Origin of the sequence: Sinomonas atrocyanea (assembly GCF_001577305.1) — a bacterium.
Lineage (GTDB): Bacteria > Actinomycetota > Actinomycetes > Actinomycetales > Micrococcaceae > Sinomonas > Sinomonas atrocyanea.
In genome coordinates, this window is record NZ_CP014518.1 from 1 (window position 1) to 111587 (window position 111587).

The window sequence follows — 111587 nt, forward strand, 5'->3', positions numbered from 1 at the left end:
GGGGCGGCGTCAATTCGCCGTGCGGGTCCCTGGCCGCGCCCGTGCGGCCAAGACCCCCCGTGATGAGGTTGTCCCCAGCTGTGGCCAACTCCACTCACAGGCCTGTGGACAGCGCCCCTGCGCGGCCCCCGCCGAGAACTTCACCAGTGTAATTCCTCGGGCCTCCGATGCCAGCTATCTTCTGGGTTGTCCCATCATCTAGGCTGTCCCAGTGCCCTCCTCCACGTCTGTGGGTATCCCTGTGGATGAAACAAGCGGTTCAGAGGATGCGGGCGCACTGACGGGGGGATGAAACGCCTCCCTGCCCGCGTCCGGTTCGCCCCCGGTCATCGTCGCGTCACGAACGCGAGGGCAGCGAGGGCGTGAGAAGCGAAGCAGGCAGGTAGAGGAGCACATGGGACCAGAGGAAGCCAACGAAGCCAACACCCTTGGCAGTTCGTGGCGCCGCGTGGTGCGCCTCCTCGAGGAGGACGACCGGGTCTCGCCGCGCCAGCGCGGATTCGTCTCGCTGGCCCAGGCCCAGGGGCTCATCGGCTCGACCCTCCTCGTCGCCGTCCCCAATGAGCTCACCCGCGAGGTCCTGCAGGGGCAGGTCAAGTCCGCCCTCGACGACGCGCTCCGTTCGGTCTTCTCTGAGGACATCCGGTGCGCAATCGACGTCGACACCGACCTCGTGCCCGTGCGGGCCGAGACGTTCGAGCCGGTCAAGCGCCCCGAGATCCGCGAAAGCATCCGGGAGGAGCTGCGCCCCGCGCCGACGCCGCCGAGCACGTCGCAGGAGGTCAGCCGCCTCAACCCCAAGTACGTGTTCGACACCTTCGTGATCGGCGCCTCGAACCGCTTCGCGCATGCGGCGGCCGTCGCGGTCGCCGAGGCTCCGGCCAAGGCCTACAACCCGCTGTTCATCTACGGCGACTCGGGCCTCGGCAAGACGCACCTCCTGCACGCGATCGGCCACTACGCACGCCGCCTCTACAACGGCATCCGCGTGCGGTACGTGAACTCGGAGGAGTTCACCAACGACTTCATCAACTCCATCCGCGACGACGAGGGCACGAGCTTCAAGACCACGTACCGGAACGTGGACCTGCTCCTGATCGACGACATCCAGTTCCTCGCCGGCCGCACGGGAACCATGGAGGAGTTCTTCCACACGTTCAACGCCCTGCACAACAGCAACAAGCAGGTCGTCATCACCTCGGACCAGCCACCCAAGGCCCTGCACGGCTTCGAGGACCGGATGAAGTCCCGCTTCGAGTGGGGCCTCCTGACGGACATCCAGCCGCCGGACCTCGAGACGCGTATTGCGATCCTCCGCAAGAAGGCCAACAGCGAGGGCCTCTCCGCGCCGGATGACGCGCTCGAGTACATCGCGTCCCGCATCTCGGCGAACATCCGCGAGCTCGAGGGTGCCCTGATCCGCGTGACGGCGTTCGCGAGCCTCAACAAGCAGCCCGTCGACGTGGCCTTGGCCGAGATGGTGCTCAAGGACCTCATCACCGACGAGTCCGCACTGGAGATCACGTCGGAGCAGATCCTCACGGAGACCGCGGCGTACTTCAAGCTCACCGTCGAGGAGCTCAACAGCAAGTCCCGCACGCGCACGCTCGTGACGGCCCGCCAGATCGCCATGTACCTGTGCCGCGAGCTCACGGACATGTCTCTGCCGAAGATCGGGCAGGTGCTCGGCGGCCGCGACCACACCACGGTCATCCACGCCGACCGCAAGATCCGCGAGCTGATGGCGGAGCGCCGCGCGATCTACAACCAGGTGACGGAGCTGACGAACAAGATCAAGCAGGCCCAGCGGGGACTCTAGCCCGCAGGGGCCTCGCGCCCGCGCGTGCCTTATTAACAGGCGGCTGTGGACAACCCTGTGGATGCTTAAGTGCACATCCCGGCCTCATGGGCTTAAAACCCCCAGGACCGCTGTGGAGAGCCCGAATGACACGAATCCGGGGATCCACAGTCCGCCCTCAGGCTCTCCCTGGCGGATCAACACCGGATGAACAGCCCAGTTCCGCGGCGGGCCGCGGCCACAGGCGGTTATCCACAGTTTCCACAGCACTTATTAACACCACCAATTACAAGAATCTTCAGACTCGTTAGCCAACAGTTGCCCTTCCCCGCCCGGACGGCACCCGACCCGACCCGGACCGGAAGCCCGGCAGCACCGACGCCGCTGGCTTGAACCCGTCGGCGCCCATGGGGCTAAGCTGTGCTCAACGCTTGCTGTGGGTCCGCCGCCTCGAACCGAGGCCCTGGCCGGATCCGGCCGGCACCCCTGAACGTGTGCCCCCGCGGCCAATGAGACAGCGATGAAAGGCGGAACGCGTCCGTGAAGTTCCGAGTCGAACGGGATGTCCTCACCGAGGCCGTGAGCTGGGCGGCCCGCTCGCTCTCTCCGCGTCCCCCTGTGCCCGTCCTGGCCGGTCTTCTGCTCAAGGCGCATGACGGCGTCGTGAGCCTGAGCAGCTTCGACTACGAGACGTCGGCACGCCTCGAGATCCCCGCCGAGATCCGCGAAGAGGGCACCATCCTGGTCTCCGGACGACTCCTCGCGGACATCTGCCGCAGCCTCCCGGCCGCTCCCGTGGACGTGGAGACGGACGGCACCAAGGTCACCCTCACGTGCCGCCGCAGCTCCTTCCACCTCGCCACGATGCCCGAGGCCGAGTACCCGCCCCTTCCCGGGCTCCCGGCCATCCTCGGCTCCGTCTCCGGCGACACGTTCGCCAAGGGCGTCGCCCAGGTGACGATCGCCGCGAGCAAGGACGACACCCTGCCCATCCTCACCGGCGTGCGGATGGAGATCGAGAACGAGCTCATCACCCTGCTCGCCACCGACCGCTACCGCCTTGCGATGCGCGAGATCCCCTGGAATCCCGCGAGCCCCGGCACCTCCACCGCCGCCCTGGTGAAGGCGAAGACCCTCAGCGAGGTCGCCAAGACCTTGGGCGGCTCCGGCGAGCTGAGCCTTGCCCTGGCAGACGACGACTCGCGGCTGATCGGCTTCGAGAGCGGCGGCCGCACCACGACCTCGCTCCTGGTCGACGGCGACTATCCCAAGATCCGGTCCCTCTTCCCCGAGTCGACCCCGATCCACGCCGTGGTCGCCACCCAGGAACTGGTGGAGGCCGTGCGCCGTGTCTCGCTCGTCGCCGAGCGCAACACCCCGGTCCGCCTCGCGTTCACCGACGGCCTCGTGACCCTCGACGCGGGCACAGGCGAGGACGCCCAGGCCTCCGAGGAGCTCGAGGCGAAGCTCGACGGCGAGGCGATCACCGTGGCGTTCAACCCGCACTACCTCATCGAGGGCCTTGCCGTGATCGAGACGCCGTTTGTGCGGTTCTCGTTCACGAGTGCCCCGAAGCCGGCCATGATCACCGCCCAGCGGGAGCTCGACGGCGAGGACGAGGTCGACTACCGCTACCTCGTCATGCCGGTGCGCCTGCCGAACTGACCCGGGTCCGGCATCCCGCCGCTCCACACGACCACAGCCCCACGAAGGGAGACCCGGCTATGCACATCGGACTCATCGGCCTCGGCAAGATGGGCTTCAACATGCGTGAGCGGCTGCGCCGCGCAGGCATCGAGGTCACCGGGTACGACCGCAATCCGGAGGTCTCGGACGCAGCCTCCGTGGACGAGCTGGTTGCCGCGCTGCCGGCCCCGCGCATCGTGTGGGTCATGGTGCCCTCCGGCGCTGTCACCGATGCGGTCGTCGCAGACCTCGCGGAGAAGCTCGACGAGGGCGACCTCGTGATCGACGGCGGGAACTCGCGCTTCACCGAGGACCAGCGCCACGCCGAGCAGCTCGCGCAGAAGGGGATCCGCTTCGTCGACTGCGGGGTCTCCGGCGGGGTGTGGGGACTCGAGAACGGCTACGGCCTCATGGCCGGCGGGGACGCAGCAGACGTGGAGCGGGCGCTGCCCGTCTTCGACGCGCTCCGTCCGGAGGGCGAGCGGGCCGACAGCTTCGTCCACGTGGGCGGCACGGGCGCGGGACACTACGCCAAGATGGTCCACAACGGCATCGAGTACGGACTCATGCAGTCCTACGCCGAGGGCTACCAGCTGCTGGCCGCGAAGGACATCATCACCGACCTCCCCGGGACGTTCCGCGCGTGGCAGAAGGGCACGGTGGTGCGCTCGTGGCTGCTCGACCTCCTGGTCAAGGCGCTCGAGGAGGATCCCGGCCTGGACAACATCGACGACTACGTCGAGGACTCGGGCGAAGGCCGCTGGACGGTCGAGGAGGCGATCGCCAACGCGGTGCCGGCCCCCGCGATCACCGCGGCGCTGTTCGCGCGCTTCGAGTCGCGCGAGGATTCCTCCCCCGCGATGAAGATGGTCTCTGCCCTCCGCCACCAGTTCGGCGGGCACGCGACGCGCCCGGCGAAGTAGAGCGGAGCTCCGCCGACCGGTGTACGTCGAACGCCTCTCCCTGACCGACTTCCGCTCCTACGCCCAGCTCGACCTCGAGCTGGGCCCGGGTGCGACGGTCCTCGTGGGCCAGAACGGGGTCGGCAAGACCAACCTCGTGGAGGCGCTCGGGATGCTCTCGACGCTCAGCTCCCACCGCGTCAGCTCCGATGCCCCGCTGGTGCGGTTCGGCGCGGAGCGCGCCCTTGTCCGGGCCGCGTTCGTGCGCGGCACGCAGCGCTCGGCGCTCGAGCTGGAGATCAACCCCGGGCGTGCGAACCGCGGCCGGATCAACCGCGGGGCCACCATCCGCGCCCGGGACCTGCTCGGGATTGCCCGCACGGTCCTGTTCGCCCCAGAGGACCTCGCGCTCGTCAAGGGCGACCCCTCGGCCCGGCGCAGGTTCCTCGACGAGCTCCTGACCGTGCTCCTGCCCCACCTGGCGGGGACCCGCGCGGACTACGACCGCGTGCTCAAGCAGCGCAACGCGCTCCTGAAGAGCGCCCGGTCCGCGCGGTTCTCGCGCCGCGGAGGCGGCACGGACGCCCGTGACGCCTCGGGCGGGGCCAGCGTCGAGTCGACGCTCGACGTGTGGGACACCCACCTCGCCCAGGCCGGGGCGCGCCTGCTGGCCGCGCGGGCCGCCCTCGTCGCGCGCCTCGCCCCGCATCTCGACGCCGCCTATGCCCAGCTCACGGACGGATCGAAGGTCGCCCGCGCCGTCTACCGCTCGAGCGTCGAGGGAGGCGTCCCCGACGCGGAAGAGGATGCGGACGACGCCGGCCCCCCGCCGTCGTCCGTCGGGGAACCCGCGGCGGCGGCCGGCTCCCCCGGCCTCGCGGGCCTCGGGGCCGACGAGATTGCCGAGCGCTTCCTCGCCGCCCTCGCGGCGGCGCGCCCGCGGGAGCTCGAGCGGGGCCTGACGCTCGTGGGACCGCACCGCGACGACCTCGAGCTGTTCCTCGGCGAGGCCCCGGCGAAGGGGTTCGCCTCGCACGGCGAGACCTGGTCGTTCGCGCTCGCGCTCCGGCTCGCCTCCTACTACGTGATGCTCGACGACTCGGCGGTGCCCGGCGACGAGCCCATCCTCATCCTCGACGACGTGTTCGCCGAGCTCGACGCCACGCGGCGCGCCCGGCTCGCCGCGATCGTGGCCAAGGCGGAGCAGGTCCTCGTCACGGCCGCGGTCGACGCCGACATCCCGCCCGAGCTGGGCGGCCGGCGGATCCGCGTGTCTCCCGGCGCCGTCGAGGACGGGGACGCCGCACTCCCGGAGCACGAGGATGGCTGAGGACAAGGACGCCGGGGTCCCCGACGCGGTCCCCGACGGCATCGACGCCGCGCGCGCGGCCCTCAACCGGGTGCGCCGGGCCGCCGAGGCGCGCGGCGAGGTCCGCGTCCGCGCCACCGGTCCGCTCGTGGCCGATCCCAACGCGCCCCGGCCCCGCACCCGGCAGCGGCCAGCGGCCGGCTACAGCGGGCGGGACCCGCAGGGCCTCGGCAGCGTGGTCAGCCGCATGGTCGCCGAGCGCGGCTGGAACTCCCCCGTGTCCGTCGGGTCGGTCATGTCCCGCTGGGCCGAACTCGTGGGCCCGGAGATCTCGGCCCACTGCACCCCGGAGAGCTTCGAGGGCACGGAGCTGCGCGTCCGCTGCGATTCCACCGCCTGGGCCACCCAGCTCAGGCTCCTGGCCCCGAGCCTCATGGACCGCTTCCGCCGCGAGCTCGGCGACGGGATCGTCACCCGGATCCACGTGCTGGGGCCTTCGGCGCCGAGCTGGCGGAAGGGCCCGCGGCACGTCCGCGGCCGCGGACCGCGGGACACCTACGGGTGAGGAAGGCCGGATCCCGTGGACGGCGCGTGGGACGCCCGGCAGCCCCGGACCCACATCCCCCTTGGACGGCGGCCGCCGCGAGTCGCCTTGAGCCGTTTGCGCCCCTCCCAGAGGCAATCGCCGGTGCGTTGGCGGCCCCCGCGCGGGGGAACCGGTAGAATTGACACGTTAAGCCTGCCGAACGGAAGAGGGGTCGAGAACGCCTGTGGCTGACGAGAGTCCAGTGGACCCAAACACCCAGCAGAACGAGCACCAGCCCAGTGGGCAGCAGGACGCGTCACAGCCCTCCGGATCCAGCCCCGAGCCCCGGGAATACGGGGCGAGCAGCATCACCGTGCTCGAGGGCCTCGAGGCCGTCCGCAAGCGCCCCGGCATGTACATCGGCTCCACCGGACCCCGCGGCCTCCACCACCTCGTCTACGAGGTCGTGGACAACTCGGTCGACGAGGCGCTGGCCGGGTACTGCGACCACATCAAGGTCACGCTCCAGGACGACGGCGGCGTGCGCGTCGAGGACAACGGCCGCGGCATCCCGGTCGACATCCACCCCACCGAGGGCAAGCCCACGGTCGAGGTCGTCATGACCATCCTGCACGCCGGCGGCAAGTTCGGCGGCGGCGGCTACAGCGTCTCGGGCGGCCTCCACGGCGTCGGCATCTCCGTGGTCAACGCGCTCTCGACCCGCGTCGACACCGAGGTCAAGCGGCAGGGCCGCGCCTGGCGCATGTCGTTCCGCGACGGCGGCCAGCCGGTCGGCGGGCTCGTCGAGGGCGAGGCGACGGACGAGACCGGCACGACCCAGACCTTCTACCCGGACCCGGCGATCTTCGAGAGCACCGAGTTCGACTTCGAGACCCTCCGCGCCCGCTTCCAGCAGATGGCCTTCCTCAACAAGGGCCTGCGCATCACCCTCACGGACGAGCGCCGCGGCGAGGAGGAGGAGAGCGAGGTTGCCGGCGAGGGCGCCGAGGCGGGGATCCCCGCCGAGGAGGCGGCCTCCACCCCCACCCGCCGCGTGGTCGACTACAAGTACGACGACGGACTCCTCGACTACGTCAAGCACCTCAACTCCTCGAAGAAGATCGAGGTCGTGCACGAGGAGGTCATCGCGTTCGACAGTGTGGACCACGAGCGGAAGATGGCCCTCGAAGTCGCGATGCAGTGGACCACCGCCTACGCGGAGTCGGTGCACACGTACGCGAACACCATCAACACCCACGAGGGCGGCACGCACGAGGAGGGCTTCCGCGCGGCGATGACCTCGCTCGTCAACCGCTACGCGCGTGAGAAGGGCATCCTCAGGGACAAGGACGACAACCTCAGCGGCGAGGACGTGCGCGAGGGCCTCACCGCCGTCGTCAGCATCAAGCTCGCCGAGCCGCAGTTCGAGGGCCAGACCAAGACCAAGCTCGGCAACTCCGAGGCCAAGGGCTTCGTCCAGCGCGTCGTCACCGACCAGCTCGGCGACTGGCTCGAGCGCAACCCCGGTCCCGCCAAGGACGTGATTCGCAAGGCCATCCAGGCGTCCCAGGCCCGCATGGCTGCGCGGAAGGCCCGCGACAACGCGCGCCGCAAGAGCCCCCTCGAGTCCTTCGGGATGCCCGGCAAGCTCTCGGACTGCTCGAGCAAGGACCCCTCGCGCTGCGAGGTCTACATCGTGGAGGGCGACTCGGCCGGCGGCTCCGCCAAGCGCGGCCGCAACCCCGAGACCCAGGCGATCCTGCCCCTGCGCGGCAAGATCCTCAACGTGGAGCGCGCGCGCCTGGACAAGGCGCTCGGCAACGCCGAGGTCCAGTCGATGATCACCGCGTTCGGCTCGGGGATCGGCGAGGACTTCGACATCGCCAAGCTGCGCTACCACAAGATCGTGCTCATGGCCGATGCCGACGTGGACGGCCAGCACATCACCACGCTGCTGCTGACGCTGCTGTTCCGGTACATGCGCCCGCTCATCGAGAACGGCTACGTGTACCTCGCGCAGCCGCCGCTCTACCGCATCAAGTGGTCTAACCACGCGCACGACTACGTGTTCAGCGACCGCGAGCGGGACGAGGCGATCCGGGCGGGCTTGGCCAACGGCCAGCGGCTGCCCAAGGAGAACGGGATCCAGCGCTACAAGGGCCTCGGCGAGATGGACTACACCGAGCTGTGGGACACCACGATGGACCCGGACCGGCGCACGCTCCTGCAGGTGACGATGGAGGACGCCGCGGCCGCGGACCAGACGTTCTCCGTGCTGATGGGCGACGACGTCGAGTCCCGCCGCCACTTCATCCAGCAGAACGCCAAGGACGTCCGCTTCCTGGACATCTGATCTCGGGTCGGAAAGCAATTAGAGGAGAGAATCTTTGAGCGACGAGACTCCCGAGGACCCCACCGCGGGCACGCCGGGAACCGACCCGACGGCCTTCGTGCCCGAGGGCCCCGCCGAAGGCGACCGCGTCGAGCAGGTCGACCTCCAGACGGAGATGCAGCGGTCCTACCTCGACTACGCGATGGCCGTGATCGTGGGCCGGGCGCTGCCGGACGTCCGCGACGGGCTCAAGCCCGTCCACCGCCGCGTGCTGTACGCGATGTTCGACGGCGGCTACCGGCCCGACCGGGCCTTCAACAAGTGCGCCCGCGTGGTCGGCGACGTCATGGGCACGTACCACCCGCACGGCGACATGGCGATCTACGACGCCCTCGTGCGCCTCATCCAGGACTGGGTGATGCGCTACCCGCTCGCGCTCGGGCAGGGCAACTTCGGCTCCCCCGGCAACGACGGCGCCGCCGCACCGCGGTACACCGAGACCAAGATGGCCCAGCTGGCCATGGAAATGGTCCGGGACATCGATGAGGAGACCGTCGACTTCCAGGACAACTACGACGGCAAGAACCAGGAGCCCACGGTCCTGCCGGCGCGGTTCCCGAACCTGCTGGTCAACGGCTCCTCCGGCATCGCCGTCGGCATGGCTACGAACATCCCGCCGCACAACCTGCGCGAGGTCGCCGACGGGGTGCAGTGGTACCTGCAGAACCCGGAGGCAACCCGGGAGGAGCTCCTCGAGGCGCTCCTGGTGCGCATCAAGGGCCCGGACTTCCCGACCGGGGCGACCATCCTCGGCCGCCGCGGGATCGAGGACGCCTACCGGACCGGTCGCGGCTCCATCACCATGCGCGCCGTGGTCAACGTCGAGGAGATCCAGGGCCGCACGTGCCTCGTGGTCACCGAGCTGCCCTACATGGCGAACCCGGACAACCTCGCGATGAAGATCGCCGAGCTCGTCAAGGACGGCAAGATCTCCGGCATCGCGGACCTCCGCGACGAGACCTCCGGCCGCACCGGCCAGCGCCTCGTGATCGTGCTGAAGCGCGACGCCGTGGCCAAGGTCGTCCTGAACAACCTCTACAAGCACACCCAGCTGCAGGACAACTTCGCGGCGAACATGCTCGCAATCGTCGACGGCGTCCCGCGCACCCTCTCGCTCGACGCGTTCGTGCGGCACTGGGTCACCCACCAGATCGACGTGATCGTCCGGCGCACGCGGTTCCGGCTGCGCAAGGCCGAGGAGGAGATCCACATCCTCCGCGGCCTGCTCAAGGCGCTGGACATGCTCGACGAGGTCATCGCCCTCATCCGCCGCTCCCCCACGGTCGAGCAGGCCCGTGACGGGCTCATGGAGCTCCTCGACATCGACGAGATCCAGGCCCGCGCGATCCTCGACATGCAGCTGCGCCGCCTCGCCGCCCTCGAGCGGCAGAAGATCCAGGACCGCAACGACGAGCTCGAGGCCCTGATCGCCGAGTACAACGCGATCCTGGCCGACCCGGCCCGCCAGCGGCAGATCATCTCGGAGGAGCTCACCGGGATCGTCGAGAAGCACGGCGACGACCGCCGCACGCGCATCCTCGCGGGCTTCGACGGGGACATGAGCGTCGAGGACCTCATCCCCGAGGAGGAGATGGTCGTCACCATCACCCGCGGCGGCTACGTCAAGCGCACCCGCAGCGACCAGTACCGCCAGCAGCACCGCGGCGGCAAGGGCGTCCGGGGCGCGCAGCTGCGCGGCGACGACGTCGTGGAGCACTTCTTCGTCACGACGACCCACCACTGGCTCCTGTTCTTCACCAACCTCGGCCGCGTGTACCGGGCCAAGGCCTACGAGCTCGCCGAGGGCGGCCGGGACGCGAAGGGCCAACACGTGGCGAACCTGCTCGCCTTCCAGCCCGACGAGCGGATCGCCCAGGTCCTGGACCTGCGGGACTACCAGCAGGCGCCCTACCTGGTCCTCGCGACCAAGGCGGGCCTCGTGAAGAAGACCCGCCTCGAGGACTACGACACCAACCGCTCGGCCGGCGTCATCGCGATCAACCTTCGCGACGGCGACGAGCTCGTCTCGGCGCAGATCGTCTCCGAGGACGACGACCTCATGCTCGTCTCCCGGCACGGCCAGTCCGTGCGCTTCACGGCAGACGACGATGCCCTGCGCCCCATGGGCCGGGCCACCAGCGGCGTGACGGGCATGAAGTTCCGTGACGACGACGAACTCCTCGCCGCCGACGTCGTGGCCGAGGGCTCGTACGTCTTCATCGTCACCGAGGCCGGCTACGCGAAGAAGACCAGCGTCGAGGAATACCGCCGCCAGGGCCGCGGCGGCCTCGGCATCAAGGTCGGCAAGTATGCCGAGGGCCGGGGGCACCTCATGGGCGCCCTCATCGTCACCGATGAGGACGAGGTGCTCGTGGTCATGGGTGGCGGCCGCGTGGTCCGTTCCTCGGTGGCCGGGGTCCCGGCGACCGGGCGCGACACCATGGGCGTCATCTTCGCCAAGCCGGACAAGGGCGACCGCATCATCGCCGTCGCCAAGAACAGCGAACGGTCGCTCGGGGTCGACGGAGCCGACGCGGAGGAGGGCGCCGAGGGCGCTCCCGAAGCTGCCCCTGGCCCCCAGGAGGAGGCAGCGGTGGAGGCTCATGCCGTAACGTTGTCCCCAGACTCTGACCAGACTCCGGGAGGTAACGAGTGAGCACGCCCGAGAACACGCCGTCGTCCGGGGGCTATCCGCAGGCCGCGTCGCCGGCGCGGCCGCCGCAGCGTCCCACGGTGCCGCCCCAGTCGGCGAACTCCGCGGGCCAGCGGCCGGGAGCCCGGCCTGCGGAGCGTCCGCTCACCGCGGCGGCCGCGCAGCGTGCCGCCACCCAGCGGCCGGTCGGTCCTGGCCAGCGCCCCGGCCCCCAGGGCCAGCGACCCGGCCAGGCGGGCCTCGTCCGGCCGGCGCCGAAGGCCAAGCAGCGCCGTGCGCGGCTGATCGTGAGCAAGGTCGACACCTGGTCCGTGCTCAAGATGTCGTTCCTGCTCTCAGTGGCCCTCGGCATCGTCACGGTCGTCGCCTCGATCGTGCTGTGGATGGTCCTCGACGTCACCGGCATCTTCGACAAGATCAACGGCCTCCTCGGCGAGATCGGCGGCTCGGAGAGCGGCGGCTCCCTGGACCTGAAGAAGATCGCCTCCCTCGGCCAGGTGGCCTCCTTTGCGACCATCATCGCCGTGGTCAACGTGGTGCTCCTGACCGCGCTGTCGATGCTCACGGCCGTGCTGTACAACATCTCGGCGACCCTCGTGGGCGGCGTCGGAGTGACCCTCACCGACGACTGACCGGGATTTGGCCGCGGGCCGAGGTGTGCTGTAGAGTCATATCTCGGCCCGAGGGCCACGTGAGGGCGTATAGCTCAGGCGGTTAGAGCGCTTCGCTGATAACGAAGAGGTCCCAGGTTCAAGTCCTGGTACGCCCACGGATCCTTGTGTCCGGACCATGTGGAGGTGCCCGTGAAGAGACTGATTGCGATCGCAGTCGCCGCTCTTGCGGGTGCCTTCCTGTATCGGAAGGCCAAGGAGTCCGAGGCCCAGAAGGACATCTGGAGCGGCTCGACGGACACGGTCGAGTAGCCCGTTCCAGGAACACGGGGGCATGGCGCAATTGGTAGCGCACCTGCTTTGCAAGCAGGGGGTTAGGGGTTCGAGTCCCCTTGCCTCCACCGTGAGTTGAATAGAGGAAGCCAGGCGTTCTGAACGCCTGGCTTCCTTGTTTTCCCCGGCCTGACGCGGATTTCGCCGCTGGGGACGCGGGGCGGATGCCGACGCCGAGTCAAGGACCGGCCATCCCGGATGCGTCGCCGGTGCCCGCTCTGCTCCCCCAAGTGCGCACGGGTCCGGCCGCCGTAGACCCGGTATCCGGCGCAGAAGCTCACGGCGACACGGGCGAGCGCGGCCGCCCGGGTAGCCCCTGGCGATCTCCCGCGCGCGACGGGGGGATCTGTCTGGCGGGGCTGCCCGGCAGCTCCTAGTGCGGGTGGTCCTCTCAACGACCGTCTCCCTGCCGGGCCCCACGTGCTCACCGGACATGGCCGCTGGGGCGTCAGGAGGCTTAGAATGAGAGAAGCGATCGGCAATCTTGCCCCTGGCTTTCCGCTTTCTGGTAGCGCCTTCACGGGCGCCAGCAGCCGATCGAACGGTTTCCCATCACCGTAGCTCCCAGCCTCCGCATCGCGCCGACAGCCGGCCGGCCATGATCTGGTCGGGCGAGCCGGTAGCACGGGCGCGCCCGGTTCGCACCCCCGAGGGCGTTTTCGTCCTCGATGACCACGAGCTGGTCCGCACCGGGCTGCAGGGCCTCTTGCGTTCGGCGGGCATCGACGTCGCGGGATCATCTGGGTCAGCACGGGAGGCAGCCCGCCGCATTCCCGCGCTGATGCCGGCGCTCGCTGTGCTCGATGATCAGCTCCCCGACGGAACCGGCGCCGACGTGTGCCGGGCCGTGCTGGCCATCGACCCGCGGATACGGTGCGTGATCATCACGGACGAGTATGACGAGGCCGCCCTGATCGGGGCTGTCATGGCAGGGGCGTGGGGCTGCCTGTCCAAGCAGGACGACGGGAACGAAACCGTCCGGCTAGTCCGCCGCGTGCTGGGTGGCCGAACGGCCTACAGCCCATCGTTCCGGGCCATGCTGCTGGAATCCCCGCAGGCACCCTTCCCAGAACAGGAACTTCCGGGGCTGGCGCCCCAGGAGCTCAAGGTGCTCCTCCTCATCGGGCGCGGGCTCGCCGGCCGCGAGATTGCCGCCACGACGGGCCTTGCGGAGAAGACCATCAAGAACATGACCTCGGTCCTGCTGCACAAGCTCGGCGTCAGCAACCGGACCCAGGCCGCCCTGCTGGTCACCAGGGAGCTCGACCGGTCTGCCGAGGTCCACCGCCGACTCCGGCCTGGCCAACCGGAGGGCTCCACCGAGGCGGTGACCATGGTCCTGCTGGACTGCGTGGCCGAAGCCGACGGCCCTCTCTCGGAGGGCAGCGAGGGCGCAGGGCTCGTGCGGAGACTCGGCCGCGCCCTGGAAGACGCCCGCACCGTGCATCACACCAGCATCAGCCAGCACGCCTCAGGAGGGCCTCAAGCATGAATACAAACTACGTCCGCGGCGCTTCGATCACCGCTGCGGCGTCGCAGTCGGAGATACAGCAGATGCTCTTGGCCTCCGGTGCCACCGGCCTGCGGTGGAGCCGAGAGGACGGCAGGGCGGCGATCTCCTTCAGGGCGGGACCGCGCCGGTTCCGGATCGTCTTGGCCCTGCCGCACACGGCCGACGGTCTGCCTCCCCGCAGCACGCCGTACGCGGCCTCCAAGACCCCTCAGGACCTCGCCCGCCAGCGTTGGAGGCAGCTCTCCCTTCTGATTCGAGCAAAGCTGGACGCCGTGGACTCGGGCATCACCACGTTTGACCAGGAATTCCTGGGCTACATGCTCGATCCGGAGGACGGCGCCTATCATCTGGTGCCCTCGACGTCCTGGACGCGCCCATGAACGAGCTCGAAGCGTCACTGATCATCCGGGCCGGCGCCCAACTGCTCATGGGTGCATCCTCGGACCCGCGGTCGGACCAGGGCTACGCCGCAGTCAAGGAGAACCTCGCGGCCGCCCTGAAGGCCCTCGCGGCCGCCCTCGTCAACTTCGAGGCCGGGTCGGCCGAGCCCAACCGTTCGGTCGGCTGGGCTCAGGACCTGCGTAGGGTGGCCGACGATCTCGACGATCTCGACGAGCACTAGGGCGTCTCCCAGCCTTTTCGGCCAGAGGCCGATGGGCCTGGGGGCTGCTGCGCGCGAGACACCACTGCCGGCAACGCAGCCGCCCGCCCCCTGAGCGGGACTCTTGTCCTAGCCGAGGGTTGCCAGTGTCTGGCGCCGGGACTCGACGAGCACGGGTGTGCCGGCTCCGACTGTCATGACCTCGCCGTCGATCTGGAGCGGGATCGGGTCGGTGCTGGTGAACCTGTAGCTCGGCACGCTGGTCTGGACCCCGAGTCCGACGGTGACGGCCCGCAGGGCCATGAGCCCGATGCGCCACTTGGCCCCGTGGGGCAGGATGACGACTTCGAACATCCCGTCGTCCGGGAAGCCTGCCTCGCTGATGCGGCCGTACTTGGCGATCCGGGTGATGTTGGCCAGGATCAGGCTGTCCAGCACGGCCCGCGCGCCGTCCGCGCGGGTGATCTCCAGGGGTGTGAGGCCGCGCAGGGCGCGGGCCACCGAGAGCAGTTCGGTGAAGCGTCCCTTGACGCCCGCTTCGATGCCGATGGCCATCAGGGGCGTGAGCCCGAACCCCACATAGGAATGGGCGTAGCGGGACCACTGGTCCGGCCCTTCCCCTACGGTGAGTCGGAGGAGGTCGATGCGGCGGACGTCGCCGCGGACGATCGCGTCGATGATGGGCAGCGTGCGGGTGCTTCGCCGGTGGTCGTTGGCGTTGCCGGCACCCATGACAGCGCAGACGGCCTGGCCGCCGGCGTCCATGGCGCCATTGACGACGTCGTTGTACCCGCCGTCGCCGCTGATGGAGACCAGCAGCGGGCGTCCGCCCTCGGCAGCCGCCAGGGCACGTCCATGGCCGGGGAAGGCTGTGGGGCGCAGGCTCAGCGGCGTGCCAGGCAGGCGGGCGCCCAGCTCGGTCCGGAGCTCCTCGGCCAGGAGTGCCGGGGCCCGGCCGGACGGGTTGTAGATCAGGAGGATCCTGTCGAAGGGTGCCCCTTCACCCCGAGCCATCATCGCGAACCGACCCGTCAGGGGGTGCCAGCCTCGTGGCGGGAACGGCCCGCAGAAGTTCCCTTGCCCTCGCGCCCGGGACCGCCCTCGCTGTCGTGGGGAGCAGAAGGGGCGTGGCCGCCGTCGTCGTCCCAGACCTCGTTCTCGGCTTCTTCCTCGGCCTCTGCGCTGGGGACCCGAGCGAGCGGGTCGTGGCGGGTCCTGTAGATGTCACTCACTGTGGCCTCCTCACGGGCCGAAGTCGATGGCGGCCGCTGTCTCGGCGACGCGCAGGAAGCGTTCGTGCTCTGCCTCGTCGAGGTCGGCGCGGGCCTGGCGCGCGAGGTCCTTCTGCGCCAGCGCCTTGAGGGTGGCAGTGCGCACGATGGTGCCCACGACCTGCGCGAGGCCGTCCCTCAGCTCTTCGAGGCTGGTGCTGAAGATCAGGAGCCGCCGGTCCGCGATCTGCAGGCCCGCGTGGCCGAAGCCGGCCTCTTCCAGCTTCCTGCGGGTGGATTCCGCGTGGACGGCCTCGATCTCCAGCGGGTCCGGGCGCCGCGAGAGGGATGCTGTGACGGTGTACCGCTGCGGCCCCTCGGAGGTGAGGGTCTCGGCGGGCAGCGAGCTGAGGACGATCCCGGTCACCCGGAGGGGATCCTCCGGCCCGGTGAGGTCGCTTGGCCTGGCGAAGAGGTCCTCGGTGCGTTCTGGAGTGGTGTTCATGGCGTCTCCTCGGGCGTGGTTCCGGACTGCGGCAGGATGATCACGCCCTGGCGCCGGCCTTGCGGGACCTGCGGGCATTGGATCGGAGCTGGACGATGCGCGCAGCGCCTGCGGCCGCGACGAGGATGCCGCCGCCGACTGCCGCGATGAGAAGCGCCATGCCCAGGGTGACGGTGCCTTCCAGCCCGAGGAACAGCACGCTGGCGGGCTGCTGATTCTGCAGGATGAAGACGATCAGCAGTACCAGGGCCAGCAGTGCCACCACGACGGCGGCCCACACCATCCCGACCCTGGTGGTCCTGGGCTTCCTGCCGGTCGCGGAGGGGGCCTGGACAGCCCCGGGATCCGGGCCGTTCCGTCCCGTAGCATCTGGGTGGGGCTCTTCTCGTCCTGCGGGGCTCTGGGGGTTGACCGGTAGTGAGGTCATGGTATTCAGCCCTTCTGAGGGGCCGGGACCCGGGCCGGTCTGCGGCTCCTGGGGTCCCGATCCACTGTCTTTCAGGCTACGCCCGCAGCGCGGCGGCCGGCAGGGTAGAAAGGACCGGGTCCGTCAGGGCTGCATGAGGCCGTGACACGGGTGCTGGGCCCGCCGTACCCTCAGAGGAGGGCAGGTGTCCGGTGCAGCAGGTGTCCGGTGCAGGAGTCTCGATCGGGGCGGTGCCCCCAGCGGATCCGAGGAACCATGGCCCAGAACAGCGAACCAGACGCCCGGGCCATTCGCCCGAACCGCGTGGTCAACAGCTATGTGGCCCTCCAGAGGCAGGTGCGGGACGCGGGCCTGCTCGACCGGAGGCGCGGCTACTACATTGTGCTCTTCGCGATCCTGGCCATCGCCTGGGCCGGCAGCTGGACCGGCTTCGCGCTCATCGGACCCTCGTGGTACCAGCTGCTGATCGCGGCTGGACTCGGGATCCTGATGACCCAGTTCGGATTCCTCGCCCATGAGGCCGCGCACAGCCAGGTCTTCGCCTCCTGGGCGGCCAACGAATGGTCCGCCCGCCTCATCGGCAACGGGCTCACGGGAATCAGCTATGCCATGTGGCAGCAGAAGCACTCGCGTCACCACTCCAACCCGAACGTGATCGGCAAGGATCCGGACATCAAGCCCGGGACCATCGCCTTCCACGACGCGGCTGCCGCCGCGCGGCCCCGCTGGCTCCGATTCGTCACCCGCCACCAGGGCTACCTGCTCTTCCCGCTCCTGCCGTTCCTCGGCTTCGCCCTGCAGGTCGACTCGTTCAGGTTCCTGCTCCGACGGGCCCCCGTGCAGCGCAGGGCAGTCGAGCTCGCGATCCTCACCGCCCGCGTGCTGGCAGTGCCTGCCCTGGCATTCTGGCTCCTCCCCCCGGGCATCGCCGCCGCGTTCATCGGAGTGCAGCAGGGCGTCTTCGGCTTCTACATGGGCGCCACCTTCGCCCCCAACCACAAGGGCATGAAGATCTTCTCAGCATCCGCACAGGCGGACTTCCTCACCCGCCAGGTCATGTCCTCGCGCAACATCCGGGGCGGGCGCATCATGGACGTCCTCATGGGCGGCCTCAACCACCAGATCGAGCACCACCTCTTCCCGACCATGCCCCGGCCGGCCCTGGCCCACGCCGAGAGCCTGATCCGGGCCCAGTGCGCCCAGCAGGGCATCCCCTACACCGCGACGAGCCTCGTGGCCTCCTACGGGATCATCATCAGATACCTCAACGCCGTCGGCCACGGCCTCGGCACCGTCTTCGAATGCCCCCTCGCCACCCAGCACCGCCCCAACTGAGCGCCCCGCGCCAGCTGACCGCCCCGCGCCGGCCCTCGAGGCGAACCCGATCCGGCCACCGGCCACGACGCGAGGGGACGCCCTTCCAGCATCGGGGAGTCGATGACAGCGCCGGGGAGGCCGGCGAGTTGATCAAGGCCCACCAGCAGCGTCCGGGGCGGAAACAGGTCTAGTGTCGGGCGGCGTGACGCCCGGGGGTGAGACGCCAAGACAGCGTGGCTCCTTGCCCCGCCACCGCTGCAGGGGCTCTGACCGGCGCATCATGTCAGCCAGGTACCCTGGCCGGTGTGGGCGTCGGGCCGCAGTACAGCTGCCAGAACACGGGTGAGGGCAAGGTCGGGCAGGAGAGTCGGGTTGGGCCACGGCCTCTCGACGATCCTTCGTTGCCGCCGCCGGTTCCGCGCCGCGGGAGGGCGGAGAGGGCTGCGACGGATGCCGGGGGTCTCTTCAAGGGCCCGCTCGTGGCGGCCCGCAGGGCCTCTGCGGAGGGCGACCCAGTTTCAGCAGGTGAAGCGGACTCCTGCGGCGAGGGCCTCCACGGCCTCCCTGCGGTCCCGTTCGAGCAGTACCATGGCTTCGAGCTCGGAGCGCCGCTGGCTGTGTTGCGCCAGGGATGCGATCGAGACGTCCCGGAACAGGCGGGCAAGCTCGCCCGCCAGACCGGCCCTGAGCTGTTCGAGGTTGGTGTGCTCCACGAGTAGGCGCCGGCCGGCGATGGCGAGGTTGACGCCTTCGTAGCCGGCGTCACGCAGCCGCCGAACGGTCGAGGGGTCTTGGATCAGGTCGATCTCGTACGGCTCGGCTCGCCTGCTCAATGCGACCATGACGGTGTACTTCGACGGGCCGCGGGCGGTGCCCAGATTCCAGGGCAGGGCACTGGCGACGATCGCGTTCAGGGCAATTGCCTGCTCGGGCAGGCGGGGGGCACGCTCGGTGACGGATTCCCTGGTGGTGTCCATGGTCGTTCCACGTCCTTCAGTCGTTCTCTGGATGGCCCTGCGGGAGCCCGCGGGGCGGTCGCTCACGGCAGGGGTGCCGGAGGGTTCACGGCTGGAGGTTTCGCTGGAGACGTGTCGTCGGGCGCCTGCCGGCGCCTCCCCGAAGAGGTGGTGGCAGAAGGACGGCGGGCTCCCGTATCCCAGTCTACGCGCTCTCCGCATCACGGAAGGGCAGGATCGGAGGCGCGGTGCAGGCAGCAGCGGGCAGGCCCGGGGGGCTCGCGGCGGGTCCGGCGGTACGCTGGGGGCATGGACTACACCGGCTCGCCCCGGGCGCCCAGGGGCGGGGGCCGGGCGCTTCCCCTCACCGCGCTGGGCGATGTGCTCGGGGAGGAGTTCTACAGCCACCCCGAGGAGCACGGATTCGGGGAGTGTGACGAGGAGACCATGGAGCAGCTGCGCCGCGTGCGCCAGGATCCGCAGGCCAGGGTGCGCATCTACCGGGCCCTGCCGCCCGGGCTCGGCCAGATCAACCGCGGGGACTGGGTCACCCTCTCCAGGGACTACGCACGCCAGCACGCAATGCGGGATGACGTCGCCGCTCGGGACTGGCCCATCGTCCAGGCCGAGGTCAGCGCCCGCAGCGTCTTCACCGACGGTAGGGACCTGGACGAGTACGGCTACGACGGGCCCTCCCTCGCCGGCCTGCTCGACCAGGGCCCTCAGGCGGACCCCGGTCCCCAGCGACCGCACGGCCGGGAGGAAGACTGGCCCGAAGGGCGCTGATGGCCCACGGCCCGCTGACCCTCGGCTGCGGCCGCCGGGCCCCGGCACGCAGCGAGTCCATAGTCCCGCCACTCGTCCACCGGACTGCCTGCCCGAGAGCCTCGGCGAGGAAGCGGTGGAGGCAGCGGCACTTCGGCCGAGGTCGCATGCATACTGGAATCTGGGCTCCGGGCTCTCGCCTGCCCCGTTTGCCTCGACGATCGGTTCAGGCCCCGGGCCGGGGCGCCATCGTTCTGGCCGGCCCCCTCCCGGCGAGGAACAGCCTGATGGCGCCGCCGGGCTGCGCCGGGTGTTGCCCCGGCGTCAGTGCCGGTTCCTTGCACTGTTCGCCCTGCGCCGGATGAACTGCTGATCCTTCGGGGAGAGGGCGGCCTCTCCGTGGGGGTCGGTGACGAGTGGGGCTCCGTCGGCGTCGCTGATGGCGTTCGCGAGCGTGCGCGGCAGCATGATGGTCCCGGGATTGTCGAGGAGCCACCGGCGGGTCTCCGGGGTCAGCGAATCCCAGCGTTCTTCGACAGTCATTGCGTGCCTTCCTTGTTGATTGTGCGACGGTTCGTCATCTGCCTTCCGCGGCCCGGCGGTCCGGCGGCTACCCGCTCCAGAGGTCTCCGGCCTCAAGGCGTGCGAGCTGGGCTAGGGCCTGTTCCTCGCCGAGCCCGGCCCTGATCAGGTCGTCGAGCATCTGCTCCCGGCGGCGCGGCGTGTACAGGTCGGTAGGATCGGCCTGCGGGGGCAGAGGGGGCAGATCGCCCCAGGGGCTGTGCGGCGCCGGCCCCCGCTCGGTGCGCCCATGCCGGCGTGGAGTGTGGGACGTGGCGGCCGCAGGTGCCGTGTGGTGGCGGGGCACGTGCGCTTGGGTGTCCTTCATCGGTCTTCTCTCCGGCGCGCGAGGATGACGGGGCATGGTCCGCGCAACCGGCGACGGCTGGTCCGGCCTTCCCCTCTGCCTGCCACGATCCACGACATGACCCGCCCCTCTGGAGGGCCAAAAGTCCCCGGGACACGATTCCGGCCTGACCCACCACTCAATCGAGATGGCGCTCTCGATTGGGTGGTCGAGACTGTCGGGGAGCTGTCGAGGGACATCCCATGCCACCTTGGGCTACGGGGGTGAGGGGTGGGGTCCAGAAGACGCTGGGTCTCCAGGTGGGGTGGCGCGGTTGGACCCGTGGGAAGAGGCCGAGCAGTCGGTGGCCGAGGCCGCCGGTGCCTACGCACAGCTCGAGGCGGCTTGGGAGTCCTGCTGGTCGTCCAGGCCGGGGAGGACGTCCCCGCATCTGTCCAGTTCAGGGACCGGGGCCGGCCATTTCATCGCTCACGCGAGGAGCCCGGTGCCGGGTGCGCTCCTGTCGTTCTCGTGCTGCCTGCCGCATCTGGCCCGGGCGCTGACGAGCCTGCAGGCGTTGGGCATCCGCCCGGATGACCCATGGCCCAGGAGATCCTTCTCATGGACGACGCACTGGAGCTCCCGGTACCGCTGGGTGTCTCCGTCGTCGTGAACGCCCACCCGGACCTGGTGCTCTTCCAGCGCATCCGAGACGGCGAGCCGATTGCGACCGTGCCCCGGGAGGACTTCCGGGACGCGCTCGACCTCGACCCCAGATCATCGCAGCCCTCCGGATCGACCTCACCGCAGGCGTCCCGTGGCCCGTTGCCGGTACGGAGTCATGCGCGGCGGGTCCTTCGCCTCTGACCCGGGCCTGCCGTGGGTCCGAGAGTTGGAGGCGGGGGATCCTGGCGCCAGAAGGAGAGGATCATGCTTCGGACAGCAGCGGTGGCTGGGCCCGCGTCGGGCATCGGCCGCGCTGCCCGGGCCGAGGCCGTGCGCTGCCACGGCGGCGGCTGGATCCACTCGGCGTACGCCGTCGCAGGGATGGCGGTCCCGATGTCGGCGAGCGTCGCCGTCAACTCCTTCGGAACCCTCGCCACGCCCGAGGGACTCCGCTTCCTGCTGTCGGGTCGGCCTCGGCGAGGACGGCCCCGGTCTGCTCTGTAGCGGCGCCCCGGCGGGCGATGCAGACCCTGGTCCCGCCGCTGGCCGCGGGGGAGGCGCCGAGCGGCGCAGTCCTCCGCAGCGATTCCACCTCGTGATCCCCTTGCGCTCCCGCGCCATACTCGCGGGCATGGCACCCGCGCACATGCCCTCGGAAAGCCCGAAGGAGGGGCAGGCCATGGCAATCACTTCCCCCCAGACGACCCCGCTCCGACGGCGCCGGCGAAGGCGCCTCAAGGTCGCGGGTGCGGCGGCCGCAGTCCTCCTCTTCGTCCTCGGTATCGACGGCACGGACGTGTGCCCGCTCCTGCTGGTCCTCGCAACAGCCTGGGCCCTCCAGGCCAACGAGGTCCGCAACGGCCGCAAATGAGCTGCTTCGCAGGCCCGACCACTGTCGAATCGGGATCCTGGCCACACGGCACATCCTCTGCCCGGATCTCCCGGGCAGGACCCCGGGTCCACCCGGGGAAGGAGAACGAAACGGAGAACATGATGAAGAAATGGATCCGCTGGGAAGACTACGTCGCGGGAGCCTGCGGCCTGTATACGGCCCTGGCAGTCCTGTGGACCGCGCAGACGTCGATGTCGAGGACCCTGATGCTCGTCTTCGGCATTGTGCTGATCGCCACGGCGGTGCTGAACCTGTCGATGCCCGGCACACCGTGGCTCGAGTACGCCCAGTGCGCCGCGGGCGTGGTGCTCTTCGCCTCGCCCTGGATGGGCGCCTACTCCGACCACACCGGTGCGGCGTGGACGTCCTGGATCGCCGGGATCATCGCCGCGGGCGTGACCGTGGCGGCCATTCGGCCTGCCATGGAAGCGCACCACAGGATGATGCCCTCCCACTGAGGGCATGGCTGAACCGAGAGCGGCCGTGAGCGCCCTCCCAGCAGTCACCTGCTGGGCCAGGGCCCGGCAGCAGGCACGCGTTCATCGGCAAGTGGACATCGACTTCTGGGACTGGGCGCTCTGCTGCAGGGTCCCGGCACCGCTCAGGTGCCGGGACCTTCTGCCGTCTGGCCCGGCACTAGAGTGGGCTGGTGATCCCCCTCCTGGTCGTGCTCGGCGTGCTCGGCGTCTCGGCGTCCGGGCCGCTCATCGCCGGAACGCTCGCGGGCACGTCCGTCACCGCGCTCGCGATCGCGTTCTGGCGCAACGCGATCGCCTCGGTCGTCATGGCGGCGCCGGTCGCCGTGCGGAGCCCGGGCCAGTTCCGCCGGCTCACCCGGCGCGACCTCCTCTGGTCCTCCCTCGCCGGGGCGGCCCTCGCCTTCCACTTCGTGTGCTTCATCCTATCCCTGACGCTGACCTCGGTGGCGGCGTCGACGGCGCTCGTGTGCCTCCAGTCCGGGTGGATCGCGGTCTTCTCGGTGCTGCGTGGGCGGAGGCTGCCCGCCGCCGTCCTCGCAGGCCTCGGGCTCGCGTTCCTCGGCGTCGTCGCCATCACCGGCCTGGACCTCGGGTCCTCCCACGAGGCGGTGCTCGGAGACCTCCTCGCCCTCGCCGGGGGCATTCTCGCTGGCCTCTACACGATGGCCGGCGGAAAGGCCCGGCAGACCATGGGCACCGGGACCTACACCGCCCTCTGCTACGGGGTCTGCGCCGCACTCGTGGCCGTCATGGCCCTCGCGACGGGTCAGCGGCTCACCGGGTTCGAACCCGCCGGCTGGGCGGGGATCCTCGCGATCACGGCGGCGGCGCAGCTCGTCGGCCACACCGCGTTCAACCACCTCGTCGCGACCCTGAGCCCTCTCGTCGTCTCGATGTTCATCCTGCTGGAGATCCCCGGTGCGGCACTCCTGGCCGCCATGTTCCTCGGGGAGGTGCTGCCGGGCGGGACCTACGCCGGGCTGGGGCTCATCCTCGCAGGGCTCGCCGTCGTCGTCCTCGGCCAGCGGCGGAACCGCCGCGAACCGCGGACGGCGCCTGAGCTCGGCGCGGACTGACGCTACACTCCCCCGCGCTTGACCGGGGGCTGGTTGGCCGAGTGGATGGCGCGCAAGAGCTTGGCGGGGTAGTAGACCGAGAAGATCACTGCCATGGGGGCGCGCAGCGCGATCTTCTTGATGTTGTGCGCCTTGTACGTCCGGTCGAAGCGCTGCACGTAGTACCGGTAGTCCTTCGGCGAGTCCTCGAGCCGCCGCGCGGACATCCCCGAGACCATGTCGGGCCAGTACTGGATCTTGAGGCCGCGCTCGGCGAGGTGCAGGGAGAGGTCGATGTCCTCGTGCATCTCGTCCTTCTCGTCCCGGCAGGTCGAGTCGCGGATGGCCTCCCATGCTGTGCGCCGGATCGCCATGTTGGAGCCGAACAGGAAGTGGTACTCGTGCCGCGAGAGCTTGAGGAGGAGCTGGCGCATCTTGTCGTCGGCCTTGAGGCCGAACCGCCGCATCGGCATGTCGTAGTAGATCACGGGCCCGGTCGCTGCCTGGACCGAGCTGTCCATGAACGCCCGCTGGACCTCCTCGACCCAGTCGGGCTCGAGCAGGGAGTCCGCGTCGATGCGGCCGAGCACGTCCCCCGTGGCCGCATCGAGGCCGAAGTTGCGGGTGGGGATCAGCCCCTGCTCCCGGTCCTGGGTGAGGAGGATGATCCGGGACTCGGGGTACTCGGACTGCAGCTGGCGCACGATCTGCGCCGTCGAGTCCTTGGACATGTTGTCGACCACGATGATCTCGTGCGCCGGGACCGACTGGTAGATGGCCGCGGTGACGCACTGGCGGATGACGCTCTCCTCGTTGTACGCCGGCACGACGATCGACACGCTCGGCGGCTCGGAAGCAGCCGCCGTGGCGGGGAGGGCAGGGTCCGGGGACATCACCACAAATCTAGCAAAGGCCCCCGCACTGTGGCGGCGTGGGGGCCATCCCGCCCTTGGATGACGGGGCATGGAAAACGGGCGCGGAAGACGCAGCCATGGCGTCTCCCGCGCCCGTCTCAGGGGGAGGAAGAGGGCGTCAGGCGCCCGGGGTCTCCTTGCCCTCCCCGCCGTTGGACGCGGCGTGGATGTTCTTCATGGCCGTCGTGGCATCCGGGGCGACGTGCTTGCCCTCGCCCGCCGCGGCGTTCTCGGCGGCGTCCTTCTCCGCGGCCTCCTCGCCGGCCTTCTCGCCCTCGAGGACTGCGGCCTGGCCGGCGTCGAGCTCGGCGGCCGCCTCCGCCTCGGCCGCAGCCGGGGCCTCGTCGACCGGCTTCTCAGCCGTGACGACGCGATCGGTGGTCGGGGCGCCGCCGGCGGGAACCGGGGACGGTGTGGCCGCGCTGCCCGTGGCGCTCGACGCGGTCGGCGCGGCCGGCTGGGGAGCCGGGGTCACCGGGGCGGGGGTCTTCCACGGGTCCTCCACCGGCTTGGCGGCCTTCCATGCCGCGACACCGGCAGCGACTGCGGCCGTGATGACGCCGAAGATCAGCAGGCCGCGGCCCTTCTTCTTCGGGGCCGGCCCGGAGATCTCCTTCGCGGCGTTGCGGACCGCCTTCTGGGCGGTGCTCACCGCTTCCTTCGCGGCCGCATCGGCCTGGCGCACCACGCCGGAGTCGGCGAGCCTCTGCGCTACGGCATCGACCCGTTCCGGGGCGGTGGAGAGGCCGCGGTTCACGGAGTCCGCCGCGTGGGCGATGCCCTCCGAGATCTTCGGGAGGTACTCGTCGGCGGCACCCTTGATCGCCGGGACCGCCCGGTCCACCGCGTGGTGGAGGTGCGGGGCGGCGCTGTCCACCGCGTCGGTGATGCGCGGCGCGAGCTGGGAGAGGCTGTCCTGGATCTTCGGCGTCACGGTGGCCACGCCCTCGGCGATGTTGTGCGCCGCGGACTTGATGCCTTCCTGGATCCGCGGGGACGCCGAGTCGAGTCCCTGCTGGATTCTCGGGACGGCCCACTGCACTGCCGCGTCGACACGGGGCTGGGCCCAGTCGCGGGCGTTCTCGACGCCGGCGCTCACATTCTGCTGGACGTCGCGGGCAAGCGACTCGGACGCGTTCAGGCTCTTCTCGACTGGTTTCTTCACGGCTACCTCCGGGAGTCTGCTGGACCAACGCCAGCCTACGTGCCACACGTGGCATAGGCTACGGTCACACGGCCGGAGCGCCCGCGGCGTTCCCGGATTTCACCGAGCGCGGAACCGTACCCGCACCCGGAGACGGGCCGCTGCCCCGTGGAAGAATGGCCGCCATGAGCGCAATCGCAACTGCCAAGGCAACCATCCACACGAACCACGGCGACATCGTGGTCAACCTCTTCGGCAACCACGCCCCGAAGACGGTCAAGAACTTCGTGGGCCTCGCGACCGGCGAGCAGGCCTGGACGCACCCCGAGACCGGCGAGGAGAAGACGGGCACGCCGCTCTACAACGGCACTGTCTTCCACCGCATCATCAAGGACTTCATGATCCAGGGCGGCGATCCGCTCGGCAAGGGCATCGGCGGCCCGGGCTACCGCTTCGATGACGAGATCCACCCCGAGCTGAACTTCAAGGAGCCGTACAAGCTCGCGATGGCGAACGCCGGCATCCAGGGCGGCAAGGGCACCAACGGCTCCCAGTTCTTCATCACGACGGTCGACACCAGCTGGCTCTACGGCAAGCACACGATCTTCGGCGAGGTCGCCGACGACGCGTCGAAGAAGGTCGTCGACGAGATCGAGGCCGTCCGCACCGGCATGCAGGACCGCCCGGTCGAGGACGTCGTGATCAGCTCGATCGACATCGAGCAGCTCTGACCGGCCGACATGACTGAAGGAAGCCCGGCGGCCGGCCCCGAGGCCGTCCCCGTCTGCCCCCGCCACCCTGACCGCGTCTCCTACGTGACGTGCCAGCGGTGCGGCCGGCCGGCGTGCCCCGAGTGCCAGCGGCCGGCCGCCGTGGGCTTCCAGTGCGTGGACTGCGTCCGCGAGCTCTCCGGCGCCGCGCGCGCCCCGCAGACGATGTACGGAGGCCGGGCACAGCCCGGGAGCCGGCCCGTCGTCACCATCGGCATCATCGCGGTGTGCGTGCTCGTGTACGCGCTGCAGTGGATCATCCCGGGGAACGCCGTCTATGTCGACTTCGCCTACGCGAACTCGGCCCCCCTCACCGCGGCGGAGCCGTGGCGCATGCTCACGAGCGCGTTCCTCCACTCGCAGGGCTTCGTCCTCCACATTGCCCTGAACATGTACATGCTGTGGCTGTTCGGCCAGGCACTCGAGCCGCTCCTGGGCCGGGCCCGGTTCCTGGCCGTGTACCTGCTCTCGGCCATCGGCGGGTCGGTCGGATTCCTGCTGCTCGCCCCGGGGCAGCCCGTCGCCGTCATCGGTGCCTCGGGGGCGATCTTCGGCCTGTTCGGCGGTCTGTTCGTGGTGCAGCGCCAGCGCGGCGGGGACGTCCGCCAGCTCGTCGTGCTGATCGCCATCAACGCGGTGCTCGGCTTCGTGGTCCCCGGGATCGCCTGGCAGGCGCACCTGGGCGGCCTGGTCACCGGGGCGTTGACGACGGCGGCCATCGCCTACGCGCCGCGCGGGCGCTCCCGCGTCGTGGTCCAGATCGGCGGCCTCGTCGGGGTCGCCGTCCTCCTGGTTCTCGCGACGGTCGTGAAGGTCTCGAGCGGGCCCGCCCTCGGGGGCATCTCGCTGTAGCTGCGCCGGGCGGCCCGTCGCCGTGGCACCCCTGTGGAGGTCATTTCTCCACAGGGGTTTTCCACATCTGTGCACAAGCGCTCCGAGCGCTGCCGGGAGCCGTAACCCCGCCGCGGCGCGGCCGGGGCGGTCCGTGGGGAAGCCTCGGGGGCCCGTCCGGCGGTGCCAGTCCCCAGCCTGTGGACAAGATGCGGCCGCGCCTGTGGACGGTGGTGGACTCAGGCTCCGCCCGAGGCGAGGAGTTCGTCGAGCCGCTGGTAGCCCTCGTTCATGCCGTCGGTCATCCCGGCGGCCAGCATGGCGTCCCGTGCCTCGACCGTCTGGAAGGACGAGTGGACGCTGAGCCGGCACCGGCCCCCGTCGAGGTCCTCGAGGACGGCGGCGTCGAGGGAGACGTGCCCCGGGGCACCCTCGAACTCGAAGGTCTGGACCATGCGGCGCGGTGCGGTCAGCTCGTGGAAGGACCCGTGGAAGCTGTAGCCCGTGCCCTGGGCGTCCGTCTGGGTGAAGCGGTACGAACCGCCGCTGCGGGCATCGAAGTGGTCGATGACCGTGGTGTAGGCGCGGGGACCGATCCACTGGGCGAAGAGTGCGGGATCGGTGTGCGCACGGAATACGCGCTCCGCCGGGGCGTCGAACTCCCGGACGACGTCGACGAAGGGCAGCCCGGGTTCGGCGGTCACGGTCGAGGCCTGGGTGGCAGTCATGGCTGGTGTCCTCTCTGCTGCGCGGCGGTCTGGTCCGCCTCCCGTCCGCCTTCGTGCTCGGCCTGGGCTGCGAGGACGGCATCGAGGCGACGGTACTTCTCCTCGGTGCGCACGCGGTAGGCATCGATCCACGCGGCCAGCGGGCCGAAGGCGGTCGGTTCCAAGTGGCAGGGGCGGCGCTGGGCGTCGCGGCTGCGGGTGATCAGGCCGGCGTCCTCGAGCACCCTCAGGTGCTTGGAGACGGCCTGGAGGGTCACGGCGAACGGCGCCGCGAGCTCATTGACCGTGGCGTCCCCCAGGGCGAGGCGCGCCACGAGCCTCCTGCGGAGGGGATCTGCCAGCGCCGCGAAGGCACGGTTGAGCTGGTCTTCCTCGGTGGGCGTCACGGGCGGGGCGGCGTGCATCCTGCTCGACCTCCGGTGTGCGCCGCGTTTCGGGAGCGCACCATCAATGCCTCGGTTGTTCAACCGATCGGTTGAATACAATCACGCTACGCCGCCCCTGCGGTGCCGTCAAGGGTCTTCCGTCCACAGGGGATATCCACAGTGTGCGTAACTTACAGGGGTGTAGTTCGGGGCGCGGGGCGCGTCGTCCCGGGTCCTGTCCGCCCATCGCGTGCCCGGGGCCGCGACTTGTCCCCACCCTGTGGATAACTCTGGGCATAACGCTGTTGACAACGGAGAGGGGCTCCTCCCCGATGTCGGCGGCCCGGCGTAGGCTCGGCCTTAGGAGGTAGTTGGCGTGAGCAATCTTGAACTCGACCCGCCCGAGACCCTCTGCGCGGACGAGCCTGCCGCGCAGGGGATCGAGGTCATCGAACCCCGGGATGTCCCCCTTGGCGGACCGCGGGCCATGCCCGTGCGCCGCACACTCCCGTCCCGGCAGCGCTCCCTCGTGGGCGCCTGGTGCTTCCTTGACCACTACGGGCCCGACGACGTCTCGGCCACCGGCGGCATGCGGGTGCCGCCGCACCCGCACACGGGACTCCAGACCGTGAGCTGGCTCTTCACCGGCGAGATCGAGCATCGGGACAGCGCCGGCCACCGCGCGACGGTCCGGCCCGGCGAGCTCAACCTCATGACTGCAGGGCGGGGCATCAACCACTCCGAGTACTCGACCCCGGGCACGACCACGCTGCACGGGGTGCAGCTGTGGACGGCGCTCCCTGGGCCGTTCCGCTCCGCCCCACCCGGATTCGAACGGTACGTGCCCCCCGCCATGGCACTCCCCGGCGCGGACGGGGGCCGCGCGGGAGAGCTGAGGGTGTTCCTCGGAGCCCTGCATGGATCGGCCTCCCCCGTGCGCACCTACACGGCGCTGCTCGGAGCCGAAGCCGTCCTCGACGCGGGGAACGCGGCAGTGCTGGAGGTGGCGGAGCAGTTCGAGCACGCGATCCTCGCCGACGGCGGGGCCCTCGAGGTCGACGGCACCGCGTTGGGCGAGGCGCACCTGGCCTTTCTCGCGCCCGGACGCGGCCGCATCCGGCTCGCCAATCCCGGGCCCCGGCCCGTGCGGGCCGTGATCCTCGGCGGACCGCCGTTCCCCGAGGAGATCACCATGTGGTGGAACTTCGTGGGGCGCTCGCACGAGGAGGTGGCGGCCTTCCGCGAGGCGTGGAACGGGCAGCTTGTGGGCCGGGGCCCGGCGGACGACGGCGAGCCGTTCGGTCCCGTCGTCGAGCTCACCGGGGGCGAGGCGGCGCTGCCTGCTCCCCCGCTGCCCAACGTCAGGCTCCGGCCGCGGCCGCGCGCGCACGGCATCCAAGGAACAGTCGAGAAAGAGGCATCCATGACCCTGCAGGAATCCGAGAGGCAGTCCGGGAAGACGGAGTTCGTCCACGCGGACCAGAGGCACCGCTACGAGGTGCATGTCGGAGGGGTGGTGGCCGGCTTCACACAGTACCGCGAGAAGGAGGGCGGCTCCGTGTACGCCTTCGACCACACCGAGGTGGCCGACGGCTATTCCGGGATGGGCCTCGCGAGCAAGCTCGTCACCTACGCACTCGACGACGTGCGCGCGGCCGGGCGCCGGATCCGGCCCTACTGCCCCTACGTCCGGGCCTTTATCAAGCGTCACCCCGACTACGCGGATCTCGTCGAGGACGGGTTCGTCATGGACGAGGGCTAGCTTGTCCACAGGGTTGTCCACGCCGTGGATAACTCACACGGCTGTAGTTCCCCGCGGAGCGGGAGTATCCACCGGTTTTCCCACAGCCTGTGGATAACTCGGCGCCTGCTGTGCACACCCGGTGAACAACCCCGTCCCGCCCGTTTCGGGTACGCATCTCGTCGCACTTTCGCCGTTCCGGGTACAGCTCCCCTCGCGGTCCCCGCTCCGGGCACAACCCTCCGGCTAGCATGGCGTGATGAAGCCCAGCCCGGACGGACGGCCGCCAACGGGCGGTGACCGGCCCGTCGCCCTCATCACGGGCGTGGGGCGCACGGTCGGAATCGGAGCCGGGATCGCACGCGAGCTCGCGCGCCAGGGATGGGACCTCGCCCTCTCCTACTGGAGCGCCTACGACGGCCGCATGCCCTGGGGCGTCCGCGCCGGGGACACCGAGGCCATCGCCCACGAGCTGCGCGGGCTCGGTGCCTCGGTGGCCGCGATCGAGGCGGATCTGACGGATCCCGCAACGCCTGAGCGCCTCCTGGCAGAGGCCGGGAGGGACCGGCCGGTGAGGGCTCTCGTCCTCAGCCACGCGGAGTCGGTCGATTCGGCCCTGCTCGACACCCGGACCGAATCCTTCGACCGGCACTTCGCGGTGAACGCCCGGGCCTCCTGGCTCCTCGTCCGGGCCTACGCCCAGCAGTTCCCCGCTGAGTGGCACGGCGCCGGGCGCATCGTCGCGCTCACCTCCGACCACACGGTCGGGAACATGCCCTACGGGGCAAGCAAGGGCGCACTCGACCGCATCGTCACGGCGGCCGCCCGGGAGCTCGCGCCGCAGGGCATCGCGGCCAACGCCCTCAACCCGGGGCCGGTCGACACCGGCTGGATGGACGACGCGACCCGGGATGCCCTGAGCGCCCGGCAGCCCTGGGGACGCCTCGGCACCCCGGCCGACGTCGCCGGTGTCGTGGCCTTCCTCCTGAGCGGCCCGGGCGGCTGGGTCAACGGCCAGCTGATCCACGCGGACGGCGGCTTCTCAGCCCCGTGACCCTCCATGCCGCATGCGGTATATGCCCTCTGGAGTACCGTCAGACGGCCTGCCGCGGCTCCGTGCCCGCGCCCTGGGGCTCGGCCTGCCCGTCCGGCCCGGACGGGCCGTGGTCCCCCGCCCCTCCGCAGGCCGGTTGCGGAGGAAGGCAGCGAGCACGATCGCGGCGACGCCGGCGGCGGCAGCGACTAGGAACGCGGCGTGGAAGCCCGCCATGGCCGCGTCGGTGGCGGGCATGGACGCGCTGGCTGCGTGCGCCGTCCCCGCCATCACCGCCACGAGGAGCGCCGTTCCGGCGGCCCCGGCCACCTGCTGCAGCGTGCTCAGGATCGCCGAGCCGTGGCTGTACAGCCGCGGCGGCAGCGGGTTCAGCCCGCTCGTGAACGTCGGGGTGAACAGGAAGGCGAGCCCGAGGGACAGGACGATGTGCAGGCCCATGACCAGCCACACCGACGTCTCGGCGGTGATGAACGCCAGCGCCCCGAGGACCGCGGTGATGAGGGACGTCCCCGTCAGCGTCAGCGGCACCGGGCCGACCCGGTCGAACCAGCGGCCCACGGTGGGGGCGAGGAGCCCCATGACCAGGCCGCCCGGCAGGAGGAGCAGGCCGGTCCCGAGTGTGTCGAGCCCGCGCAGCTGCTGGAGGTAGAGCGGCAGGAGGATGACGACGCCGAACAGCGCCATCATGCCGACCATGAGCAGCGCCGTGGCGACCGTGTACATGGGGTACGCGAACGCGCGCAGGTCCAGCAGCGGTGAGCCGGAGCGCTGCAGCGCGAGCTGGCGGAGCACGAAGGCCGCCAGCGCGGCGGCGCCGACGAGGAGGGGCGCCACGGGGCCGAGGCCGCCCGATCCCTCGCCGCCCAGCTGGCTCAGTCCGTACACCACGCCGCCGAAGGCCGGCACCGACAGCACCACGGAGAGGGTGTCGAGGGAGCTCCGCTCACCGCCGGCCGCCCCCCGCAGCTTCGCGGCGCCGAACAGCAGCGCGGCGATGGCGATCGGCAGCACGGCGAGGAACATGAACCGCCAGGACAGGAACTGCAGGATCAGCCCGGAGAGGGTGGGTCCCACGGCGGGAGCCACCGAGATGACGATGCTGACGGTGCCCATGACCTGGCCGCGCCGCGGGACGGGGATCAGGGTGAGGACGCTCGTCATCAGCAGCGGCATCATGATCGCCGTGCCGCACGCCTGGACCACGCGGGCGAGCAGCAGCACGCCGAAGCCCGGGGCCAGCGCGGCGAGCAGCGTCCCGGTGCTGAACAGGCTCATCGCCAGGATGTACACGGCGCGGGTGGACAGCCGCTGGAGCAGGAAGCCGGTGGTCGGGATGACCACGGACATCGTCAGCATGAACGCGGTCGAGAGCCACTGGACCGTGGGCGCGTCGACGTGCAGCTCGGCCATAAGCCGCGGCAGCGCGACGTTCATGATCGTCTCATTGAGGATCACCACGAAGGCCGCGATGACCAGCACGGTCACGATGAGCCGGCTCTCCGGGCTGATGGGATGAGCCTGGCGCGGCGTCGCGGGGTGTGCGGCGGCCGACGGCGAGGGGTGCTCGGGTGCGGAAGGCAACGGTTCTCCTGAGGTGCTTCAGGGAAGGACAGGGGTGCGGCGGCCCACGGGGCACGCCCGGCGCAGGAGCCGATGCGGAGTCCAACGCGGGGAGGGCACCAATTCTTCCAGAAGGTGGGCGCATCGGACAGGCGCGGAACGGCTCAGGCGCCGCGGATGCTCCGCGCCCGGTAGCCGAGGACGGCCGCCGCGAGGAGAGCGGCGGTGATGGCGAGGATCCAGGCGACGGGTGCCCAGTCGGCGTCGGCCGCGGTGACGCGGGGGATGACATGGAACGGGCTGGTGTCCAGCAGCCAGTCCGGTGCCTTGAGCACCGGGCCGAAGACTGTGACGAGGAGCCAGTACACCAGGAGGAGCCACGCGATCCAACGCAGCAGCGGGGCGGCGCCGACCAGCGCGAGTCCGGCGGCGGTCGCGAGCCACAGCGCAGGGAGGGTCGCGAGGGTCTGGCGCACGATGTCGCCGGCGCCGATCGGGGCCCCCGTCGCATCGGAGGTCGCCGCGAGCACGGCGCCGCCCACCGCGAAGGTGGCCGAGGGCGCGAGGAGCGCGGCCACGGCCGTGGGGACGAAGTAGCCCTGCCGCGAGACGGCGGTGGAGAGGAGCCACTCGGCGCGGCCCTCCTCTTCCTCGGCGGCGAACCGCGCGGCGACCTGGATCCCGAGGACGGCCCCGGTCAGCGCCAGGATGAGCAGGAGCAGCGAGACGAACGTGAAGGTCAGGTCCGCCTCCGTCGCCGCGTGCGCGGCGAGGAGCTGGCGGATGAAGGCGTTGCCCTCGTAGAAGTCCCGCAGCGTCCCGGTCACGAGCCCGTAGACGAAGCCGAGGAACACGAAGGCGGCCGTCCAGGTCAGGGTCGGCGCCCGGTAGAGGGCGGCGGTGTGCCCCCACACCCCCGCGCGCCACCGGGTGGGCCCCGGACGCTCGTGGACCAGTCCGGCGCCGTAGTCCCGCCGGCCGGCCAGCCACGCCCCGACTCCTGCCGCCGCGGCGCCCGCTGCGACGAGGAGGGCGAGCGGTGCCGGGCTGAGCTCCGTGGCCGGCCGCACGAGCTCCGCCCAGCCCAGCGGGCTCGTCCACAGGGCCCACTCCCCTCCCGTGAGGGTGTCCGCGAGCCCGCGCACCACGTAGGCGAGGACCAGGATCGTCGCCGCAAGCGTGTTGGCCGTGCGGGCATACGAGCCGATCTGGCAGGTGACCGCGGCAATGCCCGCGAACGTGACTCCCACTCCGCCGATGAGCGCCCCGAGTGCGAAGGACTCCTGTGCGCGGGCGCCGGACACCGCGAGGGTGCCACCGATCACGAGGGCCACGGCCGCGGAGGCGATCCACGCGAGCAGGACCGCGGCGGCGAGGCGCGCGTGCTGGCCCACGGCCCCCGAGTCGATGAGCTCGGCCTGCCCGGTGTCCTCGGCGGCCCGCGCGTGCCGGGTGACCGCGAAGACGGCCATGAGCGCGGCGAAGAACATGCCGAAGACCTGCATGCGCCACGTCGTGAAGCCGAAGGGGTCGTCCAGGCGGTCCGCGGGGCCGAGGAGGAGCATGAACGCCGGGTTGGTGCTCAGGGTCTGCTCGAGCGAGCGCGCCTCGTCGGGGCCCGAGAACACGGTCGAGTAGCTGTTGTACACGGTGAACGGGAAGAGCGCGATGATGAGGACCCAGGGTGCGAGCCGGAGCCGGTCGAGCCGGAGCGCGAACAGGAGCAGCCGCCCGGTGCCCGCGAACCCGCTCACGGCTGCTCCTGCCCCGAGCCGCCGCGGTGGCGACCCCGCGCACGACGGCGAGCGGCGGCGTCGTGCGTCCCGCTCTCCTTCCCCTCGGTGCCGGGCGGGAGGCGGTCGCCGTAGTGCTGGAGGAAGAGGTCCTCGAGGCTCGGAGGGGTGACCGTCAGCGCGCGCAGGCCGTGGGCGGCGAGGGCGTTCATGGCGAGGCCGAGCCCCTCGCCGTCGACGCTGAAGCGCACGCGGCCGTCGTCGATGCGCAGGTCCGCGACGCCGGGCAGCGCCGCGAGGGCGTCGGGACGGGCCGCGCCGTCCGCGAGCGTCGCGGCGACGGTGGTGCGGGCGCGGACCTGCATCTGCTCGAGCGTGCCGGTCTCGATGACCCGGCCCTGGCGGACGATGCTGATGCGGTCCGCGAGGGCCTCGACCTCGGCCAGGATGTGGCTCGAGAGCAGCACGCTCCGTCCCGCGGCCTTCTCCCGCCGGATCTCCTGGCGGAACAGGGCCTCCATGAGCGGGTCCAGGCCAGCCGTGGGCTCGTCGAGGATGAGGAGCTCCGCGCGGGAGGCGAGGGCGGCGACGATCGCGACCTTCTGCCGGTTGCCCTTCGAGTAGGCGCGGCCGCGCTTGGACGGGTCCAGTTCGAACGTGTCGATGAGCTCGGCCCGGCGCGGCTCGTCGAGGCCGCCGCGGAGGCGTCCGATGAGGTCGATGGCCTGCCCGCCCGTGAGGGAGGGCCACAGGCTCACGTCCCCGGGAACGTAGGCGATGCGCCGGTGGAGGCGCACGACGTCGCGCCAGGGATCCCCGCCGAGCAGTTCGACATGGCCGGCCTCGGCCCGGAGGAGGCCGAGGAGGATCCGGAGCGTGGTCGACTTCCCCGCACCGTTGGGCCCGAGGAAGCCGAGGACCTCGCCCTCGCGGACCTCGAGGTCCAGCCCGTCGAGGGCGCGCACCCTGCCGAAGGTCTTCGTCAGGCCCGTGATGCTGACCGGGGCGACCATGTGCGGGCCCTCACGCGAGGTCGTAGACGACGAGGGTGGTCCCGGGCTCGAGGCGTGCCCCCGTGGAGCGGTACGTGGCCAGGGCCGCCTCATTGCCCTGCTCCGCGGCCGTCCACATGCCGTAGCACCCGCCCTCGCGGGCGATCTCCGCGAGGGCGTTGACCAGGTGCGAGGCCACGCCGCGGCGGCGCCAGCCCTCCGCCACGGCGAGCTCGTAGAGGAACATCTCGGTGCCCTTGTCCGGGTGGGCGGTCTCGACGCCGCTGACGAACCCGACCGCCCGGCCGTCCGAGTCCTCGGCGAGCAGCAGGTGGTGGCCCGGCCGGGTGAGGAACTCGCGGGCGCCAGCTTCGGTGATGGGAGCGTCGAAGAGGTCCGAGGCCGCGGTGAGCCGGCCGGCGTCGTGCGGTCCGAGGCGGCGGAGTGTGATGTTCGGCGCGTTGTCCGCATCCACGGCCCGAGCTTACGCGTTCCGCCGTGGAAGGTGAACGGCGGGCGACCCCAAGCCCAACTGCAGCTTGCTAGACTCGGACAGCTGAGCCACCCACGGCTCGCCACCCCACAAGACAGCCCGGTACGGACGCAGCCCCCCATCGCGCCCGGAAACGGCGTGCGCCCGAAAAGAGGAGATCCCCGACCTCATGACCGCTTTGGCCGAGCCCGACTACTACGACGACTTCGACTCCGACTTCCGCTCCGAGCTCGACGCGAAGTACGAGGAGGGGTTCGGCTACAGCCCCGACCCGGAGGACGAGGACGACGACGGTCTGGACGACCTCTTCGCAGGCATCTTCGACGACGACGAGGACGACGACGAGGAGCCCGTGAGGGCCAAGGCCGCGCCGAAGAAGGCCGCGGCGGCCAAGGCGTCCTTGGGATCGCCCGCACCCAAGGGGGCCACCGCCAAGGGCAGGCCGGCCGCGTCCGAGGTGACCGTGACGACGATCGCCGAGCGCCGTGCCGCCGGCGGCCAGACGCCCGCTCCGGTGGCTGCTGCTGTCTCGGTGGCTGCTGTCCCTGCTGCGGCTGCGCCGGTTTCCCCTGCCCCGGCGCGCGCGCACCAGCCGGCCCCCGCCCCTGCGGCCGAGCCGGTTCCTGCCGCGGCGGCCGACGAGGTCGTCGCCGCCGCCCGCCGCGCCGCCGAGAAGGCCCGGGCGGCCGCCGATGAGGCCGCCGCCGCGGCGAAGCAGGCGGTGGCCCACGCCGTGGCCAAGGCCGCTGCGGCGAAGGCCGCCGCAGCCGAGGCATCCGCCGCGGAGCAGGCCGCCCAGGCCGCCCTGGAGGCGTCGACGGCCGCGGAACAGGATGCGGTGCGCGCCGCAGCGCAGCTCGAGCTCGTGCTCGCCGCGCCCTCCGGGGTGACCTCGGCGCAGGAGGAGGAGCCCGCGCAGGCCGAGGAAGAGCCGGCCCAGGCCGAGGAAGATCCGGCGCAGGCCGAGGAGGAGCCCGCCCAGGCCGAGGAGGAGGCTGTGGGCGCCGCGGATCCGGCGCCCGCCGACCCCAACTTCGCGCCCCACATCGCCCCGGTCAACCAGCACGTGGAGTTCCTGCGCCGGCTGCGCCCCGGCTTCGAGGTCCCCTACGTCGACCCCATGCACTCCGTCGACGAGTGCCGGATCGTGAGCCTGTTCTCCAACACCGGCGAGGCGAGCCCCCGCGGCTACGTCTGGGCCGGCGATGACGCCGCCGCGACCCGCCTGCTCGGCCTGCAGTACCAGCTGGGCCTGCGGCCGGAGTGGATCATGCCGTGGAATGCCTACCCGTGGTTCACCCCGGGCGAGGCCAACGGCAAGCTCACGCCCGAGCAGCTGCACGCCGGGCTCAAGCCGCTGCTGACGTTCCTCAAGACCGTCCCGCGGGTGTCCGCGATCGTGGCCCACGGCACCGAGGCGAACCGCCTCGCGCAGATGCTCCTCAAGACGGACAACCCGCTCATCTGGCGCCGCGGCCTCAAGGTCTACAAGGCCCGCGCCCTCCACGGGCGCGCCTTCGCGGGCTCGAAGGAGCGCCAGACCGAGTGGCTCATCGAGATGGGCCGCGCCTACGCCGACGCGATGGCCCGCGCGGGCCTGCAGACCGGCCGCTCGTAGCGCACAGGGGACCGCGGAGCACCCCAAAGACACGGAAGCGGACGACGGCGGCCTCCCGGCCGACGTCGTCCGCTTCCGTGTGTGGTGGTGACTACTTGCTGCGGGGCTTGCGCAGGTGCGCCACCGGATCGGAGTCCAGGGCGACGGCCCTCTTGGCCTTCTTCGCCGCGCGCTGCTCCTTGATGGTCTTTGACGGTTTCTTGTGGGTTTCGGGCTGGTGAGGCTGCTTGTCAGGCATGTCAGAGCTCCTTTGATCGTCCCCCGATTCACATGACGATACGCCGGTAGGATGCTGGGCACCATGCCTCCTTCCAACGCACCTGCATCGTCCCCCTCAGCGGTGAGGATCGACTCCTGGCTGTGGGCCGTGCGCGCCTTCAAGACGCGCTCTGCCGCCACCGCCGCCTGCCGCGCGGGGCACATCCGGCTCAACGGCAACCCGGTCAAGGCCTCGCAGACCGTGGTCCCGGGCGACACGATCCGGGTCCGGCAGCCGGGATTCGAGCGGATCCTCGAGGTGCACGTGCTGATCGTCAAGCGGGTCGGCGCCGAGGCGGCCTCGAGGTGCTACACGGACCACACGCCCGAGCGGCCGCCCGCGCCGTTCCTCGGCCTGCCGCAGCGCGACCGCGGCGCTGGCCGGCCCACCAAGAAGGACCGGCGCGAGATGGAGCGGCTGCGCGGGCAGCAGGCGGAGTAGGCCCCTTGAGGGTTCTGCCGGGCGGATCTGGAAGGATCGGGGGATGACCTCAACTCCACGAACGATCGCAGGAACCGACGTCGGCCCCGTGGGCTTCGGCTGGATGAACCTGAGCCAGTCCTACGGCCCGCTGCCCTCCCGCGAGGACGCCGCCAAGCTCCTCCTGCACGCCCTCGACGCCGGCGTGGCCCACTTCGACACCGCCACCATCTACGGCGCGACCGCCAACGAGACGCTCCTCGGCGAGACCCTCGCGGGCCGCCGCGACGAGTTCTTCCTCGCCTCCAAGGGCGGCATGTCCTCGCAGGACGGGCGCCGCGTGATCGACGGCCGCCCCGAGACGCTGCGCGCCCATGTCGACGCCTCCCTCGCGCGCCTGCGCACCGAGAAGATCGACCTGTACTACCTGCACCGCTGGGACCGCACCGTCCCCATCGAGGAGTCCGTCGGGGCGCTCGGCGAGCTGGTCCGCGAGGGCAAGATCGGCGCCGTCGGCCTCTCCGAAATCGGCGCGGAGACGCTGCGGCGCGCCCACGCCGAGCACCCGGTGGCCGCGCTGCAGAGCGAGTACTCGCCGTGGACCCGCAACCCCGAGCTGGGAACGCTGCAGGCCTGCCGCGAGCTGGGAGTCGCGTTCGTCGCCTTCAGCCCGGTGGGCCGCGGTGCCTTCGGCGGAGTGCTGCGCGACCCCGCCGCGCTGCCGGACTGGGACCTGCGCCAATCGATGCCGCGGTTCGACGCCGAGCACTGGCCCGCGAACCTCGCCCTCCTGGACCGCTTCGGCGATCTCGCGCGCGAGGCCGGGTGCTCGCCCGCGCAGCTCGCCATCGCCTGGGTCCTCTCCCGCGGCGAGCACGTCATCGCCCTGCCCGGCACCCGCAGCGCGGACCATCTCGACGAGGACTTCGCCGCGGGGTCCCTGGAGCTCCCCGCTCACGTGCTCGCCGGCGTGGACGAGCTGGTCAACGAGCGCACCGTGTCCGGACCGCGCTACTCGCCGGCGGCGCAGGCCGATGTCGACACCGAGGAGTTCGCCTCCTGACGGGTGATCCGCGTCACGGCGTTGCGCCTTGATGTGGTCCTACCAAGTGGTAGCTTCCCGTTGTCGGCCAACGCAGCCCGGAGCGCGGGACGCGCCGACCTGACCACTGAGGAACACCATGTCGAGCACCCCGAAGACCGGCGCGCACGGCGCGACCACCCTGGCGCCCCCACGGAAGACCCTGATCCAGCGCTTCACCGACCTCTGCGTCCGCTACGTCGAGCGGCTCATGCCGGACCCGTTCCTGTTCGCGGTCATCCTCACCCTGCTCGTGGTGGCCATGATCCTGCTGTGGGTCCCGCACGCGTCGGCCAAGGGGATCCTCGAGGGCTGGTACCAAGGGGTCTGGGGCACCAACAACATCTTCACGTTCGCGCTGCAGATGGTGCTGATCCTGGTCAGCGGCTACACGCTCGCCGAGGCGCCGGCGGTGAAGAGGGGCCTGATCTGGCTGGCCTCCAAGCCGCGGAACCAGATCGAGGGCGCCCTCATGTGCTTCGGGGCCGCCGCCGTGGCGAACATCCTCAACTGGGGCCTGGGCCTCGTGGTCGGCGCGCTGCTCGGCCGCCGGATCTTCGCCCGGCTCTCCACGGCCAACTTCGGGTACATGATCGCGGCCGGCTACATGGGGTACATGCTGTGGACCAACGGGTTCTCGAGCTCGATCGCCCTCGCCAACACCGACCCGACCAGCAAGCTCAACGTCATCTTCACGGCGACCCACCAGCTCGTGCCGCTCGATCTGACCATCCTCCAGCCCTACAGCTGGGTGACCGTCCTCGTGGTCATCGCGGCGCTCGCGCTCCTGATCTGGAAGATGGCCCCGCACGAGACGGACGACGTGGACCGCGACGCTCTCCTGGGCGCCGGCGCGATGGACGAGGATTCGCCGCGCACCGCCCCCGCGCCGGGCGCGCGCCGCTCCTTCGCCGAGCGGCTCGAGGGGCTGTGGATCCTCAACGTCCTGCTCTTCCTCGCGGGAGCGGCCTACTTCGTCATCAGCGGCTTCAACCTCAACATCTCCTCCATGGTGATGCTCTTCACCATCCTCGCCGCGCTGCTGCACGGGACGCCCATCCGCTTCATCCGGGCCTTCACGGACGCGGCCAAGACGTGCGGCCCGCTCCTGCTGCAGTACCCGCTCTACGGCGGGATCGTGGGCCTGCTCGCCTACGCACCGGACGCCCACACCAAGCCGCTGCAGGCGGTCATCTCCGCCTCCATCGTGGCCGGCGCGACCACCGCGACCCTGCCCTTCCTGAACTTCCTCGGGTCCATCATCATCTCCCTCTTCGTCCCCTCCGGCGGCGGCCACTGGGGCGTCCAGGGGCCCATCGCCGTCGAGGCGGCGCGCCAGCTGGGCGAGAGCTCGCCGGCCTACCTCGGCAAGGTCTCCATGTCCGTCGCGGCCGGTGAGGCGGTGGCCAACATGATCCAGCCGTTCTGGCTGCTGCCGGTGCTCGCGATCGCCAAGCTGAGCGTCCGGAAGGTCATGGGCTACACCGTGGCCGCGTTCCTGGTCGGCTTCGTCATCTTCGGCATCGCGATGCTGGTCATGCCGCATGTCTGAGCAGCAGCCGGCCAGCAGCATCGCCGAGGCCGCAGAGACCCTGCTGGCGGCCATCCGGGAGCGGGAGCCGGCCCTGAGGGCGTTCGCGCACCTGGATGATGAGGCGGTGCGCCGGGCTGCCCACGGGCTGGACGCGGCCGGGGCGGAGGGGCTGGCGCTGCGGGGCCTGCCCGTGGGCATCAAGGACCTCATCGACACTGATGACCTGCCCACGGAGTACGGCTCCGCCATCTACCGCGGGCACCGGCCGAGGAGGGACGCAGCCGTGGTGCGCCTCCTGCGGGCCGCGGGAGCCCTCCTCGTGGGCAAGACCGTCACCACGGAGTTCGCCCTGTTCCAGGCCGGCCCTACGCGCCATCCGCTCGATCCCGGCAGGACTCCCGGAGGCTCCTCCAGCGGCTCCGCGGCGGCCGTTGCCGCCGGCCTCCTTCCGGTGGCCCTGGGCACCCAGACCGCCGGTTCGATCACCCGCCCGGCCTCGTTCTGCGGCATCGTCGGATTCAAGCCGACGTTCGGAGCCATCGACCGGGACGGGGTGCTCCCGGTCAGCGGAACGCTGGACACCGTGGGCCTGCTGGCCCGCGACGTGGCGGCCGCGGCCGCGGTCTTCGATGTGCTGCGCTCCGACCGGTCCGCCCCGTCCGAGGCGGAGCCGGCAGCACGGCCGACGATCGGGTTCGCCCGCCCCCCCGAGTGGGACCAGGCGGAACAGTCCACGCGGGACGGCATCGACGAGCTGAAGCGGCGGCTGCCGGACGCCGGGTTCGATGTCCAGGACGTCGAGCTGCCGGCGAGCTTCGCCGGCCTCGTCGGGGCCCAGAACACCATCATGGAATACGAGGCGGCACGGAGCCTCGGCCCGCGCTGCGAGGGGAACTGGTCGCTCGTGAGCCCCCGGCTGACCGAGCTCCTGCGGCGCGGGGCCTCGATCCCGGAGCGGGACTACCGCCGGGCCCTGCAGCTCGCCCACGAGTGCCGGAGCGAGCTCGGCACGGTGTTCCCGCACCTCGACGCGCTGCTCGTTCCCGCCGCGCGCGGCGAGGCGCCCCCGGCCGAGGACGGCACCGGCGACCCCGTCTTCTGCCGAGCGTGGACGCTCCTGGGCTGCCCGACCGTGTCCCTGCCGCTGCTCACTGGACCCTCGGGACTCCCGGTGGGTATCCAGCTGGTCGGCGCGCTGCACGACGACGACCGTCTGCTGGCCGTGGCGGCCCGCCTCGAGCGGTGGCACGCCGGCGAGGCGTAGGGGGACTTCTCCCCTGCAGGCGGACGACGGCGATGCGTAGGCTGGCGTCGTCGGCCCACCGCGGGCCGCGCGGAGGGGGATGCCGTGGAACGGTTCGTGCGGGGCGCTGTCCGGGCGCTCATGGCCGGGGGCGCTGCCCTCCTGCTCATCGCCGTCTGGGCGGCGGCCGCCTCGGGCGTGCTGCTCGTGTCCGCGCCGGCGGCGCTCGCCGTCCCGCCGACCCAGGTCGTCGTCGAGGATACCGCCGGCGCCCTCTACCGGCCCCAGCTCGACCCGGCGCTGGCGAAGATCTCCTTCTACGAGCCCACGAAGGTCGTGGTGTTCACGCGTGCCGGCGCGGCCGCCGACAACCTCAACGAGGAGGTCCTGCGGTACGCGAGGGCCAACCACCCCGAGTGGATCAGCCCCGACGGGCAGAAGTGGGCGGACGGGCTGTTCATCTTCGCCCTCGACACGACCGGGCGGCACGTCGGGACGTACTTCGGCGAGGACCGCAAGGTCAGCCTCGACGAGCAGAAGGCGATCCAGGACGACACGAAGGACCTCTTCCGCGCGGCGCAGTGGACCGACGGCACGATCGCGGGCGTGAAGTCTGCGGCGTCCCGGATCGGCCGGCCCTGGTACCTCTCCCCCGCAGCCATGATCGGCGGCGGGATCGCCGGCGTCGCGGTGCTCGGCGGAGCGGGCGCGTGGGCGGGCGTGCGGGCGTGGCGGCGGCGGAAGTTCGCGGAGGCACTCTCCTCCGGGGACCGCTCCTATTCCTCCGTCACCCTCGCGCTCGATACGACCGAGCTCAACGCCTCGACCATCCCCGCCTCGTCCTCCTACGGCGGCCTCGTCCTCGAACGGTGGGAGGGCTTCCGGGCCAAGCACCGCGAGGCCACCAGCCTCCGGGACCGCCTCACCCTGATGACGCCGCGGGAGCGCTCGAGGTCGACCAGCGTGAAGGAGGCCCGGAAGTACGAGGAGCTCGCCCAGGCCCTCGACGGACTCGACGACGCGATCGCGGACACCAACGCGATCCTGAACCGGGGATCGAGCTGGCGCTCCGCGTGGCAGCGACAGACCCAGGACCTCACCGGTGAGCTCGACGGCGTGGACGCCATGCTGGCGGCGAAGACGACCGCGGGCACTTCCGAGAGCGCCAGGGCGCTGGCATCCGGCGTCGGCCTCGCCAGGGCCGAGATCGAGCGGCTCGGGGCCGGGCTCGAGGACGGATCGCTCACCCCGGAGGCGGCCCTCGACGGGCTCAAGGCCCAGCGCGAGCGGATCGGTGCGCTGTTGGGGGCGCACGCGGAGGCCGTGATCGACGAGCATGCGAAGAGTCAGAAGGAGCGGGACCTCATGCGCGGGAAGCTCGAGGCGTCGACGCGGTCGTGGCGCAGCACGCACCGGACCCAGGGCAGCATCCTCGACGTCGCCTACCCGCAGCTTCCGGTGATCAGCATCGTGAGCTTCAACAGCGGCATCGCCGCCGGCTACTCGGCCGTGGACTCCGCCCGGTCATCCTCGAGCACCGGCTACGGCAGCAGCGGAGGGAGCTTCTCCGGCTCGGGCAGCTCCTCCAGCTTCTGACTCAGGCGCCCTGGAAGCGCAGGATCCGCTCGATGGCCGTCTCGACCGCGGCCTGGCCGGCGGCGAAGGAGAGGCGGACCGCGCGCGTCCCGTGGACCGCGTCGAAGTCGGTGCCCGGCACGAGCGCCACTGCCTCGGCCTCGAGCAGCGCCCTGGCGTACTCGCGCGAATCGCCGAACCGCCCGAGCTGGTCGCCGAGCTCGGCGTAGAGGTAGAACGCGCCGTCGGCCGGGGCTGCCGGGCCCCAGCCGAGGGCCGGCAGCGCGTCGAGCAGCGTCTGCCGGGTCCGGGCGTAGCCGGCCACCCACGCGTCCGCCTCGCCATAGGACTCGGGCGAGAACGCCTCGACCGCCGCCAGCTGGGACGGGGCCGGCGGGCACAGGGCCACATTCCCGGCGAGGGCGTCCACCGCGCCGACGAGCTCGTCCGGCACGAGCATCCAGCCGAGCCGCCACCCCGTCATGCCCCAGTACTTCGAGAAGCTCGAGATCACGATCGACTCGCGGTCAAGCTCCCACGCGCACACGCCGCGCGGGCTGTGTGCGTCGGAGGCCGTGCCGGCACCGGGGTAGGTGATGCCGTGGTAGATCTCGTCGCTCACGAGCCGGACGCCGTTCTCCGCGCACCAGTCCGTGAGGGCGGTGAGCTCGGCGCGGTCCACCATGGTCCCGGTCGGGTTGGCGGGCGACGCGAGCACGAGGCCGGCGAGGGGACCGCGCTCGGAGGCAGCGGCGTCGAGCATCTCCGGGGTGGGCTGGAAGCGGGAGTCCGGGCCGGCGTCGAGCTCCACGACCTCGCAGCCGAGCGCGGCGAGGATGTTGCGGTAGGCGGGGTAGCCGGGGCGGGCGAGCGCCACCCGGTCCCCGGCCTCGAAGGCGGCGAGGAACGAGAGCAGGAAGGCGCCCGAGGAGCCCGTGGTGACGGCGACCTGGGCCGGATCCACGGCGAGGCCGTACCACCGGCGGTAGTGCTCGGCGATGGCTGCGCGCAGCTCGGCGGTGCCGAGCGCCGGGGTGTACGTGAGGGCCCGGCCCGATGCGTGGACCTGCGCCGCCTTGGCCGACACGGCAGACGGCGCTCCGCCGGAGGGCTCCCCCGCGCACAGGCTCACGACGTCGCGGCCCTGGGACCTCAGCGCGTCGACGCGGGCCAGGATGTCCATGACTGCGAAGGGCGGCACCTGCGAGCGGGACGAGGCGGCGAAGCGGGGGCTCATGCGGTCCAGCTTGTCACACGTGGCGCACCGGGAGGTCCGGCCGCCGGGGAGCGGCGGGGCGGCCGGTCAGGCGTGGCTCAGGCGAGGCTGAGGAACATCTTCTCCAGTTCGGCCACGTCGCCGCCGCGCTCCGGGTGGGCGAGGCACTCCTGCAGGTTGGTCGCGATGATGCTGAACCCGGCCTTGTCCACGGCGCTCGAGACGGCCGAGAGCTGCGTGACGATCGCCTTGCAGTCCTGGCCCTCCTCCAGCATGCGCACCACGGCGTTGAGCTGGCCCTGGGCGCGCTTGAGGCGGTTGATCGCGGCCCTCATCGACTCGGGTTCGACATTCACGGCGTTCCTCCTTCTGGCACAGCCTGCACTGCAGGCAGCTTCCAGTGTACCCCACCGGGTATTGCGTTCATACCCCCCGTGGTATCTCATGATGGGAGGGGACACCTGAGGCAGGATCACCCCGTCGATGGGGTGTCGTAGGTGCCGGGAGGCACCTTGGGGGGGACCGCGGGGCGCCGAGCCATGGTGGGAGCCCCCTTCCCACCATGGCCCGGGGCCCGCGCGGTCACCGTCGGCGCCTCGGCCGGCGCACCGCGGTCGGTGCCCCCTGGGGTCAGCGCACCAGGACGATGCGCCCGCGGAGCGAGTGGCCCTCCTGGAGCGCGTGGGCCTCGGCGGCGTCGTCGAGCGCCAGCTTCGCTGCCGTGCGGACCACGGGCCGCCCTTGGGCCAGGAGTCGGTTGACCGCGCGCGACGCAGCCGCGAGGTCGTCCACTGAGGCATTGCTGATGGCGAAGCCCCGGATGCTCACGTCGCGGGTGTAGAGCGCGCCCACAGGGAGCGGTGTGTGAGCCGCGAGCCCCGCCATGACCACGATCGTGCCGCGGGATCGCAGCAGGGGGACCACCGTGGGCAGGTCGTGGTGCCCGCTCGTGTCGAGCCACACATCGACCCCCTCCGGCGCGGCCGCGCGGATCCGTCCCGACAGGTCCGGATCCCGGTAGTCGAGCGCCTCCGCCGCGCCGCACGAGGCGGCCCACTCATGGTCCCGCGGCGCAGCGGTGGCGATCACCCGCGCCCCGGCGGCCGCGGCGAGCCGGACGGCCGCGCTGCCGACCGCTCCGCCGGCGCCGCCCACGAGCACCGTGTCCCCGGCGGCGAGCCGGGCCCGGCGGAACAGCCCGAGGTGCGCTGTCGCCGTCGGATGCAGCGCTGCCGCGGCGTCTTCGGCGCCCACGCCCGCGGGCAGGCGGTACAGCCGCTCGGCCGCGACCACGGCGTACTCGGACCAGGCGCCCTGCCGGCCCGCGTGGCCGAGGCTGTTGGTCCACACCCGCTCCCCCGCGGCGAAACCGGCCCCCGGGCCCGCGGCCGCCACGGTGCCCACGAGGTCCCGCCCGATCACGAACGGGAAGGCCAGCGCGGTCCGATACGCCCCGGAGCGGACGAAGGTGTCCACGTGGTTGACGGCGCTCGCCTCGAACTCCACGAGGACATCGGTGGGACCCGGCCGGGGCGTGGGGAGCTCGCCGACCTCGATCCGGTCCGTGCCACCGGTCGCGCGGATGAACGCGGCGCGCATCGTCCCAGGCAGATCCATGGCGTGTCCTTTCGACGCTGCCTCAGGGTAGCGTGGCCGCATGCAGGTTGCTCTCGTCACAGGCGCTTCAAGCGGGATCGGCGAGGCCGCCGTGCGCGCCCTCCTCGGAGCTGGATACACCGTCTACGCCGCGGCGCGGCGCGTGGAGCGGATGGAGGCCCTCGCGCACGACGGCGCGCGCCTCCTCGCGCTCGACGTCACCGACGACGCCTCGCTCACCGACGGCGTCCGGAAGGTCCTCGGCGAGACGGGCCGCGTGGACGTGCTGGTCAACAACGCCGGCTACGGCTCCTTCGGCGCCCTCGAGGAAGTGCCGCTCGAGGAGGCCCGCCGCCAGTTCGAGGTCAACGTCTTCGGCCTTGCGCGCCTGACCCAGCTCGTGCTGCCGGGCATGCGGGAACGCCGCTCGGGGACGATCGTGAACGTGTCCTCGATGGGTGGCCAGTTCTACGAGCCCCTCGGCTCCTGGTACCACGCGACCAAGTTCGCGGTGGAGGGGCTCTCCGACTCCCTCCGGATCGAGCTGCGGCCCTTCGGCGTCCGCGTCGTGGTGGTCCAACCCGGCGCGATCCGGTCCGAATGGAGCTCGATCGCCCGCGGCTCCCTCCTCGAGGTGTCCGGACGAGGTCCCTACGCCAGGGGAGCGCGGCGCGTGGCCGGCGTCATGAAGACCGCGTATATGCCCGGAATGGCATCTCCCCCGCAGGTCGTGGCGGGTGCCATCCTCCAGGCTGTCGAGGCCCGTCACCCGCTGCCGCGATACCGCGTCGGAGCGGGGGCCCGGCCCCTCCTGGCGCTGCGGAAGGTCCTCCCGGACCGGCTCTTCGACCTGATCGTCCGCGGGATCTACCGGCACTGAACCGCTGCACACCACCTCACCCCGCTTGTATTCGTCCTGGGGTATGTTACGGAGCGCGACATGGAAGAGCTTGACGGCCAGTACGCCGAGATCGAGGGGCGCGGCCTGGTGACGTTCGTCCGGTCCTACGAGACCGGCGCCGGGGACCTGTGGGAGGCCGTCGCCACCGCCGACGGGCTCGACGGCTGGTTCCCCTCGCGCGTGGCGCTTGACCCCGACGCCGGGCTCGTGTCCTTCAGCGGCGACCCGAACGCGGAGCCGAGCAGCGGAAGGATCCTCGACTGGGAGCCGCCGAACCGATGGGCGTTCGCCTGGGGCGGCGACCTGATGGAGCTCGTGGTCGAGGGGACCGACGCCGCCGCGGAGCTCACGCTGCGCAACTGGCTCGCCGACTCCGCGACGGCCGCGCGCAACGCCGCGGGCTGGCACGTCTGCCTCGGCGAGCTGGAGAAGAGGCTCGGCGGTTCCCGCTCCTCCGGGCCGAGCGCCGGCGGCCCGGATGCCGGCGCGGCCGAGGATTCGCTCGACTGGCGAACGCTCTACGACGGCTACGTTGCGGCCGGGCTCCCGAGCGGCGCCCCCATCCCGGGCCAGACCCCCTAGCCCCCAGACCCCCTAGCCCGCAACCCGTTTCGGGTACGCATCTCGTCGCGGATCCGACGTTTCGGGTACGCGGACGGGCGGCGGGCTGGGTGCTACCCTCCCGCGCCGCCCTGCAGGGGAGCGTCGTGGGGCTTCCTCTCCTTGCCCTTGGCCTTCGCCGGCCTCGGGCTGGGCAGCAACGAGGTCGCGGGCGTCGTCAGGCCAGGGTCGGTGGCCGCGGGATCCGCAGAGGGGCCGCCGGCAGGCGCAGTTGGGGATGCGGGCACTGGCTGGGCCGGCGGGGACGGCATCATCGCCGCGCGGAGCGCCAAGGGCACCACCACCAGCAGCGTGGCAATGATTCCGACGACGATCGCCGCCCTCACCAGCGCCTTGCCCTGAGTGCGCCGCCGCCCGCCAGCCCTCGCGCCGGCCGGAGGCGTCTTCGGCTGGCCGACAGGCGCGGCTGCCCAGCGCGCCGTCGAGACGTCCTGCCCGACCACGGGAGTTCGGGCCGTGGTGGGCCGGCTGTCCCCGGCGGGGAGCACGCGGGTCGGCGAAGGGACTGACTCGGCAGGGAGGACCTCGGTAGGGCCGCCCTGCGCCGGGACGGCGCCGGCGGCCGGAAGCTCACCGCGGAGGACGCCCAGGATCTCGGCTGCGGTCGGGCGGTCTGCGGCGTCGCGCGCCGTCATCCGGGCCAGCAGAGGTGCCCAGGGCTCGCCCAGGTCCTCGGGGATCCTGGGGGAGCGCAGGAGCCGGGCCACGGCGGCCTCCACCGCGCCGCCTGTGAATTCCATCGACCCCTTGAGGCATTCGAGCAGCACCAAGCCGAGGGAGTAGATGTCCGACGCGGGCCCGACCTTCTCGCCGCGGGCCTGTTCGGGACTGAGGTAGTTGGCGGTGCCGATCGTCGTGTTCGTCACCGTGAGCCGGGACGCGTCGGTCAGCCGGGCGATCCCGAAGTCAGTCAGCTTCGCGGGCAGGCGCCGCCCCGGTCCGGCGTCGGGGACGAGGATGTTGGCCGGCTTGATGTCGCGGTGCACGATCCCGAGCGAATGCACGCAGGCCAGCGCGCCGGCGAGGTCGAGACCGAGCTGCCGCACGTCGTCGGGCGTGAGCGGGCCTGAGGCGAGCCGCTTCCGCAGGTCGGTGCCGTGGACGAACTCCATAACCAGGTAGGCCACGTGGTGGGTGCCGTCGTCCTGCGCGTCGGTGCCGGCGTCGTAGAGCCGGACGAGGCTGGGGTGGTTGAGGCGGGCGAGGACCTGCATCTCGCTGCGCCGGCGCTCCTCACGACGGGGGTCCGAGGCGTGGGCGCGGAAGGTCTTGACCGCCACGTCGCGGCCCAGGACTTCGTCCCGGGCCCGGTGGACGGTGGCCATCGCCCCGCTGCCAGCGAGCTCGAGGAGCCGGTACCTGCCGCCGACGAGGACGGGGTCTCGCCCCGTGTCGCTCTCGGCCACCCTGTGCCCCTCCTCGCCCTGCCGAATCCGGTAGATCAAGCCTAGTGGACGGGGCCGCCCGGGCGCTCCTCTGCACGAGGCGCCAGAGGGGGTGCCGACGCGGCGTCGGCACCCCTCTGGGACTTAGATATGGCTTACGCAGCATATCTCAGCGCGTATATTCCTCAAGGGCGATGTCTATCCGTGGATGACTTGGGGTTGGCCGAGGGCCTTGAGTCCTTCGGTGCCGAATTCGAGGCCGTAGCCGGATTGCTTGGCGCCGCCGAAGGGGGCCATGGGGTGGACGGTGCCGTGGGTGTTGATCCAGACGGTGCCGGCTTCGAGGCGGTGGGCGACGGCGCGTGCGGCGTCGGTGTCGGTGGCCCAGACGGAGGCGCCGAGGCCGACCTCGAGGGCGTTGGCCATCTGCACGGCGTGGTCGATGTCGGTGTATCTGATGATGGGCAGGGCGGGGCCGAACTGCTCTTCGGTGACGAGGGGGTTCTCGTTGTCTATGTCGGTGACGAGGGTGGTGGGGTAGAAGTGGCCGGGGGCGCTCTCGTCGGGGTCGCCGCCGAGGAGGATGCGGGCGCCGGAGTCCTTGGCGGCCTGGACGAGGTCTTTGACGATGGCGTGCTGGGAGGCGTTCTGTAGGGGGCCGAGGAGGTTGGCCTCCTCCAGGCCGGGGCCCATGGGTACGGTGCGGGCGAAGTCGGTGAGCGCCTGGCAGACCTGGTCGTAGAGGCCGGTGTGGACGTAGAGGCGCTTGAGGGCGGCGCAGGTCTGGCCGGTGTTGATGAAGGCGCCCCAGAAGATGCCCTCGGCGATCGCCTGCGGGTCGGCGTCGGGCAGGACGATGCCGGCGTCGTTGCCGCCGAGTTCGAGGGTGAGGCGCTTCACGGTGTCCGCGCTGGAGCGGATGATGGCCTTGCCGGCGCCGGTGGAGCCGGTGAACATGACCTTGGCGATGGCGGGGTGCTCGGCGAGGGCGGAGCCGACCTGCCGGTCGCCGGCGACGACGGTGAGGATGCCGTCGGGGAGGGCCTCGTTGATGACGCGGATGAGGGCCAGGACGGACAGGGGGGTGTAGCTGGAGGGCTTGACGATGGCGGCGTTGCCCATGCGCAGGGCGGGGGCGATCTGCCAGACGGTGATCATCATGGGCCAGTTCCAGGGGCCGATGGCCCCGACGATGCCCAGGGGCCGGTAGTGGAGCACCGCGCGGGTGGTGCCGTCGTCGACGACGGTCTCGGGCTCCAGAGCGGTGGCGGCTGCGGCGCGCAGCCACGCGGCGCACGCGCCGACCTCGAAGCGGGCGTTGGGGCCGTTGAGGGGCTTGCCCTGCTCGCGGGAGAGGATCCGGGCCAGTTCCTCGGCGCGGGCCTCGACCGCCTCGGCCGCGGCGAGGAGCGCGGCCGAGCGGGCCTCATGGCCGGCCGCGGCCCAGGCCGGCTGGGCCGCCTTCGCCGCGCCGATCGCGGCCTCGAGCTCGGCCAGCCCGTGCACCGGGGCGACGCCGACGAGCTCGCCGGTGGCCGGATCGAACAGCTCCTGGCCGGGCGCCCCCGGCGCCGCCGCGATCGCATCCAGCAGGGAATCCGTGGTCTGCAGGGTCTCCATCGAGTCCTCCTCATCGAGTGCTGTGTCCATCCCAGAGTGCGGCCGGTGCCGACGGCGCGGCTTGGCATGGCGTGCCCGCAGCTTGTCCGTGGGCGCACGGTTGGAAGGGGTCGTCGGCACGGCCCTGTACCCGGAATGGCGAAGTGGCGACGAGATGCGTACCCGGAACGGTGAAACGGCGACGAGATGCGTACCCGAAACGGGGGAGGGGTAGCGTGGGCGCGTGTCCGAGTTCCGCCATCTGAGCGTCCCCATCGCCCTGTCCCCCCGCGCCGTCTCCGCGTTCGCCGGCAACCCGGCCAACCTCCCGCGCTGGGCGGCCGGACTGGCCGCGGGCATCCGTGAGGAGCGTGGGCGCTGGCTCGCCGACTCGCCGCTGGGCGCCATCGAGGTGCGATTCGTCGGAGACCCCTCCGCCGGAATCCTCGACCACGAGGTCGTGCTCCCGGACGGCACCACCGTGCTAAACCAGTTCCGGATCCTCGCGGACGGGCCGCACAGCCTCGCCGTCTTCCACCTCCGCCGCGGGGAGGGCGTCGGCGACGCGGAGTTCGACTCGGACGCGGCCGCCGTCCAGGCCGACCTCGAAACCCTGCGGCGTCTGCTCGAGGGCGGCGCGTGTGTCCCCGGGGCCCACAGCGGGTAGCAGCGACAGGGAGAGCACCCGACCACGGAAAGGATGCACCGTGACCCAGCAGACCCCGCTCGTCGCCATCGCCTGCGCGGAGGCGGGCGCCGTCGACCTCCTCTCCCTCGACACGCAGACGGGACGGCTCGAGCACTCGGGCCGGATCGGCGGCCTGGACGGCGCCGCGGCCCTCGCCTTCGGCCCCGACGGCCCGCTCTACGCAGGGTGCAACGGGAGCCGGCCCCGCGCCGTCGTCCTCCATCCCGACGGCGAGACCGGGGAGGAGCGCCGGCTGCCCGCCTCGACCTGCTTCATCGCGGTCGCCCCCGACGGCCGCGCGCTGTTCAGCGCCTCGTACGGGGAGGGCCGCCTGGACCGCGTCCCGCTCCCCGGGGGTGAGGACGACGCCGGCCCCGTCACCTACGCGACCGGGCGCAACACGCACTGCGCGGCCGCCAGCCCCGACGGGCGCTTCCTCTATGCGACCTCCCTCGGCGACGACCGGGTGAGCTGGTTCCCCCTGGACGGGGACGCCGCCGGCTCTGGGGTGCGCGAGCCCAGCGGGCACGTGGCGACCGAGCCCGGGTCGGGCCCCCGGTACCTGCGGTTCAACCGCGCCGGAGACCGCGCGTACGTGGTGCATGAGCTCTCCGGGGCCATCGCGGTCTACGGCAGGGAGGCGGAGAACGGCCGCCTCGAGCTCCTCCAGCGCACCTCCGCCGCGGCCGGGCTGGACCTCCACCCGGGAGTGGTCCGGTCGGCGCAGACGCCGGACCCGGGCCCCGGCGTGGTCTGGGCCGCGGACCTGAGGATCACTCCGGACGAGCGCTTCCTCTACACGACCGAGCGGTCCTCGGGGACCCTGGCGTGCTTCGCGCTCCGGGAGGGTCTGCTCGAGTTCCTCGGCCGGGTCGAGACCGAGCAGGTGCCCGGGAGCGCGGCGATCGACCCGACCGGCCAGTTCCTCCTCGTGGCGGGCGAGGGCTCGCACGCCGTGACGAGCTACAGGATTGCCGAGGACGGCTCGCTCTCGGCCGTCTCGAGGGCGCGGATGAGCGCCGGCCCGGTCGCCGTCGACTGCGGGGCGATCGCCTAGCCGCGGGCCCGAGCCTTCGAGGCCCGAGCCCCCGGGCCGGCGCGCCGGCCCGTGAGCTTGTCCCGGAGACCGTCCACCATGCCCACCCCGGCGCCCACGGTCTTGTGGAACAGCTCCGAATGCGGCGCGTGGGGGTGCGGCCGGGTCGGCGCGACCTTCTTGGCGTTCTCCACCTTCTTGCCGAGGTCGATCAGTTCGTCGTAGGGGATGTGGGCCCGCAGCTTGGGGAACTGGTCCGTTTCCTCGTCGTTGGCGTGGTGCCGCAGCTTCGCCTCCAGGTCCCGGACGACCTCGATGAAGCGTGCATCCGCGGCGTCGATCCTCTCCAGCTCCTTCATGAGGTCGACGATCTCGGCGTGCTCGCCCTTGTCGTGCTCGACCTCCTCCTTCCCATCGGGGACGTGCTTCTCGACGACGGGGTAGACGTACATCTCCTCGGCGACGGCATGGCGCATGACCTCGGCGATCACGGTGTCCGCGAGCTCACGCCGGGTCGAGGAATCGGCCGCCCCCTCGATCCGGGCGATCAGCTCGACCATCTCCTGGTGGTCGCGGGTCAGGATGTCCACGACGTCCGGTTCGGTGGGGCCTGCTGGCGTCTGGGTCATGGGGATCTCCTTGAGGGTTCTCGGCGCTCGCGTGCGGCTGCCGATTACCCCGCCGCTCCCGGGGTAATCAGCGCTGGCCGGACAACTTCGCCCTGCCCCCTCGGGCGAGCCTGGAAGAAGGCGCTGCCGCGCGGGAGTCAGCCGGTGGGGCGGATCGGCCCGTCGGGGTGCGGGGTCGTGAGCGGATCGGCGTGCCGGCTGACCAGCTGCCAGCCATCGCCCTCCAACCGGAAGGTGGTCGTGACGCGCAGATCGAAGGGCGAGCGCTCATCGCGACCGCCGATCTTGGTCTCCCAGTGCTCGTGCTCGAACAGCGTGACGAGATCAGCGCCGACGTATCGAGAGACTTCTTCGAACCGAACAGGCGACCCATCACGGAATTTCGATGAAGCGAAGTCCAGCGCCTGCGAAACCGCGTCCCAGCCCCGCGAGGAGCCGCCGAAGGGGTTCGCCAGAAGCACGTCACCGCTGCGCGCGTACAGTGCCTTGATCGGTGCCGGATCGCCGACGGCAAATGCGTGCAATCCAGAGTGGTATTGGTCGATGACCTGCTCGATGCCCATGACTGACCCTCCAGTTGAGTTCTACCTCGGCCCCTCCGGGCGGACAAGGGGTGGACCCGGCTGGCGTGCATCTCGGGCCGCTCACCCAGGGCCGGACACCCCCCTCGTCGCCGGCGGAATCCGACGTGCCGGACCTGCGGGAAGTCGCTGCCAGCGCGCATGGTGGAGCGGCCCGGATGGTGCGACACTGACGCCATGCGGGACTTGGCGTCGAAGCTGTCCACGCTTCCGGAGGCATGGGCTGCGTCGCCTTGGCCGGACCACGAGCACGTGAAGGGCTGGGGGGGTCTTCGGGCTGCCGTTCGACTCCGGGCACGTCCTCGCGCTGCGGGTCTTTCCGGAGAGCGATTTCGGGCCCTACCGGAGCCTGTGGCATCGGGACCCGGACGGCCGGTGGTCCATCTTCGTCGACGGTCCTCGGCTGGACACGGCTTGCCCGCGCTACTACGGCGCGGCCTGCGAATACACCGGGTTCGCGCACATCGGGCTCGTCTGGACGGGCCCGGCATCCATGCAGGTGACCATGGACCGTCCTTCCCTGGACTGGACCCTGACTGCCTCCTCTAGCTGGACCCTCGGTGTGGTGAACGCGATCAGCTCCCTGTTGCCGCTGGCCACGTGGCGCCCGCGGTGGCTGGTGCGGGGCCGCGAACGCCTGGCGGGTGCGCTGGGCACCGGACGCATGGAGTTCTCTGGCGTGATGCCCAGCGGGCATGCCGGCACGCTCATGCCACGGCAGATGTATTTTGTCGACGAGGCGCGGGCCACGTTCGGAGGCGTTGACCTCGGACATCCCGTTCGCGCGAGCGAGAACCCGAGGATCGGCGCCCTGCCGCTGCCAGCGCGCGGTGTTCTGGCCATCGGCCAAGCCGTCTGGCAGATCAAGGACCCAGACGAGTACCTCCGCACCCGTTCCGAGTCTGCTGGAGGATCCTGAGGCGATCCGGAAACTGCACACGTCAGGCGCCGGGGAGGGGCCCGGGGACGGCGAAGGCCTGGATGCTGTAGTTCCTGACGGTCACCCGCCGAACAGGAGCATCCCCGCGAGGCCGACCATGAGCAGCGCCACGGCCCCGTCCAGCACGCGCCACGACGCGGGCCGGGCGAAGAACCCGCTCAGCGCCCGCGCTCCGTAGCCGATGAGCGGGAACCACAGGGCGCTCGCCGAGGCCGCGCCGACGCCGAACGCCCACCGCCCCTCGCCCTGCGCGTTGGCGAGGGAGCCCAGCAGGACGAGGGTGTCGAGGTACACGTGCGGGTTGAGCCAGGTCAGTGCGAGGACGGTCGCGAGCGTGGCCCCCAGCGTCGCGGCGCCGGCGCCCGCGGCGGCCTGCAGCGCGCCCGGCCGCAGGGCCCGCTGGGCCGCGAAGAATCCGTAGGTGAGAAGGAACGCGGCACCGACCCAGCGGATCACCTGCAGGACCACGGGCGCGCCCTGGACCGCCGCGCCGATCCCGGCGACGCCGGCGAAGATCAGCACGGCGTCGCTCAGCGCGCACAGCACCACGACGGGCAGCACCCACTCGCGCTTGATCCCCTGCCGGAGCACGAACGCGTTCTGCGCGCCGATCACCACGATGAGGCCGAGGCTGGCGCCGAACCCGGCGAGATAGGAGAGGAGCACCCTCCGACGGTACGAGCCGGACTTATGAAGATCAACTAACGATATCTGCATCTGCATTAGCATCTCTTCATGGACTTGGAGCAGCTGCGGGCGCTCGCCGCCGTCGTGGACCAGGAGACGTTCGAGGCCGCGGCGGACGAGCTGCGCATCACGCCCTCGGCCGTGAGCCAGCGGATCAAGGCGCTCGAGCGCTCGGTGGGCAGCGTGCTCGTGCGCCGGCTCAAGCCGGTGGTGCCCACCCCGGCGGGGGAGCGGCTGCTGCGCTCCGCCCGCCAGCTGCTCCTGCTCGCCGACGAGGCGCTGCTCGCCCTCCGTTCGGACCGGACGCACGACGCCGGCCGGGCGGGTTCCGCGGGAACCGGCACCGAGCTGCTGCGCGTGCCGATCGTGGCCAACGCGGACTCGATCGCCACCTGGCTGCCCCCCGCGATCCGCGAGGTGGCGCTGGGAGGCCGGATCGCCGTCGAGCTCCTGCGCGACGACGAGCATGCCACCGCGGACCTGCTCCGCTCGGGCGACGCCGTCGGCGCGGTCACCGCAGACCCGCGGCCCGTCCAGGGTTGCAGCGTGCGGCCGCTCGGGACGATGGTGTACCGGGCGAAGGCGTCGGCGGAGTTCGCCGCGCGCTGGTTCCCCGGGGGCGCCACACCGGAGGCGCTCGGGGCGGCGCCCGTCATGCAGTACGACCGCAAGGACAGCCACCAGCTCGCGCTCCTGGCCCGGGTGGCGCCCGAGGCCACGCCCCCGCAGCACTTCATCCCCGACTCCGTGCAGTACGTCGAGGCCGTGCACGCCGGGCTCGGCTGGGGCATGGTGCCCGACCAGCAGGACCCCGACGGCTCGCTCGTGGAGCTCGACCCGGCCTGGCGGGAGGACCTCAGGCTCTACTGGCAGTCGTGGACGCTCGACTCGCCCGGCCTCGCGGAGGTGGGCGACGCCGTCGTGCGCGCCGCCGCGGTGCTGCGGCAGCGCTGATCCCGCGGGCGGGTCCGGAGGGGATCCGCCCGCGGGATGCGGGGCTGGCGGTCTGTGCCTGGGCCGTCAGGACGCCTGGAGCGGGGCGGCCGCGGGCTCGTGCACCGCGTCCGCGTCCGCGCCGACGGCCCTCTGCCTGCTCGGCCCGATCCAGACGGCGGCGATCGTGATCGCGGCCTGGCTGATCATGTAGAGCGCCACGGGCCAGTAGGAGTGCGTCGCCGCCAGCAGGAGCGTGGCCAGGACGGGACCGATGCCGCCGGAGATCGCGCTGCCGACTTCGCGGGAGGAGGCGAGGCCGGTGAAGCGGATGCGTGCCGGGAAGAGGTTGGCCAGGTACGCGCCCTGGGTGGCCGACATGCCGCGCACGGCGACGGCGTAGATGAGGACGATGGCGATGATGACCACCGGCGCCGACTTGGTGTTGATCATCCAGAACATCGGGATGATGAACGCTGCGACCGCGATCGCGGAGCCGATGTAGACGCGCCCGATGCCCAGGCGGTCGCCGAGCCATCCGAAGAGAGGGTAGGTGAAGAGGCTGACGAGCGAGGCGACGAAGAGGCCGTTGAGCCCCACGCTCTTGTCGAGGTGCAGGAAGGTTGCCGCGTAGGCCAGGACGAAGGTCTTGACGAGGTTGGTGGTCGCGTTCTCTGCGAAGCAGGCGAACATGGCCACGAACCAGTTCCGCTTGTGGGAGGCGAAGACCTCCCTGACCGGGCTCTTGGGCCGCTCCTTCGTCCGGGTGACGGCGAGGTACTCCGGGGACTCCATGACGCGCATCCTGATGAACAGGCCGATGCCGATGCCGATCACGCTGGCCAGGAACGGAAGGCGCCAGCCGTAGGCCATGAATTCGTTCTTGGGCATGAAGTCGAGGAGGGAGTAGAACGACGTGCCGAGCATGATGCCGAGGGCCAGGCCCGCGCCGGGCAGGCTCGTCAGCAGGCCCTGGCGCTTCTTGCTCGCGTGCTCGGAGACCATGACCTGGGCCCCTCCGAACTCGGCCCCCGCGCCGATTCCCTGCAGGATGCGCAGGAGGAGCATCAGGATCGGCGCCCAGATGCCGGCCTGCGCATAGGTGGGCAGGACCCCGATGAGTGCGGTGGACAGCCCCATGAGGACCAGCGTTGCCGCGAGGACGTTCTTGCGGCCGATCCTGTCGCCGAGGGCGCCGAACACGAACCCGCCGAGGGGACGGAAGAAGTATCCGATGGCGGTCGTGGTCAGCGCCGCGGCGGTGCCGAGCAGCGGGTCGAATTTGGGGAAGAAGAGGGTGTTGAACACCAGGGCCGACGCGGTGCCGAAGAGCACGAAGTCGTACCACTCGATCGTGGTGCCGATGACGCCGGCCACGATGGCCCGGCGGACCCATATGGCCTTCTGCTCAGGGGTCGGGTTCAGGACGTTGGACATGCTTGTTTCCTTCTACTTCGTTGTAGTGAGAAGTTGCGGTGGGGCGCAGCGGGGCGCTGGGCCTACTGCTGGAGCGCCAGGCGGGGCGACATCTCGGCCGCCTGGCGGAGGGCCTCGATCATGCTGCGGACATCGGCGATGCCCTTGCCGGCGATGTCGAAGGCGGTGCCGTGGTCCACCGAGGTGCGGATGACGGGGAGCCCGACGGTGATGTTGACTCCGGCCTCGATGCCCAGGACCTTGACGGGGCCGTGACCCTGGTCGTGGTACATGGCGACGATGAGGTCGTAGTCGCCGCGGCCGGCGAGGAAGAAGGCGGTGTCGGCCGGGAGCGGTCCGCGGGCGTCGATCCCGTCGGCCTGGAGCCTCTCGATCGCGGGAGCGATCTTCTCCTCCTCCTCGCCGTAGCCGAAGAGCCCGTTCTCCCCGGCGTGGGGATTGATGGCGCAGACGCCGATCGTGGGGTGGGCGACGCCCGCGCGCTTCATGGCTCCGTCGCCCCGGCGGACGGTGCGCTCGACCAGGCCCGGCTCGATCTTCCGGATGGCGTCCACCAGGCCGATGTGCGTCGTCACGTGGATGACCTTGACCTTGGGGGTCGAGAGCATCATCGACACCTCGTCGACGCCCATGAAGTGGGCGAGCAGTTCGGTGTGGCCGGGGTAGACGTGGCCGGCCCGGTGCAGCGCGGCCTTGTTCAGCGGCGCGGTGCAGATCCCCTGGACCTTGCCCGCCATCGCCAGCTCGCACGCGATCCGCACGTAGTGGTAGGCGGCGTTGCCGGCCTCGGCCGATTCGACGCCCCACGGGAGGTCCGCGGGGAGGAGCTCCGGGTCGATCACGTTGACCCGCCCGAGGGTGAACTCGGCATCCTCGACCGCGTGGACCGTGACGATCTCGGCGGGGACGCCGAGCGCCTCGGCGGCCAGGCGCAGCCGGTGGGCGTCCCCGATCACCACCGGGCGGCTGTCGGCGTAGGCGCCCGCGTGGACGAGGGCTCCTACGGTGACTTCGGGTCCGATCCCGGCGCCGTCGCCCATCGTGACGGCGATGAAGGGCCTGTCGTCCTGTGGGTTGGTCATAGAGGTCTCCGTTGTTTCTCGGGGGTGGTTCGAGGACTGGATGGCGCGGTACAGCTGGGCGAGGACGAGCGGGTCCCCGAAGCTGCCGGGCTTGGTGGCGACGAGCCGGCCGTCGTCGGCGAGGCTGATGACGGCGCCGTGCTGGACCGCGGCGAGAGGAACGAGCGAGGAGATGCCGAGGGCGTCGAGGACCTCCCGGGCGGTCTCCCCGCCCGTGAGGATGAGGTCGGGACGGAGGCCCTCCTGGGCCTTCCGCGCCGCCAGCGCAAGCCCGCGGACGAGGGCCCCGGACCGGGACGGGTCCACCCGGCCCTCAGGAACCGTCAGAGCGACGGAGCGGCCCCGGGCGAGGGCCGCGCGCACGCCGGGCGCTCCCTGCATCTGTGGGGAGGAGGGGCCGACGACGTCGACGCCGGCCGCGGCCAGGTGCTCCACCTGCGCCCGTGCGGCACGGGAGGCAGAGCCGACGACGGCGAGCACCGCGCCGCGGCGGCCCGTCGCTGTGGCCGGCCGCTCCCGGCCGGCAGGAGAGTGCGCACTGTGCGCAGCGTCCGCGGCCAGGCGCCGGGCGAGCAGGCCGGCGAGCTGGCCGGTCCCGGCCAGGGCCATCGGACGGTTGCCCGACGAGAGCTGCAGCGAACAGACGGCGTCGACGACGGCGGAGAGGTCCGCCTCCGTCTCGCCGTCCACGACGACGACAGCGGGGGCGGGGCCGCCGAGGACGGACCGGATGCGCTCCGGGACGTCGGAGGACCGAACGGCCTCCAGCCCCAGGAACCGGACCGGACTGCCGGCGAAGAGCTCCGCCAGATTCTCCGGGGCGGGACGCGGCTCGACGCTCCAGAGGCCGGAGGCCCGCAGGGGGAGGCCCGCCACGAGCGGCGCGGCCCCGACGACCGTCCTGCCCATCGCTGGGAGTGCGCCGGCGAGGACCACGTCGTACCCGAGGCCGACGAGGGCGGACAGCTCCGCGCGGACGTTCCCGCGCCAGAGCGAATCGGTCTTCTTGAAGACGACCGCCGCAGCCCCGGCGCCCGCGACGGCGGCCGTCACGGCCGCGTGGGCGGCCCCCGGGGCGGCGCTGCGGGTGTGCGTGTCCACGACGACGACCTCGGAACCGCCGGAGGAGAGCTCGCGGAGGCGAGTGGCCGCCGTCGTCAGCAGGATCCGCGCGGTGAAGCCGTGGGCCGTGAACTGCTGGCCGACTTCGGCGGCGCCTGAGAAGTCGTCTGCCTGGACGAGAACCTTCGCCATGTCCTTCCTCCTTTCCGCCGAGCCGTGAGAGCTGCGTCACCAGCAAGCATGACATAGCTGCGTGAAACGCGCTAGTCCTATTGCTCAATTCGCGCAGCAATGGGATAGTTGAAACCATCGAAGGCGGATCGCCGAGCGATGACGGCGGCATCACAGTGCGCATTTCGCGCAGAACGCGCAGTCGTCCGGTCGGCAGATCCCACCCTCTATCGACAGGACGACTATGAGCAACCACCCCGCCGCCGTTCCCCCGCAGGCGCTCCCGCTCTCGAAGCTGGTCCTCGGGACCATGACCTTCGGCGACACGGCCGACGAGGCCACGGCCCGCGTGATCTTCGAGGAGGCGCTCGGAGCCGGCGTCACGGCGGTCGACACCGCGAACGGCTACGCGGGCGGGCGGACCGAGGAGATCCTCTCCCGCCTGCTCAAGGGCCGGCGGGACGAGGTCCTCCTCGCCACGAAGGCCGGCATGCCTCATCCCGACCACGGAAGCCACTCGCCCCTGTCGGCCCAGGGCCTGCGCCTCTCCCTCGAGGGAAGCCTCAGGCGCCTGGACGTGGAGAGCGTGGACCTCTTCTACCTCCACCAGCCGGACCGCTCCGTGCCCCTCGAGGAGACCCTGGGTGCCATCGCCGAGCTGGCCTCCGAGGGCAAGGTCAAGGCTCTGGGCGTCTCGAACTTCGCGGCGTGGCAGATCGCCGACCTCATCCATGTCGCGGACAAGGTGGGGGCCCCTCGGCCCGTCGTGGCCCAGCAGCTCTACAACCTGCTCGCGCGCCGGGTCGAGGAGGAGTACCTGGAGTTCGCCGCGACCCACACGGTGCACACCATGGTCTACAACCCGCTGGGCGGGGGGCTGCTCACCGGCCGGCACCGGTTCGAGGCGAAGCCGACGGAGGGGCGCTTCGGCGACTCGCGGCTCGCCGCCATGTACACACAGCGGTACTGGGATCCTCGGCTCTTCGACGCCGTGCAGGCCCTGGGCGGCATCGCCGACGGCGCCGGCCTGTCCCTCATCGAGCTCTCACTGCGGTGGCTGGCCCACCGCGACGGCGTCGGATCGGTGCTCCTCGGCGGGTCCAAGCCGGAGCAGCTGCGCGCGAACCTGGCTGCGGTCGCCCACGGCCCGCTGGCTGCCGACGTCGTCGAGGCGTGCGATAACGTCGGCGCCATTCTGCGCGGTCCGATGCCCGCCTACAACCGCTGACCCGAGCCCACGAGAAACGGAAGCAGACCCATCATGACGTCCTCACCTCAGGTCCTCGAGTTCGCACGGAAGATCCGTGCGCGCGAACGCGCCGTCGGCTACTGGTCCGTGCTGGACGCGCCGGTGGCCACCGAGCGGATCGCCCGGCTGGGCTACGACTACGTGGCCCTCGACGCCCAGCATGGACTGCTCGGCTACTCCGGTATGCTCCACGGGCTCATGGCCATCGACGCCTCCCAGCGCGCGGTGGGCCTGGTCCGGGTCGACGGGAACAGCCCGACCTCGATCGGCAAGGCGCTCGACGCCGGCGCCGTCGGGGTCATCGTCCCGCTCATCGACACGTCCGACGACGCCGCGGCCGCGGTCGCTGCCGCGAAGTACCCACCGCTGGGGCGCCGCTCCTACGGCCCCATGCGCTCCGCCCTCCGGATCGGCCCCGTCCCGGCCGAGGCCGACGCCTCCACGCTGGTCTTCGCCATGATCGAGACCCCCGAGGGCCTGGCCAACGTCAAGGAGATTTGCGCGACCCCCGGGCTCGACGGCATCTACGTCGGTCCGTCCGACCTCACCCTCGCGGTCGGCGGCGCGTTCCCCGGCGACCCCGACGTCCAGGCCGAGTTCGACCGGGCGCTCGCCGTCGTCGCGGACGCCGCTGCGGCGGCGGGCATCGCGGCGGGGATCCACACGGCGGCCGGGGCGATCGCCGCACAGCGGTTCCAGCAGGGGTACACCTTCGCCACCGTGGCGTCCGACCTCACCCATCTCGAACTGGCCGCCAAGGCCCACCTCGACGCAGCGACTTCACAGGACTGAGAGCGCCATGACCAGCAACACCATCGACAGCGCCTACGGCGTGATCACCCGCGACGGGCTCCTCCGCCACGCCGACGGGGCGACTTTCGCCTACCTGCCCGCACCGACTGTGCAGTCCCACGCCGCCAACCTCCAGACCCTCCCGGACGGGCGCCTGGGCTGCGTCTGGTTCGGCGGCACCCAGGAGGGGATCGGCGACATCTCGGTGTGGTTCTCCGCCCTCGAACCCGGCAGCGACCACTGGTCGGAGCCCCAGCAGCTCTCCGACGACAGCACGCGCTCCGAGCAGAACCCCATCCTCTTCACCCCCGGCGGAGAGGTGGTCTGGCTCCTGTACACGGCACAGCGCGCCGGCAACCAGGACACCGCCGAGGTCCGTCGCCGCATCTCGACCGACAGCGGCAGGACGTGGGGTCCCGTCCAGACGCTGTTCCCGGCCACCGAGGCCGGCGGCGTCTTCGTGCGGCAGCCGCCCCTCATCCTCCCCTCCGGCCGGTGGCTCGTCCCGGTCTTCCGCTGCCTCACCACCCCGGGCGAGAAGTGGGTCGGCAACAACGACGACAGCGCCGTGATGGTCTCGGACGATGACGGGCGCACTTGGCGCGAGCAGCTCGTGCCCGGCAGCGTCGGCTGCGTCCACATGGACATCCAGCGCGTCGCCGACGGCTCCCTCCTGGCCCTCTACCGCAGCCGCTGGGCCGATTCCATCTACGCATCGCGCTCCACCGATGATGGCGCCACCTGGAGCGAGCCCGAACCCACCGAGCTGCCGAACAACAACTCGTCCATCCAGTTCACGGCCCTCGCCGACGGTCGGCTCGCCCTCGTCTACAACCACCGGCGCGCGGAGGAGACGACCGAGCGGCGCCTCTCGCTCTACGACGAGATCGACGACGACGGCCTGATCGACGAGGGCGCAGAAGGCGCCGGCGCGCCCCCCGCCGAGCCCGCCCCTCAGGCGGCGGGACGGAGTGCCTTCTGGGGCACGCCGCGCGCGCCCATGACCCTGGCGATCTCGGAGGACTCCGGCAGGACGTGGCCCATCCGCCGGAACCTCGAGGTCGGGGACGGCTACTGCCTGTCCAACAACTCCCGTGATGGGCTCAACCGCGAGTTCTCCTATCCCTCCGTCCACCAGGGGCCCGACGGGGAGCTCAACATCGCGTACACCTACTTCCGCCAGGCCATCAAGTACGTCAGGGTGAGCCCGGAGTGGGCCTACGGCGGCACCACGACCCCGGGCGGGGACACCGGTGCCTGAGCCGCAGCACGCCGTCGTCACCGGCGCCAGCTCCGGAATCGGGCGCGCGGTCGCGGAACGTCTCCTGTCGGAGGGGTGGTGTGTCACCGGGCTCAGCCGCAGGGAGACGGCGCTCGGCGCACGGTTCAGGTGGCGGCAGGCCGACCTCGCCGAACCGTCCTCCGTCGCCGACGCCGTCACGGGCCTCGCTCCGGCCAGTGCGCTGGTCCACGCCGCCGGGCTGCAGCGCACGGGCCGCCTGGGCGGCCTCGACACGGGGGCGCTGCAGGAGATGTTCGCCGTCCACGTCGCGGCGGCGAGCGTTCTCGCGGACACCCTCGTGCCGTCGATGCCGGACGGCGGCCGGATCGTGCTCCTCGGGAGCAGGACCGCGGCCGGCGCCGCGGGCAAGAGCCACTATTCCGCGACCAAGGCCGCGCTCCTCGGGCTCGGCAGGTCATGGGCCAAGGAGCTCGCGCCCCGCCGGATCACCGTCAACGTGGTCTCGCCCGGCCCCACGGACACCCCGATGCTCTCCGACCCGAGGCGGGCCGACGTGGCCCCCGTGTCCACCCCGCTCGGCCACCTCGTCGACCCGGACGATGTGGCGGCCCTCGTCGGCTTCCTCATCGGCCCGCACGGCAGGTCGATCACGGGACAGGACTACCTCATCTGCGCCGGGACCTCGCTATAGCGCGCGCACCGCGGCCCCGCCGCACCACTGGCTACCATGAGGGGAGGCGCCGGCTCACTGTCGAGCCCGCGCGCCCAGATGAGCCGAAGGGGATCCGGATGACGACGGCACAGGCCCGGCGGGAAGAGATCTACCGCCTTGCCACCACGGCGGGGCTGACGTCGGTCGAGGAGCTCTCGCAGCGCTTCAACGTGACAGCGTCCACGATCCGCCGGGACCTTGCGCTCCTGAACGATCAGGGGAAGCTGGCCAGGACCTACGGTGGCGCGCTGGCGATCGGCGCGCACCCCGAGGCGTCCCTCCGGCAGCGGATCGGCGAGGCCTTCGAGGAGAAGCAGGCCATCGCACAGTGGGCCGCCGGGCAGGTCCAGGCCGGGGAATCGATCCTGCTCGACGGCGGGTCCACCGTTGGCGCGCTCGCCCACGCCCTGCGCGACCGCAGCGGCCTCACCGTCACCACGCCGGCCCTCAACACCGTCCAGGAGCTCGCCGATTCTCCCGGGATCCACGTCGACTGCCTCGGGGGGCGGCTGCGCAGCGTGAGCCAGACCTTCGTCGGACCCTTGGCCGAGGCCGCCCTGGAGCGCATGACGTTCGACAGGGTGTTCCTGGGCGCCGACGCCGTGACGGCGGACGATGGGATCTGCGAGGCGGACCAGGCCCAGACCCGTCTGAAGGAACTGATGGCCCGACGGGGGGCCGACGTCTACGTGCTCGCAGACTCGAGCAAGCTCGGCCAGCGTCCCTTCCACGCCTGGGTGCGGCTGCCCCTGCCCTGGACACTGGTCACCGACGCCGATGCCGATCCGCACGAGGTCGAGCTCTTCCGCCGGGCCGGGGTCCGCGTCACGATCGCGCAGGGGGCGCACGCCGGGACCTCCGGCCGGCTGGATGCCGAGGAAGCCAGCTAGCCGCGCTCGTGCGCCGCGGCCGAGCCGCCGTCGCACCGTCAAAGCCGCCGCCCGAACCCCCGCACGGCGAGGGCGAGGAAGACGGCGGCGAAGACCACGGTGATCGCCAGCTCGGTCCAGATCGAGAGCGTCCAGCCGAAGAGCGTGACATCGCTCGGGAACCGGGCCAGCGCCGCGGCCGGGAGGTTCTGGGCCCCGAAGACCACCGAGCGCAGCGGCGCCACGGCGTAGGTCAGCGGATTGAGCCGGGTGAGGATGTCGAGCCACAGCGGCAGCCCGGCGAGCGGGAACAGGGCGCCCGAGAGGAAGATCATCGGCAGCAGCACGAGCTGCATGACCATCTGGAAGCCCTCCATCCGCGTGATGCGGCTCGCCACGAACACCCCGAACGCCGTGAGCGCCGCGGCCATGACGAACTCGATGGCGATCACCGCGGCGACGGTCAGGACCGTCAGGTCCACCCCGACCAGCGGGGCGAGCACCAGCATGATGGTGCCCTGTCCCGTGGCCACCGTCGCCCCGCCGGCCGTCTTGCCCGCCACGAGCGCCCAGCGCGGCACCGGCGCCACGAGCATCTCGCGCAGGAACCCGAACTCCCGGTCCCACACGATGGAGATCGCGCTGAAGATCGAGGTCGACACGACGCTCATCGCCACGATCCCCGGGAACACGAACTTGCGGAAGTCCAGCCCGCCCGTGGAGCCCACCAGGCTCCCCATGCCGTAGCCGAGCACGAACAGGAACAGGAGCGGCTGCGCGAGCCCGGTGAGGATGCGCGAGGGCGTCCGCACGTAGCGCAGCAGCTCGCGCTGCCAGACCATGCCGATCGTGCCGAGGGAGACCGCCCCGAGGGAGACCATGCCGACCGAGGCCATCCTGGTGGATGCCATCTCTACCTCCTGCTCCGCCATGCCGGCGGGAACGCCTGCTGCTCGCTCTGGTCGCGGATCTGCCGGCCCGTGTAGTGCAGGAACATGTCGTCCAGGGACGGCTCATGGATCTGGGCCGAGAGGACGCTGCCGTCGAGCAGCGCAATCACCGCGGGAAGCGCGGTCGCGGCGTGCGCGGCCTCCACGGCGAGCCGGCCCCCGTCCGTGGTGCAGCGGTAGCCGGAGGCCTCGAGCGTGAGCCGCGCCGCGGCGTCGTCCGCCGTGTGCAGGAGGATGCTCTCCGCCCCCGCGGCCGCCTTGAGCTCCTCCGGGGTGCCCAGCGCGATGAGCCGGCCGTGGTCGATGATCCCGATCCGGTCGGCGACCTCGGCCTCGTCCATGTAGTGGGTCGTCAGGAACACCGTCACCCCCTCCTCGCGGCGCAGCGTGAGGATGTCCTCCCACATGACCGACCGGGTCTGCGGGTCGAGCCCGATCGTGGGCTCGTCGAGGAAGAGCACCGCCGGCGTGTGCAGCATGGCGCGCGCGATCTCGAGGCGGCGGCCCATGCCGCCGGAGAACGTCGCGACGAGGTCCTTCCGGCGCGCCGAGAGGCCCACGAGTTCGAGGACATGGGCGATCCTGGCAGCCCGCTGCGCTCGCGGGACCCCGTACAGCACGGCGTGGAAGCGGAGGTTCTCCTCGGCCGTGAGCTGCTTGTCCAGCGTGGTCTCCTGGAACACGAGGCCGATGTGCGCGCGGACCTCGTGGGGGTCGGCCACGACGTCGAACCCGCCCACGCTCGCCGTCCCCGAGGTGGGGGAGGCGAGGGTGCACAGGACGTTGATCGCGGTCGACTTCCCGGCCCCGTTCGGCCCGAGGAAGGCGAACACCTCACCGGTCGCGACGTCGAAGCTCAGACGGTCGACGGCGGTGACCTCGCCGAACGTCTTGACCAGATCGTGGACGCGGATGGCTGGCGCTCCGTCCATACAGCGAGGCTACGCAGGCGCCTCCGCCGGGCGTCAGGGCCGATGGGCCCGGCGTAGGACGGCGCCGTCCACGCCGCGGGCGATCACGGGGCCTGGGTCCCGGCGCGCGCCACCGCGGCCTCCAGTGCGTCCAGGGCCTCCAGCACACCGGCGCCGCCGGGGAGCCGGGTGGCGGACGTCCGGGTCAGCATGAAGGCCTCGAACGTGCGGACGGTCGTCGTCAGGTCCTCGGGGAGGCTGCCGTGCGGGTCACGGTCCCCCGCGGTCCCGGTGCGTGCGTGAAGGCGCGTCCCAGCCGTCGCGGGGTCGATCGCCAGGGCCGTCTCGACGAAGGATGCGCCGCAGGCGTCGGCGACGGCCTCGAGACGCCCGATGAACTCGGGCCGGCGCAGGTACTGCGGCACGAGGACGTCGTGGTCGCTGCGCAGGTGCGCCCCGATCGCGGCGACGGCGATGTCGCGTGCCGCCAGGCCCGCGTCCGTGAGCCGGTGGCGCCAGCCGCCGAGCATCGACCTGATCGTGTCGATGTCGAGCCCGAGCGGCAGTTCCGGCGCATGCCGCTCGCACCACGCCCGCGCCAGCGTCGTCTTGCCGCTCCCGGGCACCCCATTGATGAGAATCAGCCTGCGGGTCACACTCTCATCATCCGGCACCGGGCGCCGTCGGCGCCCACGCCTGACGCTGGTGGGGTCAGATGGCCCGCAGGCGCTGGACGGAACGCCCACTGGGAAGGATGACCATGGAGCCGACGGCGGCGGAGATCCTGGACGGGTACGGAAGAGCCTGCGATCAGCTCGAGGAGTTCCTCGTCGAGGCCGGCCCAGACGGCTTGTCGCGCGGGAGCAGCGGGACCCGCTGGAGCAACGAGCAGCTGCTGTTCCACATGGTCTTCGGGTACATGGTCGTCAGGGCCCTACTCCCGCTGGTCCGCGTCGTGGCCCGCCTGCCCGTCCCGGCACGCAGGGCCTTCGCCGCCGCCCTGGATGCCTCGGCAGCGCCATTCGACTGGGTCAACTACTGGGGCTCCTGCGCCGCCGCCCTCGTCTATGGACGGAGAAGGATGGCCCGGAAGCTGCGCTCGACGACGGCGGCCCTCGCCCGCAGCCTGCGCGGGGAGGACGAGCTGTCCCTGCGCCGCTGGATGCCCTTCCCCCGTCGGTGGGACCCCTTCTTCACCGACCACATGACGCTGCGCGACGTCTACGCCTACCCCACGCGGCACTTCGACTTCCACGCCCGCCAGCTCACCCTCCGCGCCCCGGAATGAGGGGGCGGAGAAGCCCGAGCGTGGGCTCGAGCGCTTGGCAGCGCTCGTTCCTTTGCTCAGAATCCTTGCGAGTCCCCGAAGTGGGCTGCGAGCGTGCCGCTGCGTTTGAGGGCCTCGAGGACCAGGGCTGGCTCGAGCGACTGGGTCCGGGCGATCCAGTCGGAGTTCCTGAGGTAGTCGTAGAGGGCAGAGCGGCTTTCGAAGACGGTATCGACGACGAGCTGGAAGTCTCCGGCCAGGGCGGCTGCGTAACGGACGGCAGAGGATTCCAAGACGAGCGAGGCGACGCTTTCGAGGTGCGGGAACGGTACCCGTACCCAGAGGAGGGCCTCGACGGGCAGGCCGACGAGGGCCGGCTCGAACACAGCACGCAGATAGAGGGTGCCGTCCTGGCGCATGCGCTCGATACGGCGTTGCACGGTCTGGACGCTGAGGCCGCTGGCCCGCCCAAGGTTCTCGTAGCTGGCCCGTCCGTCCTGCATCAGGGCCTGCACGAGGATACGGTCCTCTTTGCCAAGGGCGTCTGATCCTCCGAGGTCTGTCGGTGCGGAGGAGTAGGCCGCGCCGCCCAGCTGGGTCTTCTCCTCTTCGTTGAGGATCTCAGGGTCCCACTGGTGCATGGTGCGGTAGTGCGTCAGGACCGGGTAGGTCGCTGCCGAGGTGATGCCGGGGATCGTCCCGATCTCCCGCACGGTCAGTTCGGCGACTTTCGACGCCGGTACCGAGATCTCCGCGGCGCAGTCGGCAGAGCCCGTCAGCAGGTAGGTGAATAGGCTGTCCGTCCGCCGGGCGAGGGCAGCGGCGGCGATGCCGGCGGTGCCGGGCGAACACGAGGCCTTCAGGACGAACTGCTCGGTCCGGCCGATCTTCCGCGGGTTTGGCAACGCTCGCACCCTCACCAGGCCGGAGCCGATGAGGTCGGCGCCACGTCGGGCTACAGTGCGCTCAGGTTCACCCAGAACGCCCGCGATCTTGGCCCACGAGGCGCGGCCGTCCACTTGAAGGGCCGCCAGAATACGCCGGTCCAAGCTCCTGACATCAGACATCCGCAACACTCTCCATAGCCGCTGGCCTCTGTCCAGAGCCCCAGAAGGATCGGAATATTCAGCCTCAAAGCTGGCCGATTCTTCCAGTTTCCCTAATTTCATTGTCTGCGATTGTGAGCTGAGACACGATCTTTTCACTACCGCGTTTGCCACAACCTCAGGAGCCCTGCATGAACCGCGAGCCTGTAGCCCATACCCAGCAAGGGTCGGTCCAAGGAGTAGCCCTGGGTGACACGCTCTGCTGGCGTGGCCTCCGCTATGCGGCGCCCCCCACGGGTGCACGCCGGTGGCTCCCACCGCAGGAGCCGGCCGGATGGTCGGGGGTCCGCCGGGCCGATCGCTTCGGCTTCCGGGCACCCCAGGTCATCACCCCGGAGCTGGTGCCCACCGGCGGAGCCGCGATCAGCGACAGCACCAGCCCAAGCGACGAGGACTGCCTCTTCCTCAACGTCTGCGCGCCGTCGGAAGCGCCGGGCGCGGCCTTGCCCGTCCTCGTCTGGTTCCATGGCGGGGGCTACAGCTGGGGCTCGGGCGCCCACTACATCGGCGACGGCCAGGCACTGGCGGAGGCGGGCGTCGTAGTCGTCACCGTCAACTACCGCCTTGGTGCCCTGGGCTTCCTCAGACTCGGCCACCTCCTCGGCCCTGAGTACGAGGCTTCGGCCAACTGCGGCCTCCTGGACCAGATCGCGGCGCTCCGGTGGGTCCACGAGAATATCGGCGCCTTCGGAGGAGACCCCGACCGCGTCACCATCGCCGGGGTCTCGGCCGGCGGCAAGAGCGTCGCGACCCTCATGGCCGCCCCGGCCGCCCGAGGGCTCTTCCAGCAGGCCATCATCCAGAGCGGGGGAGACCACGTCGTCTCCATGGACCGCGCCGAGGAACTCACCGACGCCCTCCTCCACGCCCTGAGCCTCGACCGAGCTGACGCCCGCTCCCTGCTGGGCCGCCCCACCGAGGCCATCGGGGCAGCTCAGCAGGAGCTGGCTGCCGGAGCCCGGGCAACCTGGCTGTGGCGCCCCGCGGTCGACGGCCTCTGCCTGCCCGAGGCCCCGACGGCTGCCCTCGCATCGGGGCACGCGCAGGGCATCAGACTGATGGCCGGGGTGACCCGCAACGAGGCCGGCAGCTACGCCCTCGCCGATCCGACCGCGGCAGACCAGGCCCCCCGAGTCCTCCGGGAGATCTTCGGAGGGGACGCCGAGACCGTCATGGAGGCCTACGCGGCCTCGCGTCCCGGGGCCTCCGAGCACGAACTGCAGCTCGCGATCCTCGGCGACGAGCGCTACGGCATCCCGACGATCCGCCTGCTGGATGCCCAGGCGTCCCACGCCCCCTGCTGGCGCTACAGGTTCGATGCCCCCACACCGGGGGCCCCGCCCGAGAAGTGGGGGTTCCACGGGGCCGACGTCTCCTTCGTGTGGGGCATTGGACTCGACGGCGCCGACGAGCAGAGCCTCGGCCTGTCCGAGGCGATGAGGGAGGTCTGGGTCTCCTTCATCAACGGCGGCATTCCCGACTCTGCGGACCTGCCTGCCTGGCCCGAGTACGAACCCGCCCAGCGGCGCACCATGGTCTTCGACCTGCCCTCCCGGGTCGAAGCTGACCCGGCCAAGGCCGAGCGGCAGGCCTGGGACCACGCCTCGTGGGAGCCGGGAACCTGGTGGCCCATCGTCCCGGCGATGTCAGCGTGAACACCCAACGGAGCATTCAAGTCACTGAAAGCGCAGCCATGAACGAATCCACGACGCCCGGACCGAAGACGGCCCCCGGCGACATCCCCTCGTCCCTCTACCGCCGCGTCGCCTGGCGCCTGCTGCCGATCATCTCGATCTGCTACGCCGTGGCGATCCTCGACAGGGTCAACATCAGCTTCGCAGCGCTGAAGATGAGCACCGACATCCACCTCTCCGCCGCCGCCTACGGACTCGGCGCGGGCATCTTCTTCATCGCGTACTGCCTGCTCGAGATGCCCAGCAACATCATCCTGGCCAGGATCGGGGCCAAGGCCTGGATCACCCGCATCATGGTCAGCTGGGGGATCGTGATGATCGCCACGGGGTTCATCCAGGACACCACCCAGTTCTACATCGCCCGGGTCCTCCTCGGCGTCGCCGAGGCCGGATTCTACCCAGGACTCGTCTTCTTCCTCGGCCAGTGGTTCCCCCAGAAGCGCCTCGCCCAGGCCCTCTCGCTCATGGTGATCGCAGGGCCCGCCGCGAGCATCTTCGTGGGCCCCCTCTCTGGCTGGATCCTCGCGGCCTTCGCGAACACCGGCGGTCTGGCCGGCTGGCGCTGGCTGTTCATCCTCCAGGGGATCCCCGCCATCGTGCTCGGGGTGGTCTTCTTCTTCGCGGTCGCCAACTCGCCCGCCAAGGCCCCCTGGCTCACCGATGGCGAGAAGGCCGTCCTCACTGCGGCGATCGACCCGAGCGGACCCCAGCACACCCCGCCCTTCGCCCAGCTCCGCGACGCCTTCTCCAATCCGAAGGCCTGGGCCGCCGGCTTCGTCCTCGGCACCACCTACCTCGGCATCTACGCCGTGACCTTCTGGGTCCCCACCATCCTCGCCTCCGCCGGCATCAAGGACGTGACGGCCATCGGCTACCTCGCGGCCATCCCCTGGGTCCTGGCCGTGGCAGCGACCATCCTCTTGGGCCGCTACGCCGACCGCCATCAGCGGCCTGGGCGTGCCCTCGTCGCCAGCCTTGTCGTCGCGGCAGCCGGCCTGATCCTCAGTGTCTCCTTCGGCAACAGCCTCGCCCCGGTCCTCGCCGGGCTCAGCATCGCAGCTGCCCTGTTCACCGCTGCCGGTCCCGTGCTGTGGGTGATCGCCCGCGGACACCTCAAGGGAGCGGCAGGAGCCGCCGCGGCGATAGCCCTCGTCAACTCCTTCGCCTCACTCGGCTCCTTCGCCGGCCCCTACCTCATGGGCCTGGTCAAAGACCTCACGGGCAGCACCGTCCCCGCGCTGATCGCCATCGCCGTGATCGCCCTGGCAGGAGCCGGCGTGGCCCTCCTCCTGACGGCCCGACGGGCCCACCCCGCCGGCCAAGAGCTGGCCGAAGCGGCAGGGGCCGAGCTGTGAGCGGCCTCGAAGCCCTCGCCCGCCGCGTGCTCGAGGCCTACAACGCCGGCGACCCCGAGCCCCTGATCGGCACGTTCGGCGAGGACGTCTCCTACGAGATCGTCCATCTCGGACAGACCTACCGCGGCCGGAAAGAGGTCGCCGCCCTTGCACGGGAGGGCGCGGGCCGGACCCGCTTCCACCTGAACGACTTCACACGTTCGGGCCGGCTCCTCGCCTACACCTACGACCACGAGAGCGCCCTCCCCGGGCGCGAGCACACCGGGCCGGGCCTGGCCGTGCAGGAGTACGACGATGACGGCCGCCTCATCCGGCAATGGGCCTTCCGGTCGGCGGCAGGAGGAGACGAATGAGCAGCACCGGGCCGCTCGCCGGCGTCACCGTCGTCGACCTGACCCGCGCCCTGGCCGGCCCCCACGCCACGATGATGATGGGCGACCTCGGCGCCAGGATCATCAAGGTCGAGAACCCCGCGGGCGGGGACGACACCCGAGGGTGGGGGCCGCCCTTCGCCGGCCCCGCCGACGAACCCCAGTCGACGTACTTCCTCTCGTGCAACAGGAACAAGGAATCCGTGGTCCTCGACCTGAAGGGCGACGAGGACCGTGCGCTCCTCCGAGGGCTCCTGCGGGGTGCCGATGTCCTTGTCGAGAACTTCCGCCCGGGCACCCTCGATCGTCTGGGCTTCGACCCCGGGACGCTGGCCCAGCTGAACCCTAGGCTGGTGGTGCTCTCGATCAGCGGCTTCGGCCACGACGGACCCGAGGGCGGGCGAGCCGGCTACGACCAGATCGCCCAGGGCGAGAGCGGACTGATGTCCCTGACCGGCACTGGGCCCGAAGACCCCCAGAAGGTCGGGGTCCCTATCGGGGACCTGCTGGCGGGGATCTACGGAGCGTACGGCGTGCTCGCAGCCCTCCTCGAACGGGAGCGCACCGGCCGAGGGCAGATCGTGCGCACCTCACTGCTTGCCTCGCTCGTGTCCGTCCACACCTTCCAGGGCACCAAATGGACGGTGGCGGGCGAAGTGGGCCGGGCGCAGGGGAACCACCACCCCTCCATCGCCCCCTACGGGCTCTTCCGCTGCGGCGACGGCTCTGTCCAGATCGCGGTGGGCTCGGAGAGCCTCTGGCGCCGGTTCGCCCCGCTCGTCGCCATCGACCCGGACGAGCCCCAGCTCAAGGACAACTCCTCCCGCGTGGCCCACCGCGAGGAGCTCCTGACCCGCATCGAGACCGCCTACGCCAGCCGGCGCCGCGACGACGTCCTTGCCGAGCTCGAGGCCGCGGGCATCCCAGCCGGGCGCGTGCGCTCCCTCGACGAGGTGTACGCGTGGGAGCAGACCCGCTCCCAGGGCCTCATCGTCGAGGTGGACCATCCGCTCCTGGGCAGTGTGCAGCTGCCCGGCCCCCCGCTGCGGTTCTTCGAACCCAGCGGGCGCGAGACCACCCGGCAGGAGCACCATGCCCCACCACTTCTCGGCGAACACACCGAGAAGGTACGCCAGTCGATGCGGAGGCTGACCGCATGAGCTGCACCGCCCTCCGAACGGGCTGCCGAACCCTCCTCGAGGACATCCTCGACCCCGACAGCTTCACCAGCTGGGACGGGCCCCTCGCCGAGCTCCCCATCGAAACGCCCTACCGCGACGAGCTCACCCGGGCCCGCGCCACGTCCGGCAGCGACGAAGCCGTCCACACCGGCTCCGGCAGTCTCGGCGGACACCGCGCCGCCGTCGTCGCCGGGGACTTCCGCTTCCTCGGGGGCTCCCTCGGCATCAACGCGGCCCAGAGGGTCAGGAAGGCCTTCACCCGCGCCACCCGGGAAGGCATCCCCCTGATCGCCTTCCCAGTCTCGGGGGGAACCCGGATGCAGGAAGGCACCCCGGCCTTCGTCCAGATGGCTGCCATCACAGCGGCAGTCAACGCGCACAAGGCGGCCGGCCTGCCCTACCTCGTCTACCTCCGCAGCCCGACCATGGGAGGAGTCTTCGCCTCCTGGGGCCTCCAGGGCCACGTCACGGTCGGCGAGCCCGGGGCACTCCTCGGCTTCCTCGGGCCCAAGGTGTACGCCGCGCTGAAGGGCGAGGAGTTCCCCCCAGGCATCCAGTCCGCGGAGAACCTCCTCGAGCACGGAATTATCGACAGAGTCCTCGAGCCCAGGGACTTCCGGGACTTCGCCGCCCGGTTCCTGGAGCTATGGGGATCACGCGGGCCGTTCCCGCGCTCCGGGGCCGCGGCGTCCGAGGCAGCGGCAATCGGTGGGGGAGGGGCGAGTCCGATCCTGTCGGGGAGTGCGTGGGATGCCGTGCAGAACTCACGTCAGGTCGGCCGTCCCGGTCTCGCCGAGCTGCTGCACCACGGGTCGTCCGACGTCCTCGAACTGACCCAAGCCGGCTCTCGGCCGGCGGGAAGCGTCCGACTCGCCCTCGCGAGCTTCGGGGGCCGGCCTGCCGTCGTCGTCGGCACCGACCGCGAGCTCGCCTCCGACGGCGCAGTCCTCTCGTGCGCAGCCCTCAAAGCAGCCAGGAGGGGGATGCTCCTCGCGGAAGGCCTCAGGCTCCCGCTGGTCACCGTCATCGACACCCCCGGAGCTGAACTGTCCCCTCGGGCCGAGGAAGAAGGGATCGCTCTCGAGATCTCCAAGACCCTCGCAACGATGCTCGCACTCCGCACTCCGACCGTGGCCGTCCTCCTCGGAGAAGGCACCGGGGGAGGAGCCCTTTCCCTGTTCCCAGCCGACCACGTCCTCGCCGCCTCCAACGCCTGGCTCGCCCCGCTGCCGCCCGAGGGTGCCAGCACGATCCGCTACAGCGAAACGACCCGCGCCGCCGAGATGGCCGAGTCCCAGCGGATCAGCGCGCCCATGATGCTCGAAGACGGCCTCCTCGACACTGTCCTCAAGGAGGACCCCGATGCGCCCACGGAGGCGTTCATCGAGCACACCGCACACCGCATAGCAGACACCCTCGGAGCGCTGGCCGAGCTGGACCCTGAGTCGCTCCGCCGGCGCCGCGAGCTGCGGTACGGACTCCGAGCTTCAGGCGGGCTCTAGGCCACCTAGGCGTTCCAGCGGCCCGGTCCTGTCACACATGGAAGAACGATCAGTCCCGGCGGTCTGCCGCGCCACCGGCTGCGGAGCCCCGGGCGAGGCGGCACGGCACGGCCGCCCATGAACAGGCACTTCCGCTGGACCAACGCGCGGACAGGGAACAGGGCCAGGATCCGTTGACTGAAAGAGGCGATTCCCCGGGCTCCATCTCCAGAGCCCGGGGAATCTGTTTGTGCAGGTCGATCAGCCCTTGATGATCCGAGGCTGGTGGGGACGATTGAGTCCTTGGAGGTCGAAGTCGACGGCGTAGCCCGACTGATTGGCGCCGCCGAAGGGCACGCGGTGGTTGGCGAGGACGTGTTCGTTGACCGACAGGGTGTCGGTCCTGAGGCGAGCGGCACCCTCGCGGCCCACTTCGGCTACACGGGAAGGGTGCTGGTTGGCGGGATTAGGACGACTTTGCCGCCCCGTCTGTGAAGACGGTTCGTCCCTCGAAGACTGTCCGGAGGACGCGAGTTCCACCGATTTCATCCGTCGGGATCTGGAACAGGTTGCGGTCCAGCACGATGAAGTCTGCCGATTTCCCCGGTTCTAGTGAGCCCTGCTCGCTCTCTCGTCCAATTGCCCGGGCGCCTTCGATCGTCATCGCCCGGAGCGCATAGTCGAGGTCTACGGCTTCTCCCTGGCGCTGGACCATCCCTTGGAGCGCGGGGAAGAGATTGGGGTCGGAGGTGATGATCCAGTCGGACCCCACGGTCATCGGCGCGCCCGATTTCTGGAGCGAGGCGAAGCGGTAGCCTTCGCTGAGCACGGCATCGAATTCTGGGATGTGCCAGATCGCCGGCGACATCTCCGCGGTCACCCGTAGCTGTCTGAACCGCTCGTAGTCCTCGTCTTGGATGTAGGTGCAGTGGGCGATCTCATGGGCTGGTCCGTCTGGTCCATTGATCCGGCGGACTTCGCTGAATGCGTCCAGCGCGACCCGCACCGACCCGGTTCCGGCGCAGTGGATCTTGATCTGGAGGCCTTCACGATCGAACCGCAGGAGTGCGGCAAGCAATTCGTCGTTCGGGACGAGGATCTTGTGCTGGTCGACTTCGCCATCGGTCATGCCTGCCTCCGTGAAATGGGGAGGCAAGGGAGCGCCATCGAGCCAGAGTTTGACGAAGTCGGTACGCACATGCCTGCTGGAATATGTGGCACGTTCATCAATGAGCCGCTCCAAGTCGGCGAGCGGTGCCATTCCGAAGCCTTCCTCGCGCCAGACGATATGCGCGGCGACATGAAGGCTGAGGTCGGCTGTCTCATCGAGCTCCTTGAGCGCGCGGAGCTCCTGCCATCCTGCAGACGCTTCCTGAACAGAGGTGATCCCTACGCCGTTGCAGACGTGCGTGGCCCATGCCACGGCATCCCGGTACACCTCTGGCGGGTAGTCGGGCACGACGCGCTGGACGGGCCAGGTGCCGTGCTCGACCAGTTCGCCCGTCAGTTCGGCCCCGTCTGATCGTCGGACGAAGCGGCCTCCTTCCGGGTCGGGGGTTCCCGCGTCGATGCCGGCCAGTTCCAGAGCCTTGCTGTTCACCACCGCGTGGTGGATGGAGTAGTCATAGAGGAAGACTGGCCGGTCGGGGAAAGCGTGATCGAGGAACTGACGGTCAGGTCGGCTATCAGGGAAGGCCAACGGATTGATCTCGCCTCCGATGATCCAACCGTCCGGCAGTTCGGGGAGCGTGTGTCCTTGGCAGCACTCGGTGAGGTCCTTCACCACCTGTTCGCCGTCTGCCATCGGGGTGAGCCTCGCCTCGTAGCGGAACTTCAGCCCGCTGAACAGCAGGTGGATGTGAGCGTCGTGGATGCCGGGCATGACCATTCGGCCCTCGAGGTCGACTGCTTCGCAGCCGTCGGGGGCAGCAGCCTGCACGTCCTCTTTCCTCCCGATTGCGGCGATGCGTCCGCCCTCGACGAGGATTGCCTCAGCCCAGGTTCCCCCTGCGTCGGCGGTATAGATGTGTCCGTTGTGGTAGATCGTTGCGTGGGACATTTCGTGCTGCTCCTTTTTCTCGGGGATCCGCTCCTGACTTGTTCCAGCTGCCTGCATCAGACAGCTCGGACTGGTGTGTCTGGGGAGTGGGGTCGACCGCTCAGGTGGTTCAGGCAGAGGTACCAGCAGGACGCGCTGGTGGACCGCTATCCGAAGAGGCGAAGGTATTCTTCGGCCAGTGCACAGGTCTGCTCGGGCAGCCCGGGGAGCATGCTGGTGGAGACCTCGATGGTGGGGTTGTTGCCCAGGAACGCCAGTGTCAGAAGGCGGCGGAAGAGCAGCAAGCTGGGAATCTCGAGGATGTCCTCTTCTGCCAGGGGACGCACTTGGCGGTAGGCCGTGAGCCAGGAGTCGATGAAGGCATCCCGCTGGGGGTGGTTCTCGTAGAAGGTCAGTGCGGTGGCGAGGTCGTACAGCCACCAGCCAAAGCCTGCATCGTCGAAGTCGATGATGCTGCAGTGTCCGTCGTCGACGAGCAGGTTGGCGGTCCGCAAGTCCGCGTGGATCAGCCCGAACCGGTCGGGGCCGCGGCCGTAGGAGCGCAGGCGGGCGACGAGAAGGTCCTCGGCCCTCTTCAGATGAGCTCGATCTGCAGGGTTCGGGACCGCAGCTCGCCAGTCGCCCCAGATGGGACGACTGCCGAAAGCGGTCTCGGTATCCCAGCTCCCCCGCATGAACCGGGCAGGTCTGGCCCATCTCGAGCTGTGCTCGTGGAGCAGGGCCGAGATCCGCCCCAGGTCGGGCATCAGCGCCGGGAGTTCGTCCTCTTCAGGCTCATGGCCTTCGAGGTTGCGGAAGACAGCGACTGAGGCCGTGACGGCGCTCACGGGGTCTGTGACCTTCAGCAGGGAGTCGCCCGTGGGAGCAGCAATGACCCCAGCAACGCTCACGTCGGACTCGCGGTCGAGGGCGTCGATCCAAGACAATTCGGAGCGGATTTCGTCATCGGTCCGCGCGTGGGGAGGAGTGATGCGAAGCACGAGTGGCGCCCGGCCGTCCGGGGCGACCCGGACGACGAGATTTTCTGAGACCGGCAGGACCTGCAGCGGCGAATCAGCGGGGATCCCGATCATTGGGAGCGCCTCGCGGGCGAGCCGACGCGCTGCGGCAGCTCGTTCCTCCGGATCCGGATGCTTGAGGTGCTCGTCGGCGATGATCCGGCCCTCATCGTCGGTGGTGCCGACAACGACAGGCGCAAGTGTTTTCATCGATCCTCCTGGTCAAGTTTCAAGATGAGCGTTGTTCGGGGCTCAGCCGCCCGAAAGGATGAGGCGGAGGCGGGCGGTCTTCTTCTTCGGCGCTCCCGGCCCTGCCGGGTCAGAGCGCCGTGGATCGCGGTCGCCAAGGTCCCGGTTGTCGCTGTCGGGGCCAGATCTCGAAGTTCTCGTCGCCGACCGCGACATAGCGACGCTGGCTCGGACCTTCGGGTGCGATCCAGAATGCGGAACCGTCGGGCATCACGGTCTCGACCTGTCCGGTCTGGACCGTGATGCCCTTTTTGGCGAAGCGCCACGTGGTCCGCGGCACCGGGCGTCCCCGCCTGCGGTTGAAGGGCCGAGCCGCGCGGTTCCCCCTGGCCTTGCATCTTGCTGTTTTCCGTTCGGAATCCCCGGCGTGGGGGAGGAGTGCTACCGGCTCATTGGTGCACGGTCAGCCCTTGATGATCTGGGGCTGGCCGAGGTGCTTGAGCCCTTCGGCGCCGAATTCGAGGCCGTAGCCGGACTGCTTGGCTCCGCCGAAGGGGACGCGGGGGTCGATGGCGCCGTGCTCGTTGATCCAGACGGTGCCGGCCTCGATGAGGGAGGCGATCTCGCGGGCCTTCTCCCGGTCGCTGGACCAGACGGACGCGCCGAGGCCGACCTCGAGGCCGTTGGCCATCTGGACGGCCTCCTCGACGGTGGAGTACTTGATGATGGGCAGGGCGGGGCCGAACTGCTCCTCGGCCACGAGCGGGTTGTCGTTGTCGATGTCGGCGACCAAGGTGGTGGGGTAGAAGTAGCCGGCCTGGTCCCCTGCGGGGTTGCCGCCGAGCAGGATGCGGGCGCCGGAGGCCTTGGCGGCCTCGACCAGGCGGGCGACGATCTCGTACTGGGCCCTGTTCTGCAGCGGGCCCAGGACGTTCTGCTCGTCCAGGCCCACGCCCATGGGGACGTTCTTCGCGTACTCGGTGAGCGCGTCGCAGACCTGGTCGTAGGTGTCCTCGTGGACGTAGAGGCGCTTGAGGGCGGCGCAGGTCTGGCCGGTGTTGATGAAGGCACCCCAGAACAGGCCCTCGGCGATCGCGGCGGGGTCGGCGTCGGGCAGGACGATGCCGGCGTCGTTGCCCCCGAGCTCGAGGGTGAGGCGCTTGAGGGTCTCGGCCGAGGAACGGACGATGGCCTTGCCGGTGGCGATGGAGCCGGTGAACATGACCTTGTCCACGCCGGGGTGCCCGGCGAGGGCCTCCCCGACCTCGCGGCCTCCGGAGACTGCGGCGAGGACGCCCTGGGGCAGGGCCAGGTTGAGCACGTGGACGAGGGCCAGCACGGACAGGGGCGTGTACTCGCTGGGCTTGACGACGACGGTGTTGCCCATGCGCAGGGCCGGGCCGAGCTGCCAGATGGTGATCATCATCGGCCAGTTCCAGGGCCCGATCGCGCCCACGACCCCGAGCGGGCGGTAGGTCAGGACTGCGTGGGTGGTGCCGTCGTCGACGATCGTCTCGGGCTCGAGCGGGGTGTCGGCCGCGGCGCGGAGCCAGGCGACGCAGGCGCCGACTTCGAAGCGGGCGTTGGGGCCGTTGAGGGGCTTGCCTTGCTCGCGGGAGAGGATCCGGGCCAGCTCCTCGGCGTGCGCCTCGATGGCGTCGGCAGCCTTGTTCAGCAGACCGATGCGCTCGGCGTGCCCGCGGGCTGCCCATGCCGGCTGCGCGGCGCGTGCGGCGTCGATCGCCTCCTGGAGGTCGACGACGCTGTGCTCCGGGGCGCGGCCGATCGGCTGGCCGGTGGCCGGATCGAACACCTCCCGGCCGCCATGGGCGGGCTGGATGGCATCCAGCAGGACGTCGTTGAGGTCAGTCTGTGCAGTCATGGTCTTTCCTTGCTTGTGAGGTGGTGCGCAGCGTCACCGACCGATGGCCGGCCGGGACGGTGTGGGGCGGTGGTCCACAGCATCCGCTGCCGGGATCACGCGGGAGGTTCGCCGGGGCGATCTGGGCAGCTGGTGATGCCGCTGGGATGGGTGGGGTGCGTCGTCAGATGGCAGGCTCCTCAATCTGGGACCGGAATTCGATGCGTTCGTCGAAGGCGATCTGGCCCGGCTCGACGGCGATGAGACCGCCGTCGACCGGGATCACGGCAGCGTTGAGGTAGGACGCGGCCGGGGAGAGCAGCCATCCGATGACCTGTCCGATCTCGCTGGGATCGGCGGCCCGTCGGCAGGGTGCGAACGCGGTGGCCATCTCGTAGGCCTCGTCCCTCGTGACTCCGATGGAGGCACCGAGCTCGGTCATCTCCGCGTCGGCCATCTCCGTGCGGGTCCACCCTGGGCACACGATGTTGGCGCGCACGCCGAGAGGGCCGTAGTCCACTGCCACCGACTGCATCAGCATGGTCAGGCCTGCCTTTGTGGCGTTGTAGCCGGCAATGCCGCTGGTTGCCCGCAGCGCGGCTGCCGAGGAGACCCCGACGAGGCAGCCGCCCGTCGAGGCCAGGTGCGGCAGGGCTGCCCTGGCGAGCTGGAAGGGTGCGGTCAGGTTCGTGGCGACCATGGCGTCCCAGTCCTCGTCGCTGAGGTCCTGCACGGCGCCGGCCCGCACGATGCCGGCATTGAGCACCACGCCGTCGAGCCGTCCGAACTGCTCGACAGTTCCGGCGACGAGCTTCCTGATGTCTGCGGGCGAGTCCATGTCGGCCACCCTTGCGACAGCGCCGGTGCGTTCGGCGACTGCCTGCAGGGCCTCCGGCCGTCGGCCGCAGATGACGACTTCCCAGCCCTGGTCACGCAGGACGGCTGCTGTGCTGGCACCGATCCCGCTTCCTCCGCCGGTCACGATGGCCACTCTTCGGCGTTCTTCGGTCATTGCTTCAGGTGCTCCTTGGCTTGCGGTTGTGGCCCGTGAAGGCCTGTCGGGGAGGGGGCGGCCCGGTGGGGAGAACCCAGAGGGCCGTGACTGATGTCGCGGGCCGGGGGCCTCGGGCCGCCTGTCTGGCCCCGCGTTCTTTCAGATGACTTCTGCCGCGTAGTCGATCTGCGGCTTGGCGCGGCCGAGCAGGATGCCTGCTGCGACGACGACGGGGATCAGGACAAGCAGCCATTCCGCGGCGCCGTTGCCGGCCCCCAGCAGTGAGTCGTAGTTGTCGAAGGTGAGGTATCCGATGTAGACGAAGACCACGACCGAGAGTGCGGGCGCGATCCTGGTCGCCCAGAGCCCGGTCTCCTCGGGGATGCGGACGAAGAAGGCGATCACGGCTACCGAGGTGAGGATGAGGATCGTGATGAAGGCGCCGGTTCCCAGTGCGCTGAACCAGGCGAACACGGCGAGCGGGTCGCTGCCGGCGAGCAGGAAGGCGGAGACGACTGCGGCGATCACGATGCCGTTGTAGAGCCCGGCCTTGGCGGGTGCGCCCTTGCGCGAGACGTCAGCCAGGGACGCGTGCAGCACTCCTGCCCGGCCGAGGGCGAAGAGGTAGCGGGAGAACATGTTGGTCAGGCCCAGGAGCATGGCCAGGTAGCTGGTGACGACGAGGATCTGCAGGGCCATGCTCAGGGCATCGCCGCCGCTTGAGGCGGCGAGGTCGAAGATGAAGCCGGCGGGGTCCTGGGTCGCCGCCTGCTGGACGGCATCGGTGCCGACGGCACCTCCGATGGCCCAGGTCGAGATGGTGAAGAAGAGCCCGACGAAGGCAATCACGAGGTAGAGCGCCCTGGGGATGGTCTTGCGGGGGTTGACGGCCTCCTCCGAGAAGACGACGGTCGCCTCGAAGCAGGTGAAGCAGAGGAACGCGAAGAGGAGCGCGATGCCCAGGCCGGGGCCGAAGAGGTTGGCGGAGGTGAAGCCGGCGAACGTGAAGACGCCCCAGCCGTGCTTGGCGATCAGTGATCCGACGAGGACCGCGACGACGGCCGTCTCACCCAGGATGAGGACTCCGAGCACGCGGACGCTTGCGTCGATTCCGCCCATTGTCAGTGCCGTGGCCGCGGCCAGCAGGACCAGGATGAGGGCGAGCGGCGGGATGTCGAGGCCGGTGAGGGTCTTGAGCAGCTGTCCTGCGAAGACTCCGAACTGCGACCACAGGCCGACCTGCAGGCTCAGGTACGTCAGGACGGCGATCCCGGCCCCGGCCGTCGCCCAGGACCGCCCGAGGCCCTTGGCGATGTATGCGACGAATCCGCCGGCATTGGTGATGTACCGGCTCATGCGCAGGTATCCGACTGCGAAGAGGGCGATCAGCAGGGCGGTGATCGCGTAGACCAGGGGAGTGGCGGGGCCGACTGCCGCGAAGATGACGGGGGCTGCTCCGACAATGGCTGCCACCGGGGCGGCGGCGGCGACCACGAAAAAGGCCACGGAGAAGACGCCGAGCTTGTTGCGCCGGAGGTGGCCGGCCTCTGCCGGGCGGGCGGCCTGGTGCGCGTCCATGCGCGGGGCGTCCGAGTTAGTGCTTTCGAGCATCGTCTGTCGCTCTCTCATTCATAGGGAAAGGGGTTGGTGCACTGGGCTGTCTCGCCGTCGAGCAGCCTTGTTCTGAGCGCGGCGAGGACCGGGGGTGTGATCCCCAGGCCGTGCTCGAGGTAGGAATTGCGTGATCCCCAGGTCCGCTCCACGCTCTTCCAGGCGGCCTGCAGATAGGCAGGCCGTGCTTCCAGCAGTGGATCGAGCCGATCCTTGGTGGTCCCTTCGATCGGGACAGCGTGACCGGCCGGGGTCCGGAGGACGTACTGGTTGGCCGGCAGTGAGCTCAGGGCGTAGTCCTCGAGGATGGCCACTTCGGGAGTGCCGAGAGCGGTCAGGAGGACGGCAACGGCCCAGCCGGTGCGGTCCTTTCCTGCGGAGCAGTGGACCACCGCGGGAAGGCTGCCGCGGACCAATGAGGCCAGGAATCCCGCATAGGGTGCCGGATCGCCTGCGATGTCGGCGGAATAGAGGCGGATCATGGCCTCTTCCGCTCCCGCGTCCGCCACGAGGGCGGCGGCCTGTTCGGCCTGTCCTCGCCGGATGGCCGTCCAGAGCGGTGCGTCCTGCTCCAGGCCACCCTCGGCGGGGCGTCCGTATGAGGCGGTACCCGGGCCCAGCGGGCCAACCCGGTCCTCGATCTCGGCTTCCCATGCCTGCCGGAGGTCGATGAATCGGACACCACGCTCGTCCAGCTTCTGCCGGTCGGCTGCGGAAACGCGGCCGAGGTGCCCGCTCCTGAAGAGGACTCCTCGGCGGACGGCTAGGCCTCCCGCCGCCGGCATGCCGCCGAGGTCGCGGAAGTTCCGGACTCCCTCGAGCCGCAGCCCGTCTCGGGTGGCTGCGAGTGTGACCTCGTTCATACTCATAGGCTAAACACGGAATCCTCCGTCTAACAAGAGGGCAAAAAATATAGAGTTCGAACCTCTTGTCCTAACGCTGGACGTGTTGTTCAATCTTTTCAGGGACCCAAGACGACTCCTCGGACTCAGCGGTCCAGACTCTGTACGACACGTTCAGAATCGGTACCCATCGTGCAAAGATGTGTTGCAGGACACAGGTGGCTGCCCGCGACAGCGGGGCCGGAAGGAGCTGGGGAGACCATGAGCGAGAACACTGACAAGCCGCTGCCGCTGCGGGAACGGAACCGCCTGCGGACGCGGGGGGACATCCTCGATGCGGCCGCTGTGCTCCTCGGCACGGAGGGTTACGGCGAAACCACGGTGGAGGCGCTCGGCCGCGGCAGCGGGGTCTCCCGGGGCACGATCTATGCCCACTTCCCGGGCGGCCGCGAGGAGATCGTGCAGGAGGTCTACCAGCGCGTCGCCGACGCGGTGTACGTCCAGGGCGTCACGCTCCGGGAGGGCGTCGAGGACCCAGCAGCGCGGATCGCTGCGCTGGCGACGGCGCTCGTCCAGGCCACCCGGGAACCAGAGGGCCGCTTCTACGGGGTCATGGGTCCCGATGTGGTGCCTGTGGTCTCGCAGGTGATGGGCTCGACCTCGAGGTCGTTCCAGTCCCTCATCTCGCGGGACCTCAGCGCCGCCAAGGCCGCCGGCCGGCTCCCCGAGGAGGCCCCCGTCGAAGCCCTGGCCGCCACCCTCGTGGGGGCCATACGCAACGCCGGCGCCACGGCGGCGCTCGAGCCCGAGAAGTCGGAGCAGCTCATCGAAGCGATCCGCTGGCTCGTCGACGGTCTTCTTCAACGGGCGGCGGTCTGACCCGCGGGCACGTCCGCCCACCAACCATGGAGGAACGAAATGTCTCAAGAGCACTATGACGTCATCGTCGTCGGCCTGGGCCCGTGGGGCTCGGCTGCCGCATGGCACCTGTCCAGCCGCGGGAAGTCGGTACTGGCGCTGGACAAGTTCACCCCGCCCCACAAGGAGGGCTCGCACGGGGGCGCGACCCGTCTGGCACGCCAGTCCAGCAGCGCCGGCGAGCAGTACACCGCCTTCACCAAGCGGACGTTCGAGCTCTGGGACCGTGTAGCCGCCGAGACCGGGACACAGATCCTGAACCGGACCGGGACACTGTTCGTGGGCGAGCCCGGCTCGCTGTGGTTCGACAGGACCATCGGATCCCTGCAGGCCTCCGACTTCGAATTCGACGCCATCGACGCAGCCGCCGCGCGCCGTCGATTCCCGTGGGCCCAGGTTTCCGGGGCCGAGGTCGCCGTGTGGGAGCCGAACGGGACGGTCGCGCTGGTCGAGCCGGGGATCCGCGGCCTCCAGACGGAGGCCCGCCGCCACGGTGCCGTCCTGCGCACCGGTGAAGAGGTCCTGGAGTGGGACGAGACCCCCTCGGGGGTCCTCGTCCGGACCGATCAGGGCCGGTACACCGCCGACAAGCTCGTGGTCGCGGTCGGATCCAGGGCCAACCACCTGCTGCAGCTGGACCTGCCGTACAAGGTCGCCCGCCAGGTCCTGGCCAACTTCCGCCAGCCGGGGCCGGCCCTGCCCGCCGTGTACTTCGCCAAGCCGCCGGGATCCACCGAGGCGCCGGCCTACGGCTGCTCGGAGCCCAACGGGGACTGGAAGTTCTCCGTTCCCGGGAAAGAAGACTGGATCGACCCCGAAGACCTCACCCAGGACCTGCGGCCCGGTGACCTCGAGAGGATCCTCCAGGTGCTCCGAGAGCGGATGCCCGGCATCGACCCCGAACCTCAGTCCACCACGGTGTGCATGTGGGCCGAAGTGGAGGACGGGCACTGGGTGATCGGCCAGCACCCCCAGTCCTCGAGGGTCGTCATCGGCACCGGCGACATGGGCCGCGGGTTCCGGTACGCACCCGCGGTGGGCGAGATGCTGGCTGACCACGTCGACGAGGTCCCCCGTCCCGACACCGACCTGTTCCTGCCCTCGCGCTTCGCCGCGGCCAGGGCCTAGCGGAGCAGACCATGACCACGGCCACCGTTTCCGAGCACGAGCTCGAGATCATCCGCACGATCCTCTCCGCCACCCCGGGATGGACGGACATCATCGCCTACCCGCTCTCCGGCGGGAACGCGCACAAGAACTACCGGGTCGAGGGCAACGACCGCAGCTGTGTCGTGAAGGTATGGAACAACTACTGGACCTCGGTCGGAGTATGTCCCGAGGCCGAGGTGGTCCTCCAGAACTCGAGGACCGCGGCAGAGGTGGGAGTGGGAGCTCCCGTGATCGCGGTGTCGACCGAGCCGCCCGGCATCGGCCTGCACTTCCTCTCCGGCGGCCACCCCCATCTGCAGGAGGACCCTGACGCCATCGAGAGGCTCGTCCCCGCACTCAAGCGCCTCCACAACTCCGGGCGCCGCTTCGCCAACGCAGTCAATCCCTTCGAAGTCGCCCGGGAAAGGTTCGCCGCAGCCCGTGCCCGCGGCATCCCCTTCCCCGCCGGCTTCGAGGTGATCGAGCGCATCATCGACCGCCTCGAGCACACCCTGGCCCTGGACCCCGCAGCGTTCGTCCCGTGCCATCTGGACATCTGGGACGCCAACGTCGTCAAGGCCACACCGTCGGGTCCCTACCGCATCATCGACTGGGACCTCAGCGGCAACTCCGACCCCGGGTACGAGCTCGGCTTCGTCGCCGCGTTCAACGGCTTCGACCCCGAGAGGTCCCAAGCCCTCTTCCAGGCCTACTTCGGCAGCGAGAATCCGGTAGCGCTGGCCCGGGCCAGGCTCTTCATGACGGTCGCACACTGGTCGAACTGCGCCCTGTGGATCACCGCCCTGGGCAACACCGATCCCAACGAGGGCTCGGACTTCGAAGGCGAACTCCGGACCAGCTGGGAAGGACTGCTCACCAGCGTCACCACAGCCGACTTCCACCACGCCATCGAGCAGGCAGCCAAGCCCGGCGCCCTGGTCTAGGCCCCTCTGCAACGCCTCGGCCCCCGGGCCGGCACGACATCTGATCACCACCACTCAAGGAGTACCCAAATGACGGACATCTCTCTCAACGAAGCCCGGCAGGTCCTCCAGGCCGCCCACGAGGCGGCCCTGGAAGCGCAGACCAAGATGAACATCGCGGTGGTCGATGCAGGAGGAAACCTGAAGGCCTTCACCCGGATGGACGGGGCCTGGCTCGGCAGCATCGACATCGCCGTCAAGAAGGCCCGGACGGCACGCTACTTCGACATGCCCACCGGGGACCTCGGCACCCTCTCCCAGCCCGGAGAGCCCCTCTTCAACATCGAGGTCTCCAACGGCGGCCTCATCACCTTCCCCGGAGGAATCCCGCTGCTCAAGGACGGCGTGGTCGTCGGAGCGATCGGAGTGAGCGGAAGCACGGTCGAGGACGACCACTCCGTCGCAAGCGCGGGCGCCGCGGCGCTCTGAGCGCCGGCGCGGTGACCGGCCCGCTCCACGCGCCGGTCACCGCCGCCCACCGCACTCCACCCCGTCACCTGAGGAAAGCCATGACACTCGAAACCACCGCAGTCCAGACAACCGGGGCGCCCCCGGAGCACTCCCTGCTGGAAAGGCGCGGAAGGACCCTCGGCAGCCACTCCCCGCTGTTCTACACAGAGCCGCTGGAGATCGTCGAGGGAGAGGGCGTCTGGGTCCACGACGCTGCAGGGAAGACCTACCTCGACGTCTACAACAACGTCCCCCACGTGGGACACTCCAACGCGGCGGTCCGCGAAGCCATCACAGCACAGCTGCTCAAGGTCAACCTGCACACCCGCTATCTGCACAGCCGGGTAGTGGAGTACGCAGAGAAGCTCCTGGCGACCTTCGACGAGCCCCTCGACCGCGTCTTCTTCACCAACAGCGGATCGGAGGCCAACGAACTCGCCCTGCGCATCGCCAGGCAGCACACCGGAAACACCGGAATCCTGATCTCCGACCACAGCTACCACGGCAACACCACCAGCCTGGCAGAACTGACCACGGCGCTCAGGGTGAAGGAACCCCTCGGTCCACATGTGCGTACGCTGACGATCCCCGACGCCTTCGGCCTCACCCCCGCCAAGGAGAAACGGCTCCTCGCACAGGCACTCGCCGAGGTCGACGCGGCCATCTCCTCCCTCGAACAGAGCGGACACGGGCTCTCAGCGATCCTGTTCGACCCAATCTTCTCCACCGAGGGCCTGCTGAAGACCCCACGCGGCTACATCGAGGCTGTCGCTGAGCGAGTCCACGCTGCGGGCGGCCTGGTCATCGCCGACGAAGTCCAGTCAGGACTCGGACGCATCGGAGCCCATATGTGGGGGCACCAGATGTACGGAACGACGCCGGACCTGGTCACCCTCGGCAAGCCCATGGGCAACGGCCACCCCGTCGGGGCAGCCGTGACGTCCGCAGCCCTCATGGAGGAGTTCGGCGAGAACAACACGTACTTCAACACCTTCGCCGGAAACCCTGTCTCTGCCTCTGCCGGGCTGGCCGTCCTGCAGGTCATGGAAGACCAGAACCTGCTGGACAACACCCGCCGCCTCGGACGGTTCATCAACCGCGAACTCCGCGCACTCGCCCTAGACAACCCCCGCATCAAGAGCGTCAGGGGAAGCGGGCTGTTCTTCGGGTTAGAGATCGTCCGGCCGACCGACTCAGAGCCAGACCCCGAGACCACCAATGCGATCGTCGAAGACCTCCGCGACAGGGGAGTCCTCATCGGCCGAATCGGCCGCCACGACAATGTGCTGAAGATGCGGCCGCCCCTCGTCTTCGAACGCCACCATGCCGAACTCATGCTCGACCGCGTACGGCTCGCTCTTGAAGCCCAGAACGCAGACTGACCGGACGTAAGCCCGAATCCAGAAGAAGAACAGACAGCGGCAGCCCAGGCCGGCGCCCCGCCGTGCGTGCAGGTCACACGCTGACCGCACCGCAACCACGGGCACGATCCGCCTCGGTCCGCGGAGACGACGCACAGCTACCGGAGCCATCATGATCGAACAGACCAGCCCACCGCAGCCAGCGCGGCGACGACACTGCCACTGGACGCCCAATGCCGGAGACCGGATCGAGCTGCGCACCGGCGGCACAACGATCCACGCGGGAAGAGTCGAAACCGTCATGCCCGACCAGTCCGGCTTCTGGATCGCTCCCGACGGGGTCAATCAGCGCCGGTACATCCTGATCGGAGACGACAGCTTCGAGATCTGGGCCTAGCCTCCACCGACGGGATCCGGCTCCCTTGATCGGCGCCGCAGAGGTGAGGAGCCCACCGTTGCCGCACGGCTCATTCCGAATGTCCGCGTTAGGACTGAGCAGTCCGACGCCGCTCAAAGCCATCCTGCCGGGGCTTGGGCTGGCTGGCCCACCCGAGCACCCCCTGTGCCAAACACGAAACGTTGTCGCGCACCCGTCAGCGCGCCTGTGCATCTGGCGACGCGTGAAGACGGACGCTGGCGGCCAATGGCACGATCCGGGGTCAGCTGCGTTCGAGACTCAGGTATCGGTACACAGTATCCCGGCCGACCCCGATGCCCCGTCCGATGTCAGCGGGCCTGAGCCCCTGGGCCTTCAGCTCACGGGCCCGCTTGACCCTCGGGTCCTCGGCTGTGACTTCGCCGCGGCCATGCCGGCCTTGGTGCGCTCGGAGAGCTGGTCGCGTTCGAGCTGCGCGAAGGCCGAGATGATGGTGATTATTCCTTGGCCATGGCGCCACCCAGCTCTGTGTCCGGGTCGGTGGTGATGCCGTCGCGCAGAGAGCGGAACTTGATGCCTTTGGCCTTGAAGGTGTTGAGCAGTTCGAGAAGGTTGCGGGTGTTGCGCCCGAGCCGGTGGGGCTTCCACACGATAACTTCGTCGCCTCGGCTCAGGCGGTCGAGCATCCTGTCCAGCTCAGGCCGGCTGGCCCGCGTCCCGCTGACGCCGTGGTCGCGGTAGATCCGCTCGCACCCCGCGGCCTCGAGGTCCCGGATCTGCAGAGCGGTGTCCTGCTCCGCCGAGCTCACCCGCGCATACCCAAGTCGCGCCATGCCCAGTCAAAGGCCAAAACTGGTGTTTCTTGGAACCCAGGTAGTCCCGCCAGTGCACGAGGATCCCCACGGACGGGGCCATGTAGTCCTGCGGAGCTGGTTATCGACGAGGGCCACGTAGAAGTTCAGCGTCCCGGTGAACTCGGGCTGGAACTTGCCAGTCTTGAGCTCGAAGACCCCAGCTCGCGGAGGGTCCCCACGATGTGGTCGGTGAGGGCCTGCTCCAGTTCCCGTTCCGCCGCCTCGATCGTCAGGCCGAGGAAGTCGAGGTTGTAGGGGTCCTTGGCCAGCTGCCGGGTCAGATCAGAGTCTGGCACCGCCCTCCCTGGAGCGGTGGGTCAGCCATCAGGTCATGGGCTGAGCGGACTGCCTCTGGTGGCGGTCGGATCCGTCTGGGACCCTGTGTTTGAATACTGCATCGCTCTCGCAGCGCCACAGTGTCCGCCGGATTTCCAGGAGTGCTCATATGTGCGGTTCAGAAGGCACGGAAGCACGGCGCCGGGCCGTTCGGGTGTTCCTCCTCAGTGGGCACGCCCTCGTCAGGAGGAGCCTGGCGGACCTCCTGGAGCAGGAGGGCTTCGAGGTGGTCGGGGAGGCGGAGAGCATCGCAGGAGCACTCACTGCTGTGCCGGAGGCTGCGCCGGCAGTGGTGCTCGTTGAGAACCGTCTGCCGGACGGGACCTCGATCGAAGCATGCCGGGCGCTGCGGTCGGCTGCGCCAGGGACCAGGTGCCTGACCCTGACCACCTATGACGAGGGCAAGGCGCTGCGCAGCGCGGTCCTGGCGGGTGCGCCCGGGTATGTCCTGCAGAAGGCCAGCGCCGACGGGCTCCCGGAGAAGCTCAGGCAGGTCGCCGCGGGGGAGCAGCTCTACTCGTCGGAGGCTGCCCACGCCGCTCGTGGCGCGCTGGCCGTGGACGCAGCCCTCAGGTGCACCAGGGCCGAAGGAGAGCTCCTGTCCCTGATGCTGCAGGGCCTGAGCAATGCGCAGATCGGCGAAGCACTCAATCTGCCGCAGGAGCGGCTCGCTGGCCGACTCTCGTCCCTCCTGGCCAAGCTCGGATACCGGCCAGCACCGGACATCGCACGCTACGCCGGGCCGGGACTGGCGCCGCGCCTTCCCGAGGGAGAGCGGCCTCCGGAGGGAGAGCCGCGACTCCCCGCGGGAGAGCCGCAGTAGCCCGACCCGCTCATTGATTGCGGGAACGCAATCATTGCTCTAGACTCACGGCCAAGGTAGGCCCGGCAGGACAAGGGTTGACGTGCTTCCAAGGTCGGCTGGGCTTTCCCACAGCGAGGAGGCCAGTCATGGAGAGCACTCGAGAACGGTCCCGGCGCCCCGAGGAGGGTCCCAGCCCAGCGCGCGCTGGCGTCACCAGGGAGCGGCCGTCGGGCGCAGGGCCATCGGAGCCCGTGGACCTCGTGGTCGAATACCTGGGACTCGCCGACGCGCTCGCCCATCGCTTCAGGTGCCCGGGCCACGATCCTGAGGACCTGTGCCAGGTGGCCCGGCTGGCACTGGTGAAGGCCGCAAAGAGGTACCGCGAGGAGCTGGGGCACGGCTTCGTCCCCTACGCGGTGGCGAGCATCGAAGGGGAGATCAAGCATTACCTGCGGGACCAGAGCTGGATGGTCAGGCCGCCCCGTCCCGTCCTGGACCTTCGGCTCCAGGTCCGCTCCGTGGTGCCCCAGCTCCAGCAGCGCCTGGGCCGCGAGCCCACGGCGGGGGAGCTCGCCGAGGAGCTGCGCGTGCCAGCGGAGCGGATCCTGGAGGCCGAGGTCGCGGACTCGACGATGGTCACCCCCACGATCGAACTCATGGACCGGGACGAGGGCACCGAAGGGCAGCCCGTCAGCATCCCGGCCTGCGAGGATCCCGGATTCGCCCAGGTCGACGCCGCTCAGGCGGTCGCGGCCGCCCTCGCCGATGCGTCCCCCGCGGACCTCGAGCTCGTCCGCCTGCGCTTCGGCATGGAGTTGACCCAGAGCGAGATCGCCCGCCGGCTCGGCACGAACCAGATGCATGTCTCCCGCTGCCTGAACCGCCTGTTCAAGAGGCTGCGTCCCCGCGTGGCCCTGGATCTGCCCGACTAGGCCGCCGGTGGACCCACCGGGCCATCTCGTCCGCGCCCCAGACCAGGAAGGGGAACGGGACGAGCAGGAGCAGCTGCCAGGGTGCGGGGGCTGCCGTCGCGAAGACGGCCTGCAGCGGCGGGACGAACACGATGGCCGCGGAGAAGGCGACCTCGAAGGCAATGCCCCACAGCAGGAGGCGGTTGGTGCCCACGCCGATCTGGGCGAGGGAGGCCACCTGGGTGCGCGCCGCGAACGCGGTGCCGATCTGGCAGGCAACGATCCCGAGGAAGGACATCGTGGTGGCCTGGACCCACACGGCGTGGAGGTGCCCGGTGGCCGTCGAGGCGCCGTAGTGCCAGCCGCCGGCGAGGAGGGATGTGAAGAAGGCGCCTGTGACGAGCACGGCCGAGATGCCGCCCAGCAGGCCCCAGGCCCGGGCCAGCATGGGCCCGTCGATCACGTTCTGGCCCCGCTCGCGCGGCGGCCGCTCCATGATGCCGGGCTCCTCGGGCTCACGGCCCAGGGCGAGCGCCGGCAGCGTCTCCGTGCCGAGGTCGACGGCGAGGATCTGCATGACGGTCAGGGGCAGCGGCACGGCTCCGCCGGCCACGGCGTAGAGGAGGAACGGCACGACCTCGGGAGTCGCGTGGGCGAAGATGTAGACGATGAACTTGCGCACGTTGTCATAGACCCGGCGGCCGGCGCGCACGGCGCTGACAATGGATGCGAAGTCGTCATCCGTGAGCACCATGGCGGACGCCTCCCGGGCCACGTCGGTGCCCGAGCGGCCCATGGCGACCCCGATGTCCGCCCGGCGCAGCGCGGGGGCGTCGTTGACGCCGTCGCCCGTCATCGCGACGACGTGGCCGAGGTCCCGGAGGGAATCGGCGATCCTCAGCTTCGCCTCGGGGGAGCTGCGGGCGAAGATGATCTCCTCCTCCGTGCCGAGCAGCGCATCGAGCTCGGCCTCCGGCATGGCGTCCAGCTCGCTGCCGTTGACCACCCGGATGTCCTTGCCGCCGATCCCCACGCGGGCAGCGATCCCGCGCGCGGTCAGGCCGTGGTCCCCGGTGACGATGATGAGCCGGATGCCCGCGGCGTGGCAGCTGGCCACGGCGTCGGCGACCTCGGGCCGGGGCGGATCCAGCAGCGCGGCGATTCCCAGGAGGGTGAGCCCGCTCTCGGCCTCCCGCCGGGTGAGGCCGGCGGCGTCCCCGGACACCCGCTCGGCCACGGCGAGGACGCGCAGCCCCTGCTCCGCCCATGCGTCCACCGCCTCGGTGACCCGGCCGCGCTCGGCCTCCGAGAGCGCCGTCCTGCCCCCGCCCGGGGCGGCCTCCCAGCCGCACAGGGGCAGCAGCTCCTCCGGAGCGCCCTTGCAGTGCACCCAGACCCCGTCGGCCTGGGAGTCCACCGTGGACATGCGCCGCAGCGCCGGGTCGAAGTGGAACTGGGCGAGCCGGTCCGCGCCGGAGCGGTCGCTGGGCAGCCCGAGCGTCCGGGCGGCATGCAGGAAGGCAAGCTCGGTCGGGTCGCCGGTCTCGGTGCCGTCGGAGGCCAGGCGCGCGTTGCTGCACGCCACGGCCGCTGCCGCGAGCCGCGCGAGCCCTGAGCCGGGAGCGGCCGGCGGGAGGGCGGCGTCGACCGTCACCGTCCCCGTCTCGGGAGTCCAGAGGGCCACGGCCCGCATCCGGTTCATGGTCAGGGTGCCGGTCTTGTCGGTGCAGACCACGCTCGTGGAGCCCAGCGTCTCGACGGCGGAGATCCGCTTCACGAGCGCGCCCTCGCGGGCGAGCAGGCGGACGCCGACGGCGAGGGCGAGCGTGATCGTGGGGAGCAGGCCCTCGGGCACGTTGGCCACGAGGAGACCGATCGCGAAGTTCAGGGCATCGTCCAGGCGCAGGCCTGCCAGCAGGGTCCCGACCGGGATGAACGCCGCCCCGGTCAGGACGGCCACGACGGCGATGACCCGGGCCACGCGCGTCACCTGCTTCTCCAGCGGGCTGCTCTCGTGGCCCACCCGCTCCGAGAGCGCCGCGATGCGGCCCAGCTCGGTGTGCATGCCGGTGGCGAAGACCAGGGCGACCGCCTCGCCGCCCGTGCAGCCCGTGCCGCTGAACACCATGTCCGAGGCGTCCAGGAGGCGCTGCGCGAGCGGGGCGCCGCCCTCGGCGCTGCGCAGCACGGGCAGCGACTCGCCCGTGAGCGTCGAGACGTCCATCTCCACCGAGCCGGTCAGCAGCCGCGCGTCGGCCGAGACCCTATCGCCCTCCCGGACCACGATCACGTCCCCGGGGACGAGGAGCCGCGCGTCAACGAGCCCTTCCCGGCCGTCGCGGATGGCGTGGGCCGAGAGCGGCAGGTAGGCCGCGAGGGCCTCGACGGCGTGCTCCGCATGGTGCTCTTGGAGCAGGGCGAACGCCGCGTTGAGGACGATCACGGCGACGACAGCGCCGGCGAGGGCCCCGGATCCCGTCACCCAGCTCAGGACGGCGGCCAGCCAGAGCAGGAGGGCGAGCGGCTGGGTGAGCTGGCCGAGGATCTGCCGCGGCCACCGGTGCCCGCCCCTGCGCGTGAGCGCGTTGGGTCCGTACACCACCTGGCGCCGTGCCGCCTCCCGCGCGGTCAGGCCGCGCCGGCTCGAGCGGAGGTCCCGCAGGAGCCGGTCCACTGAGGAGCGCGGATCCACCCGGACCTCGGTCTCGGCGGTCTCACGGTCCATGCCCGCAGTAGACCGCGCGGTGACCGACGGGGCCAGAGGCCTTTAGACCATGGTGCCCCGCCCGGCGCAGCGCGCAGGACGGGGCACCCAGAGTGGGCGGCCGGCTCAGTCCTCGGGGTCGAGGACGAAGTCGTAGACCATCTCCTCGCCGGCGCCGTCGGCGGCCGGCTTCGGGTCGAGGATGAGCTCGGGCTTCACGGCCGAGGCGATGTCGTCGTCGTTGTGGGCATCGCCCGGGAAGTACAGCTGGGCGGTGATCTGCTGGTGGCCCGGCGCGGAGACCTTGACGTGGATGTGGGCGGGACGCCACGCGTGCCAGCCCGCGGCCGCGATGAGCTTGCCGCACGCGCCGTCCGTCGGGATCTGGTACGGCGCGGGGCGCATGGTCTGGATCTCGAAGTTCCCGTCCTCGTCCGCCAGGACGGTGCCGCGGAGGTTCCACTCGGGCAGGCCGGGGGCGTACTGGGAGTAGAAGCCGGCGCCGTCCGCGTGCCAGATCTCGACCGTGCCGCCCGCGAGCCCGCTGCCGTCGAGGCCGCGGATCTGGCCCCTCCAGGTCAGCTCCGTGCCCGGCTCGTCCTCGCGGCGCGGCAGGCGGCCCGGAGTCGGCTGCTCGGGGGAGTCAGGGACGTAGTACGGGCCCTCGATCGTGCCCTTCGAGCCCTTGCGGTCCTCGGTCGCGACCTCTTCGACCACGTGCTCGACCCACACGTCGAGGAAGAGGGGCCACTCGCCGTCCTCGCCGACCCCGATCAGCCACTCCTTGAGGGCGTTGTACTCGTCGTAGGTGACCTTGTGCGTGCGGATGGTGGCGTACACGGCCTCGAGGACCTCGCGCGCCAGGAGCGAGACGCGCTCCTTGGGCACCTCGAGGGCGGCGCGCTTGCCGCTGGACTTGAAGCGCTCGGTGGCCTTGCTCCCGGATTCGGCAGCCTTCGCGTCGAATTCGCTCAGGGTCTGGCTCATGGTCATCCTCCTCGATGAACAGCTGGGGTGTGGCGGGCGGCACAGGCAGCCCGCAATGCCCTTCACGCTAGGAGGAGCAATTGCCGCTGCACAAATACCTAGTTCCAGTGAATTGATATCCGCGGCGTTTCAAAAGCACCCTTGGCCGACCCTAGGAAATGCCCCAGTGTGATCCAGGCCACCAGTTGACAGGATCGTTCAAGCCCGCGGCGTCGACGTCGTGGAAAGCCACAGGCAAAGGGAGAACACCCATGACGGAAACCCTGGACCATGTCCGCGCCCAGCTCTCCGACGCGCTCATCGAGGACGCGTCCACCGGAACCTACCGGGCCAAGCGCAGCATCTTCACCGACGAGGAGCTGTTCGAGCTCGAGATGAAGTACATCTTCGAGGGGAACTGGGTCTACCTCGCCCACGAGAGCCAGATCCCCGAGGTCGGGGACTACTTCACCACCTACATCGGCCGCCAGCCGGTCGTGATCTCCCGCGCCAAGGACGGCGAGTTCCACGCGCACATCAACGCGTGCAGCCACCGCGGCGCGATGCTGTGCCGCCGGAAGACGGACAACCGCACCACCTTCACCTGCCCGTTCCACGGCTGGACGTTCTCCAACAACGGCAAGCTGCTCAAGGTCAAGGACCCCAAGGGCGCCGGCTACCCGGAGCAGTTCAACAAGGAGGGCTCGCACGACCTCACCAAGGTGGCCCGGTTCGAGAGCTACCGGGGCTTCCTCTTCGGCAGCATCAACCCGGACGTCAAGCCGCTCGCGGACCACCTCGGCGAGGCCGCCAAGGTGATCGACCTGATCGTGGACCAGTCGCCCGAGGGCCTCGAGGTGCTCCGCGGAGCCTCCACCTACACCTACGACGGCAACTGGAAGGTCCAGGCCGAGAACGGCGCGGACGGCTACCACGTCTCCGCCACCCACTGGAACTACGCGGCCACCACGGCCCGGCGCGGCACGGGGGAGTCGGCCAACGAGACCAAGGCCATGGACGCCGGCACGTGGGGCAAGCAGGGCGGGGGCTACTACTCGTTCGAGCACGGCCACCTGCTCCTGTGGATGTGGTGGGGGAACCCCGAGGACCGCCCCAACTTCGACAAGCGCGAGGAATGGAGCCAGCAGTTCGGCGCCGAGCGCGCGGAGTTCATGATCGGCGCCTCCCGCAACCTCTGCCTCTACCCGAACGTCTACCTCATGGACCAGTTCAGCTCGCAGATCCGCCACTTCCGGCCGATCTCCGTGGACAAGACCGAGGTGACGATCTACTGCATCGCCCCGAAGGGCGAATCCGCCGAGGCGCGCGCCAACCGCATCCGCCAGTACGAGGACTTCTTCAACGCCACGGGCATGGCCACTCCCGACGACCTCGAGGAGTTCCGCTCCTGCCAGAAGACCTACCTCGCCACCGCCGCGCCGTGGAATGACATGAGCCGCGGCCAGGCCCACCAGATCACCGGCCCCGACGAGACGGCGAAGGGCCTCGGCCTCAACCCTGTCTCGAGCGGGGTGAAGACCGAGGACGAAGGCCTGTACCCGATCCAGCACGGCTACTGGCGCGAGTGCATGCGGGCGGCCGTCGAGGCCGAGTCCCGCTGACCTGCAGGCACCAGAAGGAGAACCCCATGACGCTCATGACCACGATCGTTCCCGGGACCATCGGGCTCGAGGACATCCGCCAGTTCCTCTACCGCGAGGCCGGCTTCCTCGACGACCGCGAGTTCGACCGCTGGGTCGACTGCTACCACCCCGAGGCCGAGTTCTGGATGCCCGCGTGGGCCGACGACGACACGCTCACCGAGGACCCGCAGCGCGAGATCTCGCTCATCTACTACCCCAACCGCGGCGGCCTCGAGGACCGGGTCTTCCGCATCAAGACCGAGCGCTCGGGTGCCACGAGCCTCCCCGACCCGCGCACCGGCCACAACATCACCAACGTCGAGATCCTGCGCCAGGAGGGCGACCTCGTCGACGTCCGCTTCAACTGGTTCACGCTCTACTACCGCTACAACACGGTGGACACGTACTTCGGGGTCTCGTTCTACACGATCGACTTCTCCGGCACGCAGCCGGTGATCACCAAGAAGAAGGTGGTCCTCAAGAACGACTACATCCACCACGTCGTGGACATCTACCACATCTAGGAAGGACCAGTCATGACTGCGAACACTGGGCACAGCGTCGCGCTCTCCTTCGAGGACGGCGTCACCCGCTTCATCAGCGTCACCCCCGGCCAGACGGTCGCCGACGCCTCCTACCGGGCGCGGATCAACATCCCGCTCGACTGCCGCGACGGCGCCTGCGGCACCTGCAAGGCCTTCTGCGAGTCCGGCTCCTACGACGGCGGCGACTACATCGAGGAGGCCCTCACCGAGGACGAGGCCGACGCCGGCTACTGCCTCCCGTGCCAGATGACGCCCGAGAGCGACCTCGTCCTGCGGATCTCCGGCACCGCCGAGATGGCCAAGAGCGGCGTGGGCCGCTTCACCGCCACCATCGAGCAGCTCCACTGGTACGCGGACAACACCGCGGGCCTCACCCTCTCCGTGGAGGACCGGGAGCAGCTGGCCTACCTTCCCGGCCAGTACATGAACGTCCTCGTGCCGGGCACGGACCAGCAGCGCAGCTACTCGTTCAGCAGCGGCCCCGACGCCGAGCAGCTCACCTTCCTGATCCGCACCGCCCCGGACGGGGCCATGACCACCTACCTCAAGGAACGCGCCGCGGTGGGCGACACCCTCGTCCTCGAGGGACCCAAGGGCAGCTTCTTCCTCCGCGAGGTCAAGCGGCCGGTGCTCATGCTCGCCGGCGGCACGGGCATTGCGCCCCAGCTGGCCATGCTCGAGAAGATCGCCCAGGCAGCCGCCGGCGGGGCAGTCCCCGCGCACCCGATCCACCTCGCCTACGGCGCCACGTGGGACAAGGACCTCATCGAGGTCGAGGCCCTCGAGCGGTACGCGGCCGCCATCCCCGGGTTCACGTTCAGCACCATCGTGGCCGACGCGGAGTCGCAGCACCCGCGCAAGGGCTACGTCACGCAGCACCTGCTGCCCGAGCACCTCAACGACGGCGACGTGGACGTCTACCTCTGCGGGCCGCCGGCCATGGTCGACGCCGTGCGCCGCTACTTTGCGGGCGAGGGGATCGAGCCGGCGAACTTCTACTACGAGCGGTTCGCCGTGGGCGCCGTCCCGGCCCCCGCGCTCGCCGGGGCGGGCGCCGCATGAGCAGCGCCGCGGGCGCGGCCCCAGAGACCGTGGTCGGGGCCGCCGCGTCCGTCCACCCCGGCCGGTTCGCCGGCAAGGCCGTGGTGATCACCGGCGCGGCCCAGGGCATCGGGCGGGCCGTGGCTGAGCGGATCGCGGCGGAGGGCGGCGAGGTCACCCTCGTGGACCGCGCGGACCTCGTCCACGAGGTGGCGGACGGGATCCGCGCCGGCGGGGCGGCCGACGGCGCCGCTGCCGCCGCCGCGCACGCCGTCACCGCCGACCTGGAGACGTTCGACGGCGCGCTGGCCGCCGTCGAGGCGGCCGTCGCCGCGGCGGGGCGCATCGACGTGGTGGTGAACAACGTGGGCGGGACCATCTGGGCCAAGCCGTACGAGCACTACAGCCCCGAGGAGATCGAGAAGGAGGTGCGGCGCTCGCTGTTCCCCACCCTGTGGATGTGCCGGGCCGCCCTGCCGCACCTCATCGGCCAGGGATCCGGCACGATCGTCAACGTCTCCTCCGTGGCCACCCGCGGCGTCAACCGCGTCCCGTACGCGGCGGCCAAGGGCGGGGTGCGGGCCATCACCACCGCGCTTGCCCTCGAGGCCGCCCCCACGGGGTGCGCGTCGTCGCCACCGCCCCGGGCGGCACCGACGCCCCGCCCCGCGCGGTCCAGCGCGGCCCGCTGCCCGCCACCGAGCAGGAACGGCAGTGGTACCAGCAGATCGTGGACCAGACGGTCGGCTCCTCCCTCCTGAAGCGGCACGGGACCCTGGCCGAGCAGGCGGCCGCCCTCTGCTTCCTCGCCTCGGACGAGGCCTCCTACATCACCGGCACGGTGCTGCCCGTCGCCGGGGGCGACCTCGGCTAGCTGCCGACGCCGGGCCGAGGACGCTAGCCTCGGAGGATGGTGAACCCCCACGAGGACGTGGTTGCGCGCGCCCGGGAGCTGTCCGCCCTGGACGCCCTCCTGGGCGCTGCCCCCTGCGCCGTGGTCGAGGGGCCGGCGGGCATCGGGACGACGTCCCTGGCCAGGGCGTTCGCCGCGTCCCGCCCCGAGGCGGAGGTCCTCTGGGCCTCCGCCACGCCCTGGGAGCGGGCGCTGGACGGCGGCCTGCTCGCCCAGCTCGGCATCGTCCCCGACGGCGGGGGCACCGCGGCCGGGCCGAATCTGGCCCGACCCCCCGGCGGAGGCACCGACTCGTGGGGCCCCGGGGAACCGCCGGCGTGGCTGGCCGCGGGACGTGCCTGCCTGGACCGCCTCGCCGCGCTCGCGGGCCGCGGCCCGGTGCTCGTGGTGCTCGATGCGCTCGAGCACGCCGACGCCCTGTCCCTCGAGGCCCTGGCCTTCGCGCTCCGCCGCCACCCGCCAGGGCTCCTCGTCCTGGCCACGTGCGGGCCCGCGGGAACCCGTCCCGGCAGCGCGGCGGCCGTCTTCGCCGACGCCGTGAGCGCCCGGCGGCTGCGCCTCGGGCCCCTCACCGTTGAGGGGCTGAAGGAGCTGGCCGCCGCCCGGTACGGGCTGGACCTCGCGGCCGGTGCGCTGAACGCGCTCTGGCGGGCCAGCCGGGGCATCCCGGAGCTGGCCCTCGAGGCGATCGCCGACGGGGTGGAGGAGGCCGGGGAGGCGCGGTTCGCCGCGGAGGGGCCGCGCGGCGTCGTGCGCTCCGTCGCCGCGCGCACCGCGGCTGCCCTCGCCGCCCTCCCGCCACAGGCCCGGGCCCTCGTCGAGGCGGCGAGCGTGCTCGGCGAGGCCCCGGACGCCGCCGATGCGGCGGCGCTGGCCGGCCTGCCCGACGACTCCGCGCTGCTCGAGGCGGCGGACGCGGCCTGGGCCGCGGGACTCCTCGAGTGCCACACGGTGGCCGGGGGGCTCCGCCTCGCCTTCCCGGACGCGCTCGCCCGGGAGGCCGTGCACAGCGGGCTCGGACCACTGCGCGCGGCAGCCCTCCACGCCCGGGCCGCCGAGGCTGCCCGCACCACCGCGGAGCGGGTCCGCCACCTGGTCGCCGCGGCACCGACGCCCGACGCCGCCCTGGCCGCCACCGTGGACCGCCTCGCCGAGGAGGAGGCCGACTCGGGCGACTGGGGCGCGGCCGCCGATGCTCTGGTCGCGGCGGCGCGGCTGCACACCGACCCGGCGCTGCGCGAGGACCGGCTCGTGCGGGCGGCCGAGGCCATGGTGGCCGCCGGCGACCTCGAGCGGGCCGCCCCGCTGGCCCGGCAGATCGAGTCGCTGCCGGCGACCCCGGGCCGCGACGCCGCGCTTGCCTACTACGCGATCCACCGGGGGCAGGCGCGCCGGGCGGGGGCGCTGCTGGGCCGCGCCTGGGAGCACCGGTCCCCGGACTCCCCGGCGGACCTGTCCGCGCGCATCGCCCAGTACAGGGTCCTCGACGCCCTGGGCACCTGGGACGGCCGCGGCATGCTCGCCTGGACCGAGACGGCCGTGCGCCTCGCCGGGCCGGACAGCGCCGCCGGCATCGAGTCCCGTGCCATGCTGGGCCTCGCCCTCGGCTCGATGGGCCGGAGCGAGGAGGCCCGGCGCGCCTACGACGAGCTCGCCGCGTCCCCGCACCTCGCAGCCCGCGACCAGCGCCTGCACCTCGGCCGGGGCTGGCTCGCGCTCGCCCTGGACGATCTCGACTCCGCGCGGCTCGAGCTGCGGGCGGCGATCCCTCCCGCGCCGCGGCCCGGCTCGCTGCGCATCGCGCTGTGGGCGCACGGCTGGCTCGCCCGGGCCGAGTTCGCGGCGGGACGCTGGGACGACGCCCTCGCGACGGCGTACGCCGGCATCGCGCTGAACGGGCCGGTGGGCATGGACCTCGTGGCCCCGCTGCTGCACCTGACCGTGGCGCAGATCAGCGCCCTGCGGGGCCGGGCCGGCGAGGCGGCCGAGCACAGTGGCCGGGCCCAGGTGGGCCCGGAGGCCTACCCGGTCATGCAGGTGGCTGCGGCCATGGCGGCCGCGGCCGTCCACGAGAGCGTGGGGGACTACGCGGGGGTGCTGCGCGACTACGAGCCGGTGGTCCGGATGGATCGGTCCTCCGGGCTCGATCAGCCGGGCTTCTGGCCCTGGCAGGACGTCTACGCGAACGCGCTGGTGATGGTCGGCGACCTGGACCGTGCCGATGCCTTCCTGGCCCCGCTCGAGGACGCGGCCGCCTCCGCGGGCCACCGCAGCACCACGGCGCGCCTGGGCTCCGTGCGCGGCCGCCTCCTGGGAGCCCGGGGGCAGACCGACGAGGCCGTGCACACGTTCGAGCAGGCCCTCGCGGCGATCGAGGGCCTGGCGCTCCCCTGGGGCGCCGCCCGCGTCCGCTTCGCCTACGGCCAGACCCTCCGCCGCGCCGGCAGGCGCCGGGACGCCACGGCCGTGCTCGCCCGGGCGCGGGACGGCTTCGCGGCCATCGGTGCGAGCGTCTACGTGGCCCGGTGCGAGCGGGAGCTCCAGGCCGCCGGCACCGGGGCGTTCCGGGTCCGCGCGGCCGGCCCGGCGGGGGAGGCCGATGAGTCCGCCGCGAGCGGCCCGGCTGCCGTGCCGTTCACGTCCCAGGAGGAGGCCGTCGCGCGGCTCGTGGCCGCCGGGCGGAGCAACCGCGAGGCCGCGCGGGAGCTCTTCGTCTCCGTCAAGACCGTGCAGTACCACCTCACCCGCATCTACGCGAAGCTGGGGATCGCGTCGAGGTCGGAGCTCGCAGCGGTCTACCGGTCCGGGGTCACGAGCGGGATTGATATCCCCTAGCTCTTGATAGGGCTCGTTTGGGTATTTCCCTCGACACAACCGCGAGCCTAAGGTGAAACGGACAGCGGCCGGAGCGGGCTGCGGCCGACCACCAGGAGGACCGATGGAGACCAGGCACCTGCGCTACTTCATCGCCGTCGCCGAGGAGCGCCACTTCGGCCGCGCCGCCCAGCGCCTCCACATGGCCCAGCCCCCGCTGTCGCAGCAGATCAGGCAGCTCGAGGAGCAGCTGGGCACCCAGCTGTTCGAGCGCACCACCCGCAGAGTAGAGCTCACCCCCGCCGGCGAGCTCCTCCTCGACCGCGGCCGCCGCATCCTGCGGGACCTCGAGGAACTGGAATCGGACGTCGCCGAGGTGGGCGCGGGTGCCGCCGGGGTGATCAGGATCGGGCTCTCCGGTTCCGCGACCTACCGCCTGCTGCCCGCCCTCGTGAAGAGGGCCCGCACCGAGCTGCCGGGCCTCAAGCTCAGCGTGCACGGCGAGATGCTCACCCCGCACATGGTCGCCGGGCTCGAGGAGGGGAGCCTCGACGTCGCGGTGCTCCGGCCGCCGGTGGACTCGCCCGAGGTGGCCCTCGCCCCGCTCGAGCAGGACCGCCTCGTCGCGGCGCTGCCCGCCGGCTCGCCGTGGGCCGACCGCACCGAGCTCGACCTCCGCGACCTCGCGGACGAGCCGTTCGTCGGCTACCCGGCGGACTCCGTGGTCACCCGGATCTTCCGCGAGGCCTGCCGCGCCGAGGGCTTCACGCCCCGGGTGGTGCAGGAGGCCGCCGAGACCTCCACCCTCCTCTCCCTCGTCGCCGCCGGCATGGGGACGGCGCTCGTGCCCATGGCCTCGCGCATCCTCTCGATCGAGGGCATCGTCTTCCGCCCGCTCGCGCACCCGCCCGCCGTCGACCTCGCCGTCGCCTGGCGCGCAGGCGAGGAGACGCCGCTCGTGCGGCGGTTCCTCGAACTGTTCGACACCGTCCCGGCACCCGGGCGGGCTCCCCGCGGGACCCGGCCCCTCGCCGTCGTCCGCCCACCCCTTGCCCAGGAGGCCGCGCGTGAAGATTGAGCGCATCGAAGCGATCCCCTACGCGATCCCGTACACCCACCCGCTGAGGTTCGCGAGCGGGGAGGTGCACGCCGCGGAGCACGTGCTGGTCCGGATCCACACGGACGAGGGGGCCGTGGGCATCGCCGACGCCCCGCCGCGGCCGTACACGTACGGGGAGACGCAGGAGTCCATCATCGCCGTGGTGCGCGACCTGTTCGCCCCGCAGCTGGTGGGCCTCGACCCGCTCGACCGCGAGAAGGCCCAGCGGATCATGGGCCGCACGGTCCACAACGCGACCGCCAAGGGCGCGATCGACATCGCCCTGTGGGACCTCGTGGGGAAGGCCCTCGCGGTGCCCGTGCACCGGCTCCTCGGCGGGTACGCCGAGGGCATGCGCGTGGCGCACATGCTCGGCTTCCGGCCCGCGCCGGAGCTGCTCGAGGAGGCCCTCCGCTTCCGTGAGCAGTACGGGGTCACCACCTTCAAGCTCAAGACCGGCCGGCGGCCGCTGGCCCTCGACGTCGAGGCGGCGCGGGTCCTGCGCGAGGGCCTCGGCGACGAGGCCGAGATCTACCTCGACGCCAACCGGGGCTGGAGCGCCAACGAGGCCCTGGAGGTGCTGCGCCGTACCGAGGGCCTGGGCCTGTGCGCCCTCGAGGAGCCCTGCGACGCGGCGGAGGCGATGGGCCGCCGGCGGCTCGTGCAGCACTCGCCGATCCCGATCGTGGGCGACGAGTCGGTGCCCACCCCGGGCGACGTCTCCCGCGAGCTCCTCTCCGGCGGCTGCACCGCGGTCTGCATCAAGACCGCCCGCAGCGGCTTCACCCAGGCCGCCGAGATCCTCGGCCTGTGCACCGGGCTCGGGGTGGACGTGACCATGGGCAACCAGATCGACACCCAGATCGGGTCGCTCGCGACCGTCACCTTCGGAGCCGCCCACGAGGCGAGCCAGCGCCGCGCCGGAGAGCTCTCCAACTTCCTCGACATGGCCGACGACCTCCTCGCCGAGCCGCTCGAGATCCGCGACGGCGCCCTGCGCGCCCGCGAGGCGCCCGGCGTGGGCGCCGAGATCGATGAGGCCAAGCTGGGCCGCTACCGCCAAGATTCCTAGGGGGATCCCGATGCTGTACCTGGTCCGCATGGACGTCCGCCTGCCCGCGGACATGCCGCCCGCGCAGGCGGCGGAGATCAAGTCCCGCGAGAAGGCCTATTCCCAGTCGCTCCAGCGGGACGGGCGCTGGCCGCACCTGTGGCGCGTCGCCGGGGAGTACGCGAACTATTCTGTCTTCGACGTCGAGGGCCACGACGAGCTGCACGAGCTCCTCTCGAGCCTGCCGCTCTTCCCCTACATGGACATCGACGTGACGCCGCTGGCGCGCCACCCCTCCGCGATCGCCTGAAACTTGTAGTGCCGCAAGCTTTGCGGACCCGCAAGGGGAGGGCGGATACTGGAGCGATGGAGAAGACCGGGTTCCGCACGCGCCGCGACCAGGTGGACGCCGTGATGCGCGCCGCCGACGTCCTGCTGCGCGTCGCCGCGACCTCGGTGGTGGAGGTCGAGGACCTGGTCACCACCCCCCAGCTGCGCGTCCTCGTGTTCCTCAGCTTCCGCGGCCCGCAGAACCTCGGGGCGGTGGCGCGCGAGCTCGGGGTGCACGCCTCGAACGCGACCCGCACGTGCGATCGGCTCGTCGCCGCCGGCTTCGTGAGCCGCCGGGACGATCCCGCGGACCGGCGGTTCCTCCAGCTGGACCTCACCCCCAGGGGGCGGGAGCTCGTGGAGACCGTGATCGAGCACCGCCGGCGCGCCATCGCGGACGTGATCAGCAACGTGCCCGCGGACTCGCGGGAGGCGGTCGCCACGGCGATGGCCGCGTTCGCCGACGCCGGCGGCGGGCTGGGCACGGAGGACGGCCGGTTCACGCTCGGCCTCGGCGGCTGAGCGGCCGCCCTTCCCGCGCCGCACCTGCGCCTCAGCGGCCCCTCAGCGCAGCTCACCGGCCGCGAACACGAGTGCGATCGCGGCGTTGACGGCCGCGGCCCGGCGCCGCCGCGGATCGGCCCCCGCCAGCGCCGCCATCGTGACGGCGTGGATGACGTCGACTCCGCCCCCGAGCCGGTGGAGCGTGCGGCCGCCGCGGGCGGTCACGAGGGCCTGGACCAGGTGCCGGCCCCCGAGGACGCGGATGACCCTCCTCGCGCGCTCGTCCGGGGCGTGGCCGAGGAGCAGCCGCTCCACCGCCCCCGGAGCGAGCAGCTCGGTGACGCCGTACGCGGCCCGGACCGTCTCGAGCGGCCTCACCGGGTCCCCCGCACGAGGGCGCTGATCGCCGCGGCAGTCCCGACCAGGACCGCCCCCGCCACGGCCGCCACCGCGCCGTGGTGCTGGGACGCGACGAGCTGGAGGCTGCGCGGGGAGGACTTCGCATCGAACACCCCGTGCGCGCCGAAGTCCCGCTCGGTGTCCGCAGGCTCCCAGAGGTTCTCCGGCTGGTCTGGGTCGCGCGGGTCCGAGGTCTGCTGGGCCTTGAAGCCGGTCTTGGCCAGGTACCGGTCGAGGATCCCGGGCGCGACGGCGTTGGCGATGAGGGTGGCCGCGGTGCTCCCGCCCACCCAGTACTCGCGCCGCTCGGGGTGCGCGGCGGCGTGGAAGACCCCCCGGGCGGCGACCTCGGGCTGGTAGATGGGCGGCACCGGCTGGGCGTGGTTCGGCAGGCGGGAGAGCACCCACGAGAACTGCGGCGTGTTCACCGCCGGCATCTGCACCATGGTGGTCCGGATGCCGCTGCGCTCGTGGAGCAGCTCCGTCCGCAGGGCCTCGTTGAAGCCCTGGATGGCGTGCTTGGCCCCGCAGTAGGCCGTCTGGAGGGGGATGCCCCGGTAGGCCAGGGCCGAGCCGACCTGCACGATCGTCCCCCGGTTCCTCGGGCGCATCCGGCGCAGGGCGGACATGGTGCCGTACACGAAGCCGAGATAGCTGACCTCGGTGACCCTCTTGTACTCCTCCGGGGCGATCTCGTGGAAGCGGGAGAACACCGAGGTGAAGGCCACGTTGACCCACACGTCGATCGGCCCGAGCTCCCGCTCGACCCGCTCGGCGGCCGCGTCCAGGGCCTCGTGGTCGGCGACGTCCACCGGGATCGGCAGGGCCGTCCCGCCGGCGGCCTCGACGTCTGCGGCTGCCGCGGCGAGACCCTCCTCGCCGCGCGCGAGGAGGGCGACGGCGTCGCCCGCCTTCCCGAAGGCGATCGCCGAGGCGCGGCCGATCCCTCCGCTCGCCCCGGTGACGACGACGATGCGGCGTGCTGTTCCCATCTGGACTCCTCCTTCGGTTCTGGCGGTGCTGGTCCTTCGGTTCCGGCGCTGCTGGCGCGGCCTCCCGTCAGCCCGCGTGCGGTTCAATCCCCCAGGTGGCGGTGTGGGCGTCTCCCGGGGCCAGGGTGATGAGCCCGTCGCCGGAATTGAAGGCGTCCGGGGCGCACGTCATCGGCTCGACGCCGAGCCCCGTGCGGCGCCTGTCCTTCTGGGGCAGGGTGTCCCCGGTGAAGATCTCGAAGTACGGGTAGGCCTCGTCGGCCCAGAGGGCGATCTCGGGCGAGCCGTCGGGATGGGCGAGCCGGACGCGCGCGCGGCCGTCGTCGTCGCGCGCGAGGTCGGTGTAGGTCACGTCGATCTTGCGCGTGCCGAGGGGCTGCAGGTGGCGCAGGTCGTACTGCGTGCCCTCCACCGGCTCGCGCCCGGTCGGGATGCCCTCGTCGTCGACCGGGAGGTACACGCTGCCGGGGACGTGCGCCAGGGCGCCGTCGATCACCCGCGTGCCGACCGTGAGGTAGGGGTGGGCGCCCGTTCCGAAGGGGCAGGCCGTGCTGCTGCGGTTCACCACCGTGGTGCGCACCGAGAGGCCGGTGGCGTCCAGCCTGTACTCGAGGCGGCACGAGAGGACCCAGGGCCAGCCCTGGCACGCGTGCTGGGTGTGGACGAGGCTCAGGTAGTCCTCCGCCTGCTGCTCCACCTCCCAGTTCGCCCACCGGGTCAGGCCGTGGATCGCCCCGCCCTTCGAGGGCTCGCTGAGGTCCAGCTGCTCGGTGCGGCCATGCCAGCTGTAGCGCCCATGCCGGATGCGGTTGGGCCACGGGATGAGGGACTGGCCGCGGGCGCCGGTGCACATCTCGTCCTCGCCGTAGCCGTCCAGGAGGTCGCGCCCGTCCACGGTGTAGCGGCGCAGGGCACCGCCGACTTCGGTGATGAGGGCGCGCTGGCCCGCGAAGGTGAGGGCGAACTGCTGCCCGGAGGGCGGCACAGCGCCCTGGCCCGCGGGGGTGCCTTCTCCTGCCTCCATGCTCCTGCTCCCTTCCGCTCGGGTGCTCCGGCGGGCGAACCCTTGCCCGGTGCAGTGGCAATCGTTGCGTACCCGCAACGGACCATGGCGAAACACCGGGGGCCGAGCGCCTCCCGCCGCGGGCGCCGATCATTGCGTCAGCGCAATGATTGCCCTAGCCTGCTGCCATGGTCGCCGGTGCCGAGGAATTCCCGCCCCACGTGCTGCGCGAGTACGCCATGCTGGCCGACGGGGAGCGCGCTGCACTGCTCGGGCCCCGCGGGGACATCGTGTGGATGTGCGCGCCGCAGTGGCACGACGACGCGGTCTTCTCCTCGATGCTCGGGGGAACCGGCTGCTTCGCCGTGACGCCCACCGATCCCAGATTCGTCTGGGGAGGCCGCTACGAGGACGGGACACTGATCTGGGTCAGCCGCTGGATCACGCCCGCCGGGATCGTGGAATGCCGCGAGGCCCTCGCCTACCCCGGCGACCCCCACCGGGCCATCATCCTGCGGCGCATCCGCGCGGTGAAGGGCCCCGCGGAAGTGCGCGTGGTGGTCGACGTGCGCGCCGGGTTCGGCCGGCACCGGATGTCCCGCCTGAAGGAGGATGCCGAGGGCGTCTGGAGTGCGGGCACGGGGCCGCTGCGCATCAGGCTCACGGGTGGCGCCGGTGCGAAGGCGGTGGACGGTGCCCTCGAGTTCACCGTCCGGCTCGAGGAGGGCGCCCGGCACGACCTCGTCCTCGAGGTCTCCGACGCGGAGCTCCCGTCCGACCCGGTCCGGCCGGACGAGACCTGGAGCGCCACCGAGTACGGCTGGCACCAGGAGGTGCCCCAGTTCGAGAACACGATCGCATCCGACGACGCCCGGCAGTCCTACGCGGTGCTCCGCGGCCTCACCGGGGCCGGGGGCGCGATGGTCGCCGCGGCCACCATGGGCCTGCCCGAGCGGGCGGAGCAGCGGCGGAACTACGACTACCGCTACGCCTGGATCCGGGACCAGTGCTTCACCGGGATCGCCGTCGCCTCGTGCAAGGAGTTCCCTCTCCTGGACGACGCCGTCGCGTTCGTCGCCGCGAGGCTCCAGGAGGACGGCCCGCAGATGCGCCCGGCCTACACGGTCGACGGCGGCCGCGTGCCCGACGAGCACGACATCGGCCTCCCGGGCTACCCGGGCGGGTCAGGGAGGGCCGGGAACTGGGTCAACGGGCAGTTCCAGCTCGATGCCTTCGGGGAGGCCCTCCTGCTGTTCGCCAGCGCGGCCGACCACGACCGGCTCGATCTGGACCAGTGGAAGGCCGCGGAGATCGCGGTGGAGGCGATCGCCCAGCGGCACGCGGAGCCGGATGCCGGGATGTGGGAGCTCGAGCCCGCGCGCTGGGCGCACTCGCGGCTGATGTGCGCCGCGGGGCTGCGGGCCATTGGCCGGCACGCCCCCGTCCGGCAGGGCTCCCGCTGGACCTCCCAGGCCGACGAGCTCATCGCCGACGTCACGAAGGACTGCCTCCACCCCAGCGGCCGCTGGCAGCGCGCCCCCCACGACGAGCGGGTCGACGCCGCACTCCTGCGGCCGGTGCTCCGCGGAGCCCTCGCGCCCCAGGACCCGCGCTCCGTCGCGACGCTGGCCGCCATCCGCGAGGAGCTGGCCCAGCACGGGTACGTCTACCGGTTCCGGCAGGACGAGCGGCCCCTGGCGCAGTCCGAGGGGGCCTTCCTGCTGTGCGGATTCGACCTCGCGATGGCCCTCCACCAGAGCGACCACCCCATTGACGCCGCACGGTTCTTCGAGCGGAACCGCGCCGCGTGCGGCACGTCGGGGCTGTTCACGGAGGAGTACGACGTCGAGCAGCGGCAGCTGCGCGGGAACTTCCCCCAGGCCTTCGTCCACGCCGCGATGCTCGAGGCGTCCCGCCGGCTCGCGGACGAGCCGCCGCCCTGGGGAGGCCTCAACGCCTGAGGGCCGTCACGGCGTCGCTGTGGCCTGCCGCCGCTGGAGGCCGCCGACGAAGAACATGATGAGGATCAGGAGCGCGGCCGCCACCGGCCCGTCCCCCCAGCCGAGGCCCCCCACCTCCGGCCCCTTGCCGGTCCAGTCCGCGAACGAGGCGCCGAGCGGGCGCGTGAGGATGTAGGCCAGCCAGAACGCGGCGGTCTCGGGCAGCCCCACCGAGCGGCGGCTGAGCAGGGGGACCGCGAACAGGGCCGCGAAGACGATGCCCGCCGTGAGGAACCCGAGCCCCGCGGTGTAGGCGAGGAGGTCCCCGGCCGCCGTCCCGAGGGCGAAGGTGGCACAGACCGCCGCCCAGTAGAACAGCTCGGACCGGCCGGCGGCCACACTGTGGATGGACAGCGTCCCCTCGTTGCGGTGCCAGAGCCAGAAGACCGCGGCGAGCACCACGGCGAACCCGGCGGCCGAGGCCGCATACGCGGCCCCGAGGACCACATGGAGGACGTCCGCGGCCATGGTCCCGAACACGGCGACCATGGCCACCGCCGCCCAGTAGACCCACGGGATGTACCGGCGCACGCGCAGCTGGAGGGCGAGCGCCGCCGCGAAGAGGACGAAGGCGCCGGCCACGGCGAGGTACGGGTCCACCGTGGTCACCAGGGCGTCCGAGGCCGATTCGCCCAGGGCCGTCGTAAGGAGCTTCGCCGCCCAGAACGCCACGGTGACCTCGGGGACCTTCCGGAGGGCGGGGGCCTGCTGGAGGCGGGCACTGGCGTCGGTGGGGCCGGGTCCGGGACGAGTCATGGCACGAGGCTAGGGGGCCCGGTCTAAGCGGTCTCTAAGAACTCCGGGCGGTGGTCGTGTCCGGCCTCGACCTTCCGTAGGCTAGGCGCGGAAAGCCCACCGAGAACCGCGGAACGTCCACCGACCGCAGCCGAGCGAAGGGGACCCTATGTCCTACACAGCAGCCGATGACCGCTATGACCGCATGGAGTACCGCTTCACCGGCAGGAGCGGACTCAAGCTCCCCGCCCTCTCGCTCGGGCTGTGGCAGAACTTCGGCAACGACCGGCCCGAGGGGACCCAGCGCGCCATCCTGCGCCGGGCCTTCGACCGCGGCGTGACCCACTTCGACCTCGCCAACAACTACGGGCCGCCGTACGGCCGCGCCGAGGAGAACATGGGCCGGTACCTGCGCGACGACTTCGCGCCGTACCGCGACGAGCTCGTCATCTCCACGAAGGCCGGCTACGACATGTGGCCCGGGCCGTACGGTCAGGGCGGCGGATCGCGGAAGTACGTCCTCGCGAGCCTGGACCAGTCGCTCAAGCGGCTCGGCCTCGACTACGTGGACATCTTCTACAGCCACCGCTTCGACTCCGAGACCCCGGTCGAGGAGACCATGATGGCCCTCGACACCGCGGTCCGCTCCGGGCGCGCGCTGTACGTCGGCATCTCCTCCTACTCCGCCGCGAAGACCCGGGAGGCCGCGGAGATCGCCCGCGAGCTCGGCACGCCCCTGCTCATCCACCAGCCCTCCTACTCGATGCTCAACCGCTGGATCGAGGAGGACCTCCTCGACGAGCTCGCCACCCAGGGCATGGGCTGCATCGTCTTCACCGCCCTCGCCCAGGGGGTGCTCACCGACCGGTACCTGGACGGCATCCCCTCGGACTCGCGCGCCGCCCGG

General features: G+C 71.1%; 112 protein-coding genes, 2 tRNA genes and 1 pseudogene (1 of these 115 running past the window's edge). 68 read left to right on the forward strand and 47 right to left on the reverse strand.

Annotated features, from left to right (window positions below; all coding sequences use genetic code 11):
- The first annotated feature begins 394 nt into the window (after positions 1–394).
- The 14 genes from dnaA to SA2016_RS00065 all read left to right on the forward strand — a co-directional run bounded on the left by dnaA (position 395) and on the right by SA2016_RS00065 (position 14345).
- Positions 395–1819 carry a chromosomal replication initiator protein DnaA gene (gene dnaA, locus SA2016_RS00005; RefSeq protein WP_066494069.1) on the forward strand — a complete coding sequence of 475 codons (1425 nt, stop codon included), beginning with the start codon at positions 395–397 and terminating at the stop codon, positions 1817–1819.
- 519 nt (positions 1820–2338) lie between these two features.
- A complete protein-coding gene (gene dnaN, locus SA2016_RS00010; protein ID WP_066494070.1) occupies positions 2339–3463 on the forward strand; it encodes a DNA polymerase III subunit beta in 1125 nt (374 codons plus the stop codon).
- A gap of 59 nt (positions 3464–3522) precedes the next feature.
- Positions 3523–4407 (forward strand): phosphogluconate dehydrogenase (NAD(+)-dependent, decarboxylating), encoded by an 885-nt coding sequence (gene gnd / locus SA2016_RS00015; RefSeq protein ID WP_066494071.1) that lies wholly within the window; start codon positions 3523–3525, stop codon positions 4405–4407.
- A gap of 19 nt (positions 4408–4426) precedes the next feature.
- Positions 4427–5716, forward strand: coding sequence for a DNA replication/repair protein RecF (recF, locus tag SA2016_RS00020; protein ID WP_066494072.1), 1290 nt, complete (start codon positions 4427–4429; stop codon positions 5714–5716).
- A complete protein-coding gene (locus SA2016_RS00025; RefSeq protein ID WP_066494073.1) occupies positions 5709–6260 on the forward strand; it encodes a DciA family protein in 552 nt (183 codons plus the stop codon). Before recF ends, SA2016_RS00025 begins: the two co-directional genes overlap by 8 nt.
- A gap of 223 nt (positions 6261–6483) precedes the next feature.
- Positions 6484–8574, forward strand: coding sequence for a DNA topoisomerase (ATP-hydrolyzing) subunit B (gyrB, locus tag SA2016_RS00030; RefSeq protein WP_066494076.1), 2091 nt, complete (start codon positions 6484–6486; stop codon positions 8572–8574).
- A 34-nt stretch (positions 8575–8608) separates the two neighbouring features.
- Complete coding sequence (gene gyrA / locus SA2016_RS00035; protein WP_066494078.1) at positions 8609–11269, forward strand: DNA gyrase subunit A; 2661 nt, start codon at positions 8609–8611, stop codon at positions 11267–11269.
- Positions 11266–11898 (forward strand): DUF3566 domain-containing protein, encoded by a 633-nt coding sequence (locus SA2016_RS00040; RefSeq protein WP_084249186.1) that lies wholly within the window; start codon positions 11266–11268, stop codon positions 11896–11898. The genes gyrA and SA2016_RS00040 overlap by 4 nt, the downstream gene beginning before the upstream one ends.
- A gap of 63 nt (positions 11899–11961) precedes the next feature.
- A tRNA-Ile gene (locus SA2016_RS00045) sits at positions 11962–12035 on the forward strand.
- A 34-nt stretch (positions 12036–12069) separates the two neighbouring features.
- Positions 12070–12189, forward strand: coding sequence for a DLW-39 family protein (locus SA2016_RS21935; protein WP_218030583.1), 120 nt, complete (start codon positions 12070–12072; stop codon positions 12187–12189).
- Positions 12190–12205: 16 nt separating this feature from the next.
- Positions 12206–12278 (forward strand) — tRNA-Ala (locus tag SA2016_RS00050).
- Between the two features lie 530 nt (positions 12279–12808).
- Positions 12809–13702 carry a response regulator transcription factor gene (locus SA2016_RS00055; protein WP_084249187.1) on the forward strand — a complete coding sequence of 298 codons (894 nt, stop codon included), beginning with the start codon at positions 12809–12811 and terminating at the stop codon, positions 13700–13702.
- Positions 13699–14103 (forward strand): hypothetical protein, encoded by a 405-nt coding sequence (locus SA2016_RS00060; RefSeq protein ID WP_066494080.1) that lies wholly within the window; start codon positions 13699–13701, stop codon positions 14101–14103. Before SA2016_RS00055 ends, SA2016_RS00060 begins: the two co-directional genes overlap by 4 nt.
- Entirely contained in the window at positions 14100–14345 is a 246-nt protein-coding gene (locus SA2016_RS00065) for a hypothetical protein (RefSeq protein ID WP_066494086.1), read from the forward strand. Before SA2016_RS00060 ends, SA2016_RS00065 begins: the two co-directional genes overlap by 4 nt.
- Before the next feature lie 108 nt (positions 14346–14453).
- Here the strand turns inward: SA2016_RS00065 and SA2016_RS00070 are convergent, their stop codons facing one another.
- The 4 genes from SA2016_RS00070 to SA2016_RS22450 are packed head-to-tail and all read right to left on the reverse strand — an operon-like array spanning position 14454 to position 16323.
- Positions 14454–15338: a diacylglycerol/lipid kinase family protein gene (locus tag SA2016_RS00070; RefSeq protein WP_157089094.1), complete on the reverse strand. Its 885-nt coding sequence runs from the start codon at positions 15336–15338 to the stop codon at positions 14454–14456.
- Positions 15339–15355: 17 nt separating this feature from the next.
- Complete coding sequence (locus tag SA2016_RS00075; RefSeq protein WP_066494090.1) at positions 15356–15556, reverse strand: hypothetical protein; 201 nt, start codon at positions 15554–15556, stop codon at positions 15356–15358.
- 10 nt (positions 15557–15566) lie between these two features.
- Positions 15567–16040: a hypothetical protein gene (locus tag SA2016_RS00080; RefSeq protein WP_066494092.1), complete on the reverse strand. Its 474-nt coding sequence runs from the start codon at positions 16038–16040 to the stop codon at positions 15567–15569.
- Positions 16041–16080: 40 nt separating this feature from the next.
- Complete coding sequence (locus tag SA2016_RS22450; protein ID WP_066494095.1) at positions 16081–16323, reverse strand: LapA family protein; 243 nt, start codon at positions 16321–16323, stop codon at positions 16081–16083.
- A gap of 399 nt (positions 16324–16722) precedes the next feature.
- Between SA2016_RS22450 and SA2016_RS00090 the strand changes: the two genes are divergently transcribed.
- Positions 16723–17802 (forward strand): fatty acid desaturase family protein, encoded by a 1080-nt coding sequence (locus tag SA2016_RS00090; protein ID WP_066494099.1) that lies wholly within the window; start codon positions 16723–16725, stop codon positions 17800–17802.
- Positions 17803–18302: 500 nt separating this feature from the next.
- Here SA2016_RS00090 and SA2016_RS00095 read toward each other — a convergent pair whose 3' ends face one another.
- Positions 18303–18761, reverse strand: a complete 459-nt coding sequence (locus SA2016_RS00095) for a hypothetical protein (RefSeq protein WP_066494101.1) — start codon at positions 18759–18761, stop codon at positions 18303–18305.
- A 288-nt stretch (positions 18762–19049) separates the two neighbouring features.
- Here SA2016_RS00095 and SA2016_RS00100 point away from each other — a divergent pair, with 288 nt between their 5' ends.
- The gene (locus SA2016_RS00100; protein ID WP_066494104.1) at positions 19050–19526 is read left to right on the forward strand and encodes a hypothetical protein; all 477 of its coding nucleotides are present in this window, start codon (positions 19050–19052) and stop codon (positions 19524–19526) included.
- Positions 19527–19829: 303 nt separating this feature from the next.
- On the opposite strand, the gene SA2016_RS00105 is transcribed toward SA2016_RS00100, so the two are convergent.
- Positions 19830–20048: a hypothetical protein gene (locus SA2016_RS00105; RefSeq protein WP_066494106.1), complete on the reverse strand. Its 219-nt coding sequence runs from the start codon at positions 20046–20048 to the stop codon at positions 19830–19832.
- Between the two features lie 67 nt (positions 20049–20115).
- Entirely contained in the window at positions 20116–20394 is a 279-nt protein-coding gene (locus SA2016_RS00110; protein ID WP_066494108.1) for a hypothetical protein, read from the reverse strand.
- A gap of 579 nt (positions 20395–20973) precedes the next feature.
- Here SA2016_RS00110 and SA2016_RS00115 point away from each other — a divergent pair.
- From SA2016_RS00115 to SA2016_RS00135, 5 genes are all read left to right on the forward strand, one after another.
- Complete coding sequence (locus tag SA2016_RS00115; protein ID WP_141305455.1) at positions 20974–21219, forward strand: hypothetical protein; 246 nt, start codon at positions 20974–20976, stop codon at positions 21217–21219.
- Positions 21220–21282: 63 nt separating this feature from the next.
- The gene (locus SA2016_RS00120) at positions 21283–21522 is read left to right on the forward strand and encodes a hypothetical protein (protein WP_141305456.1); all 240 of its coding nucleotides are present in this window, start codon (positions 21283–21285) and stop codon (positions 21520–21522) included.
- Between the two features lie 175 nt (positions 21523–21697).
- On the forward strand, positions 21698–21889 hold the full coding sequence (locus SA2016_RS00125; protein WP_066494114.1) for a hypothetical protein: 192 nt from the start codon (positions 21698–21700) through the stop codon (positions 21887–21889).
- A 122-nt stretch (positions 21890–22011) separates the two neighbouring features.
- The gene (locus SA2016_RS00130) at positions 22012–22368 is read left to right on the forward strand and encodes an SPW repeat protein (protein WP_066501740.1); all 357 of its coding nucleotides are present in this window, start codon (positions 22012–22014) and stop codon (positions 22366–22368) included.
- 191 nt (positions 22369–22559) lie between these two features.
- Positions 22560–23465 carry a DMT family transporter gene (locus SA2016_RS00135; protein ID WP_066494118.1) on the forward strand — a complete coding sequence of 302 codons (906 nt, stop codon included), beginning with the start codon at positions 22560–22562 and terminating at the stop codon, positions 23463–23465.
- Positions 23466–23467: 2 nt separating this feature from the next.
- Here the strand turns inward: SA2016_RS00135 and SA2016_RS00140 are convergent, their stop codons facing one another.
- Complete coding sequence (locus SA2016_RS00140) at positions 23468–24337, reverse strand: glycosyltransferase family 2 protein (protein WP_066494120.1); 870 nt, start codon at positions 24335–24337, stop codon at positions 23468–23470.
- Between the two features lie 139 nt (positions 24338–24476).
- The gene (locus SA2016_RS00145) at positions 24477–25523 is read right to left on the reverse strand and encodes a hypothetical protein (RefSeq protein ID WP_306505413.1); all 1047 of its coding nucleotides are present in this window, start codon (positions 25521–25523) and stop codon (positions 24477–24479) included.
- Positions 25524–25687: 164 nt separating this feature from the next.
- Here SA2016_RS00145 and SA2016_RS00150 point away from each other — a divergent pair, with 164 nt between their 5' ends.
- Both SA2016_RS00150 and SA2016_RS00155 read left to right on the forward strand, forming a co-directional pair.
- Positions 25688–26233 (forward strand): peptidylprolyl isomerase, encoded by a 546-nt coding sequence (locus SA2016_RS00150; RefSeq protein ID WP_066501747.1) that lies wholly within the window; start codon positions 25688–25690, stop codon positions 26231–26233.
- 9 nt (positions 26234–26242) lie between these two features.
- Positions 26243–27124, forward strand: a complete 882-nt coding sequence (locus tag SA2016_RS00155) for a rhomboid family intramembrane serine protease (protein ID WP_066494125.1) — start codon at positions 26243–26245, stop codon at positions 27122–27124.
- Between the two features lie 218 nt (positions 27125–27342).
- Here the strand turns inward: SA2016_RS00155 and SA2016_RS00160 are convergent, their stop codons facing one another.
- Both SA2016_RS00160 and SA2016_RS00165 read right to left on the reverse strand, forming a co-directional pair.
- The gene (locus SA2016_RS00160) at positions 27343–27831 is read right to left on the reverse strand and encodes an SRPBCC family protein (protein WP_066494128.1); all 489 of its coding nucleotides are present in this window, start codon (positions 27829–27831) and stop codon (positions 27343–27345) included.
- A complete protein-coding gene (locus SA2016_RS00165) occupies positions 27828–28235 on the reverse strand; it encodes an ArsR/SmtB family transcription factor (protein WP_066494131.1) in 408 nt (135 codons plus the stop codon). Before SA2016_RS00165 ends, SA2016_RS00160 begins: the two co-directional genes overlap by 4 nt.
- 337 nt (positions 28236–28572) lie before the next feature.
- Here SA2016_RS00165 and SA2016_RS00170 point away from each other — a divergent pair, with 337 nt between their 5' ends.
- Both SA2016_RS00170 and SA2016_RS00175 read left to right on the forward strand, forming a co-directional pair.
- Positions 28573–29958 carry a bifunctional pirin family protein/GNAT family N-acetyltransferase gene (locus SA2016_RS00170; RefSeq protein ID WP_066494133.1) on the forward strand — a complete coding sequence of 462 codons (1386 nt, stop codon included), beginning with the start codon at positions 28573–28575 and terminating at the stop codon, positions 29956–29958.
- A gap of 238 nt (positions 29959–30196) precedes the next feature.
- Positions 30197–30991, forward strand: coding sequence for an SDR family oxidoreductase (locus tag SA2016_RS00175; protein ID WP_066494135.1), 795 nt, complete (start codon positions 30197–30199; stop codon positions 30989–30991).
- On the opposite strand, the gene SA2016_RS00180 is transcribed toward SA2016_RS00175, so the two are convergent.
- From SA2016_RS00180 to SA2016_RS00195, 4 genes are all read right to left on the reverse strand, one after another.
- Positions 30980–32572: an MDR family MFS transporter gene (locus SA2016_RS00180; RefSeq protein WP_371326639.1), complete on the reverse strand. Its 1593-nt coding sequence runs from the start codon at positions 32570–32572 to the stop codon at positions 30980–30982. The genes SA2016_RS00175 and SA2016_RS00180 overlap by 12 nt on opposite strands.
- Before the next feature lie 143 nt (positions 32573–32715).
- Entirely contained in the window at positions 32716–34305 is a 1590-nt protein-coding gene (locus SA2016_RS00185) for an ABC transporter permease (protein ID WP_066494137.1), read from the reverse strand.
- Positions 34302–35297: an ABC transporter ATP-binding protein gene (locus SA2016_RS00190; RefSeq protein WP_084249189.1), complete on the reverse strand. Its 996-nt coding sequence runs from the start codon at positions 35295–35297 to the stop codon at positions 34302–34304. The genes SA2016_RS00185 and SA2016_RS00190 overlap by 4 nt, the downstream gene beginning before the upstream one ends.
- 10 nt (positions 35298–35307) lie before the next feature.
- Entirely contained in the window at positions 35308–35751 is a 444-nt protein-coding gene (locus SA2016_RS00195) for a GNAT family N-acetyltransferase (protein ID WP_218030576.1), read from the reverse strand.
- A gap of 1138 nt (positions 35752–36889) precedes the next feature.
- On the opposite strand from SA2016_RS00195, the gene SA2016_RS00200 reads away from it, so the two are divergent.
- Positions 36890–37387 carry a uracil-DNA glycosylase family protein gene (locus tag SA2016_RS00200; RefSeq protein WP_229710925.1) on the forward strand — a complete coding sequence of 166 codons (498 nt, stop codon included), beginning with the start codon at positions 36890–36892 and terminating at the stop codon, positions 37385–37387.
- A 91-nt stretch (positions 37388–37478) separates the two neighbouring features.
- Here SA2016_RS00200 and SA2016_RS21680 read toward each other — a convergent pair whose 3' ends face one another.
- A complete protein-coding gene (locus tag SA2016_RS21680; RefSeq protein WP_169803024.1) occupies positions 37479–37625 on the reverse strand; it encodes a hypothetical protein in 147 nt (48 codons plus the stop codon).
- A gap of 63 nt (positions 37626–37688) precedes the next feature.
- On the opposite strand from SA2016_RS21680, the gene SA2016_RS00205 reads away from it, so the two are divergent.
- From SA2016_RS00205 to SA2016_RS00225, 5 genes are all read left to right on the forward strand, one after another.
- Positions 37689–38087, forward strand: coding sequence for an RNA-binding S4 domain-containing protein (locus SA2016_RS00205; RefSeq protein WP_066494139.1), 399 nt, complete (start codon positions 37689–37691; stop codon positions 38085–38087).
- Between the two features lie 43 nt (positions 38088–38130).
- A complete protein-coding gene (locus SA2016_RS00210; RefSeq protein ID WP_066494141.1) occupies positions 38131–39129 on the forward strand; it encodes an aldo/keto reductase in 999 nt (332 codons plus the stop codon).
- Positions 39130–39247: 118 nt separating this feature from the next.
- A complete protein-coding gene (locus tag SA2016_RS00215; RefSeq protein WP_066494144.1) occupies positions 39248–40699 on the forward strand; it encodes a TIGR00366 family protein in 1452 nt (483 codons plus the stop codon).
- On the forward strand, positions 40692–41945 hold the full coding sequence (locus SA2016_RS00220; RefSeq protein ID WP_066494146.1) for an amidase: 1254 nt from the start codon (positions 40692–40694) through the stop codon (positions 41943–41945). The genes SA2016_RS00215 and SA2016_RS00220 overlap by 8 nt, the downstream gene beginning before the upstream one ends.
- A gap of 84 nt (positions 41946–42029) precedes the next feature.
- A complete protein-coding gene (locus SA2016_RS00225; protein ID WP_229710923.1) occupies positions 42030–43520 on the forward strand; it encodes a DUF5129 domain-containing protein in 1491 nt (496 codons plus the stop codon).
- A 1-nt stretch (position 43521) separates the two neighbouring features.
- Here the strand turns inward: SA2016_RS00225 and SA2016_RS00230 are convergent, their stop codons facing one another.
- From SA2016_RS00230 to SA2016_RS00240, 3 genes are all read right to left on the reverse strand, one after another.
- Positions 43522–44736: an aminotransferase class I/II-fold pyridoxal phosphate-dependent enzyme gene (locus SA2016_RS00230; RefSeq protein ID WP_066494148.1), complete on the reverse strand. Its 1215-nt coding sequence runs from the start codon at positions 44734–44736 to the stop codon at positions 43522–43524.
- Between the two features lie 77 nt (positions 44737–44813).
- Positions 44814–45050, reverse strand: coding sequence for a metal-sensitive transcriptional regulator (locus SA2016_RS00235; RefSeq protein WP_141305463.1), 237 nt, complete (start codon positions 45048–45050; stop codon positions 44814–44816).
- Positions 45051–45345: 295 nt separating this feature from the next.
- Positions 45346–46332, reverse strand: a complete 987-nt coding sequence (locus SA2016_RS00240; protein WP_218030577.1) for a zinc-binding dehydrogenase — start codon at positions 46330–46332, stop codon at positions 45346–45348.
- Positions 46333–46372: 40 nt separating this feature from the next.
- On the opposite strand from SA2016_RS00240, the gene SA2016_RS00245 reads away from it, so the two are divergent.
- Together SA2016_RS00245 and SA2016_RS00250 are read left to right on the forward strand one after the other, a co-directional pair.
- On the forward strand, positions 46373–47191 hold the full coding sequence (locus SA2016_RS00245; RefSeq protein ID WP_066494158.1) for an oxidoreductase: 819 nt from the start codon (positions 46373–46375) through the stop codon (positions 47189–47191).
- A gap of 60 nt (positions 47192–47251) precedes the next feature.
- Positions 47252–47794 (forward strand): SRPBCC family protein, encoded by a 543-nt coding sequence (locus tag SA2016_RS00250; protein WP_066494160.1) that lies wholly within the window; start codon positions 47252–47254, stop codon positions 47792–47794.
- A 92-nt stretch (positions 47795–47886) separates the two neighbouring features.
- On the opposite strand, the gene SA2016_RS00255 is transcribed toward SA2016_RS00250, so the two are convergent.
- The gene (locus tag SA2016_RS00255; RefSeq protein WP_066494162.1) at positions 47887–49239 is read right to left on the reverse strand and encodes a serine/threonine-protein kinase; all 1353 of its coding nucleotides are present in this window, start codon (positions 49237–49239) and stop codon (positions 47887–47889) included.
- A 177-nt stretch (positions 49240–49416) separates the two neighbouring features.
- On the reverse strand, positions 49417–50829 hold the full coding sequence (locus SA2016_RS00260; protein WP_066501759.1) for an aldehyde dehydrogenase family protein: 1413 nt from the start codon (positions 50827–50829) through the stop codon (positions 49417–49419).
- A 232-nt stretch (positions 50830–51061) separates the two neighbouring features.
- On the opposite strand from SA2016_RS00260, the gene SA2016_RS00265 reads away from it, so the two are divergent.
- Together SA2016_RS00265 and SA2016_RS00270 are read left to right on the forward strand one after the other, a co-directional pair.
- On the forward strand, positions 51062–51484 hold the full coding sequence (locus SA2016_RS00265) for a polyketide cyclase (RefSeq protein WP_066494164.1): 423 nt from the start codon (positions 51062–51064) through the stop codon (positions 51482–51484).
- 40 nt (positions 51485–51524) lie between these two features.
- A complete protein-coding gene (locus SA2016_RS00270) occupies positions 51525–52562 on the forward strand; it encodes a lactonase family protein (protein ID WP_066494165.1) in 1038 nt (345 codons plus the stop codon).
- On the opposite strand, the gene SA2016_RS00275 is transcribed toward SA2016_RS00270, so the two are convergent.
- On the reverse strand, positions 52559–53170 hold the full coding sequence (locus SA2016_RS00275; protein ID WP_066494170.1) for a hemerythrin domain-containing protein: 612 nt from the start codon (positions 53168–53170) through the stop codon (positions 52559–52561). The genes SA2016_RS00270 and SA2016_RS00275 overlap by 4 nt on opposite strands.
- 137 nt (positions 53171–53307) lie before the next feature.
- Positions 53308–53733 carry a YybH family protein gene (locus tag SA2016_RS00280; RefSeq protein ID WP_066494172.1) on the reverse strand — a complete coding sequence of 142 codons (426 nt, stop codon included), beginning with the start codon at positions 53731–53733 and terminating at the stop codon, positions 53308–53310.
- A gap of 583 nt (positions 53734–54316) precedes the next feature.
- On the opposite strand from SA2016_RS00280, the gene SA2016_RS21940 reads away from it, so the two are divergent.
- A complete protein-coding gene (locus tag SA2016_RS21940; RefSeq protein WP_218030578.1) occupies positions 54317–54670 on the forward strand; it encodes a hypothetical protein in 354 nt (117 codons plus the stop codon).
- 81 nt (positions 54671–54751) lie between these two features.
- On the opposite strand, the gene SA2016_RS00290 is transcribed toward SA2016_RS21940, so the two are convergent.
- Positions 54752–55414, reverse strand: coding sequence for a LysE/ArgO family amino acid transporter (locus tag SA2016_RS00290; protein ID WP_229710821.1), 663 nt, complete (start codon positions 55412–55414; stop codon positions 54752–54754).
- Positions 55415–55426: 12 nt separating this feature from the next.
- Here SA2016_RS00290 and SA2016_RS00295 point away from each other — a divergent pair, with 12 nt between their 5' ends.
- Positions 55427–56332, forward strand: coding sequence for a LysR family transcriptional regulator ArgP (locus SA2016_RS00295; protein ID WP_066494177.1), 906 nt, complete (start codon positions 55427–55429; stop codon positions 56330–56332).
- Between the two features lie 66 nt (positions 56333–56398).
- Here SA2016_RS00295 and SA2016_RS00300 read toward each other — a convergent pair whose 3' ends face one another.
- Positions 56399–57748 (reverse strand): MFS transporter, encoded by a 1350-nt coding sequence (locus SA2016_RS00300; protein ID WP_066494179.1) that lies wholly within the window; start codon positions 57746–57748, stop codon positions 56399–56401.
- 62 nt (positions 57749–57810) lie between these two features.
- Positions 57811–60084, reverse strand: a complete 2274-nt coding sequence (pdxA, locus tag SA2016_RS00305; RefSeq protein ID WP_066494181.1) for a 4-hydroxythreonine-4-phosphate dehydrogenase PdxA — start codon at positions 60082–60084, stop codon at positions 57811–57813.
- 223 nt (positions 60085–60307) lie between these two features.
- On the opposite strand from pdxA, the gene SA2016_RS00310 reads away from it, so the two are divergent.
- The 5 genes from SA2016_RS00310 to SA2016_RS00330 all read left to right on the forward strand — a co-directional run bounded on the left by SA2016_RS00310 (position 60308) and on the right by SA2016_RS00330 (position 64949).
- A complete protein-coding gene (locus SA2016_RS00310; RefSeq protein ID WP_066494183.1) occupies positions 60308–61291 on the forward strand; it encodes an aldo/keto reductase in 984 nt (327 codons plus the stop codon).
- Between the two features lie 33 nt (positions 61292–61324).
- A complete protein-coding gene (locus SA2016_RS00315; protein ID WP_066494185.1) occupies positions 61325–62104 on the forward strand; it encodes an HpcH/HpaI aldolase family protein in 780 nt (259 codons plus the stop codon).
- 7 nt (positions 62105–62111) lie between these two features.
- Positions 62112–63365 carry a sialidase family protein gene (locus SA2016_RS00320; protein ID WP_066494187.1) on the forward strand — a complete coding sequence of 418 codons (1254 nt, stop codon included), beginning with the start codon at positions 62112–62114 and terminating at the stop codon, positions 63363–63365.
- On the forward strand, positions 63358–64038 hold the full coding sequence (locus SA2016_RS00325; RefSeq protein WP_066494189.1) for an SDR family NAD(P)-dependent oxidoreductase: 681 nt from the start codon (positions 63358–63360) through the stop codon (positions 64036–64038). Before SA2016_RS00320 ends, SA2016_RS00325 begins: the two co-directional genes overlap by 8 nt.
- Before the next feature lie 98 nt (positions 64039–64136).
- Entirely contained in the window at positions 64137–64949 is an 813-nt protein-coding gene (locus tag SA2016_RS00330) for a DeoR/GlpR family DNA-binding transcription regulator (RefSeq protein WP_066494190.1), read from the forward strand.
- A 38-nt stretch (positions 64950–64987) separates the two neighbouring features.
- Here the strand turns inward: SA2016_RS00330 and SA2016_RS00335 are convergent, their stop codons facing one another.
- The 3 genes from SA2016_RS00335 to SA2016_RS00345 form a co-directional block, all read right to left on the reverse strand.
- On the reverse strand, positions 64988–65839 hold the full coding sequence (locus tag SA2016_RS00335) for an ABC transporter permease (protein WP_169803025.1): 852 nt from the start codon (positions 65837–65839) through the stop codon (positions 64988–64990).
- A 2-nt stretch (positions 65840–65841) separates the two neighbouring features.
- Complete coding sequence (locus SA2016_RS00340; RefSeq protein ID WP_066494194.1) at positions 65842–66810, reverse strand: ABC transporter ATP-binding protein; 969 nt, start codon at positions 66808–66810, stop codon at positions 65842–65844.
- An 83-nt stretch (positions 66811–66893) separates the two neighbouring features.
- Positions 66894–67445, reverse strand: coding sequence for a P-loop nucleotide/nucleoside kinase family protein (locus tag SA2016_RS00345; protein WP_066494196.1), 552 nt, complete (start codon positions 67443–67445; stop codon positions 66894–66896).
- 104 nt (positions 67446–67549) lie between these two features.
- On the opposite strand from SA2016_RS00345, the gene SA2016_RS00350 reads away from it, so the two are divergent.
- A complete protein-coding gene (locus tag SA2016_RS00350; protein ID WP_066494197.1) occupies positions 67550–68077 on the forward strand; it encodes a DinB family protein in 528 nt (175 codons plus the stop codon).
- Between the two features lie 56 nt (positions 68078–68133).
- Here the strand turns inward: SA2016_RS00350 and SA2016_RS00355 are convergent, their stop codons facing one another.
- Positions 68134–68961 carry an Lrp/AsnC family transcriptional regulator gene (locus SA2016_RS00355; protein ID WP_218918328.1) on the reverse strand — a complete coding sequence of 276 codons (828 nt, stop codon included), beginning with the start codon at positions 68959–68961 and terminating at the stop codon, positions 68134–68136.
- A 54-nt stretch (positions 68962–69015) separates the two neighbouring features.
- Positions 69016–69225: pseudogene (locus tag SA2016_RS22560) on the reverse strand (Lrp/AsnC family transcriptional regulator); the annotation flags it as partial.
- A 68-nt stretch (positions 69226–69293) separates the two neighbouring features.
- Here SA2016_RS22560 and SA2016_RS00360 point away from each other — a divergent pair.
- Genes SA2016_RS00360 through SA2016_RS00380 form a run of 5 tightly spaced genes read left to right on the forward strand, consistent with a single transcriptional unit; the run spans position 69294 to position 75265 of the window.
- On the forward strand, positions 69294–70817 hold the full coding sequence (locus tag SA2016_RS00360; protein ID WP_084249193.1) for a carboxylesterase/lipase family protein: 1524 nt from the start codon (positions 69294–69296) through the stop codon (positions 70815–70817).
- 38 nt (positions 70818–70855) lie between these two features.
- A complete protein-coding gene (locus SA2016_RS00365) occupies positions 70856–72211 on the forward strand; it encodes an MFS transporter (protein WP_066494200.1) in 1356 nt (451 codons plus the stop codon).
- Positions 72208–72564 (forward strand): nuclear transport factor 2 family protein, encoded by a 357-nt coding sequence (locus SA2016_RS21185; protein ID WP_066494202.1) that lies wholly within the window; start codon positions 72208–72210, stop codon positions 72562–72564. Before SA2016_RS00365 ends, SA2016_RS21185 begins: the two co-directional genes overlap by 4 nt.
- The gene (locus tag SA2016_RS00375) at positions 72561–73742 is read left to right on the forward strand and encodes a CaiB/BaiF CoA transferase family protein (RefSeq protein ID WP_066494205.1); all 1182 of its coding nucleotides are present in this window, start codon (positions 72561–72563) and stop codon (positions 73740–73742) included. Before SA2016_RS21185 ends, SA2016_RS00375 begins: the two co-directional genes overlap by 4 nt.
- On the forward strand, positions 73739–75265 hold the full coding sequence (locus tag SA2016_RS00380) for a carboxyl transferase domain-containing protein (protein WP_066494206.1): 1527 nt from the start codon (positions 73739–73741) through the stop codon (positions 75263–75265). The genes SA2016_RS00375 and SA2016_RS00380 overlap by 4 nt, the downstream gene beginning before the upstream one ends.
- Before the next feature lie 240 nt (positions 75266–75505).
- Here SA2016_RS00380 and SA2016_RS21190 read toward each other — a convergent pair whose 3' ends face one another.
- The 7 genes from SA2016_RS21190 to SA2016_RS00410 all read right to left on the reverse strand — a co-directional run bounded on the left by SA2016_RS21190 (position 75506) and on the right by SA2016_RS00410 (position 83819).
- Positions 75506–75676, reverse strand: a complete 171-nt coding sequence (locus SA2016_RS21190; protein WP_157089095.1) for a hypothetical protein — start codon at positions 75674–75676, stop codon at positions 75506–75508.
- 34 nt (positions 75677–75710) lie between these two features.
- Positions 75711–77303 carry an amidohydrolase gene (locus SA2016_RS00385; protein WP_066494208.1) on the reverse strand — a complete coding sequence of 531 codons (1593 nt, stop codon included), beginning with the start codon at positions 77301–77303 and terminating at the stop codon, positions 75711–75713.
- Between the two features lie 146 nt (positions 77304–77449).
- Positions 77450–78511, reverse strand: coding sequence for a phosphotransferase enzyme family protein (locus SA2016_RS00390; protein WP_066494210.1), 1062 nt, complete (start codon positions 78509–78511; stop codon positions 77450–77452).
- A 442-nt stretch (positions 78512–78953) separates the two neighbouring features.
- Complete coding sequence (locus tag SA2016_RS00395; RefSeq protein WP_066494212.1) at positions 78954–80372, reverse strand: aldehyde dehydrogenase family protein; 1419 nt, start codon at positions 80370–80372, stop codon at positions 78954–78956.
- Positions 80373–80535: 163 nt separating this feature from the next.
- Entirely contained in the window at positions 80536–81363 is an 828-nt protein-coding gene (locus SA2016_RS00400; protein WP_066494213.1) for an SDR family NAD(P)-dependent oxidoreductase, read from the reverse strand.
- Positions 81364–81504: 141 nt separating this feature from the next.
- The gene (locus tag SA2016_RS00405) at positions 81505–82956 is read right to left on the reverse strand and encodes an APC family permease (RefSeq protein ID WP_066494214.1); all 1452 of its coding nucleotides are present in this window, start codon (positions 82954–82956) and stop codon (positions 81505–81507) included.
- A gap of 14 nt (positions 82957–82970) precedes the next feature.
- The gene (locus SA2016_RS00410) at positions 82971–83819 is read right to left on the reverse strand and encodes a tyrosine-protein phosphatase (protein ID WP_066494215.1); all 849 of its coding nucleotides are present in this window, start codon (positions 83817–83819) and stop codon (positions 82971–82973) included.
- Positions 83820–84059: 240 nt separating this feature from the next.
- Between SA2016_RS00410 and SA2016_RS00415 the strand changes: the two genes are divergently transcribed.
- The 6 genes from SA2016_RS00415 to SA2016_RS21195 all read left to right on the forward strand — a co-directional run bounded on the left by SA2016_RS00415 (position 84060) and on the right by SA2016_RS21195 (position 89056).
- Positions 84060–84677 (forward strand): TetR/AcrR family transcriptional regulator, encoded by a 618-nt coding sequence (locus SA2016_RS00415; RefSeq protein ID WP_066494218.1) that lies wholly within the window; start codon positions 84060–84062, stop codon positions 84675–84677.
- A 39-nt stretch (positions 84678–84716) separates the two neighbouring features.
- Positions 84717–85844 (forward strand): N-methyl-L-tryptophan oxidase, encoded by a 1128-nt coding sequence (solA, locus tag SA2016_RS00420; protein ID WP_084249195.1) that lies wholly within the window; start codon positions 84717–84719, stop codon positions 85842–85844.
- Positions 85845–85855: 11 nt separating this feature from the next.
- Positions 85856–86809 (forward strand): phosphotransferase, encoded by a 954-nt coding sequence (locus SA2016_RS00425; RefSeq protein WP_066494219.1) that lies wholly within the window; start codon positions 85856–85858, stop codon positions 86807–86809.
- A 69-nt stretch (positions 86810–86878) separates the two neighbouring features.
- Positions 86879–87277 carry a GlcG/HbpS family heme-binding protein gene (locus tag SA2016_RS00430; RefSeq protein ID WP_066494222.1) on the forward strand — a complete coding sequence of 133 codons (399 nt, stop codon included), beginning with the start codon at positions 86879–86881 and terminating at the stop codon, positions 87275–87277.
- Between the two features lie 80 nt (positions 87278–87357).
- A complete protein-coding gene (locus tag SA2016_RS00435) occupies positions 87358–88680 on the forward strand; it encodes an aspartate aminotransferase family protein (RefSeq protein ID WP_066494224.1) in 1323 nt (440 codons plus the stop codon).
- Positions 88681–88831: 151 nt separating this feature from the next.
- Positions 88832–89056 (forward strand): hypothetical protein, encoded by a 225-nt coding sequence (locus SA2016_RS21195; RefSeq protein WP_141305459.1) that lies wholly within the window; start codon positions 88832–88834, stop codon positions 89054–89056.
- A 354-nt stretch (positions 89057–89410) separates the two neighbouring features.
- On the opposite strand, the gene SA2016_RS22025 is transcribed toward SA2016_RS21195, so the two are convergent.
- From SA2016_RS22025 to SA2016_RS22455, 3 genes are all read right to left on the reverse strand, one after another.
- Positions 89411–89536: a recombinase family protein gene (locus SA2016_RS22025; protein ID WP_257125873.1), complete on the reverse strand. Its 126-nt coding sequence runs from the start codon at positions 89534–89536 to the stop codon at positions 89411–89413.
- Positions 89533–89868 carry a recombinase family protein gene (locus tag SA2016_RS22030; RefSeq protein WP_257125842.1) on the reverse strand — a complete coding sequence of 112 codons (336 nt, stop codon included), beginning with the start codon at positions 89866–89868 and terminating at the stop codon, positions 89533–89535. Before SA2016_RS22030 ends, SA2016_RS22025 begins: the two co-directional genes overlap by 4 nt.
- Positions 89869–89993: 125 nt before the next feature.
- Entirely contained in the window at positions 89994–90185 is a 192-nt protein-coding gene (locus SA2016_RS22455) for a PDDEXK nuclease domain-containing protein (protein ID WP_066494226.1), read from the reverse strand.
- Positions 90186–90334: 149 nt separating this feature from the next.
- On the opposite strand from SA2016_RS22455, the gene SA2016_RS00450 reads away from it, so the two are divergent.
- Entirely contained in the window at positions 90335–91048 is a 714-nt protein-coding gene (locus SA2016_RS00450) for a response regulator transcription factor (RefSeq protein ID WP_084249196.1), read from the forward strand.
- 128 nt (positions 91049–91176) lie between these two features.
- Positions 91177–91962, forward strand: a complete 786-nt coding sequence (locus SA2016_RS00455) for a sigma-70 family RNA polymerase sigma factor (RefSeq protein ID WP_084249197.1) — start codon at positions 91177–91179, stop codon at positions 91960–91962.
- Here SA2016_RS00455 and SA2016_RS00460 read toward each other — a convergent pair.
- Both SA2016_RS00460 and catA read right to left on the reverse strand, forming a co-directional pair.
- Positions 91919–94666, reverse strand: a complete 2748-nt coding sequence (locus SA2016_RS00460) for a cation-translocating P-type ATPase (RefSeq protein ID WP_066494230.1) — start codon at positions 94664–94666, stop codon at positions 91919–91921. The two genes, SA2016_RS00455 and SA2016_RS00460, sit on opposite strands and share 44 nt — an antisense overlap.
- A 105-nt stretch (positions 94667–94771) precedes the next feature.
- A complete protein-coding gene (gene catA / locus SA2016_RS00465; RefSeq protein WP_218030579.1) occupies positions 94772–95638 on the reverse strand; it encodes a catechol 1,2-dioxygenase in 867 nt (288 codons plus the stop codon).
- A gap of 245 nt (positions 95639–95883) precedes the next feature.
- Between catA and benA the strand changes: the two genes are divergently transcribed.
- The 10 genes from benA to SA2016_RS00510 all read left to right on the forward strand — a co-directional run bounded on the left by benA (position 95884) and on the right by SA2016_RS00510 (position 105569).
- A complete protein-coding gene (gene benA / locus SA2016_RS00470) occupies positions 95884–97233 on the forward strand; it encodes a benzoate 1,2-dioxygenase large subunit (protein WP_066494234.1) in 1350 nt (449 codons plus the stop codon).
- A gap of 26 nt (positions 97234–97259) precedes the next feature.
- A complete protein-coding gene (gene benB, locus SA2016_RS00475) occupies positions 97260–97778 on the forward strand; it encodes a benzoate 1,2-dioxygenase small subunit (RefSeq protein WP_218030580.1) in 519 nt (172 codons plus the stop codon).
- 12 nt (positions 97779–97790) lie between these two features.
- A complete protein-coding gene (gene benC / locus SA2016_RS00480) occupies positions 97791–98861 on the forward strand; it encodes a benzoate 1,2-dioxygenase electron transfer component BenC (protein ID WP_066494236.1) in 1071 nt (356 codons plus the stop codon).
- The gene (locus SA2016_RS00485; RefSeq protein WP_371326640.1) at positions 98858–99601 is read left to right on the forward strand and encodes an SDR family NAD(P)-dependent oxidoreductase; all 744 of its coding nucleotides are present in this window, start codon (positions 98858–98860) and stop codon (positions 99599–99601) included. Before benC ends, SA2016_RS00485 begins: the two co-directional genes overlap by 4 nt.
- Positions 99571–99714 carry an SDR family oxidoreductase gene (locus SA2016_RS22565; protein ID WP_503413208.1) on the forward strand — a complete coding sequence of 48 codons (144 nt, stop codon included), beginning with the start codon at positions 99571–99573 and terminating at the stop codon, positions 99712–99714. The genes SA2016_RS00485 and SA2016_RS22565 overlap by 31 nt, the downstream gene beginning before the upstream one ends.
- Positions 99715–99750: 36 nt before the next feature.
- Positions 99751–102588, forward strand: coding sequence for a LuxR C-terminal-related transcriptional regulator (locus SA2016_RS00490; protein ID WP_066494238.1), 2838 nt, complete (start codon positions 99751–99753; stop codon positions 102586–102588).
- A gap of 103 nt (positions 102589–102691) precedes the next feature.
- On the forward strand, positions 102692–103645 hold the full coding sequence (locus tag SA2016_RS00495; RefSeq protein WP_066494240.1) for a LysR substrate-binding domain-containing protein: 954 nt from the start codon (positions 102692–102694) through the stop codon (positions 103643–103645).
- Positions 103635–104738 (forward strand): mandelate racemase/muconate lactonizing enzyme family protein, encoded by a 1104-nt coding sequence (locus SA2016_RS00500; protein WP_066494241.1) that lies wholly within the window; start codon positions 103635–103637, stop codon positions 104736–104738. Before SA2016_RS00495 ends, SA2016_RS00500 begins: the two co-directional genes overlap by 11 nt.
- 10 nt (positions 104739–104748) lie before the next feature.
- A complete protein-coding gene (gene catC, locus SA2016_RS00505; RefSeq protein WP_066494244.1) occupies positions 104749–105027 on the forward strand; it encodes a muconolactone Delta-isomerase in 279 nt (92 codons plus the stop codon).
- A gap of 56 nt (positions 105028–105083) precedes the next feature.
- Positions 105084–105569, forward strand: a complete 486-nt coding sequence (locus tag SA2016_RS00510) for a MarR family transcriptional regulator (RefSeq protein WP_066494245.1) — start codon at positions 105084–105086, stop codon at positions 105567–105569.
- Between the two features lie 42 nt (positions 105570–105611).
- On the opposite strand, the gene SA2016_RS00515 is transcribed toward SA2016_RS00510, so the two are convergent.
- From SA2016_RS00515 to SA2016_RS00525, 3 genes are all read right to left on the reverse strand, one after another.
- Positions 105612–105929, reverse strand: coding sequence for a hypothetical protein (locus SA2016_RS00515; RefSeq protein ID WP_066494247.1), 318 nt, complete (start codon positions 105927–105929; stop codon positions 105612–105614).
- Positions 105926–106942, reverse strand: coding sequence for an SDR family oxidoreductase (locus SA2016_RS00520; protein ID WP_066494250.1), 1017 nt, complete (start codon positions 106940–106942; stop codon positions 105926–105928). Before SA2016_RS00520 ends, SA2016_RS00515 begins: the two co-directional genes overlap by 4 nt.
- A gap of 67 nt (positions 106943–107009) precedes the next feature.
- Positions 107010–107966 carry an aldose 1-epimerase family protein gene (locus SA2016_RS00525; RefSeq protein ID WP_066494252.1) on the reverse strand — a complete coding sequence of 319 codons (957 nt, stop codon included), beginning with the start codon at positions 107964–107966 and terminating at the stop codon, positions 107010–107012.
- Between the two features lie 167 nt (positions 107967–108133).
- On the opposite strand from SA2016_RS00525, the gene SA2016_RS00530 reads away from it, so the two are divergent.
- Positions 108134–109906: a glycoside hydrolase family 15 protein gene (locus SA2016_RS00530; RefSeq protein WP_066494253.1), complete on the forward strand. Its 1773-nt coding sequence runs from the start codon at positions 108134–108136 to the stop codon at positions 109904–109906.
- Positions 109907–109912: 6 nt separating this feature from the next.
- Here SA2016_RS00530 and SA2016_RS00535 read toward each other — a convergent pair whose 3' ends face one another.
- On the reverse strand, positions 109913–110701 hold the full coding sequence (locus SA2016_RS00535; protein WP_084249198.1) for a COG4705 family protein: 789 nt from the start codon (positions 110699–110701) through the stop codon (positions 109913–109915).
- Between the two features lie 148 nt (positions 110702–110849).
- On the opposite strand from SA2016_RS00535, the gene mgrA reads away from it, so the two are divergent.
- Positions 110850–111587: the 5' portion of an L-glyceraldehyde 3-phosphate reductase gene (mgrA, locus tag SA2016_RS00540; RefSeq protein ID WP_066494254.1), read on the forward strand. The gene runs 294 nt beyond the window's last position; 738 of the gene's 1032 nt are visible here — the first part of the coding sequence; the start codon lies at positions 110850–110852; the stop codon falls past the right edge of the window.

Bases quoted from the DNA above. Each gene is read 5' to 3' on its own strand.
- dnaA (WP_066494069.1), top strand. From the start codon at position 395: ATGGGACCAGAGGAAGCCAACGAAGCCAACACCCTTGGCAGTTCGTGG.
- gnd (WP_066494071.1), top strand. From the start codon at position 3,523: ATGCACATCGGACTCATCGGCCTCGGCAAGATGGGCTTCAACATGCGT.
- SA2016_RS00025 (WP_066494073.1), top strand. From the start codon at position 5,709: ATGGCTGAGGACAAGGACGCCGGGGTCCCCGACGCGGTCCCCGACGGC.
- SA2016_RS00055 (WP_084249187.1), top strand. From the start codon at position 12,809: ATGATCTGGTCGGGCGAGCCGGTAGCACGGGCGCGCCCGGTTCGCACC.
- SA2016_RS00060 (WP_066494080.1), top strand. From the start codon at position 13,699: ATGAATACAAACTACGTCCGCGGCGCTTCGATCACCGCTGCGGCGTCG.
- SA2016_RS00065 (WP_066494086.1), top strand. From the start codon at position 14,100: ATGAACGAGCTCGAAGCGTCACTGATCATCCGGGCCGGCGCCCAACTG.
- SA2016_RS00070 (WP_157089094.1), bottom strand. From the start codon at position 15,338: ATGGCTCGGGGTGAAGGGGCACCCTTCGACAGGATCCTCCTGATCTAC.
- SA2016_RS00080 (WP_066494092.1), bottom strand. From the start codon at position 16,040: ATGAACACCACTCCAGAACGCACCGAGGACCTCTTCGCCAGGCCAAGC.
- SA2016_RS22450 (WP_066494095.1), bottom strand. From the start codon at position 16,323: ATGGTGTGGGCCGCCGTCGTGGTGGCACTGCTGGCCCTGGTACTGCTG.
- SA2016_RS00090 (WP_066494099.1), top strand. From the start codon at position 16,723: ATGGCCCAGAACAGCGAACCAGACGCCCGGGCCATTCGCCCGAACCGC.
- SA2016_RS00095 (WP_066494101.1), bottom strand. From the start codon at position 18,761: ATGGACACCACCAGGGAATCCGTCACCGAGCGTGCCCCCCGCCTGCCC.
- SA2016_RS00100 (WP_066494104.1), top strand. From the start codon at position 19,050: ATGGACTACACCGGCTCGCCCCGGGCGCCCAGGGGCGGGGGCCGGGCG.
- SA2016_RS00105 (WP_066494106.1), bottom strand. From the start codon at position 20,048: ATGACTGTCGAAGAACGCTGGGATTCGCTGACCCCGGAGACCCGCCGG.
- SA2016_RS00110 (WP_066494108.1), bottom strand. From the start codon at position 20,394: ATGAAGGACACCCAAGCGCACGTGCCCCGCCACCACACGGCACCTGCG.
- SA2016_RS00115 (WP_141305455.1), top strand. From the start codon at position 20,974: ATGGACGACGCACTGGAGCTCCCGGTACCGCTGGGTGTCTCCGTCGTC.
- SA2016_RS00120 (WP_141305456.1), top strand. From the start codon at position 21,283: ATGCTTCGGACAGCAGCGGTGGCTGGGCCCGCGTCGGGCATCGGCCGC.
- SA2016_RS00125 (WP_066494114.1), top strand. From the start codon at position 21,698: ATGGCAATCACTTCCCCCCAGACGACCCCGCTCCGACGGCGCCGGCGA.
- SA2016_RS00130 (WP_066501740.1), top strand. From the start codon at position 22,012: ATGAAGAAATGGATCCGCTGGGAAGACTACGTCGCGGGAGCCTGCGGC.
- SA2016_RS00140 (WP_066494120.1), bottom strand. From the start codon at position 24,337: ATGTCCCCGGACCCTGCCCTCCCCGCCACGGCGGCTGCTTCCGAGCCG.
- SA2016_RS00150 (WP_066501747.1), top strand. From the start codon at position 25,688: ATGAGCGCAATCGCAACTGCCAAGGCAACCATCCACACGAACCACGGC.
- SA2016_RS00155 (WP_066494125.1), top strand. From the start codon at position 26,243: ATGACTGAAGGAAGCCCGGCGGCCGGCCCCGAGGCCGTCCCCGTCTGC.
- SA2016_RS00160 (WP_066494128.1), bottom strand. From the start codon at position 27,831: ATGACTGCCACCCAGGCCTCGACCGTGACCGCCGAACCCGGGCTGCCC.
- SA2016_RS00165 (WP_066494131.1), bottom strand. From the start codon at position 28,235: ATGCACGCCGCCCCGCCCGTGACGCCCACCGAGGAAGACCAGCTCAAC.
- SA2016_RS00175 (WP_066494135.1), top strand. From the start codon at position 30,197: ATGAAGCCCAGCCCGGACGGACGGCCGCCAACGGGCGGTGACCGGCCC.
- SA2016_RS00190 (WP_084249189.1), bottom strand. From the start codon at position 35,297: ATGGTCGCCCCGGTCAGCATCACGGGCCTGACGAAGACCTTCGGCAGG.
- SA2016_RS00200 (WP_229710925.1), top strand. From the start codon at position 36,890: ATGCACTCCGTCGACGAGTGCCGGATCGTGAGCCTGTTCTCCAACACC.
- SA2016_RS21680 (WP_169803024.1), bottom strand. From the start codon at position 37,625: ATGCCTGACAAGCAGCCTCACCAGCCCGAAACCCACAAGAAACCGTCA.
- SA2016_RS00205 (WP_066494139.1), top strand. From the start codon at position 37,689: ATGCCTCCTTCCAACGCACCTGCATCGTCCCCCTCAGCGGTGAGGATC.
- SA2016_RS00210 (WP_066494141.1), top strand. From the start codon at position 38,131: ATGACCTCAACTCCACGAACGATCGCAGGAACCGACGTCGGCCCCGTG.
- SA2016_RS00215 (WP_066494144.1), top strand. From the start codon at position 39,248: ATGTCGAGCACCCCGAAGACCGGCGCGCACGGCGCGACCACCCTGGCG.
- SA2016_RS00220 (WP_066494146.1), top strand. From the start codon at position 40,692: ATGTCTGAGCAGCAGCCGGCCAGCAGCATCGCCGAGGCCGCAGAGACC.
- SA2016_RS00230 (WP_066494148.1), bottom strand. From the start codon at position 44,736: ATGAGCCCCCGCTTCGCCGCCTCGTCCCGCTCGCAGGTGCCGCCCTTC.
- SA2016_RS00235 (WP_141305463.1), bottom strand. From the start codon at position 45,050: ATGAGGGCCGCGATCAACCGCCTCAAGCGCGCCCAGGGCCAGCTCAAC.
- SA2016_RS00240 (WP_218030577.1), bottom strand. From the start codon at position 46,332: ATGGATCTGCCTGGGACGATGCGCGCCGCGTTCATCCGCGCGACCGGT.
- SA2016_RS00245 (WP_066494158.1), top strand. From the start codon at position 46,373: ATGCAGGTTGCTCTCGTCACAGGCGCTTCAAGCGGGATCGGCGAGGCC.
- SA2016_RS00250 (WP_066494160.1), top strand. From the start codon at position 47,252: ATGGAAGAGCTTGACGGCCAGTACGCCGAGATCGAGGGGCGCGGCCTG.
- SA2016_RS00275 (WP_066494170.1), bottom strand. From the start codon at position 53,170: ATGACCCAGACGCCAGCAGGCCCCACCGAACCGGACGTCGTGGACATC.
- SA2016_RS00280 (WP_066494172.1), bottom strand. From the start codon at position 53,733: ATGGGCATCGAGCAGGTCATCGACCAATACCACTCTGGATTGCACGCA.
- SA2016_RS00290 (WP_229710821.1), bottom strand. From the start codon at position 55,414: ATGCAGATGCAGATATCGTTAGTTGATCTTCATAAGTCCGGCTCGTAC.
- SA2016_RS00295 (WP_066494177.1), top strand. From the start codon at position 55,427: ATGGACTTGGAGCAGCTGCGGGCGCTCGCCGCCGTCGTGGACCAGGAG.
- SA2016_RS00300 (WP_066494179.1), bottom strand. From the start codon at position 57,748: ATGTCCAACGTCCTGAACCCGACCCCTGAGCAGAAGGCCATATGGGTC.
- pdxA (WP_066494181.1), bottom strand. From the start codon at position 60,084: ATGGCGAAGGTTCTCGTCCAGGCAGACGACTTCTCAGGCGCCGCCGAA.
- SA2016_RS00310 (WP_066494183.1), top strand. From the start codon at position 60,308: ATGAGCAACCACCCCGCCGCCGTTCCCCCGCAGGCGCTCCCGCTCTCG.
- SA2016_RS00315 (WP_066494185.1), top strand. From the start codon at position 61,325: ATGACGTCCTCACCTCAGGTCCTCGAGTTCGCACGGAAGATCCGTGCG.
- SA2016_RS00320 (WP_066494187.1), top strand. From the start codon at position 62,112: ATGACCAGCAACACCATCGACAGCGCCTACGGCGTGATCACCCGCGAC.
- SA2016_RS00330 (WP_066494190.1), top strand. From the start codon at position 64,137: ATGACGACGGCACAGGCCCGGCGGGAAGAGATCTACCGCCTTGCCACC.
- SA2016_RS00335 (WP_169803025.1), bottom strand. From the start codon at position 65,839: ATGGCATCCACCAGGATGGCCTCGGTCGGCATGGTCTCCCTCGGGGCG.
- SA2016_RS00340 (WP_066494194.1), bottom strand. From the start codon at position 66,810: ATGGACGGAGCGCCAGCCATCCGCGTCCACGATCTGGTCAAGACGTTC.
- SA2016_RS00350 (WP_066494197.1), top strand. From the start codon at position 67,550: ATGGAGCCGACGGCGGCGGAGATCCTGGACGGGTACGGAAGAGCCTGC.
- SA2016_RS00360 (WP_084249193.1), top strand. From the start codon at position 69,294: ATGAACCGCGAGCCTGTAGCCCATACCCAGCAAGGGTCGGTCCAAGGA.
- SA2016_RS00365 (WP_066494200.1), top strand. From the start codon at position 70,856: ATGAACGAATCCACGACGCCCGGACCGAAGACGGCCCCCGGCGACATC.
- SA2016_RS00375 (WP_066494205.1), top strand. From the start codon at position 72,561: ATGAGCAGCACCGGGCCGCTCGCCGGCGTCACCGTCGTCGACCTGACC.
- SA2016_RS00380 (WP_066494206.1), top strand. From the start codon at position 73,739: ATGAGCTGCACCGCCCTCCGAACGGGCTGCCGAACCCTCCTCGAGGAC.
- SA2016_RS00385 (WP_066494208.1), bottom strand. From the start codon at position 77,303: ATGTCCCACGCAACGATCTACCACAACGGACACATCTATACCGCCGAC.
- SA2016_RS00390 (WP_066494210.1), bottom strand. From the start codon at position 78,511: ATGAAAACACTTGCGCCTGTCGTTGTCGGCACCACCGACGATGAGGGC.
- SA2016_RS00395 (WP_066494212.1), bottom strand. From the start codon at position 80,372: ATGACTGCACAGACTGACCTCAACGACGTCCTGCTGGATGCCATCCAG.
- SA2016_RS00400 (WP_066494213.1), bottom strand. From the start codon at position 81,363: ATGACCGAAGAACGCCGAAGAGTGGCCATCGTGACCGGCGGAGGAAGC.
- SA2016_RS00405 (WP_066494214.1), bottom strand. From the start codon at position 82,956: ATGCTCGAAAGCACTAACTCGGACGCCCCGCGCATGGACGCGCACCAG.
- SA2016_RS00410 (WP_066494215.1), bottom strand. From the start codon at position 83,819: ATGAACGAGGTCACACTCGCAGCCACCCGAGACGGGCTGCGGCTCGAG.
- SA2016_RS00415 (WP_066494218.1), top strand. From the start codon at position 84,060: ATGAGCGAGAACACTGACAAGCCGCTGCCGCTGCGGGAACGGAACCGC.
- solA (WP_084249195.1), top strand. From the start codon at position 84,717: ATGTCTCAAGAGCACTATGACGTCATCGTCGTCGGCCTGGGCCCGTGG.
- SA2016_RS00425 (WP_066494219.1), top strand. From the start codon at position 85,856: ATGACCACGGCCACCGTTTCCGAGCACGAGCTCGAGATCATCCGCACG.
- SA2016_RS00430 (WP_066494222.1), top strand. From the start codon at position 86,879: ATGACGGACATCTCTCTCAACGAAGCCCGGCAGGTCCTCCAGGCCGCC.
- SA2016_RS00435 (WP_066494224.1), top strand. From the start codon at position 87,358: ATGACACTCGAAACCACCGCAGTCCAGACAACCGGGGCGCCCCCGGAG.
- SA2016_RS21195 (WP_141305459.1), top strand. From the start codon at position 88,832: ATGATCGAACAGACCAGCCCACCGCAGCCAGCGCGGCGACGACACTGC.
- SA2016_RS22030 (WP_257125842.1), bottom strand. From the start codon at position 89,868: ATGGCGCGACTTGGGTATGCGCGGGTGAGCTCGGCGGAGCAGGACACC.
- SA2016_RS00450 (WP_084249196.1), top strand. From the start codon at position 90,335: ATGTGCGGTTCAGAAGGCACGGAAGCACGGCGCCGGGCCGTTCGGGTG.
- SA2016_RS00455 (WP_084249197.1), top strand. From the start codon at position 91,177: ATGGAGAGCACTCGAGAACGGTCCCGGCGCCCCGAGGAGGGTCCCAGC.
- SA2016_RS00460 (WP_066494230.1), bottom strand. From the start codon at position 94,666: ATGGACCGTGAGACCGCCGAGACCGAGGTCCGGGTGGATCCGCGCTCC.
- catA (WP_218030579.1), bottom strand. From the start codon at position 95,638: ATGACCATGAGCCAGACCCTGAGCGAATTCGACGCGAAGGCTGCCGAA.
- benA (WP_066494234.1), top strand. From the start codon at position 95,884: ATGACGGAAACCCTGGACCATGTCCGCGCCCAGCTCTCCGACGCGCTC.
- benB (WP_218030580.1), top strand. From the start codon at position 97,260: ATGACGCTCATGACCACGATCGTTCCCGGGACCATCGGGCTCGAGGAC.
- benC (WP_066494236.1), top strand. From the start codon at position 97,791: ATGACTGCGAACACTGGGCACAGCGTCGCGCTCTCCTTCGAGGACGGC.
- SA2016_RS00485 (WP_371326640.1), top strand. From the start codon at position 98,858: ATGAGCAGCGCCGCGGGCGCGGCCCCAGAGACCGTGGTCGGGGCCGCC.
- SA2016_RS00490 (WP_066494238.1), top strand. From the start codon at position 99,751: ATGGTGAACCCCCACGAGGACGTGGTTGCGCGCGCCCGGGAGCTGTCC.
- SA2016_RS00495 (WP_066494240.1), top strand. From the start codon at position 102,692: ATGGAGACCAGGCACCTGCGCTACTTCATCGCCGTCGCCGAGGAGCGC.
- catC (WP_066494244.1), top strand. From the start codon at position 104,749: ATGCTGTACCTGGTCCGCATGGACGTCCGCCTGCCCGCGGACATGCCG.
- SA2016_RS00510 (WP_066494245.1), top strand. From the start codon at position 105,084: ATGGAGAAGACCGGGTTCCGCACGCGCCGCGACCAGGTGGACGCCGTG.
- SA2016_RS00520 (WP_066494250.1), bottom strand. From the start codon at position 106,942: ATGGGAACAGCACGCCGCATCGTCGTCGTCACCGGGGCGAGCGGAGGG.
- SA2016_RS00525 (WP_066494252.1), bottom strand. From the start codon at position 107,966: ATGGAGGCAGGAGAAGGCACCCCCGCGGGCCAGGGCGCTGTGCCGCCC.
- SA2016_RS00530 (WP_066494253.1), top strand. From the start codon at position 108,134: ATGGTCGCCGGTGCCGAGGAATTCCCGCCCCACGTGCTGCGCGAGTAC.
- SA2016_RS00535 (WP_084249198.1), bottom strand. From the start codon at position 110,701: ATGACTCGTCCCGGACCCGGCCCCACCGACGCCAGTGCCCGCCTCCAG.